The sequence below is a fragment of the Dactylosporangium sp. NPDC051484 genome (genome assembly GCF_040689395.1).
Classification (GTDB): domain Bacteria; phylum Actinomycetota; class Actinomycetes; order Mycobacteriales; family Micromonosporaceae; genus Dactylosporangium.
In genome coordinates this window covers 57672-170894 of sequence record NZ_JBFAZX010000011.1, presented here as the reverse complement: position 1 = coordinate 170894, position 113223 = coordinate 57672, and the positions used below count along the sequence as shown (strand labels likewise).

At 72.2% G+C, this 113223-nt stretch carries 113 protein-coding genes (2 of these 113 running past the window's edge); 54 read left to right on the top strand and 59 right to left on the bottom strand.

All coding sequences use genetic code 11. The features are described 5' to 3' along the window. The 3 genes in view from AB0367_RS20450 to AB0367_RS20440 are tightly spaced (at most 37 nt apart) and all read left to right on the top strand, a layout consistent with a single transcriptional unit that may run on beyond the window. Positions 1-803, top strand: partial view of an extracellular solute-binding protein gene (locus AB0367_RS20450; protein ID WP_366227932.1) — the 3' portion only. Its footprint begins 565 nt before the window's first position; only the last 803 of its 1368 coding nucleotides appear in the window; its start codon lies beyond the left edge, outside the window; its stop codon occupies positions 801-803. 37 nt (positions 804-840) lie between these two features. After that, the gene (locus AB0367_RS20445) at positions 841-1773 is read left to right on the top strand and encodes a sugar ABC transporter permease (RefSeq protein ID WP_366227931.1); all 933 of its coding nucleotides are present in this window, start codon (positions 841-843) and stop codon (positions 1771-1773) included. A gap of 32 nt (positions 1774-1805) precedes the next feature. Continuing rightward, a complete protein-coding gene (locus AB0367_RS20440) occupies positions 1806-2594 on the top strand; it encodes a carbohydrate ABC transporter permease (protein ID WP_366227930.1) in 789 nt (262 codons plus the stop codon). 135 nt (positions 2595-2729) lie between these two features. Here AB0367_RS20440 and AB0367_RS20435 read toward each other — a convergent pair whose 3' ends face one another. From AB0367_RS20435 to AB0367_RS20425, 3 genes are all read right to left on the bottom strand, one after another. Then, the gene (locus tag AB0367_RS20435) at positions 2730-4010 is read right to left on the bottom strand and encodes an MFS transporter (RefSeq protein WP_366227929.1); all 1281 of its coding nucleotides are present in this window, start codon (positions 4008-4010) and stop codon (positions 2730-2732) included. 92 nt (positions 4011-4102) lie between these two features. Then, positions 4103-4918, bottom strand: coding sequence for an MBL fold metallo-hydrolase (locus tag AB0367_RS20430; RefSeq protein ID WP_366227928.1), 816 nt, complete (start codon positions 4916-4918; stop codon positions 4103-4105). Next, the gene (locus tag AB0367_RS20425) at positions 4912-5508 is read right to left on the bottom strand and encodes a dihydrofolate reductase family protein (RefSeq protein ID WP_366227927.1); all 597 of its coding nucleotides are present in this window, start codon (positions 5506-5508) and stop codon (positions 4912-4914) included. The genes AB0367_RS20430 and AB0367_RS20425 overlap by 7 nt, the downstream gene beginning before the upstream one ends. A 74-nt stretch (positions 5509-5582) precedes the next feature. On the opposite strand from AB0367_RS20425, the gene AB0367_RS20420 reads away from it, so the two are divergent. Together AB0367_RS20420 and AB0367_RS20415 are read left to right on the top strand one after the other, a co-directional pair. After that, the gene (locus AB0367_RS20420; RefSeq protein ID WP_366227926.1) at positions 5583-6077 is read left to right on the top strand and encodes a helix-turn-helix domain-containing protein; all 495 of its coding nucleotides are present in this window, start codon (positions 5583-5585) and stop codon (positions 6075-6077) included. 285 nt (positions 6078-6362) lie between these two features. Beyond that, positions 6363-6917 (top strand): DUF4240 domain-containing protein, encoded by a 555-nt coding sequence (locus AB0367_RS20415; RefSeq protein ID WP_366227925.1) that lies wholly within the window; start codon positions 6363-6365, stop codon positions 6915-6917. Here AB0367_RS20415 and AB0367_RS20410 read toward each other — a convergent pair. Then, positions 6914-8125, bottom strand: a complete 1212-nt coding sequence (locus AB0367_RS20410) for an MFS transporter (RefSeq protein WP_366227924.1) — start codon at positions 8123-8125, stop codon at positions 6914-6916. The genes AB0367_RS20415 and AB0367_RS20410 overlap by 4 nt on opposite strands. A gap of 141 nt (positions 8126-8266) precedes the next feature. On the opposite strand from AB0367_RS20410, the gene AB0367_RS20405 reads away from it, so the two are divergent. From AB0367_RS20405 to AB0367_RS20375, 7 genes are all read left to right on the top strand, one after another. Then, positions 8267-8482 (top strand): hypothetical protein, encoded by a 216-nt coding sequence (locus AB0367_RS20405; RefSeq protein WP_366227923.1) that lies wholly within the window; start codon positions 8267-8269, stop codon positions 8480-8482. 570 nt (positions 8483-9052) lie between these two features. After that, positions 9053-9856: an AfsA-related hotdog domain-containing protein gene (locus AB0367_RS20400; protein WP_366227922.1), complete on the top strand. Its 804-nt coding sequence runs from the start codon at positions 9053-9055 to the stop codon at positions 9854-9856. Positions 9857-9928: 72 nt separating this feature from the next. Then, on the top strand, positions 9929-10525 hold the full coding sequence (locus AB0367_RS20395; RefSeq protein ID WP_366227921.1) for an isoprenylcysteine carboxylmethyltransferase family protein: 597 nt from the start codon (positions 9929-9931) through the stop codon (positions 10523-10525). Then, positions 10525-11136, top strand: coding sequence for a nitroreductase family protein (locus AB0367_RS20390; protein ID WP_366227920.1), 612 nt, complete (start codon positions 10525-10527; stop codon positions 11134-11136). Before AB0367_RS20395 ends, AB0367_RS20390 begins: the two co-directional genes overlap by 1 nt. After that, positions 11133-13754 (top strand): PEP/pyruvate-binding domain-containing protein, encoded by a 2622-nt coding sequence (locus AB0367_RS20385; RefSeq protein WP_366227919.1) that lies wholly within the window; start codon positions 11133-11135, stop codon positions 13752-13754. The genes AB0367_RS20390 and AB0367_RS20385 overlap by 4 nt, the downstream gene beginning before the upstream one ends. A gap of 90 nt (positions 13755-13844) precedes the next feature. After that, complete coding sequence (locus AB0367_RS20380) at positions 13845-14840, top strand: class 1 isoprenoid biosynthesis enzyme (protein ID WP_366227918.1); 996 nt, start codon at positions 13845-13847, stop codon at positions 14838-14840. 67 nt (positions 14841-14907) lie between these two features. Beyond that, on the top strand, positions 14908-16290 hold the full coding sequence (locus AB0367_RS20375) for an FAD-dependent monooxygenase (protein ID WP_366227917.1): 1383 nt from the start codon (positions 14908-14910) through the stop codon (positions 16288-16290). Here the strand turns inward: AB0367_RS20375 and AB0367_RS20370 are convergent. After that, the gene (locus AB0367_RS20370) at positions 16276-17157 is read right to left on the bottom strand and encodes a DUF72 domain-containing protein (RefSeq protein ID WP_366227916.1); all 882 of its coding nucleotides are present in this window, start codon (positions 17155-17157) and stop codon (positions 16276-16278) included. The two genes, AB0367_RS20375 and AB0367_RS20370, sit on opposite strands and share 15 nt — an antisense overlap. A 65-nt stretch (positions 17158-17222) precedes the next feature. Beyond that, positions 17223-17981 carry a DUF4118 domain-containing protein gene (locus tag AB0367_RS20365; RefSeq protein WP_366227915.1) on the bottom strand — a complete coding sequence of 253 codons (759 nt, stop codon included), beginning with the start codon at positions 17979-17981 and terminating at the stop codon, positions 17223-17225. 263 nt (positions 17982-18244) lie between these two features. Between AB0367_RS20365 and AB0367_RS20360 the strand changes: the two genes are divergently transcribed. After that, the gene (locus AB0367_RS20360; RefSeq protein WP_366227914.1) at positions 18245-19384 is read left to right on the top strand and encodes a site-2 protease family protein; all 1140 of its coding nucleotides are present in this window, start codon (positions 18245-18247) and stop codon (positions 19382-19384) included. Between the two features lie 23 nt (positions 19385-19407). On the opposite strand, the gene AB0367_RS20355 is transcribed toward AB0367_RS20360, so the two are convergent. Next, on the bottom strand, positions 19408-20082 hold the full coding sequence (locus AB0367_RS20355; protein ID WP_366227913.1) for a hypothetical protein: 675 nt from the start codon (positions 20080-20082) through the stop codon (positions 19408-19410). 192 nt (positions 20083-20274) lie between these two features. Further along, positions 20275-20520, bottom strand: coding sequence for a hypothetical protein (locus AB0367_RS20350; protein ID WP_366227912.1), 246 nt, complete (start codon positions 20518-20520; stop codon positions 20275-20277). Positions 20521-20673: 153 nt separating this feature from the next. Between AB0367_RS20350 and ctaD the strand changes: the two genes are divergently transcribed. After that, complete coding sequence (gene ctaD, locus AB0367_RS20345) at positions 20674-22245, top strand: cytochrome c oxidase subunit I (RefSeq protein ID WP_366227978.1); 1572 nt, start codon at positions 20674-20676, stop codon at positions 22243-22245. After that, complete coding sequence (locus tag AB0367_RS20340) at positions 22235-22657, top strand: cytochrome c oxidase subunit 4 (RefSeq protein WP_366227911.1); 423 nt, start codon at positions 22235-22237, stop codon at positions 22655-22657. Before ctaD ends, AB0367_RS20340 begins: the two co-directional genes overlap by 11 nt. A 34-nt stretch (positions 22658-22691) precedes the next feature. Here AB0367_RS20340 and AB0367_RS20335 read toward each other — a convergent pair whose 3' ends face one another. Next, positions 22692-23168 (bottom strand): hemerythrin domain-containing protein, encoded by a 477-nt coding sequence (locus tag AB0367_RS20335; RefSeq protein ID WP_366227910.1) that lies wholly within the window; start codon positions 23166-23168, stop codon positions 22692-22694. A 174-nt stretch (positions 23169-23342) separates the two neighbouring features. On the opposite strand from AB0367_RS20335, the gene AB0367_RS20330 reads away from it, so the two are divergent. Further along, positions 23343-24473: a SigB/SigF/SigG family RNA polymerase sigma factor gene (locus AB0367_RS20330; protein WP_366227909.1), complete on the top strand. Its 1131-nt coding sequence runs from the start codon at positions 23343-23345 to the stop codon at positions 24471-24473. Positions 24474-24558: 85 nt separating this feature from the next. Here AB0367_RS20330 and AB0367_RS20325 read toward each other — a convergent pair whose 3' ends face one another. Genes AB0367_RS20325 through AB0367_RS20315 form a run of 3 tightly spaced genes read right to left on the bottom strand, consistent with a single transcriptional unit; the run spans position 24559 to position 27688 of the window. Next, a complete protein-coding gene (locus AB0367_RS20325) occupies positions 24559-25245 on the bottom strand; it encodes a response regulator transcription factor (protein ID WP_366227977.1) in 687 nt (228 codons plus the stop codon). Continuing rightward, positions 25239-26231 (bottom strand): histidine kinase, encoded by a 993-nt coding sequence (locus AB0367_RS20320; protein WP_366227908.1) that lies wholly within the window; start codon positions 26229-26231, stop codon positions 25239-25241. Before AB0367_RS20320 ends, AB0367_RS20325 begins: the two co-directional genes overlap by 7 nt. Continuing rightward, the gene (locus AB0367_RS20315) at positions 26228-27688 is read right to left on the bottom strand and encodes a serine hydrolase domain-containing protein (RefSeq protein WP_366227907.1); all 1461 of its coding nucleotides are present in this window, start codon (positions 27686-27688) and stop codon (positions 26228-26230) included. The genes AB0367_RS20320 and AB0367_RS20315 overlap by 4 nt, the downstream gene beginning before the upstream one ends. Before the next feature lie 308 nt (positions 27689-27996). Between AB0367_RS20315 and AB0367_RS20310 the strand changes: the two genes are divergently transcribed. From AB0367_RS20310 to AB0367_RS20295, 4 genes are all read left to right on the top strand, one after another. Further along, entirely contained in the window at positions 27997-28440 is a 444-nt protein-coding gene (locus AB0367_RS20310) for a CBS domain-containing protein (protein WP_366227906.1), read from the top strand. 49 nt (positions 28441-28489) lie between these two features. After that, a complete protein-coding gene (locus tag AB0367_RS20305; RefSeq protein WP_366227905.1) occupies positions 28490-32194 on the top strand; it encodes an FHA domain-containing protein in 3705 nt (1234 codons plus the stop codon). A gap of 70 nt (positions 32195-32264) precedes the next feature. Next, the gene (locus AB0367_RS20300) at positions 32265-33095 is read left to right on the top strand and encodes an LLM class F420-dependent oxidoreductase (RefSeq protein ID WP_366227904.1); all 831 of its coding nucleotides are present in this window, start codon (positions 32265-32267) and stop codon (positions 33093-33095) included. Continuing rightward, positions 33092-33499 (top strand): TIGR03668 family PPOX class F420-dependent oxidoreductase, encoded by a 408-nt coding sequence (locus AB0367_RS20295; RefSeq protein ID WP_366227903.1) that lies wholly within the window; start codon positions 33092-33094, stop codon positions 33497-33499. Before AB0367_RS20300 ends, AB0367_RS20295 begins: the two co-directional genes overlap by 4 nt. Here the strand turns inward: AB0367_RS20295 and AB0367_RS20290 are convergent, their stop codons facing one another. Further along, a complete protein-coding gene (locus AB0367_RS20290) occupies positions 33500-33904 on the bottom strand; it encodes a hypothetical protein (protein WP_366227902.1) in 405 nt (134 codons plus the stop codon). It abuts the gene before it with no gap. 348 nt (positions 33905-34252) lie between these two features. Between AB0367_RS20290 and AB0367_RS20285 the strand changes: the two genes are divergently transcribed. Then, positions 34253-35710, top strand: a complete 1458-nt coding sequence (locus AB0367_RS20285) for an MFS transporter (protein WP_366227901.1) — start codon at positions 34253-34255, stop codon at positions 35708-35710. 39 nt (positions 35711-35749) lie between these two features. Here AB0367_RS20285 and AB0367_RS20280 read toward each other — a convergent pair whose 3' ends face one another. Then, a complete protein-coding gene (locus AB0367_RS20280; protein WP_366227900.1) occupies positions 35750-36727 on the bottom strand; it encodes an NAD(+)/NADH kinase in 978 nt (325 codons plus the stop codon). Between the two features lie 61 nt (positions 36728-36788). On the opposite strand from AB0367_RS20280, the gene AB0367_RS20275 reads away from it, so the two are divergent. From AB0367_RS20275 to AB0367_RS20265, 3 genes are all read left to right on the top strand, one after another. Then, positions 36789-37433, top strand: coding sequence for a class I SAM-dependent methyltransferase (locus tag AB0367_RS20275; protein WP_366227899.1), 645 nt, complete (start codon positions 36789-36791; stop codon positions 37431-37433). 50 nt (positions 37434-37483) lie between these two features. Beyond that, entirely contained in the window at positions 37484-37831 is a 348-nt protein-coding gene (locus AB0367_RS20270; RefSeq protein WP_366227898.1) for a TraR/DksA C4-type zinc finger protein, read from the top strand. 89 nt (positions 37832-37920) lie between these two features. After that, positions 37921-38397, top strand: coding sequence for a GNAT family N-acetyltransferase (locus AB0367_RS20265; protein WP_366227897.1), 477 nt, complete (start codon positions 37921-37923; stop codon positions 38395-38397). Between the two features lie 25 nt (positions 38398-38422). Here the strand turns inward: AB0367_RS20265 and AB0367_RS20260 are convergent, their stop codons facing one another. Continuing rightward, entirely contained in the window at positions 38423-39079 is a 657-nt protein-coding gene (locus AB0367_RS20260; RefSeq protein WP_366227896.1) for a LysR substrate-binding domain-containing protein, read from the bottom strand. Between the two features lie 49 nt (positions 39080-39128). On the opposite strand from AB0367_RS20260, the gene AB0367_RS20255 reads away from it, so the two are divergent. Further along, positions 39129-39515, top strand: a complete 387-nt coding sequence (locus AB0367_RS20255; protein WP_366227895.1) for a DUF5997 family protein — start codon at positions 39129-39131, stop codon at positions 39513-39515. Positions 39516-40141: 626 nt separating this feature from the next. On the opposite strand, the gene AB0367_RS20250 is transcribed toward AB0367_RS20255, so the two are convergent. Continuing rightward, positions 40142-40369, bottom strand: coding sequence for a hypothetical protein (locus AB0367_RS20250; RefSeq protein ID WP_366227894.1), 228 nt, complete (start codon positions 40367-40369; stop codon positions 40142-40144). Between the two features lie 197 nt (positions 40370-40566). On the opposite strand from AB0367_RS20250, the gene AB0367_RS20245 reads away from it, so the two are divergent. Further along, on the top strand, positions 40567-41064 hold the full coding sequence (locus AB0367_RS20245) for a phosphotransferase (RefSeq protein WP_366227893.1): 498 nt from the start codon (positions 40567-40569) through the stop codon (positions 41062-41064). Positions 41065-41267: 203 nt separating this feature from the next. Here AB0367_RS20245 and AB0367_RS20240 read toward each other — a convergent pair whose 3' ends face one another. After that, positions 41268-43202: a hypothetical protein gene (locus AB0367_RS20240; RefSeq protein WP_366227892.1), complete on the bottom strand. Its 1935-nt coding sequence runs from the start codon at positions 43200-43202 to the stop codon at positions 41268-41270. Positions 43203-43318: 116 nt separating this feature from the next. On the opposite strand from AB0367_RS20240, the gene AB0367_RS20235 reads away from it, so the two are divergent. After that, positions 43319-43858 carry a DUF302 domain-containing protein gene (locus AB0367_RS20235; RefSeq protein ID WP_366227891.1) on the top strand — a complete coding sequence of 180 codons (540 nt, stop codon included), beginning with the start codon at positions 43319-43321 and terminating at the stop codon, positions 43856-43858. A 16-nt stretch (positions 43859-43874) separates the two neighbouring features. Here AB0367_RS20235 and AB0367_RS20230 read toward each other — a convergent pair whose 3' ends face one another. Next, positions 43875-44867, bottom strand: coding sequence for a DMT family transporter (locus tag AB0367_RS20230; protein ID WP_366227890.1), 993 nt, complete (start codon positions 44865-44867; stop codon positions 43875-43877). A gap of 38 nt (positions 44868-44905) precedes the next feature. Between AB0367_RS20230 and AB0367_RS20225 the strand changes: the two genes are divergently transcribed. Next, on the top strand, positions 44906-45451 hold the full coding sequence (locus AB0367_RS20225; protein WP_366227889.1) for a CGNR zinc finger domain-containing protein: 546 nt from the start codon (positions 44906-44908) through the stop codon (positions 45449-45451). 58 nt (positions 45452-45509) lie between these two features. Here AB0367_RS20225 and AB0367_RS20220 read toward each other — a convergent pair whose 3' ends face one another. The 4 genes from AB0367_RS20220 to AB0367_RS20205 all read right to left on the bottom strand — a co-directional run bounded on the left by AB0367_RS20220 (position 45510) and on the right by AB0367_RS20205 (position 48916). Beyond that, a complete protein-coding gene (locus tag AB0367_RS20220) occupies positions 45510-45980 on the bottom strand; it encodes a TrkA C-terminal domain-containing protein (RefSeq protein ID WP_366227888.1) in 471 nt (156 codons plus the stop codon). A gap of 20 nt (positions 45981-46000) precedes the next feature. Beyond that, on the bottom strand, positions 46001-47287 hold the full coding sequence (locus tag AB0367_RS20215) for an ArsB/NhaD family transporter (RefSeq protein ID WP_366227887.1): 1287 nt from the start codon (positions 47285-47287) through the stop codon (positions 46001-46003). A 139-nt stretch (positions 47288-47426) separates the two neighbouring features. Continuing rightward, positions 47427-47777 (bottom strand): hypothetical protein, encoded by a 351-nt coding sequence (locus tag AB0367_RS20210; protein WP_366227886.1) that lies wholly within the window; start codon positions 47775-47777, stop codon positions 47427-47429. Positions 47778-47917: 140 nt separating this feature from the next. Then, the gene (locus tag AB0367_RS20205) at positions 47918-48916 is read right to left on the bottom strand and encodes a TIGR03619 family F420-dependent LLM class oxidoreductase (protein ID WP_366227885.1); all 999 of its coding nucleotides are present in this window, start codon (positions 48914-48916) and stop codon (positions 47918-47920) included. 102 nt (positions 48917-49018) lie between these two features. Here AB0367_RS20205 and AB0367_RS20200 point away from each other — a divergent pair, with 102 nt between their 5' ends. Beyond that, positions 49019-49714, top strand: a complete 696-nt coding sequence (locus tag AB0367_RS20200) for a hypothetical protein (RefSeq protein ID WP_366227884.1) — start codon at positions 49019-49021, stop codon at positions 49712-49714. A 301-nt stretch (positions 49715-50015) separates the two neighbouring features. On the opposite strand, the gene AB0367_RS20195 is transcribed toward AB0367_RS20200, so the two are convergent. After that, positions 50016-50987 (bottom strand): undecaprenyl-diphosphate phosphatase, encoded by a 972-nt coding sequence (locus AB0367_RS20195; protein ID WP_366227883.1) that lies wholly within the window; start codon positions 50985-50987, stop codon positions 50016-50018. Between the two features lie 212 nt (positions 50988-51199). On the opposite strand from AB0367_RS20195, the gene AB0367_RS20190 reads away from it, so the two are divergent. Continuing rightward, a complete protein-coding gene (locus tag AB0367_RS20190) occupies positions 51200-52576 on the top strand; it encodes a HAMP domain-containing sensor histidine kinase (RefSeq protein ID WP_366227882.1) in 1377 nt (458 codons plus the stop codon). Positions 52577-52694: 118 nt separating this feature from the next. Continuing rightward, a complete protein-coding gene (locus tag AB0367_RS20185; RefSeq protein WP_366227881.1) occupies positions 52695-53246 on the top strand; it encodes a hypothetical protein in 552 nt (183 codons plus the stop codon). A 62-nt stretch (positions 53247-53308) separates the two neighbouring features. Here the strand turns inward: AB0367_RS20185 and AB0367_RS20180 are convergent, their stop codons facing one another. Continuing rightward, the gene (locus AB0367_RS20180) at positions 53309-53578 is read right to left on the bottom strand and encodes a DUF1876 domain-containing protein (protein ID WP_366227880.1); all 270 of its coding nucleotides are present in this window, start codon (positions 53576-53578) and stop codon (positions 53309-53311) included. 58 nt (positions 53579-53636) lie between these two features. After that, complete coding sequence (locus AB0367_RS20175) at positions 53637-54251, bottom strand: hypothetical protein (RefSeq protein ID WP_366227879.1); 615 nt, start codon at positions 54249-54251, stop codon at positions 53637-53639. 94 nt (positions 54252-54345) lie between these two features. On the opposite strand from AB0367_RS20175, the gene AB0367_RS20170 reads away from it, so the two are divergent. Beyond that, entirely contained in the window at positions 54346-54930 is a 585-nt protein-coding gene (locus tag AB0367_RS20170; protein WP_366227878.1) for an FhaA domain-containing protein, read from the top strand. 101 nt (positions 54931-55031) lie between these two features. Continuing rightward, positions 55032-55943: a TIGR03620 family F420-dependent LLM class oxidoreductase gene (locus tag AB0367_RS20165; RefSeq protein WP_366227877.1), complete on the top strand. Its 912-nt coding sequence runs from the start codon at positions 55032-55034 to the stop codon at positions 55941-55943. Here the strand turns inward: AB0367_RS20165 and AB0367_RS20160 are convergent. Then, entirely contained in the window at positions 55924-57297 is a 1374-nt protein-coding gene (locus tag AB0367_RS20160; RefSeq protein WP_366227976.1) for an NAD(P)/FAD-dependent oxidoreductase, read from the bottom strand. The genes AB0367_RS20165 and AB0367_RS20160 overlap by 20 nt on opposite strands. Before the next feature lie 193 nt (positions 57298-57490). On the opposite strand from AB0367_RS20160, the gene AB0367_RS20155 reads away from it, so the two are divergent. Beyond that, positions 57491-57808 carry a GlsB/YeaQ/YmgE family stress response membrane protein gene (locus AB0367_RS20155; RefSeq protein WP_366227875.1) on the top strand — a complete coding sequence of 106 codons (318 nt, stop codon included), beginning with the start codon at positions 57491-57493 and terminating at the stop codon, positions 57806-57808. A gap of 12 nt (positions 57809-57820) precedes the next feature. Here the strand turns inward: AB0367_RS20155 and AB0367_RS20150 are convergent, their stop codons facing one another. Next, entirely contained in the window at positions 57821-59323 is a 1503-nt protein-coding gene (locus AB0367_RS20150; protein ID WP_366227874.1) for a hypothetical protein, read from the bottom strand. Between the two features lie 175 nt (positions 59324-59498). After that, positions 59499-60368, bottom strand: coding sequence for a universal stress protein (locus AB0367_RS20145; RefSeq protein WP_366227873.1), 870 nt, complete (start codon positions 60366-60368; stop codon positions 59499-59501). Positions 60369-60542: 174 nt separating this feature from the next. Here AB0367_RS20145 and lipB point away from each other — a divergent pair, with 174 nt between their 5' ends. From lipB to AB0367_RS20130, 3 genes are all read left to right on the top strand, one after another. Beyond that, positions 60543-61400, top strand: coding sequence for a lipoyl(octanoyl) transferase LipB (gene lipB / locus AB0367_RS20140; protein ID WP_366227872.1), 858 nt, complete (start codon positions 60543-60545; stop codon positions 61398-61400). Between the two features lie 116 nt (positions 61401-61516). Further along, positions 61517-62011, top strand: coding sequence for a hypothetical protein (locus AB0367_RS20135; protein ID WP_366227871.1), 495 nt, complete (start codon positions 61517-61519; stop codon positions 62009-62011). A gap of 95 nt (positions 62012-62106) precedes the next feature. Next, a complete protein-coding gene (locus AB0367_RS20130; RefSeq protein ID WP_366227870.1) occupies positions 62107-62886 on the top strand; it encodes an aminotransferase class IV in 780 nt (259 codons plus the stop codon). A gap of 1 nt (position 62887) precedes the next feature. Here the strand turns inward: AB0367_RS20130 and AB0367_RS20125 are convergent, their stop codons facing one another. After that, positions 62888-63457: an XRE family transcriptional regulator gene (locus tag AB0367_RS20125; RefSeq protein WP_366227869.1), complete on the bottom strand. Its 570-nt coding sequence runs from the start codon at positions 63455-63457 to the stop codon at positions 62888-62890. Between the two features lie 47 nt (positions 63458-63504). Between AB0367_RS20125 and AB0367_RS20120 the strand changes: the two genes are divergently transcribed. Both AB0367_RS20120 and AB0367_RS20115 read left to right on the top strand, forming a co-directional pair. Further along, a complete protein-coding gene (locus AB0367_RS20120; protein ID WP_366227868.1) occupies positions 63505-64383 on the top strand; it encodes a class I SAM-dependent methyltransferase in 879 nt (292 codons plus the stop codon). Between the two features lie 155 nt (positions 64384-64538). Further along, positions 64539-65378: an ion transporter gene (locus AB0367_RS20115; RefSeq protein WP_366227867.1), complete on the top strand. Its 840-nt coding sequence runs from the start codon at positions 64539-64541 to the stop codon at positions 65376-65378. Positions 65379-65392: 14 nt separating this feature from the next. On the opposite strand, the gene AB0367_RS20110 is transcribed toward AB0367_RS20115, so the two are convergent. From AB0367_RS20110 to AB0367_RS20095, 4 genes are read right to left on the bottom strand one after another with little or no spacing between them, the layout of a single operon-like run. Beyond that, positions 65393-66106 (bottom strand): ABC transporter ATP-binding protein, encoded by a 714-nt coding sequence (locus AB0367_RS20110; protein ID WP_366227866.1) that lies wholly within the window; start codon positions 66104-66106, stop codon positions 65393-65395. Positions 66107-66122: 16 nt separating this feature from the next. Continuing rightward, positions 66123-67826: a branched-chain amino acid ABC transporter ATP-binding protein/permease gene (locus AB0367_RS20105; protein ID WP_366227865.1), complete on the bottom strand. Its 1704-nt coding sequence runs from the start codon at positions 67824-67826 to the stop codon at positions 66123-66125. Further along, a complete protein-coding gene (locus AB0367_RS20100) occupies positions 67823-68788 on the bottom strand; it encodes a branched-chain amino acid ABC transporter permease (protein ID WP_366227864.1) in 966 nt (321 codons plus the stop codon). Before AB0367_RS20100 ends, AB0367_RS20105 begins: the two co-directional genes overlap by 4 nt. 40 nt (positions 68789-68828) lie before the next feature. Continuing rightward, entirely contained in the window at positions 68829-70001 is a 1173-nt protein-coding gene (locus tag AB0367_RS20095) for an ABC transporter substrate-binding protein (protein ID WP_366227863.1), read from the bottom strand. 354 nt (positions 70002-70355) lie between these two features. Here AB0367_RS20095 and AB0367_RS20090 point away from each other — a divergent pair, with 354 nt between their 5' ends. The 3 genes from AB0367_RS20090 to AB0367_RS20080 all read left to right on the top strand — a co-directional run bounded on the left by AB0367_RS20090 (position 70356) and on the right by AB0367_RS20080 (position 72496). After that, the gene (locus tag AB0367_RS20090) at positions 70356-71441 is read left to right on the top strand and encodes a hypothetical protein (RefSeq protein ID WP_366227862.1); all 1086 of its coding nucleotides are present in this window, start codon (positions 70356-70358) and stop codon (positions 71439-71441) included. Between the two features lie 75 nt (positions 71442-71516). Next, complete coding sequence (trxA, locus tag AB0367_RS20085; RefSeq protein WP_366227861.1) at positions 71517-71960, top strand: thioredoxin; 444 nt, start codon at positions 71517-71519, stop codon at positions 71958-71960. Positions 71961-72046: 86 nt separating this feature from the next. Beyond that, positions 72047-72496 (top strand): GNAT family N-acetyltransferase, encoded by a 450-nt coding sequence (locus AB0367_RS20080; protein ID WP_366227860.1) that lies wholly within the window; start codon positions 72047-72049, stop codon positions 72494-72496. Positions 72497-72628: 132 nt separating this feature from the next. On the opposite strand, the gene AB0367_RS20075 is transcribed toward AB0367_RS20080, so the two are convergent. The 4 genes from AB0367_RS20075 to AB0367_RS20060 all read right to left on the bottom strand — a co-directional run bounded on the left by AB0367_RS20075 (position 72629) and on the right by AB0367_RS20060 (position 77876). Next, positions 72629-73942 carry a serine hydrolase domain-containing protein gene (locus tag AB0367_RS20075; protein ID WP_366227859.1) on the bottom strand — a complete coding sequence of 438 codons (1314 nt, stop codon included), beginning with the start codon at positions 73940-73942 and terminating at the stop codon, positions 72629-72631. An 87-nt stretch (positions 73943-74029) separates the two neighbouring features. After that, a complete protein-coding gene (locus tag AB0367_RS20070; RefSeq protein WP_366227858.1) occupies positions 74030-75661 on the bottom strand; it encodes an amidohydrolase in 1632 nt (543 codons plus the stop codon). Positions 75662-75912: 251 nt separating this feature from the next. After that, a complete protein-coding gene (locus tag AB0367_RS20065; RefSeq protein ID WP_366227857.1) occupies positions 75913-76986 on the bottom strand; it encodes an ABC transporter permease in 1074 nt (357 codons plus the stop codon). Next, positions 76983-77876, bottom strand: coding sequence for an ATP-binding cassette domain-containing protein (locus AB0367_RS20060; protein ID WP_366227856.1), 894 nt, complete (start codon positions 77874-77876; stop codon positions 76983-76985). Before AB0367_RS20060 ends, AB0367_RS20065 begins: the two co-directional genes overlap by 4 nt. 19 nt (positions 77877-77895) lie before the next feature. On the opposite strand from AB0367_RS20060, the gene AB0367_RS20055 reads away from it, so the two are divergent. Continuing rightward, on the top strand, positions 77896-78150 hold the full coding sequence (locus AB0367_RS20055; RefSeq protein ID WP_366227855.1) for a hypothetical protein: 255 nt from the start codon (positions 77896-77898) through the stop codon (positions 78148-78150). A 28-nt stretch (positions 78151-78178) separates the two neighbouring features. On the opposite strand, the gene AB0367_RS20050 is transcribed toward AB0367_RS20055, so the two are convergent. The 4 genes from AB0367_RS20050 to AB0367_RS20035 all read right to left on the bottom strand — a co-directional run bounded on the left by AB0367_RS20050 (position 78179) and on the right by AB0367_RS20035 (position 81464). Next, positions 78179-78847: a response regulator transcription factor gene (locus AB0367_RS20050; RefSeq protein ID WP_366227854.1), complete on the bottom strand. Its 669-nt coding sequence runs from the start codon at positions 78845-78847 to the stop codon at positions 78179-78181. Between the two features lie 97 nt (positions 78848-78944). Next, on the bottom strand, positions 78945-80513 hold the full coding sequence (locus AB0367_RS20045) for a histidine kinase (RefSeq protein WP_366227853.1): 1569 nt from the start codon (positions 80511-80513) through the stop codon (positions 78945-78947). Positions 80514-80591: 78 nt separating this feature from the next. Continuing rightward, the gene (locus AB0367_RS20040) at positions 80592-81068 is read right to left on the bottom strand and encodes a hypothetical protein (protein ID WP_366227852.1); all 477 of its coding nucleotides are present in this window, start codon (positions 81066-81068) and stop codon (positions 80592-80594) included. Positions 81069-81128: 60 nt separating this feature from the next. After that, positions 81129-81464, bottom strand: coding sequence for a hypothetical protein (locus tag AB0367_RS20035; RefSeq protein WP_366227851.1), 336 nt, complete (start codon positions 81462-81464; stop codon positions 81129-81131). Positions 81465-81723: 259 nt separating this feature from the next. Here AB0367_RS20035 and AB0367_RS20030 point away from each other — a divergent pair, with 259 nt between their 5' ends. Continuing rightward, complete coding sequence (locus tag AB0367_RS20030; protein ID WP_366227850.1) at positions 81724-84852, top strand: GH92 family glycosyl hydrolase; 3129 nt, start codon at positions 81724-81726, stop codon at positions 84850-84852. Between the two features lie 47 nt (positions 84853-84899). On the opposite strand, the gene AB0367_RS20025 is transcribed toward AB0367_RS20030, so the two are convergent. The 4 genes from AB0367_RS20025 to AB0367_RS20010 form a co-directional block, all read right to left on the bottom strand. Further along, positions 84900-85277 (bottom strand): GntR family transcriptional regulator, encoded by a 378-nt coding sequence (locus tag AB0367_RS20025; protein ID WP_366227849.1) that lies wholly within the window; start codon positions 85275-85277, stop codon positions 84900-84902. Then, positions 85274-86158, bottom strand: coding sequence for a hypothetical protein (locus AB0367_RS20020; RefSeq protein ID WP_366227848.1), 885 nt, complete (start codon positions 86156-86158; stop codon positions 85274-85276). The genes AB0367_RS20025 and AB0367_RS20020 overlap by 4 nt, the downstream gene beginning before the upstream one ends. 135 nt (positions 86159-86293) lie before the next feature. Next, positions 86294-86998 carry a DUF899 domain-containing protein gene (locus AB0367_RS20015; protein WP_366227847.1) on the bottom strand — a complete coding sequence of 235 codons (705 nt, stop codon included), beginning with the start codon at positions 86996-86998 and terminating at the stop codon, positions 86294-86296. Between the two features lie 107 nt (positions 86999-87105). Continuing rightward, the gene (locus AB0367_RS20010; RefSeq protein WP_366227846.1) at positions 87106-87366 is read right to left on the bottom strand and encodes an acyl-CoA-binding protein; all 261 of its coding nucleotides are present in this window, start codon (positions 87364-87366) and stop codon (positions 87106-87108) included. A gap of 127 nt (positions 87367-87493) precedes the next feature. On the opposite strand from AB0367_RS20010, the gene AB0367_RS20005 reads away from it, so the two are divergent. Continuing rightward, positions 87494-88828, top strand: a complete 1335-nt coding sequence (locus tag AB0367_RS20005) for a condensation domain-containing protein (RefSeq protein ID WP_366227845.1) — start codon at positions 87494-87496, stop codon at positions 88826-88828. Positions 88829-88831: 3 nt separating this feature from the next. On the opposite strand, the gene AB0367_RS20000 is transcribed toward AB0367_RS20005, so the two are convergent. Further along, on the bottom strand, positions 88832-89818 hold the full coding sequence (locus tag AB0367_RS20000) for a YafY family protein (RefSeq protein ID WP_366227844.1): 987 nt from the start codon (positions 89816-89818) through the stop codon (positions 88832-88834). 152 nt (positions 89819-89970) lie between these two features. On the opposite strand from AB0367_RS20000, the gene AB0367_RS19995 reads away from it, so the two are divergent. Continuing rightward, complete coding sequence (locus tag AB0367_RS19995) at positions 89971-90948, top strand: thaumatin family protein (protein ID WP_366227843.1); 978 nt, start codon at positions 89971-89973, stop codon at positions 90946-90948. A gap of 22 nt (positions 90949-90970) precedes the next feature. Here the strand turns inward: AB0367_RS19995 and AB0367_RS19990 are convergent, their stop codons facing one another. Genes AB0367_RS19990 through AB0367_RS19980 form a run of 3 tightly spaced genes read right to left on the bottom strand, consistent with a single transcriptional unit; the run spans position 90971 to position 92820 of the window. Next, the gene (locus AB0367_RS19990) at positions 90971-91288 is read right to left on the bottom strand and encodes a DUF3349 domain-containing protein (protein ID WP_366227842.1); all 318 of its coding nucleotides are present in this window, start codon (positions 91286-91288) and stop codon (positions 90971-90973) included. Between the two features lie 6 nt (positions 91289-91294). After that, entirely contained in the window at positions 91295-91612 is a 318-nt protein-coding gene (locus AB0367_RS19985) for a hypothetical protein (protein ID WP_366227841.1), read from the bottom strand. Beyond that, positions 91612-92820, bottom strand: coding sequence for an inorganic phosphate transporter (locus AB0367_RS19980; protein ID WP_366227840.1), 1209 nt, complete (start codon positions 92818-92820; stop codon positions 91612-91614). Before AB0367_RS19980 ends, AB0367_RS19985 begins: the two co-directional genes overlap by 1 nt. A 241-nt stretch (positions 92821-93061) precedes the next feature. On the opposite strand from AB0367_RS19980, the gene AB0367_RS19975 reads away from it, so the two are divergent. Continuing rightward, positions 93062-97066, top strand: a complete 4005-nt coding sequence (locus tag AB0367_RS19975) for a bifunctional nitrate reductase/sulfite reductase flavoprotein subunit alpha (protein WP_366227975.1) — start codon at positions 93062-93064, stop codon at positions 97064-97066. Between the two features lie 21 nt (positions 97067-97087). Here AB0367_RS19975 and AB0367_RS19970 read toward each other — a convergent pair whose 3' ends face one another. The 7 genes from AB0367_RS19970 to AB0367_RS19940 all read right to left on the bottom strand — a co-directional run bounded on the left by AB0367_RS19970 (position 97088) and on the right by AB0367_RS19940 (position 103654). Beyond that, positions 97088-97825, bottom strand: coding sequence for a class I SAM-dependent methyltransferase (locus AB0367_RS19970; RefSeq protein WP_366227839.1), 738 nt, complete (start codon positions 97823-97825; stop codon positions 97088-97090). A gap of 80 nt (positions 97826-97905) precedes the next feature. Beyond that, positions 97906-98298 carry an Rrf2 family transcriptional regulator gene (locus AB0367_RS19965; RefSeq protein WP_366227838.1) on the bottom strand — a complete coding sequence of 131 codons (393 nt, stop codon included), beginning with the start codon at positions 98296-98298 and terminating at the stop codon, positions 97906-97908. Between the two features lie 12 nt (positions 98299-98310). Then, positions 98311-99270: a sulfate ABC transporter ATP-binding protein gene (locus tag AB0367_RS19960; RefSeq protein ID WP_366227837.1), complete on the bottom strand. Its 960-nt coding sequence runs from the start codon at positions 99268-99270 to the stop codon at positions 98311-98313. Beyond that, positions 99270-100058, bottom strand: coding sequence for a sulfate ABC transporter permease subunit (locus AB0367_RS19955; protein ID WP_366227836.1), 789 nt, complete (start codon positions 100056-100058; stop codon positions 99270-99272). The genes AB0367_RS19960 and AB0367_RS19955 overlap by 1 nt, the downstream gene beginning before the upstream one ends. Beyond that, the gene (cysT, locus tag AB0367_RS19950) at positions 100051-100908 is read right to left on the bottom strand and encodes a sulfate ABC transporter permease subunit CysT (protein ID WP_366227835.1); all 858 of its coding nucleotides are present in this window, start codon (positions 100906-100908) and stop codon (positions 100051-100053) included. Before cysT ends, AB0367_RS19955 begins: the two co-directional genes overlap by 8 nt. Continuing rightward, positions 100905-101954, bottom strand: coding sequence for a sulfate ABC transporter substrate-binding protein (locus tag AB0367_RS19945; protein WP_366227834.1), 1050 nt, complete (start codon positions 101952-101954; stop codon positions 100905-100907). The genes cysT and AB0367_RS19945 overlap by 4 nt, the downstream gene beginning before the upstream one ends. Before the next feature lie 98 nt (positions 101955-102052). Then, positions 102053-103654, bottom strand: a complete 1602-nt coding sequence (locus AB0367_RS19940) for a Na+/H+ antiporter (protein WP_366227833.1) — start codon at positions 103652-103654, stop codon at positions 102053-102055. Between the two features lie 355 nt (positions 103655-104009). On the opposite strand from AB0367_RS19940, the gene AB0367_RS19935 reads away from it, so the two are divergent. Together AB0367_RS19935 and AB0367_RS19930 are read left to right on the top strand one after the other, a co-directional pair. Beyond that, positions 104010-104993, top strand: coding sequence for a Gfo/Idh/MocA family oxidoreductase (locus AB0367_RS19935; RefSeq protein WP_366227832.1), 984 nt, complete (start codon positions 104010-104012; stop codon positions 104991-104993). 124 nt (positions 104994-105117) lie between these two features. Beyond that, positions 105118-105873, top strand: a complete 756-nt coding sequence (locus AB0367_RS19930; protein ID WP_366227831.1) for a protein phosphatase 2C domain-containing protein — start codon at positions 105118-105120, stop codon at positions 105871-105873. 118 nt (positions 105874-105991) lie between these two features. Here AB0367_RS19930 and AB0367_RS19925 read toward each other — a convergent pair whose 3' ends face one another. Further along, positions 105992-106144: a hypothetical protein gene (locus tag AB0367_RS19925; RefSeq protein WP_366227830.1), complete on the bottom strand. Its 153-nt coding sequence runs from the start codon at positions 106142-106144 to the stop codon at positions 105992-105994. 101 nt (positions 106145-106245) lie between these two features. Here AB0367_RS19925 and lon point away from each other — a divergent pair, with 101 nt between their 5' ends. Together lon and AB0367_RS19915 are read left to right on the top strand one after the other, a co-directional pair. Continuing rightward, the gene (gene lon, locus AB0367_RS19920; RefSeq protein ID WP_366227829.1) at positions 106246-108594 is read left to right on the top strand and encodes an endopeptidase La; all 2349 of its coding nucleotides are present in this window, start codon (positions 106246-106248) and stop codon (positions 108592-108594) included. Between the two features lie 84 nt (positions 108595-108678). Continuing rightward, positions 108679-109788: a crosslink repair DNA glycosylase YcaQ family protein gene (locus AB0367_RS19915; RefSeq protein WP_366227828.1), complete on the top strand. Its 1110-nt coding sequence runs from the start codon at positions 108679-108681 to the stop codon at positions 109786-109788. Here the strand turns inward: AB0367_RS19915 and nth are convergent. Together nth and AB0367_RS19905 are read right to left on the bottom strand one after the other, a co-directional pair. Next, positions 109781-110479 carry an endonuclease III gene (gene nth, locus AB0367_RS19910; protein WP_366227827.1) on the bottom strand — a complete coding sequence of 233 codons (699 nt, stop codon included), beginning with the start codon at positions 110477-110479 and terminating at the stop codon, positions 109781-109783. The genes AB0367_RS19915 and nth overlap by 8 nt on opposite strands. 71 nt (positions 110480-110550) lie before the next feature. Continuing rightward, a complete protein-coding gene (locus AB0367_RS19905) occupies positions 110551-111540 on the bottom strand; it encodes a malate dehydrogenase (protein WP_366227826.1) in 990 nt (329 codons plus the stop codon). Positions 111541-111857: 317 nt separating this feature from the next. Between AB0367_RS19905 and AB0367_RS19900 the strand changes: the two genes are divergently transcribed. From AB0367_RS19900 to AB0367_RS19890, 3 genes are all read left to right on the top strand, one after another. Then, positions 111858-112118, top strand: coding sequence for a Prokaryotic metallothionein (locus tag AB0367_RS19900; protein ID WP_350556090.1), 261 nt, complete (start codon positions 111858-111860; stop codon positions 112116-112118). Between the two features lie 88 nt (positions 112119-112206). After that, positions 112207-112968 carry a polyphosphate--glucose phosphotransferase gene (gene ppgK, locus AB0367_RS19895; RefSeq protein ID WP_366227825.1) on the top strand — a complete coding sequence of 254 codons (762 nt, stop codon included), beginning with the start codon at positions 112207-112209 and terminating at the stop codon, positions 112966-112968. 65 nt (positions 112969-113033) lie between these two features. Then, positions 113034-113223, top strand: the 5' portion of a protein-coding gene (locus AB0367_RS19890; protein WP_366227824.1) for a hypothetical protein. The gene runs 86 nt beyond the window's last position; only the first 190 of its 276 coding nucleotides appear in the window; its start codon is at positions 113034-113036; the stop codon falls past the right edge of the window.

Sequence of the window (113223 nt, the reverse complement as noted above, 5' to 3'; positions counted from 1 at the left end):
CCATCGCGGAGCTCGAAGACCAGATGCAGCGTGCCAAGGCGGCCGGGGAGATCCCGATGCAGTTCGGCTCGGCCAGCGGCGAACTGGCCGCGTGGCTGCTCAGCGAGCTGCTGCTGGCCAAGGGCGGTCCGCAGGCCGTGCAGGACCTGGTCTTCCACCACTCGAACGCGACCTTCACGTCCGAGACCGCAGTCTGGGCCGCCACGACCATGAAGTCCTGGGGCGACAAGGGCTACTTCTCGCCGAACTGGACGGCGTACAAGACTGACCAGGTTCTCGCCAACTTCGTCTCCGGCAAGGGCCTGTTCTCCCTGACCAGCTCCCGTTTCACCCCGCTCAAGGGCACGCCGGAGCAGACCAAGAAGCTTCGGATGGTGTTCTTCCCGTCGGTGTCCGGGCAGGGAATCGCGGCCGTCGGTGCCGGCGACATTCCATGGACCATCCCGGTGAAGGCGAAGAAGAAGGACCTGGCGGCCAAGTACATCGACTTCGTCACCAGCCAGAAGGCAGCCGAGCAGTTCCTGGCCGGTGGCGCCATCCCATCGAAGCCGCCGGCGGACGCCGAACCCGCGATCAACGCAGCGAACCTGCCGGTCCCGTCACAGGACGCGCTGCGCAACGGCCTCAAGCTGGTGGGCCAGGGCACGCCCGTGCCGTACGTCGACTGGGGCGCGCCGGAGCTGTACCCGACCATCTCCCGCACATTCGACCAGCTCATGTCCGGCGCCCTCAGCGTCGACGGCTTGCTGGCGGAGCTGCAGAAGGCCTACGGCCCGTTCGTGGAATCGCTGGCGAAGGGCTGATCGGCATGTTCCACCCGCTCGCGAAGGCGGCAGGCTCTTGGCGTCAAGACTGACGGTGTCGCCCCGCCCCGTTCAATCGAACGGGGCGGGGGTCACCGCTCGCAACCAGCGCAGGTCCACGGCCCTTGTCGGCTTCGGGTACCTGGCACCCGCGTTGATCTTCTACGGTGTGTTCCTGATCCTGCCTTTCCTGCACAGCGTCTACCTGTCGTTCACCGCATGGGACGGCATCAGCCCGTCGCGCTGGGTCGGTCTGGACAACTACCGAACCATCCTGGAGAACTCGCAAAACCGCGCCGCGTTCGGGCACGCGTTCGTGCTGATCGGCTTCTACGCGCTCCTCACCACGGCCATCGCCCTGGTGCTGGTGGGCATCATCGGCAGCACGCGGATCCGAGGGCTGACCGTTTTCCGGGCGGCGCTGTTCCTGCCGTACGTCATCGCCCCGGTGGTGACCGGTGTGGCCTGGCGCTGGCTGATGGCCCCAGAGGGTCCGATCAACTCGCTGCTGCGGGCGGTCGGCCTCGGCGGCTGGGCTCGCGGCTGGCTGGGCGACTTCACCTGGGCGCTGCCCTCGGTCGGGCTGATCGGCACCTGGATGCTCCTCGGCCTGGCCCTCGTGCTGCTCATCTCCGGTGTGCAGCGCATTCCCGTGGAACTGTACGAGGCTGCCCGGATGGACGGTGCGGGCCCCGTCCGCGAGTTCTTCGCGGTGACCCTGCCCAGCATCCGCAACGAGATCACGGTCGTCATGGTGCTCGCGGTCACCGCCGCGCTGCGCAACTTCGACCTGATCTACGTGACTACCCAGGGCGGACCGGGAAGTTCCACCGAGGTGCCATCCTTCCTCGTCTATCAGAAGGCGTTCTTCGTCGGAGACCTCGGCCTCGCCTCAGCCATGGGTGTGCTCCTGACCATGGTGATCCTCGTGCTGACAATGTTGATCCTCCGCCCCTGGAGAAAAGGATGAGAACGAGCCGGGCACACGCCCTCACCGGCCAGGTGGTCGTCACCTGCGCGGCCGCGCTCGCGGTGGTCCCCCTCATCGGCGTCGTGATCATGGCATTGGGGGAGCCCGACACCCAGGACAGCACCATCAGGTTGAGCGACTCCTTCCACATCGGCAACTTCAAGGCCGTCTGGGACCTCGCCGACATGGGATCTGCCCTGGCGACAAGCTTCAAGGTGAGCATCACCGCGACGCTGCTGACGCTGCTGCTCTCGGTGCCCGCCGGCTACGCCCTCGCCCGGTTCAAGCTCCCGATGCGCAACGCGCTGTTCTTCGTCCTCCTGGCCGGACTGATGCTGCCGAACGAGTCGCTGATCATCCCGCTCTTCTTCGACTTCCGCGAGGTGGGGCTGGCCGACAACCTGATCGGCGTCGTCCTGGTGGAGACGGCGCTCGGCCTCCCCTTCGGATGCTTCTGGATGCGCACATTCTTCCGGGACGCACCACACGAAATCACCGACGCCGGACGGGTCGACGGAGCCAACAGCTTCATCATCCTGGTACGCCTGCTACTGCCGATGGCAATGCCGCAACTGCTGGCGCTGACCGTCCTGTCATTCGTCTGGACCTGGAACGATCTTCTGGTGCCGCTCGTCATGCTCTCTGGCGGCCGCGAAATGACGGCACCGATGACATTGGCCACCTTCCAGGGCCAGTACACGACCGACTACACCTACCTGTCCGCCGCTGCCATCCTGACCGCCATCCCCGTCATTGCCGTGTACCTCGTGCTGCAGCGGTCGTTCGCGCACGGGATCACATCAGGCGCGATGAAGGGGTAGAGACTATGCCCCGGCCCTTCGTCAAGGGCTGCCCGCATGGTGGATCAATAGCGAACAGGTGCCTTCCGAACCGGGAGGATAGGACTTGCTGAGGGTCGTATCCATCCCGGACGGAAGGCACCTGCGGTTTGCGGGCTACCGGGACGCGTCCTCGTTGTCCGCTGCCCGAGTTCCGTCGGGTTGCGGTCGCGGCGTGCGGTTCATGTGTCGCATGACGGGCAGCATGACTGGCACGGCGGTGGCAACCAGGAAGACCATCGCGAATGTGAGAAGGGTGCCGCGCAGGCCGGTGGCTTCGATGAGACTGCCCGCCAGGAGCGGACCGATCGGAGTGCCGATCCAGGCACTGGCCTTGACGGCGCCGAGCGTGCGGGCGCGCAGCTGTGGCGGGATGCGTTCGTAGAGCACGGCGTGGAGGATCGGGTTGAGCCCGCCGTTGGCGAGCCCGGCGACGAACGCGGCGGTCAACGCGGGTGGCAGTGTGCTGGTCCAGGCGAGGACGAGCGACACGGGGGCGCCGGCGATGAGAACCCCGACCGTGAAGACGACCCGTCTGGGCAACCTCGGCCCCAACCAGGCGGCGATGAGTGCACCGATGAGGGCTCCGGCACCGAGCGCGCCGGCGACGAGGCCGAGCGCCTGGGGTTGGTGCAGACGCTCGCGGACCCAGACGGGCACGAGCACGGCGTTGATGCCCTGTTCGAGCAGGTTGGTCACCGCGATCATGGTGACCAGCACGAGCATCAACCGATCGGCGCGGATGAACCGCACACCCTCGGCAAGGTCCGCCACGTACCGCCGTGTACTCAGTCGCCGCCGCGAACGCCGCGGCTGAGCGGCGGCCGGGACGAGCAGGGCAACGAGTACGGCGGCGAGCGCGAAGGTGATGCCGTCAACGAGCACGACCGCTGAGGCTGCGAGCACCGAGACCATGACGCCGGCCGCTGAGGCGCCCACGAGCAGGCCGGCCTGGTTTGCGCTGCCGTGCAGACCAGCGGCGCGTTCCAGCGGCACTGCCCCCAGCACCGCCGTGCCGGGCACCAGAACCTGACCTGCGCAGTCGGCTATGCCCCGAACCGCGCCGGCGACGGCCACCAAGCCGGCGAGAGCACCCAGCGGGAGAAGGCTGATGGCGTGGAGGGCGGGAATGGCGCACACCGCAACTGCCGCTGCGGCATTGCCGAGAACATATGCCCGCCGGGCGCCGATGCGGTCGACCAGTGGTCCACCGAGCGCCTGCATCGCGACATACGGTGCCAGCTCAGCGAAGGCGATCAGGCCCGTGCGGGTTGCGCTGCCGGTCGAGGTGAGCACCAGCCAGGGGATCGCCAGGGCCGACATCGATGTGCCGAGCACTGAGACGAGTTGGGCAACCAGCAGGCCGGTCAACGGCCGCCGTGAAAGGTTCTCCGTCATAACGCCACGACGTTGCGCGATTCCAGCTCCATCGCAGCCCCCCGTAGCGGCCGGTCAACGGAGCTCAATCGTATCGAAGGACGATGACCGTCTCAGTGGCCAAGGCCGCGCTCGCTTCGTTGGGCGAGGCGCTGGAGTTGCCGTTCGTGCACGCCGGCCACCCAGTCCCAGCCGTCCTTGGCCGATGGGCCGATCCGCGGGTCGCTGGGATCGTGGCCGTCGCGCAGGGCGTGCACGTACGCCCGATCCTGGTCGATCCGCGCGTGTATCTGATCAACTCCGCCGGCGGACCCGTGGCCCGGGATGAGGACGTCTACGTCGCCCGCCACGCCCTCGATCAGGCCCAGCGCGGCGAGGTAGTCCTCGATCGGGTCAGCGGCGTTCAGGTCGAGCATCGGCATCAAGACATCGGAGAGCATGTCGCCGGCGACGAGAACGCCGCGTTCCTCGATCAACAGCGCCGCATGGCCCGGGGCATGGGCCTGATGTTCGACGATGCGGACTTGCGGGCCATCCCAAGGAATCCGCGCCATCTCGGCGGGTAGACCGGTGATGAGGCCGAGCAGGTCCAGCGGTACCCGTTCGGGGATGCCGGCGGCCTTTGCGACCGCATCCACCCCGCCCGAGAGCCGATCTCGGGCAGTGGCCGCGCAGCGGGCCGTGCCATAACGAGGCGCCGCGCCGAGCCCGGCGTGCCAGAGCAGGTGATCCCAATGAGGATGCGTCGAGAAGCCTGCCACCACGGTCTGACCCAACTCGGACAGGTCGTTCGCGAGGCAGGCCATCTCGTCGCCGTGGATCCCGGCGTCGATGAGCAACACGCCGGCCCGGCCTTGCACGGCCACGGCGTTGCTCTGGCAGAACTCGCTCTCATGGACCAGCACACCCTCCGCGACCTGCCTCAGCATGGGCCGGCCTCGAGCTCATTGCGGATCGCGTAGCGGTGCATCGTGACGCCCTGCTCGAACGAGCGCTGTTCGAGCAGGTCAAGCTCGATCGGCACGTCGTACTCGTCGAACAGCGGCCTGCCGAAGCCGAGGATCGCGGGATGGGTGAAGAGCAGCAACTCGTCGAGCAGGTTGGCGCGGAGCAGTTGTGTGGCGAGCGCCGCGCCACCCACGCCGATGGTGCCGTCGGTCTGGGCACGGAGGGCGGCGAGCTGCTCGATCGCATTGTCTCCGCCGATGATCCGGGTGTTGTGATCGGCGCTGCGGCGGGTGCGAGAGACAAGCACCTTGGGCTTCGCGGTCCAGATCTCGCCGTATTCACGCAGGACGTCCGGCAGCGACGCGTCGTCGCGCGCTCGTGGCCAGTATTCCTCCATCGTCTCGTAGATGACCCGGCCCTGGACCATCAGCGCGAGCGCCCGCGCCCGCGCGTTGAACTCGCGGTGCAGTTCCTCGCCGATGCGAAGCCATTCGCCCGCACCGTTGTCCCCCGGGACCTGCTCGATCCGCAGGTCGAGGGACACGTTCATCCAATAGACGAAGCGACCCATCGTCTCCCCTTCCGCATAGTGCTTGCATTCTGCAACTACTATATTGAGAGCGAAATACCTGTCAAGGAGGAGTCGTGGAACCACGGTCCGGGTGTCCGATCAACGCCGCCGTCGAGGTGCTCGGAGATCGCTGGTCGTTGCTCGTCCTGCGCGATGTCATCTTCGGCGACCGCCGATACTTCCGCGCGCTGCTCACCGGGTCGATTGAGGGCATCGCCTCGAACATCCTCGCCGACCGCCTCAAGCGGCTCATCGATGCGGGGATCCTCACCCGGGGCACCGCCGCCCGCGGGCAGCGCGCGCGCTTCAGCCTGACCGAAGCCGGCATCCAGACGCTGCCGATCATCTATGCTCTCGGTAACTGGGGCCTCGACTGGACCTCCGGCAGCGCCGAGCTCCGAAGCCGGCAGCAGTTCATGCGCGATGCGGGTCCGGCGTTCATCGAGGAGCTCATGGACGAACTCCGCGTTCGCCACCTCGGCGCCCCGCCGAAGCCGCACGACGGCCCAGGCCCGTTCGAGCGACTCAGCGCCGCCTATGCCGCCGCTGAGCGGGAAAGCGTCGAATAGGCGCAATTGCGGAAGGTCTGATCGGACCAGGCTCCCGCCACTCCTGGCCGCATCCCACCCATGTCGCGGCGCACTCCCATGCCACGATCAGGTGCGGAACGTTCAGATGGCGGCGGCGGGAACTTGGGAGGCCCTCCCCGGCCCGGTGTGTTGCGGATGCGCGCCGGAGCGTCGGGTCCTATGGCCGGCTTCCCTGGTGGCATTCTCGGCGGGGGCGAAGCCCACGGCTACCCGCAACGATGCCGACCGCACTGGCAGGCCGCGTGGCATGGCAGGATCGCGGGCATGGCGATCATGGATCGGGACGAGTTCTGGGCAATCATCGAACGTGCACGCGAGGGCGTCGACGACACCCGGACCGGTGAAGGCGCCGAGGAAGTGGCCGAGCGTATCGGGGACCGCCTCACCGAGTTGGGCCGGGAGGCGGCCGTCGCGTTCGACCTCCGCTATGACGCGCTCGACGCGGAGTCATACGACTGGAACCTCTGGGGTGCTGCCTACCTCATGCGAGGGGGTTGCTCCGACGACGGCTTCGACTACTTCCGCGGCTGGCTCGTCGCGCAGGGCCGCAGCATCTGGGAGCGGGCACTGCGGGACCCGGACACGCTCGCCGAACTCGGCATCGATCCCGACGACGACTTCCTCGAGTGCGAGGACATGCTCAGCGTCGGGCAAGCGGCGTTCGACGAGGACGAGGACTTCTACGCCGCCGTCAACGCGGCGCGCGCCGAACTGCCCGCAGAAACGTTCAACGGGCCGCTCCTCGGCGACGACTTCGACCACGACGATGACAGTGAGGTGCGCGCCCGCTACCCCCGCCTTGCCGAGATCTACCTTTAGGCCGAGGACGGCGGCACGTCCAGGTCCACTACTTCTCTTGCCTCAGCGACGACGCGGGGGCGCAGCGCGGGAAACGCCAGCACGACCACGACCAACATGCCCAGCGCGCACGCAAGCGACGGCGCGCGCAACCCGAAAACGGCGGCCAGCGCACCGCCCAAGACCCCGCCGAGCGAACTGGCACCGCGGCCGACCAGCCGGTACGAAGCCATCACCCGCCCCAGTAGCCGATCGGGTGTGACCGCCTGGCGCAGCGAGGACGACATCACCTGCCACAAGCCCATGCCGAGCCCGGACAGGAACACTGCCACGCCGGTGACCACCACATTGGGCACGATGGCCAGGGCGCCGAGCGGCACGCCCAGCATGCCCGCGCCGCCCACCAACACGGCGGTTTCGCCGAAGCGCCGCTTTGCGCGCGGCGCGAGGAGGCTACCGACCGTCACACCGGCGGCGAGAACCGCGAGAAGGATGCCGTAGACCACCGCACTGCTGTGCAGTTCCTCGAGGACGTAGAGCACAAAGACCGACGCGAACGTCTGCAACATCAGGTTGCCGAACCCGGACATGAGCGCGACCACCCGAAGCACCCGATGGCGCAGCAGGAATCGCAAGCCTTCGACGATCCGTGTGCCCAGCCGTCCGTGGATCGTCTCGGCCGGGGGCGTGCGGCGGATGCGACGCAACAAGACGGTGGCGGCGAGGAAGCTGACGCCGTCGACCAGGAACGGCACGGACCTGCTGACGGCGAACAGCAGACCGCCCAGCGGTGGCCCGACGAACTGCGCGGTGCCGGTCTGCAGGGCGAACAGCCGACCGTTGGCCCACTCGAGATCACTGCGCGCGACGATGGCCGGAAGCAGTGCCTGCGCGGTGGCGTCCGACACCACCTCTACCGAGGCGAAGACGAACGCGAGGACGACCAGCAGCGGCAGGGTGGCGGTGCCGGACACGACGAGGGCGCCCAGCGCGAGCATGAGCAGGCCGCGCACGACGTTGACGATGAGGATCGTGCGGCGCCGGTCCCAGCGGTCGACCAGTGCGCCTGCCGGCATGCTGATGAGCAACCAGGACAGCGTCTGCGCCACGGCCACCGCGGCCACCGCCGACGGGCTGCGGGTCAGCGTCGCGGCGAGCAGTGGTATGGCGGCCTGGCGCAGCCCGTCGCCGATGCCGGAGATGCCGCTCGCCGCCAGCAGCGAGTTCATTTCGGCCCGGTTCGTTGCTGTGCTCCGCATACGGCTCACGCGGCAATTACCCTCGACATTGGTGTCGAAGGGGACATTGACCTCGATGCAAAGCTACCTGAATGCGGCAGGTATGCATGCGTTGATGCTACGGGCGGAGCTGTGCTCGTTCAAGCGCGACCAAAGCGCCGCTGGCTGCTCGCCGTCCGGATGGTCGGCCGGATCCGGGTGCCGGTCGGGGCCGAGGTCGACACCCGGGTGCTGCTCGGGACGCCGACCCCGGCCGGGCGGGCCGAACACGTCGGCGCCCGGCCGGCGGGCCGGCCGCCGAGTCCGGCCGGCGCGGCGGCCGGACTCGGCGCGGAGGACTACCGGTGACCGCGGAGCTCGTGGCCGTCGTCCGTAACGTGACCGTGCGCCACGTGCCGACCTGGGTGCAGTTTGACGATGCACACCTTTGGGAGACCGGCAACCGGTAGTAGGTGCGCCGCACCGTGGCACCGTGGACTGCGACCGGCGGCGACACCGCGGCCCGCTGCGTCGGGCCCGCCCCGAGCCAGGGCGGGTCACGGGGTGACCGCGTTGCCGCTGGCCGGGGACGAGGTCGCCGAGCGGAGAGGCCGTCGGCCGCTACGACCCGACCTGCGCCGGGGCCCGCCGGCCGGGTCGGGTGCATGTCCGCTACCTGCCGGACGACCTCGGCGAACCTCGGCCTGTCGGTCATTGAATATGCCGGTACATCATGGCCGCTTTGTTACCGCATTGTTTCGCATTCGCGGGCAACCGATGCGGGGGCTATCAGTGTAACGCCGTCAGGATGAATGGAGATCATCCGAAAGTATGACTGTGCGGCGAATTTTAACGATTTCGCCTGTATTGACGGACGCAAGTTTTGAAACCATACTTCGACTCTTCGCATCGCGTCATAGAGGTGAATGGGGAGCATTGATGCGGACGGCTCCGTTGCGCGTGGACCGGCACCATCCGTTCTTCTTCGACCACCCGGTCGACCATCTACCCGGCAATCTGCTGGTCGCCGGCCTGCTCGGGCTCGCCGACGACGTCACCGGCGGCGCGGTGCGGCGACCGGACCGGCGGCTGCGGCTCGCATTCACATTCCCGGCGTTCGGTGAGCTCGACGGGGCGGTCGAGCTGCACTGCGACCGGACCGGCGACACCCTCGACCTCACCGCCACCCAGTCCGTCGGCGGCACCGTCCGGGACATCTGCCGCGGCACCGTCACCGTGCTGCCCGGGACGGACCTTCCCGAGGTCGGGCCGGCCGCCGGGCACAGCCGCAGCGGGACCGCGACGCTCACCGCCCCCGCCGAGCCCAGGCTCGTGCACCGGGCCGACCTGAGCACCGTCATGCTGGGTGCGCCCACCGAGTCGCCGTCCGGTGAGGTCACCTGCGCCGTGCTGCGCTGTGCGACCCTCGCGGCGCCCGGCGACCTGCGGGAGCCGATCGAGGTGATCGAGGCGGCCCGGCAGCTGGTGCTCATGCTCGGCCACATCGCCAACGGTCACCCGTACGGCGTCCATGTCGTCTGGATCGACCTGAGCGCCGACATCCCGGCCGCTCCTCCCGCCGACCTGCCGCTGCGGGTGAGCTGGCGCCGACCGGCCGGGAAGCCCCGGCCGCGGACCGCGTTCGACATGGGCCTGCACGCCGGGACGGCCGACCTCGGCACCGTCCGGCTCGTCACCCACACGATGTCGCCGGCCGCCTACCGGAAGGTGAGGTCGGCGTGAGGTGCCGGCGGTGCTGAGCGTCGCGGCCGGCGACGCCGTCCTGGAGATCCCGCACCGACCGGAGTGGACCGTATGAGAGCTGCACCCTGGATCATCTTCGTCGTCGCGTTCGGGCTTCTCGCCGGTGGCGCATACGTGCACCGCGACGACCCGGCCGCGCTCGTCGTCATCGGCCTGTATGCGCTGTGGCTGCTCGTGGAGGCCCCGGTCGCACTGCGCGCCACCAACGCGCCGCAGGACGCGTGGACGATCGTGCCCTACGGCGCGGCCCGGCTCGCCACCATCGGCTGCTGCCTGCTGGTGCCGGGGGAGCGTGCCGCCTGGTTCTGGGCGACGGCCGCGCTGTTCGTCGGCGGCATCGTCCTGCGGGAGATCGCGATCCGCACCCTGGGCCGGTTCTACTCCCATCACGTAGTGCGCCGCAGCGACCAGGTCGCCGTCACCCACGGGCCGTATCGCATGGTGCGGCACCCCGCCTACGCCGGCATGATCCTGGCCCACCTCGGTCTCGTCGGGTGCTTCCCCGGCCTCGCCGCGGTCCTGGCGCTCTGCGCCCTCGTCGCGGCCATCGTGTGGCGGCTGCGGGTGGAGGAACAGGTGCTGTGGGACATGCCCGGCTACCGCGACTACGCCGTGAGCCGCAAGCGCCTGGTCCCGGGCGTGTGGTGATGGACGCGGCCGAGGTGCTCGCCACCACCCGGTCGGTGCGCCGCCGGCTCGACCTGACCCGTCCGGTCGACCTCGCCGACGTCCGCGCCTGCCTGGAGCTGGCCGTGCAGGCGCCGACCGGAGCGGGCCGGCAGCACTGGCGGTGGCTGGTCGTCACCGACCCGGCGCTGCGTTCCGCGATCGGCAAGGTCTACCGGGCGGCCTTCGAGCAGCGCTACCCACCGGACGTCACCGATCCACGCGTCCCGCCCCGAGACCTGGCCAGCGCCCGGTACCTCGCCGAGCATATCGGGCAGGTCCCCGTCCTGGTCGTGCCGTGCCTTTCGCTGCCGGGCGGTCTCGGCACCGGTAACCAGGCCGGCATCTGGGGGTCGCTGCTGCCGGCCGCGTGGAGCTACATGCTCGCCGCCCGGGCACGGGGCCTCGCCACCGCTTGGACCTCCGTGCACCTGGACCGGGAGGCCGAGGTCGCCGAGCTGCTCCGGCTGCCCGACGGCGTCCGGCAGGGCGCGCTGATCCCGACCGCGTACCCGATCGGCAGCGGCTTCCGCCCCGCGCGGCGCGGCCCGCTGGACAGTGTCATCCACATCGACGGCTGGAACGAGAGATGACGATCACGACCGTCACGGATGTCGCCGACCCGGCGCTCGTCGGGCACAAGTTCGCCCGCCTGGTCCGGATGCGGGCCGCCGGGTTTCCGGTGCCGGACCTGATCGCCGTCCCCGCGACGGCGTTCGACGACGCCTTCGCGAGCATCGAGCTCGGCGCCGGGCCCGACCGGTGGGAGCGGGCCGCCGAGGCGCTGCGGGCCGCGTCGGTGTCGCAGGAGATCCTGGACGAGGTCGCCGCCCGGTTCGGCCCCGACGCGGTGTTCGCCGTCCGGGCCTGCGCCGTGGCGTCCACGGTGGACGGTGTGGACGGTGAGGACGGCGCGGACCCGTTCGCGGGCATGAGCGACAGCTTCCTGTACGTGCCCGCCGGCCGGGTCGCGGACCGGATCGCGGCCTGCTGGGCGTCGGCGTTCGCCGCGCGGGCCGTGGCCTACCGGGAGCTTCGCGGCCTGGACCCGGCCCGGACCCGGATCGCGGTCGGCGTGCAGCTGATGGTGCCCGGCACCCGCTCGTTTGTGGCGTTTACCCGTGACCCGCGCGACGGGGCGCGGCGCACCGTCATCGCCGCCGCGCACGGCATCGGCGAGGGCGTCGTGCAGGAGAAGGCCGACGTCGACCACTTCCACGTCACCGGCACCACCGTGACCGCCGACCTGGTCCGCAAGGAACGGATGGTCGGCCCGCCCCCGGCCGGGTCGGACGAGCTCGCGCTGCTGCCCGTACCGGCGGACCTGGCCGACGCGCCGGTGCTCGACGACCGCACCGCCCGCGCCGTCGCCGCCCTCGCCGCGCGGGCGGAGGCGTTCTTCGGCGGCCCGCAGGACGTCGAGGGCACCATCACCGCCGACGGAACCCTGCACCTCGTGCAGGCCCGGCCGATGGTCATGCCCGCCGGGCCGCCGCTGTACTGGGCCAACCACAACATCACCGAGAGCTATCCGGGCGTCTCCGGCGCGCTCACCTTCTCCCAGGCGCAGGAGTTCTACCGGCGCGCGTTCGGCGACCTCTACCACCGCATGGGCGTGCCGGCCCGCACCCTCGACGCCAACCGCCACCACCTGGAGCAGCTCGTCGCGCACCTCGACGGCCGCGTGTACTACCGCCTCGCGGCCTGGCACGCCCTGCACGGGCAGATGCCGGTGTTCGACCTGGTCCGCGACGTGTGGCAGGACGGCATGGGCGTCACCGGCGAGGTCCGCCCACCCGTCACCCGGCCCCGTCGGCGGGCGTGGCTCGCCCTGCCCGGCACGCTCCTGCGCGCCACCCGCCACCCGAGGCAGGCCAGGGAGTTCCTGCGCTGGTGGGACGGCGTCATGGCGGACGCGGGCGAGCTGTCCGGGCGCACCCCGCACCAGCTCGTCGCCGCCTACCGCGAGCTGTGGGCGGCGATGAGCGTCCGCTGGGGCGTCACCCTCACCAACTCCATCTATGGGCTGCTCGCCGTCAAGGCCCTGATGCGCCTGCTCGGCCGGTGGTCGGGCGGCGCGAAGGGCCTGCTCACCGGCCTGCTCACCGGTGGGCCCGCCAACCGCTCGCTGCAGTCGGTCCGCGCCGCCGTCGCCCTCGCCGAGCTCGTCGCCGCCGACCCGGTGCTGCGCGCCGCCGTCGAGTCCGGCGAACGCCCCCGCGAGGTGTGGCACGACATCAGCACCGGCCGGCACGGCGCGCCCGTTGCCGAGGCCGCCGCCGACTACCTACGCCGCTACGGCGACCGCGCCCTGCACGACCTCAAGCTCGAACAGCCCACCCCGCGCCAGCAGCCGTGGACCCTGTTGGAGCTGCTGCGCCCGTACATCACCCAGGGCCGCACGGTCGAATCCCTGCTCCAGGCGGAGCAGCGGGCCGCCCGCCAGGCCGCCGAGGAACTCGCCGCGCGCTGTCCCGGCCGGTTGCGCCGCAGTGTCCTGCGCACCCTGTCCCGCTACGTGCGGTTCATCGCGCGGATCCGCGAGGACACCCGGTTCTGCCGCACGCAGCTGTACGGGCTCTCCCGCGACATCCTCTGGCGGCTCGGCGGTGACCTGCACGCCACCGGGCACCTCGACGACCCGCTCGACATCCGCGACCTCACCGTCGCCGAGGTCCTCGGCGCCTACGACGGCACCCTGCCGTGCGCCGCGCTGCGCGACCTCGCCGCCGCCCGGCGCCGCGAACGGCTCCTCGCCGAGACCCGTCCCGGCCGGCCCGGCCTCCTGCGCACCCCGGCCACCGGGCCGCTCGCCGACATGCTGCCCGGCGCCGTGGAGGTGACCCCGGTCCCGGCCGCCGACGCCGTCGGGGTGCTCACCGGGCTCGGCTCCGCGCCCGGCGTCGTGCGGGCCCCGGCACGGCTGGTGCTCGACCCGTCGGTGCCACCGGAGACGTGCCGCGACGCGATCCTCGTCGCCCGCGAGACCGACCCCGGCTGGCTGTTTCTGATGATGGCGGCGAAAGGGCTCGTCGTGGAACACGGCACGCTGCTGTCCCACACCGCGATCACCGGGCGGCTGCTCGGCGTGCCGACGGTCGTCGCCGTGCCAGGCGCCACCAGCCGCATCCCCGAGGGGGCCCTGATCGAGCTCGACGGTACCGCGGGCACCGTGCGCATCCTCGCCGAGGCGGACCCCTCTGGGGAGTGAGCGCGGCCCGGATCAGTTGACATCGACGCCCGCCACATCATGTGTCGGCAATGGCTCGCCTGAAGAATCGACGACTGTGGGGAGTGCGGGATGGTGGACGTTGCCGAGGTGGTCGGCGCGGTGGAGGACGACCTGACCGCGATCCTGGCGAGGCTGCGGGCCAGCGGCGACGTCGCCGACGAGGCCATGGCCGAGTTCCTCGGCAGCTTCCTGGGCAACCTGGCCGCGCGCGGCTCGACCGGTGCGGTGGACGTGATGATCCGGCTGCCGCTGCTCGTGCACGCCGCCGAGACCGGCGATCCGGCGGGCGGCCGGCTGGCGGCGCTCGTCCACCTGCTCTGGTGGGCCGCCGCGCGCTACCTCGACGACCTGGCCGACGGCGGTCCGCAGATCCGGGCCGACCCGGCGCGGTGCAACGCGGGGATCCTGGCGGCGTTGGGCGTCGGCAGCCACCTGCCGATCAGGCTCGTCGGCGAGGCCGGCATGCCGGACGCCACGAAGGTCGCGGCCCTGGCCGAGCTGTCCCGCGGATGGCTCGACGGCATCAGCGGCCAGCTGCTCGATTACACCGCCCGGCCGGCCGGCGCCACGGTCGCGTCGGTGCTGGCGAGCTACGAGGGCAAGACCGGTGCGCCGTACGCCATGGCCGCCGCGATGGCGGCCTGCCTGGCCGGTGCCGACCCGGGCAGGGTCGAGCGCTGGCGCGACGTCGGCCGCCGCTTCGGGGTCCTCCGGCAGCTGACCAATGACCAGCGCGACCTGGTCACCGGCCGGGACGAGGACATCCAAAACGGTGCCGCCACGTTTCTGGTGATGCTGCTGCTGGACGGCGTGCCCGCGGCGCAACGGCCGGCGCTGCTGGAGCTGTATGCCTCGGCGGCGACGTCGGCGGCGGCCCGGGCCGAGTTCAAGGCGCGGCTGACGGCCCCCGAGCACCTGCGCGACTACCACGGCCGGGTCGACGGGATGCTCGCCGAGGTGCACGGGGCGTTGCGCACGCTCGGCGGTGCGCATCCGTACACCGCGGCGCTGCACGCACTCGTCGACAACGCGATGCTGGCGTTCCCGCTGCCAGCTGCCAGCTGAACCGGCATCCGACAGGTCAGCAACGACGAAGAAGACATTGAAAAAGATCAATTATACTGTACGGGTCATGGCTGGTGAGGCAACCGCGGTCGTGATCGGGGCGAGCATGGGTGGCCTGCTGGCCGCCCGGGCACTCAGCGAGCACTTCGCCCGGGTGATCGTGATCGACCGGGACCTGCTGCCCGCCGCACCCGCGAGCCGCCGGTGTGTACCGCAGGGCCGGCAGCTGCACGTGCTGCTGGCCCGCGGCAGGTCGGTGCTCGAAGAGCTGTTCCCAGGCCTGTCCGCGCAGCTGCGCGACGCCGGCGCGCCCATCGTCGACCTGCACGAGCAGGTCCACTGGTACAACGACGGGTACCACATGCGGCGGGCACCGTCGGACCTCATCGGCGTCGGGGTCAGCCGGCCCCTGCTGGAGCACACGATCCGCGCCCGGGTCGCCGAGCTTCCCGGGGTGAAGCTGGTGCCGCAGACCGATGTCACCGGACTGCTCACCGACGCCGCCGGCACCACCGTCACAGGCGTCCAGGTCGCCCCGCACGACGAGCTCGAGACGCCGTACACCATCGCGGCGGACCTCGTCGTCGACGCCGGCGGCCGCGCCTCCCGCAGCCCGCGCTGGCTGGTACAGCTCGGCTACCCGGCACCGCCGGAGGACCAGGTCCGCGTCGACGTCACGTACGTCACCCGCGTGTACCAACGCTGCCCGGAACACCTCGACGGGCTGCTCGGCGCGCTGACGAACGCGGTGCCGGGCGCGCCTCGGGCCGGGATCGCCGCGGCCCTGGAGGGCGACCGGGTCGCGATCGCGCTCAACGGCATGCTCGGTGAGCAGCCGCCGACCGACGACGCGGGCATGGTGGCGTTCGCCGAGAAGCTGGCAGCGCCGCACATCGCGACGATCGTCCGGGACGCGCCACCGGCGGGCGAGCCGGTGACGATGCGGTTCCCGGCCAGCGTCCGGCGCCGGTACGAGCGGCTGCGCCGGTTCCCGTCCGGATACCTGGTCGTCGCCGACGCGCTGTGCAGCTTCAACCCGATCTACGGTCAGGGTATGACCGTCGCGGCGCTGCAGGCGCTGCTGCTGCGCCGCCTGCTCGCCGAACGCGGCACCGGGATCGCGTCGCGCTTCTTCCGTGGCGCGGCGCGGATCATCGACGGGCCGTGGGCGATCGCGGTCGGCACCGACCTGCGGTTCCCCGAGGTGCCGGGGCGGCGCAGCGCCCGCGTGCGGTTCATCAACGGGTTCGTACACCGGCTGCACGTCGCGGCCACCCACGACGCGGTGCTCGGCGCGGCGTTCCTGCGGGTGCTCAATCTCGTGCGGCCGCCGACGTCACTGCTCAGGCCGGGCATCGTGCTGCGGGTCCTGCGCGGGTCGCTGCGGGCGGGTCGCCCGGCCGGCGACCGCCAACCGGCCGGGGCGCATCTGCGTTCACTGTGGTGGTGACGCAGCGACCATGCCCATGAGCTCGGCCGCGTTGCGTTGGGCGTAGTCCTGATAGCAGTTGTTCATCAACACGTGGGTCTGTGACGTCCGCTCGGCCAGGGCGCGCAGCTTCGGGGCCCAGGTCCGCAGCTCCTTCTCGGAGTACAGGTAGCCGAACTTCTCGTGGATGTCCTTGCTCGCCCAGCGGTCGCTGTGGCCGTGGAAGCGCACCGCCGCCAGGTCCGAGGTCGCCTCGACCACCGGGGGTATCGACGAGCGGTGGCCCTGCGGCATGTCGACCACCACGTACGGCAGGTCATGCGTGCGCAGGAAGTCCAGCGTCTCGCGCTCGTTGTCGCCGTCGAACCATGACGCGTGCCGGAACTCGACGGCGATCCGCAGCGGCTTGCAGCGCGACGCCACCTCCAGCAGGGCCTGCTTGCTGGATCGGCGGATCGTGAACCACGGCGGGAACTGGAACAGCAACACACCCAGCTTGCCGGCCTCCACCAGCGGGTCGAGCGCGGTCAGGAAGCGCGACCACACGTCCTCGTACGCCTGCGCCGGCAGGTCGCGCGGGTACACGTTGGCCTTCCCGGTCTGCGGGCGGAGGTCCTTCGGCAGGGCCGTCACCTTCGTCGGGTGCCCGGTCAGCAGGCTGAACGCCTTGACGTTGAAAGTGAAGCCGGCGGGCGTGCGCTCGGCCCACAGGCGGGTCGTCTGCTCGTTCGGGGGCGCGTAGTACGTCGCGTCGACCTCGACGAGCGGGAACTGCCGGGCGTAGTAGCCCAGCCGCTGCTGCGGGGTGCGCACCTCGTCCGGGTACCAGCCCGACTCCAGCAGCGTCCGGTCCGTCCACGACGCGGTTCCGACCTTGATCTCGCCCACGTCGACTACAGCTCCCCGCGGAAGGGCCCGGGCAAACGTCCGCTCGGCACCCCCTCCGCAGGGGGTCAGGGCGAGCGGCCGGGCCCCGTGGGGCGGGCGGCGTCGAAGGCGGCGCCGGCCTGGTCGGCGAGGGTGACCGCCACGAGCCGGGCCCGCAGGGGGACGGGGCGGCCGGGGGTGGGCCGGAGCATGAACCGGCCGTAGAAGCGCCCGCCCGCGGCGACCCGAAGCTCGATCTCCTCGTCGGGAAGTTCCTCCGGGGCGAGGTAGCGCCGCAGCCCGCCCGCGGCGATGCTGCCGTCGCGCTCGAGCCGCGCCGGGTGGCCGAGCAACCGGCCGTACTCGAATCGGCAGGCGCGCAGGCCCAGCAGGTCGACCAGCTGCGCGCGCACCTGGTTGGCCACGTCCGGGCCGCCGCGGCCGGACCGGACCAGCTCGGCGGTGCGATGGATCCGGTCCAGCTGCTCGGCGTCGGTGATCGTGACGAGGCGCAGCCGGCGAGCGCGGGCCGCCAGCTGCGACACCGCCAGGCCGACGGCGAGCAGCAGCGCCATCGTGGCGAGGTCGCCGGTGCTGGCGATGCTCCACGTTGCGTACGGCGGGACGAGGAAGAAGTCGAACCACACGGCGGCGGACACGGCCGACAGGGCACCCGCCGGGCGGTTGCCGAAGGCGGCCACCGCCACGACGACCACGACGAGCACCAGGGCCAGGTTCGCGTCGGACACCGACGTGCGCAGCGGCGTCAGCGCCGCGCAGACGGCCGGCGGCACCACGAGCGCCGCGGCGAGCGCGATCCAGTCCCGACCGAGCCAACTCGGCATGGGCGCCACCGCCCCGCATGTCCGGCGGCGGGGCCGGCCCCGCCGAGCGTGCACCTCCACCAAGCGTACGGCGCCGCTCGGATGCTCCGGCCGGGTCGATGAGCCGATGGGTGGCGGCCCGCAGCACGGCGGACTTCCGTGCGGCGGCGCCGGATCCGACGCATCGGGCCGAGACCACCGCGAGGCCGCCGTTCGGCCTGGCCGGCGGCCTCGCGGCACGGGAAGATGAATGTGGGGCGCCGCTACGGGGGTCGGAGGGAGCCGTGAAACAGAACCTGCGTCTGGGAACCATCGCCGGCATCCGGGTCGGCGTGAACTGGTCGGTCGTCGTCATCATGGTCCTGCTGGTGCAGATCCTCGCCCTGACGATCATCCCGGCCTCCGCGCCTGGGCTGCCCGCCGTCGTGCCGTGGCTGCTCGGTCTCGCCGGAGCGGTCGTCTTCCTGCTCTCGCTGCTGGCACACGAGCTCGCGCACGCACTCGTCGCCCGCGCCTTCGGCATCCGGGTCGAGCAGGTGACGCTGTGGCTGCTCGGCGGGCTCGCCGAGTTCGGCCAGGAGGCGCCCACCGCCCGGGCCGACCTGCTGACCGCGGGCGCCGGGCCGGCCACCAGCGCCCTGCTCGGCGGCGGCTTCGGCGGCCTGGCGGCCGGCCTCGGCGCACTCGGCGTCCCGGCCGGCGTCGTCGCCGTCTGTGCCTGGCTGGCCGGGATCAACCTCGTGCTCGCCGTGTTCAACCTGTTGCCGGGCGCGCCCCTGGACGGCGGCCGGGTGCTGCGCGCGGTGCTGTGGCAGTGGCGCGGGGACCGGCAGCGGGCCGCCCTCGCCGCGACCAATGCGGGCCGCGTGATCGGCGTCGGCCTGATGGCCCTCGGGCTCGCGCAGGTCGTGGCCACCGGCAATTTCGGCGGCCTCTGGCTCATCCTCGTCGGGTGGTTCCTCATCGCGGCCGCGACCGCCGAGGCCGCCAACGAACGCTACCGCGCCCAGCTCGGCCGGACGCCCGTGTCCGCGGCGATGCAGACCATGGTCCCGTACGTCGGCACGGGCAGCAGCGTGGCCGAGGCCGTGGCCGCCGCCGACGCGGTGCCCGGCAAGTACGTCATCGCGCTGCGCACCCCGGACGGGCGCCCCGGCGGCCTCGTCCGCCTGGCGGAGCTCGCCCGCGTCCCCGCGGCCGAGCGCGCCGTCACACCGGTGTCCGAGGTCGCGAAGCCGGCCACCGCGGTGACCGTGGTCGAGGCGTCCCAGCCGCTCGCCGACGTGGCCAATCTGGTCTCGCGCGCCGGCACCGCGCTCGTCGCCGACAGCGGCGCGCTCGTCGGCCTCCTGGAGTCCGCCGACGTCACGCACGCCGCCGAGCGGGCCGCCCTGCACCCGGGCGGCGCGCCCGGCGCCCGCTGACCCCGGCCGGGTGGCCGGGACGGTCAGCGGTTGATGGTGAAGTCGACCGGCGCGCTGATCTTCGTCCCGACGCGGGCCACGACCTGATACGTGCCGGGCGGTGCCGGGGTCTTGGCGAGCGCGCACTCGTGCGGCGTGATCCGGTAGCTGCTCCACGGGTAGCGGTACCGCACCGCGTCGCCGGCCGCGAAGGCGCGCACGTCGCTGGTGTGGCCGGTGCCGGTGCGGCAGTCGTCGGAGGAGTACAACAGCGCGCCGTTGTGCAGGACCTGGATCTCCTGTGCGCCCGAGCCGAGGTCGCGAGAGCACCAGTCGTCGGCCTTGGAGACGATGGCGACGCTGAACGTGAACGTCCCGCCCACCACGCCCGGCGACGGGCTGGCGGCCACGGTGACGGCGATCTGGTCATCGCCGCACGGCGTGACGTTGCTCGGGGGCGGTCCGTGGACCGCCGTCGGCGTCGTGCTCGTGTCGGTGGTCGCCTGCACGAATGATGGTGAGGGGAGGTCGCCGGGGGCCGAGGTGCCCGAGGCCCCCGTCCCGCTCGTCGGCGCCGTGGGCGCGCTGCTCACGGCGGCCGGAGTGCCGCCCGAGCCGCGCACCGCGAGCCAGCCGAGCAGCACCAGAATGGCGGCGCCGACGGCGACGAGCGCGCGGCGACGCCAGTAGACGGACGGTGGGTGAGGTCCGACGGTCATGCGCATCGCCGGTCGTTGCATTCGGGCAGTTTGCCAGAACCATCGCCGCCGCATGGCCCCGGCACGCCATGACAGTGCGCTACCAGCGCGCGAACCGGTCGGCGAACCACGCGGGATCGTCCAGCCACGGAAAGTGACCGCCCCCGGCAGCACGGCGAGCTCCGCGTCCGAGAACAGCGCGGCGTTGGTTGGTCAGCCCCTGAGCTCCAGGTGGAGGCTGGTGTGGTCCAAGGTCCGGGGTAGCGGGGTCCGCAGTGGGCCGAAGCGGTTCAGCAGTACCGCGATGAGGGTGCTCGTCGTCAGCAGCATCACGTTGCGCCCCGGGCACCCGGTCGGCCCGGCGCCGAACGGGAAGATCGACCAGCTGCGCACCCGGCCGGAACCGGCGGTCACCGACTCGACCCGATCGCCGGATTCGCCCGGCGGAGGGGCTGCCACGTGTTTCACCCGGCCGCGTGAGGGAAGCGCGTCGGCGGGAAGCCGATGAAGGGGGACGTCCGGCGGATGCACAACGCCAGCAGGATCATCGAGCCGCCGCGGGCCGGGGCGCCGATCGTGCGTCGCACGCTGCCGGGCAACGTGTTCACGCGCATGCTGCGCACCACCGACGCGAAAGACGTCGGGGTGCTGTATCTCGTGACGTCGTTCGTGTTCTTCATCATCGGCGGGGTCCTGGCGATGCTCATGCGGGCCGAGCTCGCCCGGCCGGGCCTGCAGTTCCTCTCGCCGGAGCAGTACAACCAGCTGTTCACCGCGCACGGCACGCTCATGCTGCTGCTGTTCGCCACCCCGCTGGTGTTCGGCTTCGCCAACTTCGTGGTGCCGCTGCAGATCGGCGCCGCCGACGTCGCGTTCCCGCGGCTCAACGCCCTGTCGTACTGGCTGTTCCTGCTCGGCGGCACGCTGGTGGTCTCCGGGTTCGTCACGCCCGGCGGCACGGCCGACTTCGGCTGGACGGCGTACGCCCCGCTGAACTCCCTGCGGGACTCCCCGGGCATCGGCAGCGACCTGTGGATCATGGGCCTGGTCGTCTCCGGGCTCGGCACGATCCTTGGCGCGGTCAACATGATCACCACGATCCTCACGCTGCGCGCGCCCGGCATGACGATGTTCCGGATGCCGATCTTCACCTGGAACATCCTGCTCACCGCACTGATGGTGATCATGGTGTTCCCGATCCTCGCCGCCGCCCTGCTGGTGCTGGAGGCCGGCCGCAAGCTCGGCGCGACGGTCTACAACGCCTCCACCGGCGGGCCCATCCTGTGGCAGCACCTGTTCTGGTTCTTCGGCCATCCCGAGGTGTACATCGTGGCCCTGCCGTTCTTCGGCATCATCAGCGAGATCATCCCGGTGTTCAGCCGCAAGCCGGTCTTCGGGTACAAGGGCCTCGTCGGGGCGACGATCTCCATCACCGTGCTGTCGATGAGCGTGTGGGCGCACCACATGTTCGCCACCGGTCAGGTGCTGCTGGTGTTCTTCTCGTTCGCGAGCTTCCTCATCGCGGTGCCGACCGGGATCAAGTTCTTCAACTGGATCGGCACGATGTGGCACGGGCAGCTCACGTTCGAGACGCCGATGCTCTTCGCCGTCGGGTTCCTGGTGACGTTCCTGTTCGGCGGCCTGTCCGGGGTGATCCTGGCCAGCCCGCCGCTGGACTGGCACGTGACCGACACGTACTTCGTCGTCGCCCACTTCCACTACGTGCTGTTCGGCACGATCGTGTTCGCGGCGTTCGGCGGCGTGTACTTCTGGTTCCCGAAGATCACTGGCCGGATGATGGACGAGCGCCTGGGAAAGCTGCACTTCTGGACCATGTTCGTGGGCTTCCAGACCACCTTCCTGGTCCAGCACTGGCTCGGCGGCCGCGGCATGCCCCGCCGGTACGCCGACTACCTGCCCACGGACGGCTTCACCCTGCTCAACACGATCTCCACCATTGGCGCGTTCGTCCTCGGCGCCTCGACGCTGTTCTTCATCTGGAACGTGTGGCGTTCCTACCGCTTCGGCCGCGTCGCCGGGGTCGACGATCCGTGGGGCCACGGCAACGCGCTGGAGTGGGCGACCAGCTGCCCGCCGCCGCGGCACAACTTCGAGTCGCTGCCGCGGATCCACTCCGAGCGGCCGGCGTACGACCGCAGGCAGGAGCACGCCGGTGCGCACTGAGGCCCGCTTCTTCGGCCTCCTGGCGGCCGTCATGCTGACGTTCACCATCGTGTACTGGGTGATGACCGCCGCGATCATGGGCCACGCCGAGCGGGTCGGCATCGTCGCGCTCGGGCTGACGACGGCGCTGCTGGCGCTGATCGGCGGCGACTGCTGGCTGGTCTCGCGGCGCATCCCGCCGCGCCCGGAGGACCGCGGCGACGCCACTCCGGCCGACGGCGCGGGCGACGTCGGGTTCTTCAGCCCGTTCTCGTACTGGCCGCCCACCATCGGCCTGGGCGCCGGCGTCCTCGCGCTGGGCGTCGCGCTGTGGCAGCTGTGGCTCGCCGGTGTCGGCCTGCTCCTGGCCGTCACGTCGGCCGCGGCCATGCTGTTCGAGTATTACACCGGGGCGAGCCGCGGCGAGTCGTGACGGCCCGCCGCCCGCCGTGTCCGCGGCCCGTGCCTCACGCCGCCGTCGCGGCCCGCCGCTGCAGGTCGAGCACCTGCGCCGCGAGGTCCAGCAGCCGGCCGGGCCGCACGTGCCGGCGCAGGTGCGCGAACTCGTAGCGCTCCTCGTACCGCGCGTGGCGCAGCGCCGCCTCGCGCAGCCGCACGACCGCCTCCTCGAAGCCGGGCGCGTCCATCCCCGCACCGGCGAGATCCTCGAGCATCTCGCCCACCTGCCGCTCCTCGGCGAGGCGGTCCTCGACCACGACGTCGCCGGCGCCGGGCACCTCCCGGGCAACGGGATGCACGATCTGCCGCTCGGCCTTCTCGTGCAGCGCGAGCAGCCGCACCAGTTCCTCGAACACCTCCCGCCGGGCGTCGCCGGTGCCGACCGCGACGAGCAGGAACAGCTCCTCGATGCGGGCGTGCTGGGCCAGCAGCACGTCGACGAGGTCCTCGGTGCCGTTGCCCTCGCGCTCCTGCGGATCGAACATGCGCCATCGCCTCCCGGCATCGTGGACCGCTGCGCCCTACCCGCCGCCCAGGCCGGCAAACCGCGGATCGGCCCGCGTTGCGTTTATTGCTGATTTCCGGTAGTTTGTCCAGCCTCCGGACGGGGTAGCCCGTATCTTCGTGCCCAGCCAGGGCGCCGGGGGGAGGTGTGTGCCATGGACCTGGCCGTGGCGTTGTCCACCCGGCGCAACGAGAGCCTGCTGGAGCTGACCGGCGTCCTGGACTACGCCTCAGTGCCCTACCTGCGGCAGGTCGTGTTCGAGCGCCTCGACGCCGGATCCCGGCGGATCGCGCTGGAGGGCTCCGGCCTGCGCCTGCTCGACGCGGCCGCGATCAAGGTCATGACGTACCTCCAGCGCCGCGCCGGCCAGCTCGACGGCGACGTACGCCTGACCGGCACCGCCGGGACCGTGCTGAGCGCGGTGGAGATCGCCGGGGTCGCCAAGCAGCTGGGCGCCTACGACAAGCTGGACTGGCCGGTCACCCAGCGCCAGCGTCACCCGGTGGCCCTGGAGGAGCTGCACGTCGGCCACGGCCACTGGCCACCGGACGTGACCGAGCTGCTCGCCAGGATGCACCGGCTCGACCCGGACGACCCGCGGCGGCGGCGCATCCGCGACGAGGTGATCGAGGCGTGCCTGCCCACGGCGCACCGGCTGGCCCGCCGCTACGGCGGGTCCGGCGAGCCCCTGGCCGACCTGGTCCAGGTGGCGGCCCTGGGGCTGGTGAAGGCCGTCGACGGCTTCGACCCGGCGCGCGGCATCGAGTTCGGCGCCTACGCCACGCCGACGATCGCCGGAGAGATCAAGCGGCACTTCCGCGACCGCACCTGGGGCGTGCGGCTGCCGCGCCGCCTGCAGGAGCTGCGGCTGCAGGTCGCACACGCCCGCGACGAGCTCACCCAGCGGCTGGGCCGCTCGCCGACGGTCGCCGAACTGGCCGCGCACCTGAGCACCGGCGAGGAGGACGTCATCGAGGTGCTCGGCTCCGGCGACGCGTACCGGCCGGTCTCGCTCGACACCCCGACGCACACCGCCGAGGAGTCGACCACCATCGCCGACACGATCGGCGGCGAGCCGTCGGAGTACAACCTGGTCGAGTTTCGCGAGGCGCTGCGCGTGCTCATCGAGCGCCTGCCGGAACGCGAGCAACGCATCCTCGCCATGCGCTTCTACGGCAACCTCACCCAGACCGAGATCGCCGCGCGGGTGGGCCTGTCGCAGATGCACGTCTCGCGGCTGCTGGCCCACTCGCTGGGCTTCCTGCGCCGGCGCCTCAGCGAGTGACGACCGGCGCCGGCCGCGGCAGCAAGCCGGGCCGCAGCGCCGCGACGGTGATTTCGGCAATCGGCGGCGCCGGCGGGATGGTCGATCAGGCGGAGGGAGTCGGCGGTCTGGGTCGGTTCGCGCCTACGAGGCCGGCTTCGTAGGCGACGATGGCGGCTTGCACGCGGTTGGTCAGGGCGAGGCGCAGCAGGATGGCGCTGACGTGGGATTTGACGGTGCCCTCAGAGAGGAACAGCTCGCGCGCGATGTCCTGGTTGGACATGCCCCGGCCGACGAGCGCGAGTACGTCGCGCTCTCTCGGGGTCAGCGTTTCCACCTGGTGACGTGCGGTGTCCGCCCGGGTGAGACGCCCGTCGCTGAGTCGGGCGATGACCTTCTGCGCGATTCTCGGTGACAGGTAGGCCGCACCGTGGGCGACAGCCCGTACCCCGATGATCAGTTCACGGGGGTCGGCGGCCTTGAGCAGGAAACCGGTGGCTCCCTCGGTGAGCGCTCGAGAGACGTAGTCGTCCTCGTCGAAGGTGGTCAGCATGATGACAGCGACCTCGGGCGCGACCGCGCGCAACTCCGCGGCCGTGGACAGGCCGTCGAGGTAGGGCATGCGGATGTCGAGCATCGCGATGTCCGGCCGGTGGGCACGTACCAGCTCGATCGCCTCGCGGCCGTCGGCTGCCTCGGCGACGACGGTGATCTCCGGGTCGGTGGTCAGGATGGATCGCACACCGGCCCGGATCATGGCCTCGTCGTCGGCCAAGATCACTCGGATCACCAGTTTGCCTCCCTCTCGCCTCCGCCGTGGGGGAAACGCGCCGTCACGGTGAACCCGTCATGGTGTGGCCCGGCGTGGAGTGTGCCACCGATCAGCCGCACCCGCTCACACAGGCTGACTAAACCGCTACCGCCGTCCGACGGTCGTGGCCTGGCGCCGACACCGGTGTTCCGCACCGTCACGATGAGATCGTCGGCGGTCCGCGCGAGATGGACAAGCACGTCGGCGCCGGGTGCGTGCCGGGCGGCGTTGGTCAGCGATTCCTGCACCACTCGGTGCACGGCCCTGTCGACCAGTGATGGCAACATCGTCAGCTCCTCGTCGTGGCGGAACTCGACAGCCATTCCCGCGCCACGTGCGCGAGCTACCAACGCCTCTACGGTCTCGTTCGGCGGCGTGGTCGCCGCGCTGCCCGCGCCGGTCTCGCGGAGCAGTCCGACGGTGTGGCGCAGCCGGTCGGTCGCGGTGACCGCCGAGGTCCTCAGCTCAGCCGCTGCCCGCTGATTCGGTTCTGTCATGTCGGCTGCCAGTTCGAGGGCTCCGGCGCGGAGGGCCATCAACGCGAGTTCGTGGCCGAGCGAGTCGTGCATGTCCGCGGCGATCCGGGCACGTTCCTGCATTTTGGCCTGTTCCGCGACCAGTTCACGCTCGCGTTCGAGGTGGGCGATACGCTCCCGGCCGGCCAGCACGAGTTCGGCCTGCTGCCGCCGGAAGCGACCGGCCAGCCATGGCAGCACCACGAACAGGCCGAGGGCCATCAACGCTCCGGCGCTCTTCCAAAAGGCTGGAGCAAGATAGACCAGCGTCGGAGTAACGGCGGCTACCAGGAACAGCCAGTCATGCTGCTCGGGCAGGTGCCGTCCATGCAGGTAAGCGGTGACGGCGAGCACCCCGAACAGCAGCTGACGCCACGGCGGGACGTGGTCAAGGTACAGCCCGTTGACCACGCCGGTCCCTACGATCGCCGCCAGGATCGCACGGTTTCTCACCGCGTCGAGGCTATCGACCGCAGTCCGAGCAGCCGCAGCACGGTGGTGACCGTGCCGGCTGCCGCCGCGACGGCGACGGCGAACGTCAGAGGGGCAGCGAAGTACGTCAGTTGCTCCCAGGTGACCGTCCGTCCGTTCATCAAGAACGAGATCAGCGTCGGGCACCCGGCGAACAGCGGCAGCGGGAGCAGACCCGGGGCCAGGCGAAGCCCGATCCGCCAGGCCGGACTCCCGGTGCGCCGGTTCGCCCAGCGACGCGACCGCACCACGCCGAGTCCCCCCAGCATGGCCGCGACGAACGCGACGAGACCCAGGGTCAGTTCGATCCGCTGCCGCCACCCGCCGGGCACCGTCGGGGTTCTGCCTTGGCTGATCGCGACGAGGCCGGCGAGTATCTCGTACGCGTCGTCGTAGAGGCTGGCGCTGTTCGTCATGACGGCGAACCCGTATCCCGTGCCGGGAACGATCGCCTCGACGGCCGTGTAGGTGAACAGGTTGCCGGAGTGCACGAGCAGGCTGGTGCCATCCATGGTCTCCCGACCCCAGCCCATCCCGTAGTCGCGAACCTGCGAGGAGGCGTGCATGGTGTTCAGACTCCGCGGTGTCACCAGTTGCGGGCCGTTGCCGGTCTGGCTGATCAGCCACTTACCCACGTCCGTCGCGGTGGTGACGACACCGCCCGCACCGCTGCCATAGGGGACGTCGCGCAGTTCCGGGCGCGCCACCCACACCCCGAACAGCGAGTTGAACCCCCGAGCCGGCCTGACCACCCGGTCGCCGACCGTGCTGTCCGACATTCCCAGCGGCCCGAACACCCGTTGCCTCAGGTAGTCGCCGAACCTCGCACCGCTGGCGACTTCGACCAGCCGGGCAGCCACTTCATAGTTGGCATTGCAGTATGCCCACCGCGTACCAGGCTCGGCGGCGAGAGTCCCGGTGTCGAGCGAGGCCACATATCCGGCGAGCGAGCTCGCGGACTCCGCCTCGCGAATGTCGATGGTGGCGTCGGACAGGCCAGACGTCTGATTCAGCAACTGCCGCACGGTGATCCGCCCGGATCGAGAGTCGGCCATGCGGAACCCGGGCAACTGCCGGGCGACCGGCTCGTCCAGCGAGATCCGGCCATCGTCCACCAGTGTCATGACCGCCATCGCGGTGAACGACTTACTGACTGAGGCGACCCGCATCGGTGTATGCGCCGTGACGGGTTCACCCGCCGAGTCGTGTCCGTAGCCACCGGCGTACACGACTTCACCCTGGTGGGTCACGACGACAGACATCCCCGGCAGCGCCGTGGAGTCCATCGCCTGTACGAGGTAGCTGTCGATGGCCGAGACAGGCGGCTCGCCGCCAGCAGGCGCGGCGAGCGTCGTGACAGACGACAGGAGCAGCGGGGACAGCGCGAGAGACACGGCCAGGCAGGTTCTTCCCGCCCATCCGCTGGGCTTGCGTTTCATGAAAGCCACGCTAGGAATGGACGGCACCTGCGCGTATCTGGCGATCCGCCAAGACGACCCCTGACGAAAGTAGGAACTGGACCCGGTCAAGCGCTGGCCTTCAATGGACGGCAAGGGTGAGTGATCACCAATGAGTCCGAAGAGCACCTTGACTGACGAGCTGTATCGGGCACGGCGGCGGCCGTGATGTCCGCCGATCGTCTGATGATCGCGAACGGGAAGGTCCGGCTACACTCAACCGGCGGGCCGCCTGGACCCCGGGTGCGGCAGTTGTGCGGGACGGCCGCGGTGCGGACCTGGGAGGTGGCGTGCTGGTCAGCGACGTCATGACGGCGTTCCCGGCCTACATCAGGCTCGGCGCGACCATCCGGCGGGCGGCCGAGGTGGTCAGCGTGTCGGAGGTCGGCCAGCTGATGGTCCTGGACCACGACGGCCGGTTCGTCGGGTCGCTGTCCGAGGAGGATCTGGTCCGGGCCATGCTGCCCGGCTTCGACGACGTGACCGCCGCCGGTGGCGCGCTCGCCGATGCGTTCCGGATCTTCCTGGAGCGGGGCCGTGCCCTCGCCGACCGTGTCATCGACCCCCTGGTCGTGCGCGACGCGGCGACGGTGCGATCGACCGACGAACTCGCCCGCGCGGCGATCGTGATGCTCGACCGCGGGATCCGAAGGCTTCCGGTGGTCGACGAGGGGACGCTCGTGGGCACGCTGTCCCGGGCCGATCTGTGCCGTGCGGTGATCTACCATTCCTGAACTCAGGCTGGTCCTCACCGATCGGCACACCCGGGAGAGCGGCGAGCGGGTGTGCGCGCTGCCGGCCACGCTCGGCCGGGACAGTGCTGCGGCGGCGGTGGTGCTCGACGACCGCGACGTCTCCCGGCGCCACGCGCGGCTCGAGGTCGTCGACGGCCATCTGGTGCTCACCGATCTCGGCAGCACCAACGGGACCTACGTGAACGACGCGCGGGTGATGCGCCGGGTGCTCGTCCCCGGTGATCGCATGCGCATCGGCAGATACGAGCTGACGTGGACGTTCTTCGACCCGGAGGCGACGGCGTTCATCGATCCGGGCGAGCTTACGGCCCTGCGGCAGGTTGGTCGGCCGGGCGTCGCAGCACGGCGCGTGGTGCAGGCCGCCGAGGCGCACAACCGGCGGGTCGGGCACGAACTCGACGGATTCCTGTCACTCGCGCACGGATTCCTGCCGGCCGAGCCGCCGCTGCTGGCCTTCCCGGAGTCGCACCGGGCCTGGGACGAGATGACCGACCGGCTCCCGGACCTGTTCCGCCGGCTGTCGCTGCGCCGGGCGTTCGATGCGATGCCGGTGCTCGACGCCCGTACCGAGGCCTTGCCCGACCGATACCTGTTGCGCGCCTCGACCCTGCTCGGCGTGTTCGCCCACGCCTACCAGTACATGGCGATCGACCCGCCGGCCGCGCTGCCCGAGTCGCTGCTGCGACCGTGGAGCACGGTCTCGCGCCGGCTGGGCAAGGAGATGCCGGCCGTCTCCTACATCGATCTGTTCTTCTACAACTGGCGGCTGCGTGATCCGGCCGGGCCGCGGGCGATGGGCAATCTGGACCTGCTCGTACCGACCTGGAACAACGCGGCGGAGCGGGTGTTCTACCTGGTCACCACCGAGTTCGCGATGGGCCTCACGCCCGTGCTGGGCGCCATGCTGGACGCCCAGGAGGCCGTCGTCGCGGACGATCCGGTCGCCCTGGAGCGGGCGCTGCTGGTGATCCTCGACCGGCTGCAGCACGTCACCCAGGCCATCTACCCGCAGATCGATCCCAACCCGCGCGCCCGGTATCCGCTCGACCAGGTGCTGTGGGCCAAGACGGTCGGTACCGCTGGCGTCCCGATCTTCGACGGTGCGCCCAGCCCGAGCGGCACCGCGCAGCCCCAGATCCACGCCCTGGACGCGTTTCTCGAGCGCCGGGACTACGGCTCGCTGGTCGGGCAGCAGAGTGTCTACCTCGCCGGGTTCTTCCCGCGGCACTGGCGGGAGCTGGTGGCCGCGCTGCGCGAGGTGTCGGTGCGCCAGTACGTCGAGGACACCCGCAACAGCACCTTGCGCGGCATCTACAACGCCATGCTCGACGCGTACGTCGGCGACCGAGGCTGGATGGGCCTGCACCGCGTCAAGGCCTACGGCTTCCTCGAGGTGGCGTTCAAGGTCGGCCGGCAGGTGACGACCGGCGCCCGGTTCACCGGACTGTTCAAGGACCGGACCTGGGACAAGGTGGACGACCAGCTGGCCGTCGTCCGCGACGAGCGCCGCCCGCCGGTGGGTCCGCCGGTGGTGTTCGGCACCGCCCGCCGGGGTCGTGTCGTCACCGCCGAGTCCGGCGCCTGGACCTGCTATCTGGACATCGACGTCACCGGGCAGGGCGTGCACCACCTGCCCGGCGACCGGGTCGGCGTGCTGGCCGAGAACGACGACGAGCTGGTGCGCCGTACCGTCGCCGCACTGCAGGCGACCGGCGACGAGCTCGTGCCGCTCACCCCGAAGTGGCGAGCGGCGGTGGCCTGCCGGGCCGGCTACGGCGACGTCGACGTGCTGCCGCTGCGCACGTTGCTGCGCTTCGCCTGGCTCCGGCCGATCGACCGGGAGGTAGCGAAACGGCTGGTGCGACTGACCGCCGTGGGCTCGTGGCAGCGCGTGGTGGACGCCCGCATGGAGGACCAGTGGGAGCTGTGGGACGTCCTGAACCTGTTGTACGCGGGCGGATATGACGTCACCCGGCTGTGGAAGGCCGGCCCGGGCGAGGACGACGCGTTCTGCGCGGTGATCGCGCCCGAGCCGTTCCGGCTGTATTCGATCGCCTCGGCGCCGCCGCCCGGCCAACCGGCCACCACGCTGCGGCTGGTGGTCGCCGGCCTCGGCTACACCTCCGCCCGGACGCCGTGGTCGTATCCGCGGGAGCGGCAAGGCGCGGCATCGCACTTCCTGCGCCGGGCGAGCGTCGAGGGCCGGCAACGGCTGTCGCTGCAGATCGTCTCCACGCCCCGGTTCCGGCCGCCGGCCGATCCTGCCCGGCCCGTCGTCATGTTCGCGGCCGGATCCGGGATCGCCCCGTTCCTGGGGTTCGTCGCCGCGCGCACCGGGTCCGGCGAGAACCGGCTCTATCTGGGCATCCGGACGCCGGAGGAATTCGTCGAGCACGCGGACCTCGACGCGGCGGCGGCCGCGGGCCGGCTGAGACTCTCCGTCGCGTTCTCCCGCGCCGACGCCGCGATCGGCTTCGACGGCCGGCGCCACGCCGTCCAGCCCGGACAGCGGCGCCGGGTGGACGACGTGATCCGCGCCGAGGCGGACGCACTCTGGGAGCTGTTGCGCTCCACCGACGAGGGCGGCCGCGGCGCGTTCGTGTACGTGTGCGGCAGCGCGCGATTCGCCGCCTCCGTCATCCAGGCGCTGACCGGCATCGTGCCCGGCGACGGCCGCGAGTTCCTGCGCCGGCTGGCGGCCGACGGCCGGCTGAGCGAGGACGTCTTCACCACCTATCTCGGCCACGCGCAGCAGGGCCCCCGCTTCGAGGTGTCGGATCTCGCGCGGCACAACACGCCCGAAGCCGGCTACTGGATGGCTGTCGGCGGCGCGGTGCTCGACGTCAGCGAATTCCTGCACCTGCACGTCGGCGGGGCGCACATCATCCGCAACCACGCCGGGCTCGACGCGACGGCGGCGTATCGCAAAGTGCTGCACCACGCGCACGCCGAGATCGACGCCCAGCTCGCGATGTACCAGATCGGCCACCTGCGCCGGCTGCGCTTCGGCGCCCGGTGGGGCGTGGTGCTCACCGAGGACGGCCTGCACTCGCTGCCGCTGGAGGAGCTGTTCCGGACCTGGGTACGGTTCGTGTACCTGCTGGTCGGCATGGAGAACGCGTTGTCCGCCGACTACGGATTCACCACGTCGGTCACCACCTTGGGCGAGGATCCCCGGGAGCTGACGCCCTTCAAGGCGCAGTACGTTCTCGAGGCGCACCGGCGGTTCCTGGTCAGCTATCTCGACGGGCTGGTGCACGAGGACCTGCGCACCCTGTGGCAACTCACCGCCGGCTTCTGCGACCCGCACCTGGACGTGCGGTCCTTCGGCGCCGATCTCGCCACCATGTCGGCGCGGCCGGACGTCGCGCTGGTCCGGCACTCCGTGTCCGCGGTCAAGGAGCTGCTGCTCGCCGGGGACGACCTCCGGCGGGTCACGGCGCTGTGCCACATCTACGCGCACGCCGACGTCCACCTGCTCCGCGATCTGAAAACCGCGGTGCTGGAAGGAATCCGGGCGTTCGAGATCCACGAGGCCGACGTCGTCGAGCAGGCGGGAGCCACGCTGCTCAACGCGGCGCGCGGGGCGCTCGCCGCGGTCTCGGCCTACTACCAGCGCCTCGCCGAGCAGACCCGCGGCCACGGCATCAGCGCCGCCGCCGCGGTCGAGGAGACGATCCCGGACGACCGGGGCCTGCCCGGCCACGGCAATCCGCTGCGGCTTCCCGATTGACGCTCGATCGCGGGCGCGTCATCCCCGGCCCGGCCCCCGGATCGGGCCGCGGACGGGTAGAGATGAGGGCATGGATTTCGGAGTCGGCTACTTTCCCACGCACAACGCGATGGCGCCCGGGCCGCTGGCCCGGCTGGTCGAGGAGCGCGGCCAGTCGGCGCTGTTCTTCGCCGAGCACACGCACATCCCGGCCAGCCGGGAGACGCCTTACCAGTACGGCGAGCTGCCCGCGAAGTACTGGCACACCTACGACCTCTTCGTCGCGCTCACCGCGGCCGCCGCGGCGACCAGCCGGCTGCGCGTCGGCAGCGGCATCTGCCTCGTCATCGAGCGCGACCCGATCATCACCGCGAAGGAGGTCGCCTCGATCGACCAGCTCTCCGGCGGCCGGTTCGAGTTCGGCGTCGGCGCCGGCTGGAACCGCGAGGAGATGCGCAACCACGGCACCGACCCGAGGGTGCGCATGACGGTCCTGCGCGAGCGGGTCGAGGCGATGCGGGCGATCTGGAGCCAGGACGAGGCCACATACCACGGCAAGTACGTCTCGTTCGACCGGATCTGGTCCTACCCCAAGCCGGTCCAGCGCCCGCACCCGCCGATCCTGGTCGGCGGCGCCGGCCCGGGCGTGCTCGACCGCGTGCTGGCCTTCGGCGACGCCTGGTTCCCCAACTACGACGAGGCCATCTTCCCGCGCATCGAGCAGCTGCGGGCCCGCGCGGAGCGGCCGATCGACGTGCAGGTGATCTCCGCGCCGGCGGATCCGGCGGTACTGCAGCGTCTGCACGACGCCGGGGTGCAGCGCGCGAGCCGCTGGCTGCCCTCCGGGCCGCGCTCGTCGGTCGAGCGGGCCCTGGACGAGTGGGAGCGGGCGATCGCCGACTTCGCCGGCGAGGGCGCGTGATCGAGGCCGAGGCGCGGCGCCGGTTCGCCGAGGCCTCGGTGGCGCGCCTGGCCACGGCCTCGCCCGACGGCCGCCCGCACGTCGTGCCGATCGTGTTCGCCGTCGACGGGGACACGATCTACCACGGCGTTGACGCCAAGCCGAAGCGGCACACCGCCCTGCGCCGCCTGGCGAACCTGGCCGTCAACCCGCGCGCCGCGGTGCTCGTCGACCACTACGAAGACGACTGGGCCGCCCTGTGGTGGGTGCGCGCCGAGGGCGCGGCCCGCGAGATCGACCCGGCCGGGCCGGAGGGGCGCCGGGCGCTCGGGCTGCTGCGGGCCCGTTACCCGCGGTACGAGCTGAAGGGAAGCCTGATCGGCATCGACGTCACCCGCTGGTCGGGGTGGTCCGCCGCCCGCTGATCAGGCCGCCGCCGGCGGACACGCGGCCCGCAGGATCTCCTCCAGGTAGGCCAGCGGGTCCGCCGGGGTGTCGCGGAGATACTCCTCGTACCAGACCCGGAAGCCCGCGAGCGCGCAGGCGACGAGCAGCCGGAGCCGCCAGTCCGTGCCATTCGATTCCTTCGACTCCTCCGCCCCGTCACGCGCCGCCAACTGGGCGACGAAGGCCGCCTCCTGGTCGGGGCGCACGCCAGGGTTCGACGAGCGCAGCTGGCTGGACCGCAGCACCACCGCGCGCAGGCCTGTGAGCAGCTCGCGGTGCTCGACCACGAACCGGCCCACGGCCAGCAGCGCCAGCCGCAGCACGTCGGCGGTGGGGGTGCCCGGCGGCGCGGCGGCGATGTGCTCGTGGCCGATGCCGGACATCCGGCGGACCGGCTCGGCGACGACGTCCTCCTTGGCGGCGAAGTACCGGTGGAACGTGCGCGGCGCGATGTCCGCCGCCGCGCAGATGTCCTGGATCGTGACGTGGTCGTAGCCGCGCTCGATGAACAGCCGCCACGCCGCCTCGACGGTGGCGGAGCGGTTCTGCTCGCGCTTGCGCTCCCTGAGGCTCTCGATCTGTCCGCTCCTTCCCTCGTCACCGATCGTAGGGTGGCCGGCGCTGTGACCGCGGTCTCAACTCACTCGCCGGCCATCTGCCGGTAACAATCTCGTGACAGGCTCTGCCTCGTGGCATATTGTGCCACAATACCTGGCTGATGGAGCCCGCCCATGACGCACGTCGACGATCTGACCACTGAGACGGCGTCGCCGCAGACCCGGGCGCCCACCGGCCGGTCCTGGACCGCCGGCCAGATCGTCGTCGTGCTGGTGATCGGCACGGCGGCCCTCATGGTGTCGCTGACGCAGGCGCTGCTGGTCCCGGTGCTGTCGGAGATCGCCGTCGACCTGCGCGCCGGTGGCGAAGGCATGGCCTGGCTGCTGACCTCGACCCTGCTCGTCGGGGCGGTCGCGGTGCCCGCCTTCGGCCGCCTCGGCGACCTGTTCGGCACCCGGCGCATGCTGCTGATCACGCTCGCCGCCCTGGTCGTCGGGTCGCTGATCTGCGCCGTCGCGACCAACCTCACCGTCATGATCATCGGCCGGGCCGTGGTGGGTCTCGCCATGGCCGCGATACCGCTGAGCATCAGCCTCATCGGCGTCATCCTGGCCAAGGAGCACGCGCCCGCGGGCATCGCCCTGATCAGCGCCATGGTCGGCGTCGGCGGCGCCCTCGGCCTGCCGCTGGCCGGCCTGATCGCGCAGTACACCGACTACCACGTGCTGTTCTGGATCTGCGTCGCCGGCGGCCTGCTCACCATGCCCGGCATCCTGCTGCTGGTGCGCGAGCCCGCCCGCGTGGCGAAGGGCCGCATGGACCTCGTCGGCGCCGCCCTGCTCGGCGGCGCGATGCTGGCCCTGCTGCTGCCCCTGGCCCAGGGCGAGTCCTGGGGCTGGACCGACCCGCGGACGATCGGCCTGCTCGCCGCCGCTGTCGTCCTGCTGATCGTCTTCGTCGCCGTCGAGCTGCGCCGGGCCTCGCCGCTGGTCGACGTGCGCACAACCGCCCGTCCGGCCCTGCTGCTGACCAACGTGGCGTCGCTGTTCGTCGGCTTCGCGCTGTTCGCCACGCTCATCGGCACCGCGTCCTACGTGCAGGCGCCCGCCGCGACGGGTTACGGCTTCGGCAAGTCCGTCATGGTCGGCGGCCTGTGCATGCTTCCCGGTGGCCTCGCCATGCTGCTGCTGTCGCCGTTGTCCGCCAAGCTGCGCCCGCGCACCGCGCTGATCATCGGCTCCCTGATCGTCGCCGCCGGCTTCGGCACCCGCATCGTGCTCACCGGCAGCCTCTGGCAGATCGTGCTCGGCGCCACCATCGCCGGCGCGGGCACCGGCATCGCGTACGCCGCCATGCCCGGCCTCATCATCCACGCCGCCCCGCACTCGGAACTGGCCGCGGCCAACGGCCTCAACTCCCTCTTCCGTACCGTCGGCAGTTCGCTGGCCAGCGCGATCGGCGGCGCGATCCTGGCTACCCAGACCATCAGCCTGGCCGGCCACGTCCTGCCGTCCCTGGCCGGCTACCGGACCCTGTTCGCCATCTGCGCCGCCGCCGCGGTGGCCGCGGCCCTGCTCGCCCTGTTCATCCCACGCCACGCCGCGACCCCGGACGCCGCGCTGCCGCAGTAGCGCAGCCTCCCCGCCGCCCGTGACCGGCGGGAACGGTCGTCACGTCCCGGCGTCCTGGGCGGCGGTACCCCCGGCACGACCCATGGCCCCATCGGCGGCCCTCTGGCGCAGCTCGGGCGGGATCAGCTCAAGCAGCTGGTCCGGGCGCAGGGGCAGGTCGAGCAGGCTCAGCTTGATCCGGCTCCGGCTGGCGTGCTCGCTCGCCGCGAGCCGCACCACCTGGGCGGATCGCTGGCGCAGGGCGATCGCGACCCGGTCGCCGGGCTCGAGCGTGCCGCTCGCGGTGCCGTCGACGTCGACCGCGATGGGCGCGCTGTCCGTCGCGACGGTGAGGGCGATACGGTCCTGCGCGCCCAGGACCACGGTCCGGCTGATGCCGGCCATCGGCGCGACCGGCGTGACGACGAGCGCGTCGGAGGAGGGGGACAGGATCGGGCCGCCGGCCGCGTAGTTGTAGGCGGTCGAGCCGGTCGGCGTGGCGATGACGACGGCGTCGGCCCGGTAGTAGCCGTAGCGCACGTCGTTGACCCACAGGTCGACGGAGACGCCGCCCGAGCGGCCCTCGCGCGCCAGCACCACGTCGTTGAATCCGAACCGGGTCGCGAGCTCCACCCGGCCGGCGCCGGCCTCGAGGCACGCGTGCGGCTCGATGGTGAAGTCGCCGGCGGCGAGCCTCGCCAGCGCCGACGGCAGCTCGCCCGGGGTCACCTCGACGAGGAAGCCGAGGTTGCCGTGGTTGACGCCGAGCACGGGAACGGGACGCTCGATCGTCAGCCGCATGGCGCCGAGCATGGTGCCGTCGCCGCCCAGCGCGATGAGGCCGTCGACCGACGCCGCGAACCGGGCGTCGGGCACGGTCTCGACCTCGGCGGGGACGCGCTGCCGGTCGCTTTCGCGAGCCAGCACCCGCACGGGGTGGCGGTGCGAGGCGGCGAGGACGGCCTCCACCGAGCCGCCCACTGGTTTGGTCGGGTGCAACACCAGACCGACCGCACGTACTTGAGGCCCGAAGCTCATACCGTCAATTCTCCCCTTGCCGTCGCCACATGACGAGCGCGCATATAGCAGGATCGAGCGGGTGGAGCGACTCGACAGTCAACGGGATTACTGGGACACGGCCGGCACGACGAAGACGTTCGGGCATCCGCTCGACCCCGCCTGGCTGGCAGGGATCGAGCGGGGGGCCCGCGTCCTGGACTACGGGTGCGGGTACGGCCGGCTCGTCGCCCAGCTCGACGCCGATGGCTTCGCCGGCACCGAGGGCGTCGACGTGTCGGCGAACCTGCTGGCCCGCGCCCGCGCCGACCATCCGGCGGGCCGGTTCACACTGCTGGACGACCCGCCCCGCCTGCCGCACCCCGACGGCAGCGTGGCCGCGGTGCTGCTGTTCGCCGTGCTCACCTGCGTCCCGACCGACCGCGGCCAGCGCGACCTGGTCGCGCAGCTGCACCGGGTGCTGGCGCCGGGCGGCCTGCTGTACGTCAGTGACCTGTGCCTGCAGGACGACGAGCACAACCGCGAGCGGTACGGCCGGTTCGCCGCGGCCTACGGCACGTACGGCATCTTCGAGTCCGGCGACGGCGCCGTCCTGCGCCACCACACCATGGACTGGCTGCGCGCGCTGTTCGCCGACTTCGACGTGGCCCGGTCCCGGCAGCTCGCGGTGCGAACCATGAACGGCAACCCGGTTCAGGCCACCCAACTGCTGCTGCGCAAGCGCTGACCCTGCCACGGGAGCCGGGTCGCCGGACGAATCGCCGTATCGTTGGGCGCGTGGTGGGCGGTGACGTCGCCTCGGCGCGGGCGGAGCTGCGTCGGCTGCGAGAACGGGCCGGCGACGAGGTGCGGGCGCTGGAGGGGGACCTGCGCGGCGTCTTCGAGGCCTCCCGGGAGTCCAACGCCGACGACGAGCACGATCCCGAGGGCAGCACCATCGCCTACGAGCGGGCCCAGCTCACCGCCGTGCTGGACGCGGCCCGTCGGCGCGTCGCCGACCTCGACGACGCGCTGGCCCGGCTCGAGGCCGGCAACTACGGCGCCTGCGAGCGCTGCGGCCGGTCGATCCCCGCCGAGCGCCTCGCCGCCCGGCCCTCCGCCCGCACCTGTGTAACCTGCGCTTGACCGGTCCGAGCACCGCCGCGGCCACGACACCGCGCCGGCAGCCGGCCGGGTGAACGGGCACCGCACGCTGGCACGGGATGGGAGCACGGGTGGCGGAGCTTGGGATCCGCAGGGCTACCGGCGCGGATGTACCGGCCATCGTCGCGCTGCTGGCGGACGACCCGCTCGGCGCGGGCCGCGAGTCGCCGGATGACCTGGCGCCGTATCGGGCCGCCTTCGCCGCCGTCGACGCGGACCCGAACCAGGTGCTGGTGGTCGCCGAGCGGGCCGGGCGCGTGGTGGGCACCCTGCAGCTGAGCGTGCTGCCCGGACTGGCCCGGCGCGGCGCCGCCAGAGGACAGATCGAGGCGGTGCGGGTGGCGCGGGACGAGCGGGGCGGCGGGGTCGGCGCGACGCTGATGCGCTGGGCGATCGACGAGGCGCGTCGGCGCGGCTGCCGGCTGGTGCAGCTCACCTCCGACGTGGCACGGCCCGACGCGCACCGCTTCTACGAGCAGCTCGGCTTCGCGGCCACCCACGTCGGCTTCAAGCTGAACCTCGATCTGAACCCCGGCGCGGACCGGTAGCGGCCGGCGCGCCGACGCCGATGAGCTATCGGCGGCGGCGTGACGCCGGGGGCCGGGACTGCTCGCCGCTGCCGCGGGTGCTGTTCGCGGTGCGGCCCCGGACGATGCCGATCATCTCCTCGACGAGGTCGGTGTGCCCGTCGCGCGGCCACGCGAGGGCGACGCTCGAGGTCGGCGCGTCGGTGACGGTGCGGTACTTGAGGTCGCGCCGGTGGTACAGCCGCGCGAGGGACTGCGGAACCACGAGCAGGCCCACGCCGGCCGCCGCCCACTCGACCGCGGCGGCCGTCGTCTCGGGCCGCTCCACCGTCGTGGCCGGCTCCTCGGCCCAGGGCAGCACGTCGTCGAGGGGGCGCAGCAGCGGGTCGCCGAACTCCGCCAGCTCGGCCAGGCTCAGCTCGTCGGCCGCGTTGAGCACGTGGTCGCGGGGGATGACCACGACCGTCGTCTCGGTGTACAGCGGGATGGCGTGCAGCACGTCGCGATCCACCGGCAGCCGGACGACGGCGGCGTCCGCCAGTTGCGGCATGAGCCCGGTCGCCTCCGCGGCCTCGGCGGGCACGAGCTGCAGGGCGGTCCGCGGCACGCGCTCCGACCAGGTGCGCGCCCACCGGTCGATGACGACGCCGGGAACGATCGCGAGCCGGAACGCCACTGGGCGGGAATCCTCGTTGCTGGGCACGGCACCTCCCGCGCCAGCCTACCGCTCACCCGGCCGCTACCCTGACCGGGTGAGCAAGTCGAAGCAGCCCCAGCTGATGAAGCCCGCGACGGCCGCGCAGAAACTGGACGTGTACCTGCCGGCCACCCCGCAGGAGTTCCAGGAGCGCCAGGTGTCCCGCGACGAGCTTGACGAACTGCAGCGCAACCCACCGCAGTGGCTGGCCGACCTGCGCCGCGACGGGCCGCATCCGCGCAGCGTGGTCGCCGCGCGTCTGCGGGTGTCCAACAGCGGCCTGACTCGCGGCGGCATCACCGAGGCGCTCACCACCGCGCAGATCGCAGCCCTGGCCGCCGACCCGCCGGAGTGGCTCGTGCGCGAGCGGGAGTCCTTCGCGGAGGTCCGCCGTGAGCAGCGCCGCCTCCAGGAGCGCCGCGGCAATAGCGATTCACCCTGACAAGATCCCACGCACGGACATCGACGCGAGCGCGCCCCGACTCGCAGATCGGGGCCGCCGCGACGACGTACGGATCGTGACGGTGGTCGGCGAGCCGGATAGCGCGATCGGCGGCATGAGCACCCCCGCCGGTCAGGCCGTAACGCACTGTAGCTGCCTTGTCTCGACGGATCCGGATGCAGGCGAGACTGCAGGGTCCGTGCGGGCGTGGGCTTCACGTGACCGGTTGCTCGCTGGGTGCTCGGGTGTTCGCTACCTGGCACGGACGGAGTCGTACGGCTCAGGAATTTCCGCGTCCGATCCAGAGCGGGCATTGGCGTTCGCGGGGGAGCCGAGCCAGCTGACCAGCACGGACGTTGCCGGATCGAGTCCCTGGCGGCCCACCGACCACACCATCGTGCGAACCGGTGGTCCTTCGGGATTGACGACGACTGCTGGCGACAACCCGGCCTGCCCCGACCACCTACCGAACCCTGCCCGGCTTCGGCAACCAGACCATCACCAAGGCCTACCAGGACAGCATCGACCGACACCACCGCTGCGCACACTGGTTCGCCCGCAGTCGCCGCGGCGGACACGTCGTCCGCTGCCGCCGCGGCGTCGGCTCCGTCCCCGCCCGCGACTGGTCACGCAAAATGGGACATGTCGAAGCGGTGATCGGCGCGGGGCGCGAGCGCGGGCTGGTCGCCGACCCATGCGAGCGCTCCGGCCAGTGCGTACAGGTCGGTGCCGTCGATGTCGGTTCGCGCGGCGCCTGCGGCCTGGGCTCGGGCGAGGAGCCGGGCGCCCACGGCCCGCATCGTGACGCACGCGGCGTGCAGTGCGGATTCCGGGTCCTCGATGGCGGCCACCATCGACGCTATGACGCGCCCCGGTAGCTGTCCGCGCACGCGACGAAATCGCGTAGCTGGTTTTGAGCGCTGGTGATGGTCCCGCTTGGGCGTGGGTTTCGGGCCCAGGCCTCTTTCGCCGATTTCTATGGCGTGTCTTTGGGACCCACCCCTTGCCACCGTCCTGTCAGGGTCATGAAGGTTAAGTACCGTGACTTCTCGTGATTGAGTCCGAGGTTGAGGTCAGCGAAGATCTGGTCCGCGACTTGCTGCGGGAGCAGCATCCGGACCTGGCCGATCTGCCCATCCGCGAGGTGGCGGGCGGCTGGGGAAACCAGATGTGGCGCCTCGGGACCGACTTGGCCGTCCGGATGCAGCGGATGGACAAAAGCCCCGATCTCCAGCTCAAGGAGCGCCGCTGGCTGCCAGCGCTGAGCTCACGCCTGCCGCTTCCGATCCCGACTCCTGTGCGGAGCGGTACGCCGTCCGAGCGCTTCCCCAAGATGTGGACGGTCATGACATGGGTCGAAGGCACGCCCCTGGACCACGGCACGATCGTCCGCGGCGACCATGCGGCCGACATGTTGGCGGCGTTCCTCAAAGCGCTGCACGTGGAGGCACCCGCCGATGCGCCAGGTGCCTCGGACTTCGGCACCCACCCCAAGGACTGGGGGCCCGCAGGCCGGTCGGCACTTGATCGTGTCCTGAAGGGCCTCTGACGTCGGCATAAACCGACCAGCTCTCCCCGGTGGCCGAGACCAGCGATTGTTGCCTTGCCCGGCCGCCGGGCATTCGGGTTGCCGAGGGTGGTCGGACGGGTGTTGGCCTGGGGTTTGTTCGGCGGTGGACGGCTTCCCGGTCGCACTTCCCGGTCGATCCGTTCTACTCCGGATAGCGAGCGGCCGAGCTGAGCAGCGGCCGCTCAGCTCGGGCCCGCGGGCAGGCGGTGGTCCTCATCGTCCCCGGCTCGCGGCCTCGGCTCGGCGGCGCCGGCCGGCCGTATGTGCCGGCCTGGATCGGTGTGCAGACGGTGAGCGCGCCAGACGCCGTCGGCGAATCCCAGCGCCGCACCGACGTTGACGACGCCGAGGCTGCGGGCGGCAGGGCGCATGGCCCCGCCTCCCAGCGCGGCGAGCGCGCCGATGCCGGTGGCCGCCTGCGACAGCGCTATGCAGTCCCGGTCCACGCGGCGGGCCGCCGCCACCGCCTCCACGAGCAGCGCCGCCGGGCCTAGCTCGGTGCCGATGAGCACGTGCGCGCCCCACGGCGGCGGTGAGCCATCGACGTGCAGGCCGAGCCCGCAGTCCGCCGTGGCCAGCGCCCGCCGGTCTGCGGACAGCAGCATGACCACCCCGCCGGCGGCCTGGATGTCGCGTATCACGCCTACCAGACTCCCGCCGCGGGTCACCAGGGCGTCGGCGTAGCCGGCCCGCGGCCGCTGTTCGTCCGTGGCCAGCACGATCCTGAGCCCGGCGCGGCGGGCCGCGTCGATGACTGTGTCAAGCCCGGGTACGACATCCGCCTCGACCGCCAGCACAGCCTCCAGCCGGCTCCGGCGGGCCAGGCCCAGCACCACTTCGGCGCCGGCGTCAGCCAGCCCTCGCCGCTGCCGGACCCCGGCGCGTCCACGCAGCTCCAGCTTGTCGACCGGGGCCAGCGTCCACTCGCCGACCTCCCGGACATCCCACGGGTTCTCGGCCGCGAACAGTGCGGAACCGTGCTCGATCACCTCGCCGGGGTCGGCGCCGGCGAGCGGAACCAGGTCGGTCAGCGCCCAGCGACCCGAGCGCAGTGCCACGCTGTCCAGCACCAGCGTGTCCAGCCGGTCCAGGCGGCGCAGCACCGCCCGATCCATCACCAACGCACCGTCGCGGGCCAGCGCCAGCCCCAGATGCGACGCGAACGCGGCACGACCCGCCTCGGCCGCCCTGGGCAGCGTCGCGACCCCCACCGCCGCCGCACGCCGCAGCCCGACCAGCGGCGCGGCCGCCACCACGACGCCCGCCCCGCCGGCTAGCACCCGCCGCTGGTAGCGCTCCACCGGACCGTCCGGCAGCGGGCACGGGCGCTCGACCGCCACCGGGTCGGCCCCGGCGTCGCGCGGACCACGGATGAGCCGCGGCTCCGCCGCACGCCACGCCTGCTGATCCGCGCGGGCCTCCCGCCACCGGCCGACGCGCTCGGCGATGTCCACCACCACGCCCGCCCCGCCGACCGAGAGGGCCTGCGCCAGCCCGGCGGCCATGGAGACCAGGGACTCCGCCCGCTCCTGCCCATGCAGCCGTCTGGCGGCCAGCTCCCGTAACCGGGGATGCAGCTCGACGGCGGACACGAGGCCCGCCAACTCGGCGGGCAGCGGCGCCCACAGGGCCACCCGGGTAAGGCCCGCCAGTCCCAGCGCGACCGCGTCGACCGCCAGGTTCGCCAGCACACCGCTACGTCGCAGACCCTCGGCAGGGTGGCGCAGCTCCTCCTCGGCGAGCTCCTCGTCCACGCTCGCCGGGGCCGACTCGGCGCGCGTCACCAGCGCCACCAACTCCCGGCGCGGCGGCGGCGGATCGGCCACCTCGACCACCACCCGGCACGCCGGCGCGTTCACCCTCGCCCACACCACCCCCGGATGCCGCTCCAACGCCCGCTCCACCCGGCGGGCCACCCGCGCGCCGTCCACCCCGTGCACGCCGTGCGTCTCGATGTGCAGCCTGCCCGGACGCGCCCACACATCACGGCCCCCGCCGGTCAGCCGGCCCGCCACCCCGACGGCCAAGCCGACCGCACCGGAGACCGGAGCAGGCACTCGCAGGCCCAGCAGCACCATGGCCCTCCCGTACCTGTCGTCCGCGTCGGGTGCCGTCACTGTCCACATTGGCGCGCGCCATGCCGCCGTACCGCCGTGTGTGCCGACCACACCCGAACGATCACCCGGGACGGCAATCCGTTAGATCGGGCCGGCAGCGGGCAGAACAACGCCACGTGTCCACACTCAACACCGTCATCGACCATCCCGACCGGCGGCTCGTCGTGGCCCTTCCGCACACGTACGAACGGGCGCGGGAGCACTACGAGGCCCTCGTCCCGGAAGCCGACCTCGCCGCGCTGCACCGGTCGGGCTCGTGGGCGCAGAAGCTGGAGCTGGCCGGGAGCAACGCCCCGCACGGGTTCATGCGCTACTACACCGCCGACATCGCCGCCGTGATGGCCGGCTCGGCGCGGTCGTGGAGCGCGATGCAGTACCTCATGGGCAACCACACCATCGCCGAGCGGATGTACCGCCACGACCCGTCGGTCATGCTGCACGCCCCGCTGCGCACGCTGCTCTATACCGACCCCGGCGGCGGCACCCGGCTGGCCGTCGACCAGCCCAGCCTGCTGTTCGCCAGCTACGGCGACGCCCGCATTGCCGAGGTCGGCGAGGAGCTAGACGCCCTCCTCGCCCGCCTGCTCGCCCTCCTCGACGCCGACCCTCCCAAGGAACTGACCCCACGACCGGGCGAGGGCCGTCCGATCAGGTAGGGCCGGTCCGAGGACGTCACCCGGCGGGGCCGACCAGCTCGGCGACGGCGGCGGGCTGGTCGTCGCCCTCCCGGGGCGGCGGGGTCCGCTCGTCGGCGCGCACCAGCGCGATGCCGGCCAGCACGACCAGCCCGCCCGCGAACTGCCACGCGCCCGGGGCCTGCCCGAGCAGCACCCACGCGAACAGCCCGGCGAAGAGGACCTCGGTGAGGCCGGCGAACGAGGCGACCCGGGCGCCGAGCAGCCGGGAGGCGGCGATCCCCGCGGCGTAGGCGAGGGCGGCGGCGATCAGGGCCAGACCCGCGACCGGCACGACCCAGCTCACCCGGCGCTCGAGCAGTGTCACCGTGGCCGCGCCGACGTGGAACGGCAGCAGCCCGGTCGCGGCGCAGGCGGCCAGCGCCAGCGCCCCGACGAGCATGCCGGCCCACGCCAGGGTCAGTGGCGGCAGCGCGCCGTCGCCGCGCGAGGCCATCGTGAAGTAGACGGCGAGGGAGACGCCGGCGAGCAGCGCCCAGAGCACGCCGATCGGGTCGAGGCCGCCGCCCCCGGGGCCGAGGACCAGGACCAGGCCGGCCAGGGCGGCGATGCCGCCGGCGACGGTCAGCCGTCGTGGCCGCTGTCCGTGGCGCAGCCACAGCCACGCGACGACGAGGAGGATTCCGCTGTACTCCAGGAGCAGCGCCACCCCGACGTCGAGCCGCTGGACGGCGTTGAAGAAGGTCAGCTGGCCGCCCGCGATCGCGACCAGCCCGAAGGCGAGGACCTGCGCCAGCGCGCGCCGCGGCAGCCCGCGGTGGTTGCGCAGCGAGACCAGGGCCGGGAGGGTGAGCACCAGCGCCGCGATGCCGATGCGAACCGTGACCACGGCCCCCGGCGTCCACCCGGTCGCCATCAGGGACCCGGCGAACGGGCCCGCGGTGCCGAACGCCGCTGCCGAGAGCAGCGCGATCCCGAGCCCGAGGGCGCCCCTCGAGCGCGCGTCACCGGCAAAACGCGTTACGCTCATGACGCGAACGGTAGTGCGGATCAGAATAAGGAGTCAAGGTGCTCTTTGCTCATGACACCGAGCAGGCGCTCGTCGCCGCGGCCGCCACCGTGAACACCGGCACCGGCGAGGAGCTGCTGCCCGACGTGGCGGCGCTGGACGCGTTCCTGGCCCCGTGGAACTGGACCGGCCGCCGCCGCCACGACGAGGCGGAGCTGGAGGCCGTGCGGGCGCTGCGCCCGAGGCTCTCCCGCCTGTGGAGGGCGGGGGAGGACGAGGCGGCCGAGCTCGTCAACGCGATGCTGCGCGAGGCCGACGCGCTGCCCCAGCTCGTCAAGCACGACGGCTGGGACTATCACATGCACGCCACGCCGCCCGACGCCGACCTGCACGTGCGCATGCAGGTCGAGTTCGCGATGGCGATGCTGGACGTGATCCGGATGAAGGAGCTGGACCGGCTGCGCGTCTGCGCCGGCGACGACTGCGACGACGTCCTTGTCGACCTGTCCAAGAACCGGTCCCGCCGCTTCTGCGAGGGTGGCTGCGGCAACCGTGCCAACGCCGCCGCCTACCGCGCCCGCCGCGCCGCAGGGCCCCGGTCCTGACCCTCCGCCGCTGCGGCGGACGCCCCGGTGGTGAGGCGTCCGCCCGAGCCCGGACCGGCTACCCCGCGAGCAGCACGTCCAGCACCTTCAGTGCCGCGTCCGGGCGCCCGACGATGACGAGCACGTCCCCGGGCTCGCACTGGGGCCGCGGATCGGCGGGGAGCACCCGCTCGTCGCGGATGACGGCGGCGATCACGGCGCCGTCGACGGCGATGTCGCCGACCGGCCGTCGCAGCCAGGACGACTCGGCGCTGATCATCACCTGCACGACGGTCAGGTCGGCGCTGACCCGCTCCAGCCGCGCCGAGTGCACCTGCGGGCCGTCCGACTCCACCAGCCCGGCGAGGACCTGCGCCTCGACGGCCGTGAGCAGGGTGCTGGTCAGCCGGGTACCGGCGTCGGCCGGGTCGTAGACCACGACCTCCCGCCGGTGGTCGTGGTGGCGGATGACGCCGATGCGTTGCCCGTCATGCAGGTGCAGGACGTGCAGTGAGCCGACCCCCGGCAGGGGGGTGCGGACGGATTGCATGCTGCCTCCCTCATGGGTCGTCACGAGAAGTACCGCAGCCAGACGTAGACCCACGCGACGATGGTGGTCATGACCGTGGTGACGATGCCGTAGCGGGTGAACTGCCAGAAGCTGATCGGCTCCCCGGCCCGCGCGGCGATGCCGAGCACGACGACGTTGGCGCTGGCGGCGATCGCCGTACCGTTGCCGCCGAGGTCGGCGCCGAGCGCGAAGGCCCACCACAGCGACCGCCCCGTCTCCGGGTCGGCCGTCGTGGCCACGATGTCCCCGACGATCGGGGCCATGGTCGCGACGTACGGAATGTTGTCGAAGAACGCTCCCAGCACGGCCGAGCCGAACAGCAGCCCGGTGGCGGCGGTGAGGTAGTTGTCGCCGACCTGCGAGGTCGCCCACATCCCGATCCGGTGGATGACCCCCGTCTCCACGAGCGCGCCCACCATGACGAACAGGCCCATGAAGAAGACCAGGGTCGACCACTCGACCTCTTCCAGGTACTTGGAGGTCTCGACGCGTGAGACCAGCACCATGAGGCCCGCGCCGAGCAGCGCGATGATGGCAGGCTCGACGTGGATGACCGCGTGCAGCGAGAAGCCTGCCACGACCAGGCCCAGCACGACCAGGCACCGCACCAGCAGGTTGCGGTCCTTGATCGCCGCCCGCTCGTCGAGCGCCATGATCTCGGCGACGCGCTCCGGGTGGTACTCGAAGCGCTTGCGGAACATCACCCAGGCCAGCAGGACGAACAGGATGAACAGCACCACCACGATCGGCGCCATGTGGATGACGAAGTCGTTGAACGTCAGCCCGGCCCGGCTGCCGATGATGATGTTCGGCGGGTCGCCGATGAGCGTCGCCGCCCCGCCGATGTTCGAGGCCAGCGCCTCCGCGATCAGGTACGGCGCGGCGGGGATGCCCAGCTTCCGGCACACCAGCACGGTCACCGGCGCGACCAGCATGATCGTGGTCACGTTGTCCAGGAACGGCGAGGCGACGGCGGTGATCACCATCAGCAGCACGAGCAGCTTGTACGGCCGCCCCCGGGACCGTTTCGCCGCCCAGATCGCGAGGAACTCGAACAGCCCGGTCTGTTTGATGACACCGACGATGATCATCATGCCGAGCAGCAGGAAGATGACGTTCCAGTCGATGCCGGCGTGCTCGGAGAAGAAGACGTCCTCGCCCGGTACGAGGCCCAGCAGGGCCATCAGCCCCGCGGCGCTCAGCGCGACCGCGACGCGGTTGACCTTCTCCGTGGCGATGAGGACGAAGGCGATCGTGAAGATTGCGATCGCCGCGATCGCGCTCACGCGGTGCCCGGCGGTGCGTGCTGAGCCGCGGCGTGGGTGTGGTGTGTGGGTATGTAGGACATGGGGGTACCTCCGAAAGACAAGACAAGACAGGACAGCCGTCGACCCGAGAGGGTCACGGCTTCAGGGTGCTTGCGCTTCAGGAGGAAATGGGTGGGCCCCGGCAGCCCGCGGTCTCGGCCGCCCGCCCGGCGTGGGCGCCGCCGCCGGACCGTGCCGCGGTGGAGGCTGTCAGGCAGGGCTCGAGGTCGATCGAGGACGCCGCCAGCGCGAACCAGCGTGGCCCGGACGATGCCCCGTCCCGTGGCTGGAAGTGTTTGCGCCCCTGCGACGTGTCGGCGCCGGGAATGACCGCCGTGTGTGCGGCCCGCACAACCTGGAACGTGTCGCCGGGCACGGCGTGATGGGCCTGAGTGAGCCCGAGCAGCAGCGCGCAGACGCCAAGGACGATCGTGGCCGCGACGGCGCGCAGCGCGGGGCTGACTCGCATCCCGTTCGCTACCTCCCGTCGCGCCGCATTCGCCGTGAGTAAAGGATCTTACCAGCTCACAACCGGTTCAGCCAATCAGAGTCCACAGTGGATGATCGACGAGTGGGCGCTCACGCGCAGGCCGGTGGTGCCGCGCCGGCCTACAGCCCGGCGGCCCGGATCCGGGCGTGGAAGTCCGCCGCCACATCCACGTACTCGTCCATGTCGCGGGCCACGTTCGCCACCGTCACGAAGACGTGGTCGACCCCGGCCTCGGCGAGCCGCGCGATGTCGCCGACGATCTGCTCGACGCTGCCGGTGTACGGCTTGCGCCCCTGCGACGGCACCTCGTCCGTGCTGCTGACGCCGACCTGGAACGTGCAGCCCATCGCCGACGGGTCCCGGCCCGCGTCGGCCGTCATCTGCCGCAGCCGCGTCAGCACGCCGCCGACCGCGGCGGGCGGCAACCCGGTCGGCAACCAGCCGTCGGCGCGTCGCGCGGCACGGCGCAGGGCCACGTCCGAGTGGCCGCCCACGTACACCGGAATGCGGCGGGCCGGCTTGGGGCCGACCTCGGTCGGCGCGATCTCGTACCGCTCGTTGCGCAACGACACCGGGTCGGCGCCCCACACCGCCGCGGCGATGTCGAGGAACTCGTCGAGCGCGGCGCCACGCTCCGCGAACGGCCGCGGGGCGACCGCCGCGAACTCGTCGATGCTCCACCCGGTGCCCAGCCCGGCGACGAGCCGCCCGCCGGAGGCCGCGTCGATGCTCGCCGGCGTCCGCGCCAGGCGCACCGGCACGTGCAGCGGCGCCACGAGCACGCACGTGCCCAGCTCGACGCGGTCCGTGGCCGCGGCCGCCAGCGTGAGCGCGACCAGCGGGTCGAGGATTCCGCCGTAGCGCTGCGGCCACGGCACGCCGGGCATCCCGTACAGGCCGGGCTCGCCGCTCTGGTCCTCGGGCAGCAGGAGCCGCTCGAAGACCCACACGCTGTCGAAGCCGATCGCCCGCGCCGCCCGCGTGACCGCGGTGACCGGGTCGAAGCTCTTGAGCTGGGGCAGGCCGACCCCGACCTTCAACGAGATGCTCGACGTCCCTCCGGCACCCGGTTCGGCGTTGCCCGCCGCGGCACCCGACGCCCGGCGCACCAAGACCATATGCGGCGTCCCGGCACCGCCGAACACCGCCTCGACCCGCCGCGCGTGGCCTGCGCCGCGACCTTCGCCCGCCGCCGTTGACGCGTTTGTGATCATAGGACGGTGAACCGCAACACGGTCCGGTTGATGGCCGCGGTCGTGGCCGGCTGGCTCGTCGCCGCGCTCGGCGGGCTGGCCGTGGTGCCCTACTCCGCCTTCGCGTACGTCTTCGTCGCCGTCCTCGCGGTGCCCACGCTGGTGGCATTCTGGGACCCGGAGCGGCTGTTCGGGCGCCGGTGGGGATCGGACTCCCCGCCCGGGAACGCCGCCGACCACGAGGCCGACGTGGGGGTCCTGGTCCAGATCGCGCTGGGGCGGTACCGCCCGGTCTGGCTGATCGTGACGATGGCGCTCGGCCTGGCCGCCGCGATGGTCAACATGGTCGGCGGTTTCGCGGCGACCGTCGTGGCCATCGACGGCGAGCCGGTGCACGCCACCCGGGTGCGCCTCGAGCGCACCAAGCGCCTGCGGGACCCGGGCTACCACGTCGAGTGCGTCCTGGCCCGCCCGGACGGCACGCGGATCCCGGGCGGCCTGCCCGTGCCCGACGGCGACACCTGCGGCGAGACCGAGGACGTCATCGTCGACCCGCACGGCCTCGTCGACCCGGTACGCCAGCGCGACGACCCGGCCGGCTCCGTCGGCGTCCAGGTGCTGGCCCTCGGCGCGGCCCTGCTGTCGTGCGTGCCGGCGGCCCGACCCCGGCCCTCGCCACCCGCCCGCAAGACGGTCAGGCGCCGTGGCGGCCGGGCCGGATGAGCGGGCGGCTAGCCGTGGCGACCCGGCGTGCGGTGAGCGCGACGGTCCGGCGGGCGCCGGGTCTGAGGCGACGCCGAACGCCCGGTGTGTTCGACGCCGGCACAGCTCAGGGACGGCGGCGCCCGGTCGGGCTGAGGACCATCGCATCGAGCGCCGCCCGGCCCCGTGCGTCCCGCCACCGGCGGGACGTCCGCGAGTGAGACCGCGAACTCCGATGGCCGGTGTCCCGTGATCTCACCACTGCAACGTACCTGCTCTTGCCAATAGGTTGCAACAAGCCCGGCATCATCGAGGGCAACGGTCAGCGCAGCGCGAGCCAGGCGAGGCTCGCCAGGCCGGCGGCGATGCAATAGATCGCGAACGGCTTCAGGGTGCGGTGCTCGAAGTACTTCGTCAGGAACCGCACCGCCAGGTACGCCGCGATGAAGGAGGCCACGCTGCCGGCCAGCACCTGGCCGTGGATCCCGTCGCCCAGCGGGCCGAACAGGTCGGGCAGCTTGAGCACGCCAGCGGCCAGGATGACCGGCGTGGCCAGCAGGAACGAGAACCGGGCCGCGTCCTCGTGGGAGAGGCCCTTGAGCAGGCCGGCGCCCATCGTCGCGCCCGAGCGGCTGATGCCCGGCAGCAGGGCCAGGATCTGGGCCGACCCGATCTGCACGGCCCGCCAGAAGGTGCCGGACGCCAGGCGCTCGTCCGGGTCGCCGGTGGTGCGGTCCGGCGCGGTCACGGCGGCGGCGGGGCTGCGGTGCCCGCCGCCCGTGGTGACCTCGGCCATCGCGGGGGCGAGCACCACCGCGGCCGCCGCCTCGCGCTCCGCACGGCGGCGCAGGCGCTCGGCGCCCAGCAGGACCAGGCCGTTGAGGGTCAGGAACACGGCCGCGGGAGCGGGGCGGCCCAGGACCGCGCGGAAGGTGTGCTCGAGCAGCAGGCCGGTGATGCCGACCGGGATGGTCGCCACGATGATCATCCAGGCGAGGCGCTCCTCGGGGGTGGCGACCCGGCGGTACCGGATCGAGGAGAAGAACCCACCGAGGATGCGAACCCAGTCGCGCCAGAAGAACAACAGCAGGGCCAGGGCCGTGGCCACGTGCAGGCCGACGACGAAGGCGAGGTACGGCGACTCGGGGGCCGAGACGTTCAGGTCGCGGGCCCACCGGCCGCCGATCAGCGCCGGGAGCAGGACGCTGTGGCCCAGGCTGGACACCGGGAACAGCTCGGTCACGCCTTGCAGTAGCCCGACGACGATCGCCTCGGGATAGGTCAGAAGGTGCATCGGGTGCATGGAGCGCAATCCTGGCGCGCCGATCCTGAGAGCAGCTTGAAGACCTGGTCACGGCCGCCTGACTTCGGGGGACGTTCAGGGGCCTCCCCGATGGCCCGCCGGGGGCCGTGGCGGCCATAGTTCGCTCACGGCCCCGCGACGGGCCGCACAGGGAGCGGGCGGTGCTCAGGACCTCTTCAGGTCCGTACCACTAGCGTCGGGGCATGCGAGGTGTCGTGGAGCGGATCCGGAACCGGCTCGGGGTGCGGATGCGCTCCGCCCTGGCCGCCTCGGCCGTGGTCGCGGTCGCCTCCGTGCTCACCGGGGTCACCTTCGTCGTCGCGGCACGGTTCATCCTCACCGGCAACGTCGACCAGAACACCAGCGACCGCGCCGCGCAGATCGCCGGGGCGCTGGACGACGGCGACCGCGTGACGCTGCTGGCCGTGCTGAGCCCGTCGCCGCGCGACCGCACCATCGCGCAGGTCGTCGACGCGACCGGGCGGGTGGTGGCCGCCTCGGCCGCGATCTCCGGCGTCGGGCCGATCTCGGCGCTGCGGCCCCCGGCCAACGCGACCGAGCAGGAGCAGCGGCGGCTGAGCGTGGCGCACAACCAGTACTTCCGCATCACCGCCCTCGGCGTGACCACCGCCGCCGGGCCGCGCACCATCCTGGTCGGGCAGTCCATCGACGAGATCGACGACGGCACCGAGGCGGCGGTCGGCGCCCTGGCCGTCGGCCTGCCGCTGCTCACGCTCACCGTCGGCGTGGCCACGTTCCTGTTCGTCGGGCGGTCGCTGCGCCCGGTCGACGCGATGCGCCGCCAGGCCGAGACCATCACGGGCCGCAGCCTGCACAACCGGCTGCCGGTAGCGCAGACCGGCGACGAGATCGCGGCGCTGGCCACCACGATGAACACGATGCTCGACCGGATCGAGGCCGCCACCGCCGCGCAGCACCGGTTCGTCGCCGACGCCTCGCACGAACTGCGCAGCCCGCTGTCCACCATCCACGCCGGCCTCGACCTGCTCGCCGCCGCCGACCTGCCGCCCGCGGCCGGCGCGCACGTGACCCGCATGCACCGCGAGAGCGAGCGCATGGCCCGCCTCATCTCCGATCTGCTGCTGCTCGCCCGGGTCGACGAGAAGGGACTGCAGTTGCGCGCCGAGGACGTGGACCTCGACGACCTGGTGTACGCCGAGCGTGACCGCCTCGTCGCCGAGCGCCCGGACCTGCGCGTCACCGCGCGTGTCGCGCCGGTGCGGGTCAGCGGCGACGCGCACCGCCTGCAGCGGGTCCTGCGCAACCTGCTGGACAACGCGGCCCGGCACGCGAAGCAGTCGGTCGAGCTGACGCTGCGCTCGGACGGGGGTACCGCCGAGCTGACCGTCGCCGACGACGGCCCGGGTGTCCCGGCGCAGCAGTGGCAGCGCATCTTCGACCGGTTCGTCCGCCTCGACGACGACCGCTCCCGCACCGCAGGCGGCACCGGCCTGGGCCTGGCGATCGCCCGCGACATCGTGACCGCCCACGGCGGCACCCTGACGGTGCAGGACGCCCCTTCCGGCGGCGCCCTGCTGCGCCTGCGCATGCCCGAGTAACCGGCCGGTCACAGGATCGGGAGCCAGGCCCCCGGGCCACGTCGCGAGGAATCCGGCGAGGGCGGCGGTGAGGGACGTTCAGGGTTCCTTCAGTGTTTTGCCCCTAGGGTCCCGGTTTATGGACAACGCCTCCATCCTCGCCGTGGCCGGCGTCGCCGCGCTCGTCGGGCTCGCCGGCTGCGGCGGGACCAGCGCTGACACCGGCGGCACCGGCGGCATCCCCGGCGACAAGGGGTTCGTCGAATACCGGCCGGCCGGGCAGCAGTACGCCATCGAGGTCCCCGAGGGCTGGACGCGCACAGAGACCGCCGACACCGCCACGTTCACCGACAAGCTCAACACCATCACCGTGACCCTCGGCAGCAGCCTCGCCGCGCCGACGACCGCCGACGGGACCGCCGCGCTGGCCGCCCTGGCCGGTGCGACGCCCGGCTTCGCCGCCGGCTCGGTGTCGACCGTGCCGCGCCGTGGTGGCACGGCCCTGCTGGTCACCTACCGCGCTGACGCCCCCGCCGACCCGGTCACCGGCAAGATCGTCAACGACGACGTCGAGCGGTACGAGTTCTGGCACGACCGGCGGCTGCTCATCGTCACGCTCGCGGGCCCGTACGGCTCCGACAACCTCGCCCCGTGGCGGACCGTCACCGACTCGGTGCGGTGGCTTGACTGAGCGTATTGGTCCTGCGCGGCGTCACGCCGCGCCCGGAGGCGGGGGAGTGGTCGTGGCGGCCGTCAGCCGGCCAGCCGGACCGGCTCATCCGTGACCGCCTGGATGTCGGCGGCGGCCGTCAGCAGGAGCTGGTGGCCGAGGTCGGACAGGGCCCGGGCTGCGGCGAGCTCGTCGCCGATCTCCGGGATGTTGTCGTCCGCCGGGTGCAGGTGCGCGTCCCCGGCGCCCGTGATGAGCGCGTCCTCCTCGGCGCTCAGGCGCGCCTCCGCGTGGGTCTGGCCGTCGTGCTCGCCGATGACGATGTCGACCGTCCAATGCTTGTTCGCCGTCATGGCCGTGCTCTCCCCTCTGTGCGTGTGCGGGCGCCTGGCAAGCGGTACGCCCGTCGGCCTACCGCACCTCTTCGAGCGCCCTCAGCGCCTCCTCGAGTCCCTGCCGCGACCGCTCGGCCGGTGAGCCCAGCCCCTCCACGCCGGGAACGTCCGCGACCCGCGGCGCGATCTTCGTGAGCAAGGTCGCGCCGGCCAGCGCGACCCGGCCGGCGTCGGCGAGATCGTCCTCGCCCAGCAGCATCTTGATCTCGCCGCTGAGTCCCGGCAGGGTCTCCTCATCGGTGACGGCGGGCAGGTGGCCGGCGAGGTCCTTGGGATACGGCGCGCGCTCCCGCAGCTCCCGCAGCACCGAGACCACGGCCAGCCGGTCGCCGAAGCGGTCCAGCAGCGCGACCAGCCCGAGGACGCGGGCGATCAGCTGCGGGCGGCCCGGGAACCGGTCCAGCCAGGCCAGCAGCTCCTCGTCGCCGCCCACGTGCTGCATGACCCGCCGCAGCGCGGACGCGATCGGGGTCGACGGCGGCTTGGGCTGCCCGATCAGCGCCGCGATCTGATCGGCGAGCGCCGCCTGGCCCGCGTCGTCGAGCCGTCCGGCCACGAACTCGTGCACGGCGCCCAGGGCGACGCCCTCCACGCTGACCTCGCCCTGCCGGCGCCGAGCGGGGCGGCGCAAGATATCCACCTCGGCTCGCCTACCCGGTCACCGCAGCACCAAACGACGCTTCGCCCGCCCGTCGCCGTGCACCCGCCCCGTTAGACTCGCGCGCATGAGTCTGCCGCACCGGCTGACGATCCTGCGCGCCATGCAGCGCGAGGCCGAGGTCGGCGAGCAGACCCTGGCTCCCAACAGCTACCTCGTGCTCGTCGCTCCGGCAGACCACCAGCACCTGAGCTCATACGCGCCGGCGCTGGCCAGCTCTCAGGCCGAGTGGCTGGCCGCGCAGGGCTGGGGCGTCGCCGACGAGGTCCTCGTCGACCTGCGGCCCGACGAGGACATGCCGGCGGGGCAGTTCCGGGTCGTCGCCGACGTGCGCAAGGCCCGGACCCGCCGCGGCGACGAGGCCGGGCGGGGCATCGGGCTGCTCGTCGGGGACGGCTGGCGGTACACGCTGCAGGCCGGCGCCACCGTGATCGGCCGCGGCCGCCAGGCGGACCTGCGCCTGCGCGACGAGGGGGTCTCGCGGCGGCACGCTCGCCTGCAGTACGACGGGCGGGCCCTGACCGTCACCGACCTCGGCTCGACGAACGGCACGACGGTGAACGACCGCCCGGTGCGCGCGGCCGTCCAGGTGTCGGCGGGCGACACGATCCGGGTCGGGCCGGTTACATTGACCGTGCAGACCGAGCGCTGAGCCGCGGTGGGCTCGCCGACGGTAGGTACACGGTGCGGATCGAAGCCGACCGGAAGTGTCCACATCGGAATGATCCGGCCTTCGACGGGAAGGGGAGGACCATGGCTGAATCGCAGACCGTGACCGATGCCCGGCAGGCTCTCGGCCCGACCGGCGTGTGGCTCGGCGCCCTGTCGCGCGAGCCGGCCGCGAGCCAGCGCGCGGCGGCGGCCCGGATCGAGCAGTTGGGCTACGGCTCCCTGTGGCAGGGCGAGGGAGTCGGCCGCAACGACATCTTCGTGCAGGAGGCGGTGTGGCTGGGCGCCACGTCCCGGATCGTGGCCGGCGCCGGGATCGCCAACATCTGGGCCCGGCACCCGGCGACCGCCCGGGCCGCCGCGGCCGCGCTCGCCGACGCGTGGCCGGGCCGGTTCGTCCTGGGCCTCGGCGTGAGCCACGCCCCGCTGGTGGACCGCACCGGGCAGACCTACCAGCGGCCGCTGGAGCGCATGCGCGAGTACCTCGACGACATGGACGGCACGCCGGACGCACCGCCCGCGACGGCGCCGCGGGTCCTGGCCGCGCTGCGCCCGCGGATGCTGGAGCTGGCCCGGGACCGCACCGACGGCGCGCACACGTACTTCGTGCCGCCCGAGCACACGGCGCAGGCCCGCGCCGTGCTCGGCCCCGACCGGCTGCTCATCCCGGAGCAGGCGGTCGTCGTGGAAACGAACCCCACCGTGGCCCGCGAGACCGCCAGACGGCACACCGCCGGCTACCTGGCCCTGCCCAACTACGTGAACAACCTCAAGCGGCTCGGCTTCACCGACGAGGACGTGGCCGGCGCCGGCAGCGACCACCTGGTGGACTCGATCGTGGCGTGGGGCGAGCCCGCGCAGATCGTGCGGCGGCTGCACGCCCACCGCGAGGCGGGCGCGGACCACGTCCTGATCCAGCCCCTGGGCGCCGATGTCAAGGACGCGCTGGGGCAACTGGAGGAGCTGGCCCCGTTGCTCACAGGCCCAGCTCGTTGAAGAGGTAGAGCCAGATCTCGCTGCGCGTCGGGAACGCCGGGATCGCGTGCCGCAGGCGCCCCAGCGGCACCTCGCCCACCACCGCGATCGTCGCCGCCTGCAGGAAGTCGGCGACCTCCGAGCCGGTGACGGTGGCCCCGACGAGCACCTGGCGCACCTCGTCGATCAGGAACCGGCTCGTGCCACGGGCGCCGCGGCCGTAGTACGAGCCGCCCGCGTTGCCGGAGGTCGGCAGGTCCACGACCCGCACCTTCAGCCCGGCGGCCGCGGCCGTGACCGTGGTGTGCCCGACCGCCGCCACCTGCGGATCGGTGAAGATCACCCGCGGGGCACCGGTGCCGTCGGCGAGGTGCGTCGCCGCCATCGGCCGGCCGAGGATGTGCCCGGAGGCGATCGCCGCCTGGTACTTCGCCATGTGCGTGAACAGTGCCCGGCCGTTGAGGTCGCCGACTACGTACAGCCAGTCCTTGCCGGGGACGCGGGTGTGCTCGTCGACCTTGATGTACCCGCCGGGGGAGAGCCCCACCGTCTCCAGCCCCAGCTCCCCGGTGTCCGCCACCCGCCCGGTCGCCACCAGCAGCTCGTCGCCGGCCACGGTCTCGCCGTCGCCGAGCGTGACGAGCACGGCGTCGCCGTCGCGGTGCACCGAGGTCGCGGTCTGCGCGGTGCGGATGTCCACACCCTGCTCCGCGAGGGACTCGGTCACCTGCGCGCAGGCGAACTCCTCCTCCCGCGGCAACAGCCGCCGCTCGCCCTCGATGAGCGTCACCTTGGTGCCGAGGGAGACGTACGCCTGGCTCATCTCCACCCCGACCGCCCCGCCGCCGAGCACGACCAGCCGCCCGGGCAGCGTCCGCGCGGTGGTGGCCTCCCGGTTGGTCCAGGGCGAGGCCTCGGCGAGCCCCGAGATCGGCGGCATCGCGGGCGACGTGCCGCCGGCGAGGATGACGGCCCGCCGCGCCTCGAGCACGTCGTCGCCGACCACCACCCGGCGTTCACCGTCCAGCCGGCCGTGCCCGCGGAACAGGGCGATGCCGCGCTCGCGCAGCCACGGCAGCTGCCCGCTGTCGTCGAGCCCGTTGATCAGCTCGTCGCGGCGGCGCAGCACCGCCGCCGTGTCCAGCGGCCCGGTGACCGTCTCCACCACGCCCGGGACCCGGCGCGCCTCGGCCAGCAGCTCGCCGGGGCGCAGCAGTGCCTTCGACGGTACGCACGCCCAGAACGAGCATTCGCCGCCGACCTTGCGGTCCTCCACGATCGCCACGGCGAGGCCGGCCTCGGCGAGCCGCCCGGCCGCGACCTCGCCTCCGGGCCCGGCACCGACCACCACGACGTCGAAGCTGCGCTGCTGCATCACGGGACATCCCTTCGCATCGCCTGATACCTCGCACCGTACGCGCGCATGCCCAGCCGGGCGCCCGACCCATCGCGCCGGTGGCACACCCACCCCCGTCTTCGCCACCGTCGCACGCTCCGCTCACGTTTCACGGTTGCGCGGGCGCGGAACAATGCACGGTGAGACACCCCCCGGCAGGAGGAGGCAATCCGTGCACATCCAGGACTACGTGGCCGCCATCGTGTTCGGCGCCGTCATCGGGATCGTGGCGCGGATCCTGCTACCCGGCCGCCAGCCGATCGGGCTGATCCTCACGGTCCTCATCGGGATGGGCGCCGCCGTGGCCGGCACCTGGGCCGCGGACCGCTGGGACCTGCACAGCGACAAGCACCTGCTCGTGCGCGGCCACGAGTACGACTGGCTCGTCATCGGCGTGCAGGTCGGCATCGCGGTGGTGGGTGTGGCGATCGCCGCGCTGCTGGCCAAGGCCTTCTCCGACGACGACCGCTACGAGCGCCACCGCCACTGACCCGGACCCACCTCAGGCGTGGGCGTCCGGCCGGATGACCTGAGCCACCGCCGAGGCCATCCGGATCGATCCGATGCCGGTCGGGTGGAAGGGGTCGGTGCCCTGCAGCCCCTGCAGGTCGGCGCCCAGCCGGTCGCCGCCGTCCGTGCACAGCGGGGCCAGCCGCGGGGTGGCGACGCTGAACCCGTACTTGCGCGCCCCGCTGCTGAGCACCTCGTTGAGCCCCTTGTTGCGGCTGGCCAGCAGGGTGATGTTGTCCGGGTTGAGCCCGGCGACGCCGGCCGGGCCCCGCGCGTCGGCGCAGGCCGCGTCCGGGTTGAACACGTCGTAGGAGGTCACGACGATGACCTGCGGGCGGCCGGGCAGGTCGTTGAGGCTGTGCAGCAGGTCGCCGTAGTCCCGGTCGAAGTCGGCCAGCCGGTAGTCGAACTCGCCCTGGGTGAACTTGTCCTGGCAGTCGGACACGGCGTAGCAGTACCGCAGGAAGTCGCTCCAGTACAGGTCGTTCGGGCCGATCACGACCGCGACGTACTTCAGCCCCTGCACCTGTTGCAGCACCCCCACCTGGGCGGGCAGGGTGCGGCCGCCCTGGACCTGCGGGCCGAGCAGGCCGCGCGGGATGGAGGCGCCGGAGCAGGCCAGGTTGAGCACCCGCTGGCCGCGAAGGTTGCCAAGCTCCGTGGCGAGGGAGTCGGCGCTGCGGCCGCAGGCGGTGTCGTCCTCTGTGGCGCCGGAAGGTGGGGCGCCGCCGAGCCGGGCCGCGCGCGAGTCCCCGATCACCGCGCCGGTGTAGCCGGTGACCTTCGGGCCCACCGCCAGCGGCGGCAGGCGGTCGGCGCCGACGAGGTCGGACAGCGACCGCACGCCCTGCAGGCCCTGCACCGTGCCGGCGTACGCCAGCGTCCCGGCGCCGGCCCAGCCCAGCATGGTGACCGCGACGGCGAGGAACGCCATCCGGCGGAACTGCCCCGCGCCGCGCTGCCACACCTCCGCGACCGTGACCTGCCGGTGCACCGCCCGGCTCTGCCGGCGCAGGACGGCCAGGATGCGGATGTAGGCGGCGACCGCGGTCGCGCCGAGGGTGATGGCGAGCAGGCCGAGCGTCGCCCAGCCGTACCACCGCAGGAAACCGGTGCCGAGCGCGGACACCGCCGTCCCGCGGGTGTGGGAGGCCGACGCGGGGTCGACCGCGGCGGCGGCCGCCTCGTTGCGCTGGATCGGCCCGAGCGTCACCTGCGGCCGCAGCGGCCCGTAGACCTCCAGCGGCGCGATGTCGAGCCGCGTGTTGCCGATCTGCACCAGCCGGGCCGGCCCGGAGACCGAGAGGCTGGGGACGCGCGCGCCCACCGACAGGTCCTGGCCGGCGATCGTCAGGTCCTGGGCCGGGGTCAGCCCGATGGCGGCGGGAATGCCGGCGAACAGGCAGAACGCCAGCAGCAACACCGTCGGCAGCGAGCGAGCCTCGCGGAGCAGGGCCCGCGGTCCGCGCCCGCGCGGTGATCTGATCTGTGTCACGGCTCCTCAGCACTTCGTCGGCGGCAACCACAGCGCTCGCGGGCACCTGCGGCCGGGAGCCGCCCCCGCTGGGCTGCAAATGTACCCGGCCGCCACGGACCGGCCGGGTGGCCGACGGCAGGGCGCCGAGCCGCCGACCGGCGCGTCGGTCACGCCGGTCGCTCAGGGCGGCCGCTCAGCTCTGGGGGACCACCATCACGGGGCGGTGGCCGCGGTGCAGCGTCGCCTTGGCCACGCTGCCGAGCAGGATCTCGCGGGTCGCCGAGCGGCCGCGGGAGCCGACGACGAGGACGGCGGCCCCGTTCGTGCGGCCGCACGCCCCGAGCGACTCGGCCACGGTGCGCGCGCGGATGTGGCGGCCGTGCTCCTGCGGCTCCGCGGCCGGCGGCGCGCCCGCCGCGTCGGGTGTGTCCGGCACGACCGTCGCCACGCCGTCGGGGCCGACCGTCGCGGCGATCGCCGGACGGCCGGCGAACAGTTCGCGGGTGCGCTGCCACGCCTGCGCCGCGTGCGGCGAGTCGTCCCAGCCGACCAGCGCGGGACCCTGGGCGAGGGCGCTGTACTCCTCCAGCAGCAGCGGGTGGGGCACGACGATGACCGGGCGGGAGCTGTAGTGCACGACCATGTCGGACACGCTGCCGAGCAGGGCCCGCCCGGCGTGCAGGCCGCGGGATCCGACCAGGATGACGTCGGCGCCGGTCTCGTCGGCGATCTGCGCGAGCTGGACGCCCTCGCCGCCGAATGTGCGCCGCGCGAGGTGCTCGGCGCTCCAGCCAGCGGCCACGGCCAGCTTGACCCCGACCTCGGCCAGCCGTTCGGCCTCGCGGCCGCCCTCGCGCTCGACCGCCTCCACGAACGTGTCGAGGTTGCGCGAGCCGGTCCACAGCCGCCGCCGCAGGCCCGCGTCCGCGTACGGCGGGGTCCACAGGTGGGCGACGATGGCGTGCGCGCCGGGCAGCAGGAGCGAGCCGGCTTCGATGGCGGTGCTCGCCGCGGGTGAGCCGTCGTATCCAACCAGCACCCGGAGGCCGTTCGAGGTTCTCATCTGATTCCTTCCGTGCGGACCCCGGCCCGCAGGCCGGGGAGGAAACGGAACCCCAGCGGAGCAGGGGCAGGGACAGTGCCGATTCGCCGCCGGGGCGGATCGGCGTCCACCCGCGTGTCACAGCGAGGTCCACCACGGGACTGCCCACCCGTCAGGGCAGGGGAGGATGCCAAGATGATCTCGACCCTACCAGGCTACGGGCATCAAACCAGGGCGCTACCAGCACCTGGGCGCCCGGACCGGTACGACATCGCGGCGGACACCGGCCACGGCGAGGGGCGCGACCTCCCGCGGCCCGAGGTGACGGGGCCGCCGATCGTGTGGCTCGCCGCCGAGTTCGATGCCGGGCCGCGCGACCGGCGGGGCTCGGCGCCGAGGCAGAATCGAACGGTGACGGAAACGGTGCGGGTGGATCTGGGCGAGGTCGGCTATGCGGAGGCGATCGAGGCGATGCGCGGCTGGGTCGGCGAGCGGCAGGCCGGCGCCGCGCCCGACCGGCTGTTCCTGCTCACCCACCCGCCGGTCGTCACGTACGGCCGGCACACATCGCCGGAGGATCTGCCGCACGACGGGTCGCTGCAGACCGTCGAGGTCGACCGGGGCGGGCACGCGACCTACCACGGGCCCGGTCAGCTCGTCGGCTATCTGGTCGTGAACCTGCGTGAACGGGGACCCGGCGACTTCGTGCGCTGGCTCGAGCTCGGCCTCATCGCGGCCCTCGCCGACCTGGGTTTCGCGACGGTACGCCGGGACACCCCCAAGGGCGCCGACAGCCTCGTCGGCGTGTGGACGCCGGAGCACCACAAGCTCGTGTCGATCGGGATGCGCATCCGCGGCGGCGTGACCAGCCACGGGTTCGCGCTCAACATCGACTCCGATCTCGGGGTGTACGAGCGGTTCACCGCCTGCCGGCTCCCGGGTGTCACGATGACGTCGCTGCGGCGGATGGCGGAGGCGGCGGGGGTCGCCACGCCCACGGAGGCGGCCGTCCGCGACGCGGTCGCCCGGCGCCTCGGCGCGGTGTCCGGCTGACGCTGGAAGTCTCCCTCTCTCGGTGCGGTGAGCGCCGGGGCGGACGCTTGCGATCAAGCGGGGCATGCATAGAAGATCTCCCATGTATGCGTACACCCTGACGAGAGGAGCCGTTGTTGAGACGAGCTCGCTTCGCCGCGATCCCGGCCGCCGCCGCGGCCGTCGCCGCCCTCGCGTTCCCGGCCGTCGCCCACGCCGCCGTCATCACGCGGCCGTTCGCCGCCGACTCCGGCGACAGCTGCCGGTACGGCTCCACCGAGGGCACGCTGGGCTGGCAGTACGGCCCCGCCTCACCGCTGCCCGCGGCCGGCGTTGCCGTCTCGGGCAAGCTGGCGGACCGGCCCCTGCCGAGCGACCCGGCGGCCGTCTGCCGCGACGACGGGTACTCCAGCACCGTCACGTTCGTCGCCTACGCGGGTGGCGCCGAGGTGGGCCGGCAGTCCCGCACGGCCGACAACGCCACGACGAGCTTTGCGTTCATCCTGGGCGGCACTTCGGCCGCGACGGGCATCAGCAGCGTGGTGGTCCAGGTCTGCCGCACCCCGGTCGTCACCTTGCCGCCGAGCTACTGCGGCAAGCCGGTCACGTATCTGGCGCCGCCCGTCGCCTGACCGCGGCGACGACCCCCCCGGTCGCTCACCTCAAGGCGACCGGGGGTCCGCCCGCCTCGCCCTCGCCGGGTTCGCCCGCACTATCGTTGGCGACCGTGAACACGGCACCGATCCGCGTCGAGATCGACGGCCGCGAGCCCAGGCTCGAGGAGCTGTACCATCCGATCCTGGCCAACTACGGCCACTTCACCGCCATGCAGGTGCGCGGCGGCCGGGTCCGCGGCCTCGGGCTGCACCTCCACCGGCTCGCCGCCGCCACCCGCGAGCTGTTCGGCGTGGACCTGGACACCGGCCTGGTGCGGGCCCGCCTGGCCCACGCGATCCGCGACGTGCCGGACGCGGCGGTGCGCATCAACGTGTACCGCCCGGACGAGCTCATGATGGTGGTCGCCGTCCGGCCGCCGACGCCCGTGCCGTCCGCCCCGGTCTCGCTGCGCTCGGTGCGCTACGAGCGCCCAGCCGCCCACATCAAGCACGTGGGCGGCTTCGGCCAGGGCTACCACGGCCGGCGTGCCGAGGCCGAGGGCTTCGACGGCGCTCTGCTCCTCGACCACACCGGCGCGGTCGAGGAGGCGGCGATCGCCAACATCGGCTTCTTCGACGGCGCCGGCGTGACCTGGCCGACGGCGCCGCACCTGCCGGGCGTCGCGATGCTGCTGCTGGCCCCGCGTCTGCCCGCCGTAGGCCTGCGCTCGCACCGCGCCCAGGTGCTGCTGGCCGACCTGCCGTCATACCGCGCCGCGTTCATCATCAACTCGATCGGCATCGCCGCCGTGCACCGCGTCGACGACGTCGACTACGGCGTGGACACCGGCCTGATGCGCCGCCTGGCCGAGGCGGAGGCCACCGTCCCCTGGGACGAGATCCGGGCTTGACTCAGGGCAGGCGGCGCAGGTGGGTGCGGCGGCCGTCGTGGTCGAAGATGCCGAGGATCTCGGCCGGGCCCCCGTGGGCACCGAACGCGTGCGGCACCATCGTGGAGAACTCGGCGGCCTCGCCCGTCTCGATCAGGATCAGGCGTTCCCCTAGCAGCAGGGCGACCGTGCCGGACAGGACCGTGAACCACTCGAAGCCGGGGTGGGCGCGCAGCTGATCCGGGCCGGGGACGGGCCGGTCGATGCGCATCTTGGCCACCGTCGTGCCGCCGGGGCCGGCCTCGTGGCGCAGCGTCCAGGTGGTCACGCCGCGCTCGGGCTCGTGCCGCGGGCGGATCACCACGTCGGCGTCGGCCGACTTGACGAGCTGGTCGAGGGTCGTGCCCAGCGCCCGGGCGATCGCGGTCAGCTGGTCGAGGCTGATGCGACGGTGGCCGGTCTCGATCCGGCTCAGCGTCGACGGGCTGAGGTAGCAGGCGGTCGCGAGGTCGTCGAGCGACATGCCCAGGGCGGCGCGTAGCCCGCGGATGCGCTTGCGGACGAGCGTGTCGAGGTCGCCGTCTTGCGTCATACGCAAGATACTATGCGATGCTGGCAAGACGTGGCTACAGTTGCCGCATGCCTGCGCACCACCACGGTCATCCACACGGTCATCACCACCAGGGCCACCACAACCACGGCGACGGCCTCGCCGACCTCCTCGACCTCGACGCGGAGGTGCTGCGCGAATACCACGCCGGCATCGTGGGCTGGGTCCGCGAGCACGCCGCCGGCCGCGAACCCGCCACGATCGTCGACCTGGGCGCCGGCACCGGCGCCGGGACCCTGGAACTGCTCGCCCAGTTTCCCGAAGCGAGCGCCGTCGCCGTCGACAGCGACGCCGGCATGCTCGACCGGCTCGCCGCCAACGCCGCGCGGCGCGGGCTCGCCGGCCGGGTCCGCACCGTGATCGCCGACCTCGACGCCGGCTGGCCGGGCGGGATCGGCGCGGCCGGCCTGGTGTGGGCGGCCAACTCCATGCACCACATGACCGACCCCGGCCGGGTGCTGCGCGACATCCACGCCGCCCTGCCCGCGGGCGGGCTGCTCGCCGTGATCGAGCTGGGGTCGTTCCCGCGCTTCCTGCCGGCCGACGCCGGAGTCGGCCGCCCGGGCCTGGAGGAGCGGTGCCACGAGGCCATGGCCCGCCGCCGCGCCGGCGACATGCCGCACATGGGTGCCGATTGGGCCGCCGCGCTCACCGGGGCCGGGTTCGAGGTGCGCGCCGAGCGCCGCTTCGCCGCCGACCTGCCGGCCCCGGCGCCCGAGGCGACCGCCCGCTACGCCGTGGCCTCGCTGCGCCGGGCCCGCGAGGGCCTCGCCGACGCCCTCGCCGCCGAGGACATCGCGGCGCTCGACGCGCTGCTCGACGAGCACGGCCCGCACTCGATCCTGCGCCGCACCGACCTGACGGTCCGGGCCGAGCGCCTGGGCTGGATCGCCGCCCGCCCCGCGTGAACCGACCACAGCGCCGCGCCATTCCTCGGCGGTGATCATGGCGAGGATCGAGCGGGCCCGCTTTCGGCCGGGTGGCCGAGTGCTGTGTAGGCTCGCGCACCGTGGACAGCACGCCGACTGCGGTGTCCCGGATGGCGGCCGTGTGCCGTGCATTGGTGGCCGCTCCATGGTTCAACGTCGCATCCTTCACCGTCATCCTGCTCAATGCCGCGGTCCTCGGCCTGGAGACGTATCGCGGCGTCGTCGGCACGGCGGGTGCGGCGTTCCACGTCCTGGAGTACGCCTTCCTCGCCTGCTTCTCGGTGGAGCTGCTCATCCGCTTCGGGGCGCACCTGCCACAGTCCGGCGGCTTCTTCCGCGACGGCTGGAACATCTTCGATCTCGTGATCATCCTCGCGCCGCTGGTGCCGGGCGTGCGGGAGAACGTGACCGTGCTGCGGCTGCTGCGCCTGGCCCGCATCGTGCGGGCGTTCCGGCTCTTCCCGAGCCTGCGGGTGATCCTGGTCGGCATCCGGCGCAGCCTGCCGGGCCTTGCCAGCTTCCTGCTCATCGCGGCGCTGGTGCTCTACGGCTACGCGATGCTCGGCTGGATGGTCTTCGGCAAGGCGTTCCCCGAGCAGTACGGCACCGTGGGCCAGGCGATGCTCACCCTGTTCCTGCTGCTGTCGCTGGACGGCATCACCGACACGCTGCAGGCCGGCCGCGAGGTGACGGCGTGGGGCATCCCGTACTACCTGTCGTACATGATCGCCGCGTCGTACCTGCTGACCAACCTCCTCGTCGGCGTCGTGCTCAACGCGCTGCAGGAGGCCCACCAGGAGGAGAAGGTGACCGCCCCGGCACCGGACGCGGGCATGGAACAGCGCCTGGCCGTCCTGCGCGCCGCCCTCGAGGACCTGGAGCAGGAGTACGCCCGCTCCAGGTCCTCGGTGCACGCCGCGCCCGCCGCGCTGCCGCCCCCACCGGTGCCGGTGGGGGCGGGCACGACACGCTGACGGGCGCGAGGCGCTCACCCGTCTCGTTCGGACTCTGCCGCCGAGAACGCTGACTCGCCGAGCAACGTGCGCAGGAACGCGTGCTCCGACTGCAAGGCCCCGGCAGCTCCCGCAAACGCGACCTCGCCCTGAGCGAGGATGACGACGTCGTTGGCGAGGGAGAGACAGGCCTCGGCGTTCTGCTCGACCATCACGATGCCGATACCTGTGGCGGCCATGCGCCCGATGCTGTCGAGAACGGTGTCGAACACGGCCGGCGCCAGTCCCATGGACGGCTCGTCGAGCAGGATGTACTTCGGCCGGGCGGCAAGCGCGCGACCGAAGGCGAGCATCTGCTGTTCGCCGCCGCTGAGCAGGCCGGCCGGCGTCGAGCGCCGTTTCTGCAGGATGGGGAACAGCTCGAAGATCTCCCGGATGGATTCGGCCACCTGATCGCGTTTGGCCGTGTAAGCGCCCATCCGGAGGTTCTCGAGAACGGTGAGGGGGGCGAAGATCCGCCGGCCCTCGGGCACGAGCACCACGCCCTCCCGGACGACGTCGTGCGCCGGCCGGCCGGTGATCGCCTTGCCTTCCACCGTCACCACGCCACGCGTCGGCCGGTGAAGTCCGGCGATCGCCCGCAGGGTCGTCGACTTTCCCGCGCCGTTGACGCCGATGACGAGCGTGACCGCGCCCGGCTCCACTCGCAACGACACTCCCTGAACCGCCGCGAGCTTGCCGTAGTGCACGTGGAGGTCCGCAACCTCAAGCATCGATAGCCGCCCGCCTTCCCAGGTATGCCTCTCGAACGGCCGGATGCGCGAGCACGTCGGCCGGCGCTCCGTGAGCGATCTCCTGGCCGGAGTTCATCGCCAGCAGCCGGTCGCAGATGGAGGCCATCATCTCGACGTCATGCTCGACGAGGATCAGCGTGAGTCCCTCGTCTTTCAGCGACCGCAGCAAGGCGGCGATCTCGACTCGCTCCTCACGGTTCATTCCGGCGACCGGTTCGTCCAGCAGGAGGACGTCCGGAGCGCCGACGATCGCCCGGGCGATCTCGACACGGCGCTGCTGCCCGTACGACAATTCGCTCGGATGGTGCAGCTCGGTCCCCTGAAGGCCGACCCGGGCCAGGGCGGCCAACGCGTCGTCCCATCGGGCGGCCTTCTGTCTCGCGGACGGCCGCGACCGGTCGCCGCGGCCGGTACGGTCGTTGCCGAGGAGCACGTTCTCCACGACCCGCAGGTCTTCGAGCAGGCGCACGGTCTGGAACGTCCGGGCGATGCCACGCCGGCCGAGGGCGTACTGCGCGATGCCCGTGCAGTCCTCGCCATAGAACACGATGCGTCCCTTGACCGGGTCGACGAAGCGCGTCAACGCGGCGAGGAGTGTGCTCTTGCCCGACCCGTTGGGCCCCAGAATGCCGAAGAGCTCGCCCCGCTGGACGGTGAAGGACACATCGTCGACCGCCTTGACCCCGCCGAAGTGCACGGCAAGGTGCTGTACCTCGACGACTGGACCCGCGTCACGCGGCGGTCGCTGGATGCCGGCCGCCGGTCGCGGCGCCGCTGGTGCCTCGGGAACAGCTCCGGCGGACACGGTGGCCGTGCCTGCGGTGCGCCGCCGCCGTTCTCTGATCCTGCTGACGGCCGCTCGGGCGACGCCGGCCGCGCCGGTCGGGACCAGCACGGCCGCGACAAGCACGAGCGCGCTGTAGATGACCGCTTGCCACGTTTGGAACATGCCGAGATGAGGCGGCAGCCACGTAAAGATGATCACCCCGGCGAGGGTTCCGAGTGACGACTTCCAACCGCCGACGATCACCATGGTCATGGCGACGACGAGTGCGCCGAACTGGATGTTGTCGGGCGTGATCGTGGTGTTCACCCGTACGTACATCACACCCGCGCACGCGGCCAGGGCACCGCTGATCGTGAACGCCATGTGGCGGAAGCGCCGCACGTTGATGCCGAGGGACACACCCAGCTCCGGGTCGTCGCGCACCGCCGTGGTCGCCCGCCCGAGCCTCCCTCGCTGCATGTAGATCGCCGCCGCGAGAGCGATTCCGGCGAGCGCCGCGAGCGTTGCCGTGTGCACGTCCGCGGTAACCCCGTACAGGCCGTCGACGCCGCCGGTCAGCGAGCCGCCGTTGATCGCGACGACACCGACGATCAGATCGAAAGCGAGGGTGGCCATGGCCAGATACATGCCGTCGAGCCGAGCGCATACCAGCCCGATCAGCAGGCTGATGAGCGCCCCGGCCAGGACGGCGAGGATGAGGATCAGGAATTGGGGAAGACCGGTACGGATGGTCAAGATGGCCGCGGTGTACGCGCCCACGCCGAAACAGCCCAGGCCCCCGAAGGTGAGGACACCCCATCGGACCGGAATCTGGATGCTCAGGGCGAGGACCAGAAAGATGAACGTCGACTGGATGAGGATCAGGTTCGACTCGTACCAGACGGTCACGTCCGCCGCACCTCCTTCTTGCCGAAGAGTCCCTGCGGGCGCAGCAGGAGCACGATGAGGATCAGACCGAAGGCGACGGCGTTCACCCACGTGCCGGGCGTGTACGTATTGATGATCGTTTCCGCCAGTGCGAGGGTGAGCGCGCCGATGACCACGCCGGTCATGCTCCCGACGCCGCCCAGCACGACGATCGCGAATCCCTTGATGAGCAGGTTCGTGCCCGTCGTCGGCACGACGGCGGCGGATACGTACACCAGCAGCACGCCGGTCAGGCCGGCGAGTGCCCCGGAGATCGCCATGATCCCCAGCGTCATCCGTCCCCGGTTGACCCCCATCAGCGAGGCGATCTCGGGATCCACTCCAATCGCGCGCATGGCGAGTCCGGAGCGTGTCCTCTTGGCCCACACGCCGATGGCGGTCGTCAACGCCAGCGCCAGAATGACGACGTAGATGCGAGTGTTCGTGACGAACGCGCCGAAGACGTCGTACGTCACCGTTCGGTACGTCGTGTTGGACAGGCCGAAAGGCTCACTCAAGGTGTTGCGGGCGATGATGGCGACGAGAAGCCCGTCGAAACCGATGCCCGCCATGAGGATCTGCAGCTCCGCCGACGCCTTGTCACGAACACGCCGCAGGACCAGGTTGAATGCCACGACGTAGAGCACGACGGCGAGCACGGCGCCGACGATCACTCCGACGATGATGGCGCCGGCGAACGAGAGAGTCGTTTCGAGCGCGACGATATGGGCGGCATAGATGGATGCGAGGAAAAGCGATCCGTGAGCGAAGTTGAGAATCCCCGTCGTGCCCCATACGAGGCTCATGCCGGTCGCGAATAGCAGGTAGATGCTCGCCAATGATACCGTGTTGATCGCGTCTTGGAGGAACAAGGCGGCTCTCCGAAGGTGCGTTTGCGGGTAGGGGGCGAAACGCGATGACAGCGCGTGTGCCGGTTCAGCCACCCGTCGGCCGGACCGGCACACGCGGCTATGTCGTGCTGCGCTACTGCTTGCGATTCACGAGCACGTTCTCAGTGCCGTTCCACTGCAGGACCGTCGCCTTGATCTGGATCTCGCGACCGTTGAAGGTCAACGCGCCCTGCGCACTGTCGAAGCCCTTGGCGGCCACCGCCGTGAGTCCCCGCTGGATCGATTCGCGCGAAGCGTTCCCCGACTCCTGAAGAGCCTTGATCAGCCATTGGGCGGTGTCGTATCCCTCAGCGCAGTACGAGTCGGGTGCCTCGCCGTACTCCGCCTTGAAGTCCTGAACGAACTTCACCGTGGACGGAGATTCCTGGTTGAGCGGACTGAATCGGGTCGGGAAGGTGAACCCGACCGCCGCGTTGCCGGCAGTTTTGAGCATCGCCGAGGTCGTGGCCTCGATGCCGATGATCTGCCCGCTGAACCCGCCCTGGCGAGCCTGTGAGATGAGCGCCGCGCCGGCGGCTGATGTGACGACGTTTACCAGGACCTCGGGGTTCGATCGGACGATCTGCGCCACCTGCGCTGTGTAGTCCTGCGTGTCGCGGGACACCGTGACCCGGGTGGTCACCACGAACCCGTCCGTGCCGCCCCACTTCTCGGCGATGTCGCCGATCGGCACGTCGGAGGGGAGGTCGTCGGTGATGACCGCGATGCGCTTCTTGCCGATCGAGCTCAGGTAGTCCTTCATCACCCCGAAATAGCCACTGATCGGAGCACCGGCGAGGAACGTGTATTCGCCGGCGTTCAGACCGGCGGCGTTCGCCTGCGGAATGAGTGTCGGAAGCTTTCCGCTCTGCACGAGCGGAACCGACGGCAGCTGCTCGATGCTACGGATCGGTCCGATCATCGCGGCGTACTTCTTGTCCGACACCGCGGTCCTGGTGATGCGCACGGCGTTCTGCGCCTCGCCGGCCGGATCCTGGTAGTCCATGACGAGCGTCGACTCGCCGAACAACTTGGCCGCGTTCGCCTGCTTGACGGCCAACTTGATGCCCTTGTTGATGGCGATGCCCGCGAAACCGGTCACTCCGGTTTCGTCGTTGTTGACCATGATGTGGATTTGCGACGGGAAGCCATTCGCGGCGTTGCCGCCGCCGGATTCACCGCAAGCCGTCAGGGCGCCCACGCCAACTACGCCTGACAAAATCAGTGGTAGCCATCTGCGTTTCGCCCGTCGATCGTCCCGCGCCATCTCAACCCCTGTCTCGAGTGGTTCCCAGCCCGGAGTGAATGTTTCAGCAGTGTTACGTGCTGGATATGGAATTCGGTATACAGTTTCGATCGTGAGGCTGTCAAGGGCTCTACACCTGGAGGGCGACGCGGACCCGGCCGCACTGAACTTCTGCGCCGGGGATGCCGGTTGGGCGAACGTATACCGTAGCCCGTATTCAGGTCAAGGGAGGTCGATGGGTCTGGCCGCGCCTGCCGTGTCCGCCCTGGCCTCGCGTGCTGTAGCGCCGGCCGGTGGCTCGCCGGCGCAGCGCGGGTCCGGGATCCGCTGTTCGGCCACGTACGCGCGGCCGTGGTGCGCCGTATGCTGACCGCCATGCTCGACAGGCCGTTGCTGTCCCTGGAACCGCACGCGCAGCGCGTCGAAGGCGTGCGCGGGCTCGTCGCCGCGGGCGACGACGACGGCCTCGCCGCTGCGCTGGTCGACCTGGCCGCCGCGGGCGACGACGAGTGGCACCTCGACGGCGCCGAGGCGCGCGACGTGGTCCGCGCGCTGCCCGACGGCCGCCGGCACGCGCTCATCCTGCGCCTCGTCGACCGGGCCGCGGCCGGTGTCCCGCCGGTGCGCGTCGACGCCCTGCTCATCGAGGCCGCCGAGGGCATCGGCCCGGACGCGCTGTCCTGGCGGGCCGCGCGCCACCTCACGGACATCGCCGCGGCGAGCGAGACGATCCTGCCCGGCGTGCTGGCCGTCCTCGCGCAGGTCGCCGAGCGCGAGACCGGGGTCGTCCCGCCAGCGCTGCTGGCCGTGATGCGGCGCACCGCCCAGGAGTACGCCAAGCATTGGCCCGCCGCCCTGTGGGCGCCGATCCAGCCGTGGCTGGAGCGCACCGCCGGCACCCTCAACGTCGGAGAGCCGTGGGCGGAGGCCGCCAACGCCCAGGCGCCGGCGGGGGACCTGGTGCCGCACGTCCTGGCCGCGTCCGGCGCGAAGCCGGCCACGCGCTGGTCGCGCCGCGCCGCGCAGCTCACCGCCGACCTCGGCGGCGAGCAGTGCCGCGCGCTGGTCCGCGGCTGGCTGGCCCTGGTGCCGAGCCCGCGCACGATCCCGCTGCGCCGGGCCGATCGCCGGGACCCGAACGAGGTGCCGGACCCGTACAACGCCCTGGCGCTGCGCGGCCTGCTGTACCTGCTGGCCGTGACGCCGCCACACCCGGACGACGTGCCGGTCGTCGGGCGGCTCGCGCAGTACAGCGCGGAGAAGGTTTCCGGCCACGGCCCCCGCAGCCAGATGATCGTCCACGCCTGCGTCTACGCCCTGGAGCGTTTCAGCACCGTCTCGGCGCTGCGCGAGCTGACCCGGCTCCGCTCGCTCGGTCAGCCCCCGGGCATCGCCGCCGCCCTGGCCGCCGCGATCGCGCGCCGCTCGGTCGCCCTGGGCGTCGACCCGGCCCGCCTCTGACCTCGCCGCGACCGTGCCGCCCTCGGCTGCGCACCGGACGGGAATGCGCGCGGCGGCGCGGGCGTCGTATCCGGCATGAGTACACGGATCGTGTCCTGTGCCCGATGCGGCCAGCGTAACCGGGTGCCCGCCGCCGCGGCCGGCAAGCCGGTGTGCGGCAAGTGCCGGGAGGCGGTGGCGTGGATCGTCGACGCCGACGACGCGACCTTCGGTGCGGTGGCCGAGCGGTCCTCGACGCCGGTGCTGGTCGACCTGTGGGCGCCGTGGTGCCGGCCGTGCCGGACGGTCGGGCCGGCGCTGGAGCGGGTCGCCGGGGACCTCGCCGGCACCGTCAAACTGGTCAAGGTCAACATCGACAACTCGCCCCGGCTGTCGCGGCGGTTCGACGTCCGGGCCGTACCGACGCTGATGATCCTCAAGGACGGCAAGGTCGTGGCGCGCCAGACCGGCGCCGCGTCGGCCGCCACGCTGCGCTCGTGGGTCGAGCGGAGCCTGGCGCCGCCGGCGAAACGGTCGTAGCGGGCGATCCTCCGCCACCGCCGAGCGGCAGTCGCTCGGCGGGCGCGGCGAGCCCTCCCGAATTTCCGGCGGGTACATTGGCGGCCGTGGGGGAGCCCCAGGTGTACCGCGCCGTCCCGGACGATCTTGACGCGCTGCTCTCGCTCGTGCGCGAGTTCTGCGAGTTCGACGGGCACGACTTCGACGCGGAGCGGGTCACCCGCGCGCTGCGCCCGCTGCTGGCCGGCGACGAGCATGGCCAGGTGTGGCTCGCCGACGGCGGGGCGCCGGTCGGATACGCGGTCGTCACCTGGGGCTGGAGTCTGGAATCGGGCGGGCGCGAGGCGCTGCTCGACGAGATCTACGTGCGCGAGCGCGGCCGAGGCGTCGGCAGCGAGCTGCTGCGTCGCGCGGTGGCCGCCGCGGCCGAGGCCGGCGCGGCCACGATGTTCCTGGAGACCGAGGCGCGCAACGAACGGGTCCGGACCTTCTACGCCCGGCACGGCTTCGAGGCCGAGGACTCGATCTGGATGTGCCAGGTCATCGCCGGCGCGTGATCTGAGCGCCGCCGAACCGTACAGTGTCACGTGCGGGAGCGCCCGGCCACGGCACCGGCCCGGGCGCCCCCGTCTCAGCTCGCGAGGGCCGACGCCAGACACCGATCGAGCCCGGGACACCCCAGCCAGGCCTCAGCCGGCGGCGGCCACGGCCCGGATCGGCGCGTGCCCGGTCGGGCCGAACGAGACGTTGTCGCTTGCCGTGACCGTCACCGCGCCGGCCTCGAAGTGGCAGCGGTAGGTGCGCACGAACGGGCCGTCGAGACGGGCCACCCGCAAGGTGTACTCGAACGGACCGGTCCACCCGCCGGTGCTCGCCGTCGGCCAGTCCGTGTGCCACTCGCCGTCGCGGCAGATGTGCTCGTGGACGCCGGTCTCGTCCACGATGGTGACCAGCCCGGGCGCGAACGTGATCGCCCGGATCGTGGGCGGCCGCTCGTGGCTGGGCCGCCAGTCCAGCGGCCGCGAGCTGCGCGGGCGCCCCACGACGAACGTCCCGCCCGCCGCCTCACGCGAGCCGGGCGAGCCGCCGCGGATCGCGGGCAGCGCCAGCCGGCCCAGCGCCGCTGTGTCGACCGCCTCCGTGTCGTGCAGCAGGTGCTCCCAGACCAGGTCGAGCACGCCCTGCATGTCGGCGACGCCGGCGTTGAGTGCGAGGACCGCGTCCTGCTCCGGCATGACGATGCAGAACTGGCCGAACATGCCGTCACCGCGAAACGCGCCGTGCCGGGAGCGCCAGAACTGGAAGCCGTACCCCTGGCGCCAGTCCTCGCTCCTGCCGGCCTCGGCGTTGCCGACGTGGAACCGGGTCGCCTCCGCAGCCCAGCCGCCGGGCAGGATGCCGCGCTCGTCGTGCAGGTACAGCTGGCCGAACCTGGCGATCTCGGACGTGCGCGCCGCCATGCCCCAGCCGCCGACGTCGAGGCCCGCCGGGCACCGCTCCCACGTCACGTCCCCGAACCCGAGCGGGTCGAACAGCCGGGGCCGCAGATACTCGACCAGCCGCCGTCCCGTGAGCCGCTGCACGATCGCGGCCAGCATGTAGGTGGCGCCGCTGTTGTACACGAAGTGGGTGCCCGGCTCGCGCGCGACCGGCAGCTGCAGGAACGCGCCGGCCCAGTCGTCCCCGGCGGTGATCGGCGACGTGGTGTCCGCGACGTGCCCGGTGGTCATCGTGAGCAGGTGCCGCACGAGCATCCGCGGGTCGCCACGCCCGTCGAAGTACTTCGCGACCGGATCGTCGAGCGCCATCAGCCCCTCGGCGACCGCGAACCCGACGGCGGTGGAGGTGAAACTCTTGCTGAGCGAGAACAATTGGTGCGGCACGTCGCCACGGTAGGGATGCCAGTATCCCTCGGCGACCACCTGTCCGCCGCGCAGCAGCACCATGCCGTGCAGGGCGTCAACGCCCCGCTCGGCCGCGTCGAGGAAGGACCTAACGCTCACAACCGCAGAGCCTAAGCCCTGCCGCCCACCGAAACAGTCCGCCGATGTGCTCACGTCGGCGTGCCGGCGTTTCCCGCCGGTCCGGCGTTAGGTCTCGCGCTCGTGGACCGGTTCGCCGTCGATGAAGACCAGGTCGGCGCGCACGTCGTGCAGCGGGGTGCCCGGCTCGAACGGGTCGCGGTCCAGCACGACCAGGTCGGCCTGCTTGCCCGGGGTCAGGTCGCCGATCTGCGCGTCGAGGCCGCTCACGTACGCCGAGCCAGCCGTGTACGCGCGCAGCGCCTGCTCCAGGCTCAGTGCCTGCTCCGGCAGCATCGGCGTCCGCGCCTCCGGCCAGCCCGACTCGGCCGAGCCCGGCGGCTCCGTGCGGTGCACCGCCACGTGGATAGCCTGCCACGGGTCGGGGGTGCTCACCGGCCAGTCGCTGCCCGCGGCGAGCCGCCCGCCGGCCCGCGCGATCGCGCCGAACGGATACTGGTGCCCGGCCCGTTCGGGGCCGAAGTACGGCACGCACAGGGTGTCGTTCTGCTCGTGGTGGGTGGCCCAGAGCGCCTGGATGTTCGCCGTCACGCCGAGCGCGCCGAAGCGCGGCACGTCGTCGGGGTGCACCACGTGCAGGTGGGCGATGTGATGGCGGCCCGTGTTCCCGCTCGCGGCCACCGCGTCGAGGCACTCGCGCACCGCCCGGTCGCCGATGGCGTGAAAGTGCACCGAGAACCCGGCCCGGTCCAGCTCGGCCACGTACTCCCGCAGCCTGGCGGGGTCCACATTGGACGTACCGCAGACACCCAGACCCACATAGGGCTCGAGCATGGCGGCGGTGAAGTTCTCGGCCACCCCGTCCTGCATGATCTTCACGATCCCGGCCCGGAACCGCGGCCCCGCCCCGGCCTGCGCCCGGCGCCGCACGAGCTGCGGGATCTGCTCGGCCCCGCGGTCGCGCGCCCACCACAACGCCCCGGCGACCCGGGCCCGCAGCCGCCCCTCGCGGTCCGCCCGCAGGTAGGTGCCGAGCTGGTCGCGCGCCCCGGCGTAGGCGCCGACGATGGCGTCCTGCCAGCCGGTGACGCCGAGGGAGAAGAGGTACCGCTGCGCCTCCATCAGCGCGAGGTCGTAGTCCGCGTCGGTGTCCGCCGGCAGCAGCGGCGCCACGAGGTCCATGGCCGCCTCGTGCAGCACCCCGGTCGGCGCGCCGCCGGGGTCTCGCTCGATGCGCCCGCCGGCCGGGTCGGGCGTGCCCGCGTCGATGCCGGCGCGTTCGAGCGCGGCCGAGCTGACCCAGGCCGAGTGATGATCGCGGTTGGGCAGGAAGACCGGCCGCCCCGGGGCGACGGCGTCGAGGTCCTCGCGGCGCGGCAGACCGCCGGGGAACGCCGACATCGACCACCCGCCGCCGGTGACCCACTCCCGCCCCGGGTCGGCCGCGGCGTAGTCCCCGACGGCCCGCAGGTACCCGGCCCGGTCATGCAGGTGGGAGAGGTCGCACCGCAGGCGTTCGAGGGCCCCGCTGACCGGGTGCACGTGGGCGTCGTGGAAGCCGGGCATGAGCATCCGCGCCCCGAGCCCGACCACGTCGAAGCGCTCGCCGCCGAGCGCCGCCCGCACGTCGGCCTCGCCACCGACGGCGAGGATGCGCCCGTCGCGCACGGCGAGCGCCTCGACGCGCTCCCCGCCGCGGCCGGTCCAGATCGGACCGCCGGTGAACACCAGCCCGCCCATGCGCCGCCTCCCGGGGTCTCAGCAGGTTTTGAAGAACCTACCGTGACCACCGCCGGCCGCATCCACAGCGGCACGCCCGAGACGCTCGCGTGGCCAGGCGGGGCAGGCCGACCCGGTGCCGTAGTCGCGGGCGGCGAGCGGACTGATCCTGGCCTGGCGCGCGCTCTTGCGGTCCGAGGCCGGGCAGGTGCGCGGCCACCGCCGGGCCGGCGATCGCTCGCCAGCTGCGACTACGGCCCGGCGGCATTCGGTCAGACGCTGCGCAGCTCGCGATCCCGCCACGCGGCGGCCCACGAGGTGCGGCCGTTGGTGCGCAGCAGCGACCCCTCGTAGATGCGCGCACCGGCCAGCAGCGCGCCGGTGGCGGCCAGGGCGAGCAGCGCGAGGGCCACGAACGGCTCCCAGCCGGCCGCGTCGCCGTTGAACAGCCGCACCGGCATCGCCGTGGGCGCGGACAGCGGCACGTAGGACAACACCCGCATGGCCACCGGGTTGTCGTTCAGGAAGATCACCAGGAAGAACGGCAGCATGACCGCGAGCTGCACCGGCATGCCGGCGTTGCCGAGGTCCTCGAGCCGGTTGACCAGCGCGCCGACCGCGGCCCACAGCGCGGCGAGCACGACGAAGCCGAGCACGAAGAACGGCACGAACCAGCTCATCGCCGGGGCCAGCAGCGGCAGCAGGCTGCCCGCGTCGTCGGTGAACTGGGCGCCGGCCACGCTCACCAGCGCGATCAGTGCCACCTGGGCCAGCGCCAGGATGCCGCCGGCGGCCACCTTGCCGATCAGCAGCGCCCGCACCGGCACGGCCGCGACCAGGATCTCGACCATCCTGGTCTGTTTCTCCTCGATCACACTCTGTGCGATCTGGATGCCGAAGGTGAGCGACGTGAAGAAGAAGACCAGCGCGAACATGGCCGGCACGAGGAACGCGGCCACCTCATTCACCGCATCAGGATTGAGCAGTCGTACCTCGGGAGCGCTCGACAGCGCCCGCACGACGTCGTTCGGCGCGGACTTCATCGCGAGCACCTCGGGCTGGGCGCCCTTGTCCACGACCGCGGCGTCGGCGTCCCCGTCGCGCACCAGCCGCTCAGGGTCCTCGGCGATCCTCACCTTGAGGCCCGCGTCGCGCAGCCGGCCCTCGTACGGCGAGGACTGCGCCACCGCGACCGTGGACGACCCACCGGCGATCAGCGCCGGCAGGATCGTCGAGCCGGCCGCGAAGAGCAGAAAGAACAGCGTGCTGAACAGGAACGTCTTGTCGCGCAGCTTGACCTTCAGCTCGCGCGCGGCGACGAGGCGGACGGCCTCGAGCAGGTTCATCGGGTGACCTCTCGGAAGATCTCGGCGAGCGACGGGACGACGGGGCCGAACGAGCGCACAGGGCCGCGGGACAGCGCCTCCCGCAGTACGACCTGATCGTCGGCGCCCTCGGCGAGGTCGAAGACGGCCCGGTCGCCGTCCAGGTCGATCAGCGAGACGCCCGGCTGGTCGCGCAGCCAGCCCGCGTCGCCGTCGACGTGCAGCTCGTAACGCGGCTCGGCGAACGAGGCCCGCAGCTGCGCCCGTGTGCCGGTGGCACGGATCCGGCCGGCGCCGATGATGACGAGGTCGTCGCAGAGCCGCTCGACCACGTCGAGCTGGTGGCTGGAGAACAGCACCGGCACCCCGGCCTCGGTCCGCTCGCGCAGGACCGCCACGACGACGTCGACGGCGAGCGGGTCGAGGCCGGAGAACGGCTCGTCGAGGACGAGCAGCATCGGGTCGTGCACGAGCGCCGCGGCGATCTGCGCGCGCTGCTGGTTGCCCAGCGACAGCTGCTGCAGCGGGTCGTCGGCCCGCTCGCCCAGCCCGAGCCGGTCGAGCAGGTCCGCGGCGTTGCGCCGCACCCGCTCCGGCGACAGGCCGTGCAGCCGACCGAGGTAGATCAGCTGCTCGCGGACGCTCATCTTCGGGTACAGGCCGCGCTCCTCCGGCATGTACCCGACCCGCCGGCGGTCGTCCTTCGTCAGTGCCGCCCCGTGCCACGTGACCGTGCCCGCGTCGGCGGCCAGCACACCGAGGATGATCCGCATGGTCGTGGTCTTGCCGGCCCCGTTGGCCCCGACGAACCCGGTCATCCGGCCGGCCCCGACGTCGAACGTGACGTCGGTGAGCACCTGCCGGTCGCCGAAGCGCCGGTCGACCCCTTTCAGCTGTAGTGCGTCGCTCATACCGATCACGTTAGGCGCCGTGGCCGCCCGGCGAATCCGGCCCGCGATCGACCCGCCGGGTCCGTCGCGCGACGGACCCCGCGCGCATCGCGACGAACCGGCCGTGGCGCAACGGCCGGCCCAGCCCGCCGCGCCAGGGTCTGCCGAGCTCGCCGTGGTGCCGCGCGCCTCGCACACACTGCTGATCGAGAAGCCGCAGCTGTGCACCAGTCTGGTCGCGACGTTCCTCGGAGGGCCACCGGCACCGACGCACATGCCGATTCGCCGGGCCTGACACGTAACTCAGGGCATCGGACCGCCGTTCAGCGCGACGGGCCCGGGGTGACCACGCCGTGCTCGTACGCGAACACGACCGCCGCCGTGCGGTCGCGCAGCTGCAGCTTCGTCAGCACCCGGCTGACGTGCGTCTTCACCGTGGCCTCGCCGAGGTGCAGTCGCACGGCGATCTCCGCGTTGGTCGCCCCGCCGGCAAGCTCCACGAGCACCTCCCGCTCCCGCGGTGTCAACTCGGCCAGCCGCGCCTCCCCGCCGCCCCGCGCGGTGCCGCGCCCGGGCCGCGCGAACGCCGCGATGACCCGGCGGGTCAGCTCCGGCGCGAGCAGCGCGTCCCCGCGCGCCACGATCCGCACGGCGTCGATGAGCGCTTCGGGCGTCCCGTTCTTGAGCAGGAACCCGCTGGCCCCGGCCTCCAGCGCCGCGAACAGGTAGTCGTCCCGGTCGAACGTGGTCAGCATGAGCACGGCCGGCGCCGGCCCGGCGGCGGTGATCTCCCGTGTGGCGGCGAGCCCGTCCAGCCCCGGCATCTCGACGTCCATCAGCAGCACGTCGGCCTCGGTCGACGCCGCCAGCTCCACCGCCTGCCGCCCGTCCGCCGCCTCCCCGACGACGCGCAGGTCGTCCTCCGTCTCGAGGATGACCCGAAACCCGGTCCGGACGAGCTGATGGTCGTCTGCGAGCAGCACCCGAATCACGCCCGCACCATATACAGGCCGCCACCCGCACCCGATATGAGGATCATGACTCCCGCGCGAGGCCGCGCTCGGCGGGGCGGGCTGGGCGTGGTCGGGGTCAGGTGGGTGGGGCGGTCGCGGGTGCGCGGTGCAGTGGGAAGCGGGCTCGGACGCGGAAGCCGGAGATGCCCCTGCGGGGGCCGGTCTCCAGGACGCCGGCGTGGGCGGTGACGCGTTCGCGCATGCCGATCAGGCCCAGGCCGCCCGTCTGCTTGCGGGTCGGGCCGCGGCCGTCGTCGGCCACGTCGAGCTCCAGCTCGTCGGCGAGGTAGCGGATCCGCACGTCGAGCTTCGTCGCGGACGCGTGCTTCAGCGTGTTGGTCGCGGCCTCCTGAACGATCCGGTATCCGGCCAGGGACAGCGACTCCGGCAGCTCGACCGCGTCACCATACACACCCAGGCTCGTCTCCAGGCCCGCGTGCCGCACCGATTCCAGCAGCTCGGCGATCCGGTGCAGGCCCACGGCGGCCGGGGCCGTCGCGGGGGAGGAGTCGGGGACGCCGCCCGGCGCGGGGACGGCGGATCGGGCCGCGGACTGGCCGCCCGCGGCGCCGGCGGTCGAGCGCGCGGACCGGGGAGCCGACGAGCCGGGCGCGGCGTGCGCGGGCGAAAGGCCGGGGGTGGACGCGGCGCTCGGCGACGTGGCCGACGCGCCGCGCGACGCGGGCACGCTGCCGGGGGAGGCTGGCGAGTCGCCCGGTGGCGCCGGCGTGGCGGTGGCGCCGGAGGAGACAGCGGCGGTGAGCGGCGGTGGCGGCGGGTCGTTCTGGCGGAGCAGGCCCAGCATGCGGTGCAGCTCGTCGACCGCGGTGCGGGCGCTCTGCTCCACCGCGGCCATGGCCTGCTTCGCCTGGGACGCGTCGCGGTCCATGACGCGGCGGGCCGCCGAGGCCTGCACGCCCATCACCGACACGTGGTGCGCCACCACGTCGTGCAGCTCGCGGGCGATGCGCAGGCGCTCGTGCAGGACGGCGCGCGCGGACTCCTCCTCCTTCGCGGCCACCAGCTCGGCGGTCTGGGCCTCGACCTGGTGGCGGCGGCGCTCGGCGATCCAGGCGATCTCGCCGAAGAAATACGCGAAGCCGAAGACCAGGATGTTGACCAGGACGCCGTTGATCGCGGCGGCGAGGATCGGCGAAACCGGGCCGTCGGCGCCGATGAACTCCGCGGCGGAGAGCCGGGGCAGCGCGATGAGGTAGGAGATGCCGAGCCAGGCGAACATCGCGGCGATGACGCCCCCGCGCAGCCAGGACGAGCGGCGGTGGTCGCGGCCCCAGGCGCCGAGCGTGTAGATCGTGGCGAACAGGGCGCCCGAGGTCAGCTGCTGCTCGGGCGCGTGCCGGACCTGACCGGCGATGAATGCCACCGCCACCACGACCGCGACCGCTTCGGGCGCGCGGCGCCGCCAGCACAGCGGGAGCGTGACGAGGACGGCCCACAGGACCTGCTCGGTCAGCGACGGCGGGCGCGCGGACATGAACATGCCGACGCTGCGGGCCAGGGTCAGGTTGACCAGTGTGACGGCGGTGACGACGAGCCCGATGACGATGTCGATGCGCAGCTGGCGCTCGTCCGGCCGGGGCCGCTGCCAGCCCTCACCAGCGGTGACCGTTTCTTCGGCGACCATCTCACCCACACCTCCCCGTGGTGACACCGCGCAGTCTACGGGTGGGGTGTGACAGGATTTCGAAGTCCGAATTGTCCCCTATTGGGCGGCGGGCGGAGGTCCCGCGGACCACGGCGGGGGCGAGCCGGGTGGCAGATCGAATCCGGGCGTGGGCGGCGCGCCGGTCGAACCGAACCCGTCCGCCGCCGGGCCGGCCGCCACGACGGGACCCGCGGTCGCCGGCCGCCGGAGCACGAACGACGCGACCACCAGCGCCATCCCGATCGTGATCAGCACCGCATCGGCCACGAGGTAGGCGTTGTTCACCGTGTTGAAGGTGTCGATGTCGAGGTCCCCGCCGGAGGTCATCGACCGCAGATGCAGCACCCAGGCGACGTTCGCCGCCTGGTCGGCCGCGATGATCAGGCTCCCGGCCGCGGCCAGGATGCCGCTGAGCACACCCATGCGCCGGATCATGAGCAGTCCCAGGAGTGCCCCGGCGAGGGCGATGATGATCACGGGCAGGCGCAGTGCGATCTGCACGCCCGTGGACAGCGGCTCGACGGTCGGATCCACCAGGTCACTTTACCGGACATCCCGGTACCAGACGGACAGTCGCTTTCCCGGGCTCGCCGCTCAGCGGGTCCGGCGCCGTCGCATGTAGTGCTCGATCGCGCCGCCCGGGTGGGCGTCGGCGACCGCGGACTGTACCGCCTCGCGCAGCCAGTTCGGCAGCGAGCCGTCGAGGTTGAGGCCGTTCTCGACCCGCCAGCCCTGACGGCCGAGCTCGTTGAGCAGGGCCACCTTGCCGGGAACGGTCTGGGATCGGATGCTGGTGCCGTCCACGACGACGGCGGCCAGGCCATACTCGAGCACCCGCTGGTTGCGGTCCGGATGGTTGCCCAGCTTGCGCTGCGCCTCGGACTGCGTGGAGACGAAGTACACGAAGCCGTACTCCCATTTCTCGTTCACCTTGCGAATGTTTCCGCATCGGTGTTGGTCATCAGGCCGATGCGCGCGGAGTCACCCGTGCCGGGTCGTCCGTTCGGCCGATGTGCCGGCTGGGGCGGTGCGCGAGTTCTGTCGGTTATTGACAGATTGGCGGTCGATCGTTCGATGCGGTCACCCGGACCTGCTGGCGTATTGATAAATGTTGACCAAACGGTGATCGGCGGCTATGAATGTGTCGAGAGCGCTCTCCCGTCCTCTCCGCCACCGAACGGGAGACACCATGCCCCGATCCCGCAAGGTCGACCGGCTGCTCGCCGGCGCGGGAGCCGCCCTCCTGGGCAGCACCCTCGCCGTGGTGCAGTTCGCGGCCCCCGCCCGGGCCGCCGACCTCAACCTGACCCAATACGTCAACCCGCTGATCGGCACGGACGACAGCAACTCGCCGAACCCGGTCGGCGGTGGCGCCGGCGGTAGCACGTTCCCGGGTGCGACCATGCCCTTCGGCATGCTCCAGTTCAGCCCGGACACGCCGACCGCGTCCCCGTCGGGCTACCGCGACAGCGACCGCACCATCGAGGAGTTCAGCCTCACCCACTTCAACGGTGCGGGATGCCCGAACAACGAGGACATCGGGCTGCTGCCGGTCACCGGCGCGCTCGGCTCGTCGCCCGGCACGTCGTGGACCGGCTACGCGTCGGCGTACACCAAGAGCAACGAGGTCGTCCAGGCCGGCTACTACAAGAATCGCCTGGACAAGTACTCCACGAACGTCGAGGCCACCGCCACGACCCGCACCGGGGTCATGCGCCTGACGTTCCCGTCGACCAGCCAGGCCCGGCTGCTGGTCAACACCAGCCGCAGCGCGACGGGCAACCGCAGCGGCAGCATCAGCATCGCCGGCAGCGACATCACCGGCAACGTCACCGCCGGCGGGTTCTGCGGCTCGTCGAAGACCTACCCGATCTACTTCTCGATCCACTTCGACCGCGCCCCGGCGTCGTTCGGCACCTGGAACGGCTCGACGATCACCAACGGTTCGGCGAGCACCAGCGGCACCAACACCGGCGGCTTCGTCACCTGGGACACCACGAGCAACGCCGTGGTCAACGCGCAGATCGGCGTCTCCTTCGTCAGCGTCGCGGGCGCCACGGCCAACCTCAACGCCGAGACCGCCGCGTTCGACACCGCGCGGACCAACGCCGGCAACGCCTGGAACAGCGCGCTCAACCGCGTCCAGGCCACCGGCGGCAGCGCCACCGAGCTGCAGAAGTTCTACACGGCGCTGTACCACGTGATGCAGAACCCGAACGTCGCAAGCGACGTCAACGGCCAGTACCGCGGCTTCGACAACGCGATCCACACCGCGACCCACCCGGTCTACCAGAACTACTCCGGCTGGGACATCTACCGCTCGTGGGCCGCGCTCGTCGCGTTCATCGCGCCCGACGTCACCAGCGACATCATGAAGTCGATGGTCCTCGACGGCCAGCAGGGCGGCCTGCTGCCCAAGTGGTCGCAGCAGACCAACGAGGACTTCGTCATGACCGGCGACCCGGGCCCGATCATCGTCGGCAGCGCCTACCAGTTCGGGGCCCGCGACTTCGACACCGCCGCCGCGCTGCAGCTGATGAAGAACGCGATCGCCGGCGCCGGCGCGCAGGGATCGCCGATCCGCGGGCGCGAGTCCGAGTACGAGACCAATCACTACATCGCCGGGGCGCCCTCGGACTCCCTGGAGTACTCCGCCTCGGACTTCGCCGTGGCCCAGTTCGCCAAGGCGCTCGGCGACACCGCCACCTACAACTCGGCGATGACCCGGGCGCAGTACTGGCGCGGCTCGTTCTCCAGCGAGTCCGGGTACATCCACCCGCGCAACAGCGACGGCAGCTTCGCGTGGCCGCTCAACCCGGCCCAGGAGAGCCCCTACACCGAGGGCAACGCCACGCACTACACCTGGATGGTCCCCTACAACTTCGCCGGCCTGATCTCACTCATGGGCGGGCCGCAGACCGCGAAGCAGCGCCTCGACCAGCACTTCACCGAGCTCAACGGCGGCCTCACCCGGCCGTACTTCTACATCGGCAACGAGCCCGAGCACGGCGTGCCGTGGGCGTACAACTTCGCCCAGTACCCGGCCGGCACCTCCGCCGCGGTGCGGCGCGTCATGAACGAGTCGTTCACCACCGGCGCCGGCGGCCTGCCCGGCAACGACGACCTCGGCGCCACGTCCGCCTGGTACGTCTGGTCGGCGATGGGCATGTACCCGGCCACGCCCGGCGCGGACACCCTCGCCGTCCACGGCCCGGCGTTCCCGTCGATCCTCATCCAGCGGCCCGGCGGCAACGTGCAGATCAACGGCGGCAGCTCCACCTCGCAGTACGTGCAGAGCCTCACGCTCAACGGCGCCACGGTTTCGCGCAACTACCTGCGCTACCCGGACCTCGCCGCGGGCGGCACGCTGCAGTACACGATGGGCACCGGCCCGTCCTCGTGGGGCACCGGCGCCGGCGACGTCCCGCCGTCCTTCACCGACGGCGCGGCCCAGCCGCCGGCCCCGCCGAGCCTCGGCACCAACCTGGCCCTGGGTAAGACCGCCACGGGCTCGGCCACGTGCGCCACGGCCGAGTCGGCCCCGAAGGCCGTCGACGGCAGCGTCTCCAGTAACAGCAAGTTCTGCTCCGGTACGGCACCGCGGTTCCTGCAGGTCGACCTCGGCGCCAACCAGAGCGTCGGCTCCGTGGTCATCATGCACGCCGGCCTCGGCGCGGAGAACACCGGCTGGAACACCGGCGCGTTCACGATCTCCACCAGCACCGACGGCAGCACCTGGAGCCAGGCGAGCTCGGTCACCGGCAACCGGTCCAGCCGTACCCTGCACCAGTTCACGCCGCGCACCGCGAGGTACGTCAAGCTCGACATCTCCACGCCCGCCAACGACGGCAACGGCGCGGCGCGCATCTACGAGCTCGAGGTGTACAGCGCCGGCCCGACCGGAAACCTCCTGCTCAACAGGCCCGCAACCGCCGACTCGAGCTGCGCGGCCAGCGAGGGCCCGGACAAGGCCGTCAACGGCAGCGTCTCCGGCGGCTGGAGCGACAAGTGGTGCTCGAAGGGCACCAACCGCTGGCTGCAGGTCGACATGGGCACCTCGACGCACCTGAGCTCGATCGTGGTCAAGCACTCCGGCGCCGGCGGCGAGTCGGCGGGCTGGGACACCCGCGACTTCGACCTGCAGGTGTCCAGCGACGGCAGCACCTGGACGACCGTGGCCTCGCCGCGCGGCAACACCGCCGACGTCACCACGCACGCCGTCAACGTCACCGGCCGGTACGTGCGGCTGAACGTCATCACGCCGACGCAGAACGGCGATCCCGCGGCGCGCATCTACGAACTGGAGGCCTATTCCTGACCGTTCGGGTCGGGTCGTGAAGGGGGAGCGGCGTCCGCCGCTCCTCCTCAGCGGCCGAGCGCCCGAGCGATCGCCGAGACGATCTGATCATCTTCCGCACCGAGAAGGCGCGCCTCACGCACGAACGCGGTCGCGTGCTCGCGCAGCGCCTCGGCCGGATCCGGCTGGAAGGGAGGTGCCGCCGCGACGCGTGTCCCGCCACCCCGCCGGGTGACCACGATCCCGGCCAGCTCAAGTTCACGGTACGTCCGGGCGACCGTGCCGACGGCAAGCCCCAGGTCCGCCGCGAGCTGCCGTAAGGGTGGGAGGCGGTCGCCCGGGGCCAGCACGCCGAAGCGGACCAGCTCGATCAGTTGGCGGCGCAGCTGCTCGTACGGTGGCGTGGGATCGTCGGTGACCACCGTCAACGCCGGACGATCGGTCACGGCGTGCGCACCCGCGGGTCGGCCCGGTCCATCGCGGTGAATACCGCGGCTACGCACCAGCTCGACATGGCAAGCGATGCGGGAACCAGTGCGAGCAGCCCCCAGCCCGCAACCGTCCACCACGCCGGCGCGCAGGAGATGCGGAGCAGGCCATTGGCCGCGGTCAGGCTGACACCGGCGAGCGGGATGGCGAAAAGGATGCCGACGCCACCGGTGACGGTGCGGGCCGCGCGCCTGCGCAGCGCGTCATCGCCGGCCAGATCGCTGGTACTGCCGGATCGCGGTCGCCGGACGATGGTGCGCATGGCGACGTACGCCAGCAGCAGGCCGACCAGCAGGACGACCGCCAGCGGACCGGTGTAGAACGAGCCCGGCCACGGGCCGTGGCTCTCGAACGTGTCGGGCGTGCATTGCCGGCCGAGTGAGCGTCCGGGGCGTCCCATGTCATCGGGGCTGCCAGCCGCCGTCGTCGAGGTGAGCAGCACCAACAGCACACTCCCTGCGGCGGCGACCGCCCGGCTGAGCTGACGCGGCAGGTAGTCGCGGATGTGACGGACTTCAACAGCCGCGGTCCGCGTCGGCCCACGTGGTGGCCGGACCGTCAGTTCCCCGGCGAGTACGCCGAGGAGCGTGCACAGTCCGAACAGCGGCGCGGCCAGCAACAGCCCCGTGCCGAGGCCACCGGATCGGGCGGCGATGGTGCCGACGATCAAGCCGATCGTCACGCCCGCCCATCGCAGCACGGCCGTACGCCGGGCGACGGCCCTGGGGACGTCGACCGCCTCGGCAGCCGGCCGGTGCGCGACCCGCCGCACCAGCAGCACGAGCACGCCGCATGCGATCAGGCCGAACAACAGCACCCCGAACGACAGCGCGGCCACGAACATCCTCCTTGTATCAAGGGAGTGATACAAGGAGGATGGAGTACCACGCCACTTGTGTCAAACGCTTGGTACATGAGGAGCGCGGCCTCGACGGCAGTCGCGGCCAGCGGCCCAGGCTCGCGGCGGGGTGCCTCAGGCGAAGTTGGGCACGGGCTCGCGGGCGTGCTCGACGCGGCCCTTGGGCTCCTCCCACCGCTCCTGCCGGCCGAGCGCGGTCAGGTCCAGCAGCGCGTAGGCGCCGCCGAAGTCGGTGCCGCGGGCGTACGTCGAGTAGGTGTGGTAGATCTCGCCGCCGGCGGCCAGGAAGCAGCTGAACCCCGGTAGCTCCGGCGACTCCACCACCGGCAGTGACCGGTAGTTGTACACCGGCGGCTTGACCGCCTCGTCGAAGGACACGTCGAAGTCGAAATTGAAGTCCTCGCCGTACGACGAGTACCACGGGATCTGCCAGCCCCGCCGCTCGCGGTAGCCGGCGATCTTCGCGTACGGCGCGCGGGACACCAGCACGAACGTGGTGTTGCGGCTGGCCAGGTGCCGTAGCAGTGCCGGGGAGACCTCGTCGACCGACGCCGTGCAGCTCGCGCAGGCGTCGTCCCAGCTCGGATCGAACATCACGTGCTGCACGATCAGCTGTGGCCGCCCCTCGAACAGGTCGGCGAGCGTCACGTCGCCGGACGGTCCGTGGAAGCGGTACGGCTTGTCGACGCGCACCATGGGCAGCCGTCGCCGGTCCGCGCTGATGCGGTCCAGCCGGTGCCGTGCCTCCTTCTCCTCCCGCAGCAGCGCCCGCCGCGCGGCGAGCCACTCGTCCTGGGTGACGATCTCCGGAAGCGTCATGGCTGTCGGCCTCCTCGTGTCGGTGGTACTTCTGCACGGGTACGACCGACGGATACCCGCGATTTGAACGCTTCCGCACGAAAAGTTCAGCCGGCCACGGCCACGGCTTACGCGCTGGCGCGGAGCCGGCGGACAAGGTCGACGTAGCGCTGCTGAGCGTCGCTCCGCCCGGTGCCGGCCAGCGCCTTCCAGGCGTCGTACTTGGCGCGGCCCACCGGGTCGAACACGCCAGGGCGAGCGCTGCCCACGTCCCCCTGGGTGCCCTGCTTGTAAAGGGCGTACAGCTGGAGCAGCACGTCGTTGCCGGGGCGCCGGTCGAGCTGCTTGGCGTCGGCCTGCGCACGCTCGAACTCTTCGGTCACGGACATGCCGGAAGCCTATCCGCCCGGGCCCGCAGCGGCATGCAGCGGAAGAAAATCGGTCGCCGAACCGATGTGGCCGAAGTCCGGCCGGCAGTACCATCCGAGCACGCCGGGCAGACCGACGAGGGCGGGGATGAGCGACGTGCATGACCGGATCACGGTGGCGTTCACCGGTGACGGGGCGGGCGAGGGGGCGCTGTCGTGGGGGCAGCAGGACATCTGGCGGGCGATGGTGCGGCAGGAGTCGTGGCTGCCCAACGGGGCGTGGGGGCCGCTGCCGCCGGGCACGACGCTGGACGAGGTGGCGGATCGGCTGCGGTACCTCATGAGCCGCTTCCCGACGGCGCGCACCCGGCTGGTCCTCGGCGCCGAGGGCGGCCCGCGCCAGGTGGTCTCCGGCGCGGGCGAGATCACGCTGGACGTCGTGGACACCGGGGGACAGGACCCCGCGAAGCTGGCCGAGGAGCTGCGCCTGCGCCTGCAGGACGCGCCGTATGACTTCGAGCGCGACTGGCCGGTCCGCATGGCGGTCGTGCGCCACGAGGGCGAGCTCACGCACCTCGTCGTCGTCATGTGCCACTTGATCACCGACGGCTTCGGCGCCCAGGTGCTGCTCGAGGAGCTGGACAAGCGGCCGGAGACGCCGGTGCCCGACCTGCAGCCGCTGGAACAGGCGCGTTGGCAGGAATCGGCGGGCGGTGTGCGGCTCAACGGCATGGCGCTGCGCCACTGGGAGTCGATCCTGCGCGAGATGCCGGTGCGGCGCTACCCCGAGTCGGCCGACAAGCGCTCCCCGCGGCACTGGCGCGGGGAGTTCCGCTCGCCGGCGCTGAGCCTCGCGCTGCGCTCGATCACGGCCCGGACCGGGGTCGCGTCCGCGCCCGTGCTACTGGCCGTGTTCGCCGTCGCCCTGGCCCGGGTGACCGGTCCGGACCCGGTGCTGGTCCGGCCAATGGTGAACAACCGGTTCCGGCCGGGCCTGGACCGCGTGGTGTGCATGCTCGCGCAGTATGGCCTGTGCCGCCTGGACGTCGCCGGCATCTCGTTCGCCGAGGCGTTCGACCGGGCCCGGCGCTCGGCGCTGAGCACGTACAAGCACGCCTACTACGACCCCGCCGCCCTCGACGACCTGGTCGCCCGAGTGGTCGGCGAGCGGCCCGGCCTGCAGCTGCCGTGCTACTTCAACGACCGCCGCGACGAAGCGGCCACGGCCGGCGTGCCGGTGCCGTCGGCGGCCGAGGTGGCCGCGGCCGCGGGCGGCGGCGAGTTCGTGTGGACCACGCGGCAGGACGTGCCGTTCGAGCCGCTGATCGTGCACATCGACGAGGTGACCGGCGCGACGCAGGCGACCGTGTTCATGGACACGCACGTCATCGCGCCCGGCGATGCGGAGGCGCTGCTGCGCGGCCTGGAGGCGGTGGCCGTCGAGGCCGCGCTGGACCCCGACGCCCCGACCGGCGTCGCGTAGCGGCTACACCACCTCGGCGGCGTCGAGGTACCGGCCGGCGAGCGAGCGCAGGATGTCGCGCAGCTCCGGCGGCTCCAGCACGGTGAACGGCACCTCGAACTTGCCCAGGTACGTCACCAGGTCGTACAGCGAGTCGGTGCCCGTCGCCAGCTCGCACCCGCCGTCGGCGAGTTCGGTGATCCGGCCCGACGTCGGGGTGCTGCGCCCGGCGATCACCGCGGCCGCCGCGGCGAAGCGGATCCGCGCCCGGTAGCGCAACGGTGCCGCCGTCACGCCCCGCAGCACGTGCGCGGCGGCGTCGCCGCCCGGCGGCTCGCGCCGTACGAACCGCGGGGCCGTGGCGTCCGCCGGCAACGGCGTGATCCGGTCGGCCCGAAACGTGCGCCAGTCCCGGCGGTCGGTGTCCCAGGCCAGCAGGTACCAGCGGCGGCCGGTGTAGACGAGCGTGTGCGGCTCGACGTCGCGCACGCTGGCCTCGCCGCCGTGCGCGGCGTAGGTGAACCGCAGCCGCTCCTGCCCGTGTGCCGCGCCCGCGATGCGCGTGAGCGTGTCGAGGTCGACGGTCGGGCCGCCGTCCGCCGCCGAGACGGTCGCGGACTTGAGCGCGTCGACCCGCGGCCGCAGCCGGCCCGGCAGCGTCCGCTCGAGCTTGGTCAGCGCCCGCAGGGAAGCGTCCTCGATCCCGGCGACGCTGCCCGCCGCGGCCGCCCGCAGCCCCACCGCGACGGCGACGGCCTCGTCGTCGTCGAGGGCGAGCGGTGGCAGCGCGTTGCCGGGCCCGAGCCGGTAGCCGCCGCCTGGGCCGGTGGAGGCATCGACGCGGTACCCCAGCTGCCGCAGCCGGTCGACGTCGCTGCGCACGGTGCGCGTGGTCACCTCCAGCTCGGCGCCACCTCGCACGAGCCGGTCCAGGACCGTGGCCACGGCTTCGTCACCGCCACGGTCGTCGACCCGTTCGGCAACCTGCTCGGCGTGATGTACAACCCGCACTACGTCGAGATGCTGGCACCAAGAGCCTGACGACGGCGTCGAGTTCGGCCTTCCTCGCTCGGCTCAACGCCGCCAACGAGGAGATCGTCCGCGGCGGCTGAGTGCCCAATCGGAAAACCGTTATCGCCGGGGCGGCCGGGCGTCTCCTGGGCATGCACATCTCACGGCGCGCCCTCGCCGGCGCGGGCGCGGCGCTCGTCCTCGTGGCGGCGGCGCTGGTCACGTTCACGCTGACCCGCGGCTCGGCCGCACCGGCGGCCGGCGCCTCGCCCGGATCATCCGTCCCGTCCGGCCTGTCCGACGCGTCCGGCCTGTCAAACCCGGCCGCGATGCCGGCGTCCGCGGCCCCGGCGGCGCCCAGCGACGGCGTCGGCCGGCTCGCCGCGGCCTCGCCGTCCTCGTCGGCCTCGACGTCCGCGAGTGCCTCGCGCTCGCCGAGCGTGCCGGCCGGCGCGCGGACCGTGACCCTCGTCAACACGCTCGGGCAGCGGATCTGGGCGGCCGCCACGCCGGACAAGGCGCACCCACTCGCCGCGACCGGCTGGGTGCTCGACCCGGGGCAGAGCGTGACGGTCGTCGTGCCCAGTGGCTGGGGCGGGCGGTTCTGGGGACGTACCGGCTGCTCGTTCGACGCCTCCGGCGCCGGGCACTGCCAGACCGGCGACTGCGGCGGGCGCTTCCAGTGCACCGGCAGCGGCGCGACGCCCGCCACCCTGGCCGAGTTCGCCCTCGCCGCCTGGGGCGGGATGGACTTCTACGACGTCAGCATGGTCGACGGCTCGAACCTGCCGATGTGGATCAACGTCAGCCACTCCACCGGCAAGGACCCGGTGTCGCCGACCGGCTGCGTCGCCGCGGGCTGCACCCGGCCGGTCGACTGCCCGCAGCAGATGCAGGCCGCCGGCGGTGCGTGCAAGAACCCGTGCGCGGCCTTCGGCGGCGACACGTACTGCTGCCGCGGCCCCTGGGCCGGCCGCGAGCACTGCGTCCCGGCGAAGTGGCCGGTGGACTACACCCAGGTGTTCAAGCGCGCCGAGCCCCACGCCTACTCATACGCGTTCGACGACTCGGCCACGATGGCCTGCAAGGGCGGCTGCAGCTACCGCGTCACCTTCGGGGTGACACCGTGAGCCTCCGGGTGGATGCCGGGCGTCAGTCGTTCGGCGGGTCGGCGAGCGGCCAGCCGCCCGCGGCGAGGTGGGCCGAGACGCGCACGATGTCCTCGGGGCTCGCCTCCTGCAGTACCGAATCGTTGATCAGCTCTTCGATGTCGTCGGTGGTGATCGGGTCGGCCGCGCGTTGCGACTGGTCGGCCAGGTCCCGGGCGATCTCGCGGATCTCGTCCTCGGTGAGCTTGCGGCGCAGCAGGCCGAGGAGGGCGACGTAGTCCTGCCGGGGCACGCCGGAGGGGTAGCCGGCGCGCAGCCAGCCGATGCTGCGGCTGAGGAAGTTGGACCGGGACTCGCTCACGATTGCCTACTTCTTGTCGACGATCGCCGGGAATATGTGCTCGAAGCTCAGCGCCTTGCCGAGCCCGCTCGCGACGATGTAGGTGATGCCCAGCGCCACGCCGAGCAGCACCACGGCGATGCAGGCCCAGCCGAGCAGGGTACCGATCGGCTGCGCCTTCGCACCGGCCGCGCCCGGCTCGCGGACCTCGGCGTCGCCGCCGGCGCCCCAGGCGAGCGCGCGCACGCCGAGCGCGAACAGGGCGGGCAGGCCGGCGCCGAGGAGCAGGCCGGCGAGCAGCACCCGCCAGGCGGACTGCAGGGCGAATTGCAGGTTGTGGACCATCAGCGGACCGCCTCGGCAAGCTCCGGAGTGGTGCCCCACTCGTCGTTGACGTTGTTGTGGTCGACCGGGGACTTGCGCGAGTGCCAGTACATGTAGGCGGCCAGGGCGAGCAGGATCAGGAAGATCACGATCGCGCCGGCGAGGCCGCCGATGGCGTGGCCGATCCACCACATGATCGCGCCGACGACCGCCGCCGACGGCAGCGTGATGAGCCACGCGAGGACCATGCGACCGGCCACCGGCCAGCGCACGATCGCACCGGGCCGGCCCAGGCCGCTGCCGAGGATGGAACCCGTGGCCACGTGCGTGGTCGACAGCGCGAAACCGAGGTGGCTGGAGACGAGGATGACCGCGGCCGAGGCCGACTCGGCGGCCAGGCCCTGCGGCGGCGCGATCTCCACCAGGCCCTTGCCCAGCGTGCGGATGATCCGCCAGCCGCCGAGGTAGGTGCCCAGCGCGATCGAGAGGGCGCAGGCCGTCTTCACCCAGATCGGGATGTTCGTGGTGTCGGTCCAGTCGCCGGTCGCGATCAGCGCCAGGGTGATCACGCCCATCGTCTTCTGGGCGTCGTTGGTGCCGTGGGCCAGCGACACCAGCGACGCGGACCCGATCTGGCCCCAGCGGAAGCCGTTGTCGGTGAACCGTTGCACCACGCCGATGGTGACCTTGTAGATCAGCCAGGTGCCGACCCCGGCGACGACCGCGGCGATCACGGGGGACATGACCGCGGGCAGCAGCACCTTGCCGACGAGGCCGTCGAGCTTGGTACCGTTGCCGTTCCAGTTGACCCCGGCCCAGCCCAGCCCAGCGATGGTGGCGCCGGCCAGCCCGCCGAACAGCGCGTGCGATGAGCTCGAGGGCAGGCCGAGCAGCCAGGTCAGCAGGTTCCACACGATCCCGCCGACGAGGCCGGCCAGGACGATGAGCAGCAGGGCGGAGCCGCCGCCTTCGAGCAGTTCCGCCTTGGGTGTGCCGTTGGCGTTCTGGATCTTCACGACGGCGTTGGTCACCGTGAGCGCGACCTCGACCGACAGGAACGCGCCGACGAGGTTCAGCAAGCCCGACAGTAGTACGGCGACCCTGGGCCGCAGCGCCTTCGTCGCGATGGAGGTGGCCATCGCGTTGGCCGTGTCGTGGAAGCCGTTGGTGAAGTCGAACCCGAGCGCGGTCACGATCACCAGGACCAGCACGACGGTGGTTTCTGTCACGTCATGATCGTCGCGCGTTCGCCGGGGCCACTGCAGCGCAGGCCGCAGATGTGAGAAGAGTTTGATCGCCGTTTACCTGATGGCCACCTTGTGCGGGGAACGGGGTCGCGGAACCGCCGCCGCCGGGGCATGAACGGCCGGGCTCACATCCGCGGGCGTCATGTTGTGGGATCGGCGTAATTCACTGTGTGCGATCGGTGTGACACCCATGTAATTGACCGCTTGTAACGTGATCACCGTGATGCAGACCCGCTCGGTCTGTTCGTACTGCGGGGTCGGCTGCGGCATGGTCCTCGACGTGGCGACGGACCCCGACGGCCGGCGCCGCGTGCTCAAGGTGCACGGCGACAAGGACCACCCGGCCAACGCCGGGCGGCTGTGCACCAAGGGCGCGACCAGCGCCGAGATGCTCGCCGGCAAGGGCCGCCTCGGCGCCGCCGTGGTGCGGGCCGAGCGCGGCGGCCAGGCCGTGCAGACCGGCGTCGACGCGGCGATCACGCACACCGCGGCGCGGCTGCGGGCGATCATCGACGAGCACGGGCCGGACGCCGTCGCGTTCTACGTCTCCGGGCAGATGACGCTCGAGGCACAGTATCTGGCGAACAAGCTCGCCAAGGGTTTCGTGCGCACCAACCAGATCGAGTCGAACTCGCGGCTGTGCATGGCCAGCGCGGGCAGCGGGTACAAGCTCTCCCTCGGCGCGGACGGGCCGCCCGGATCGTACGACGACTTCGACCATGCCGACCTGTTCCTCGTCATCGGCGCCAACATGGCCGACTGTCACCCGATCCTGTTCCTGCGCATGATGGAGCGGGTCAAGGCCGGCGCGAAGCTCGTGGTCGTCGACCCGCGCCGCACCGCCACGGCCGAGAAGGCCGACCTGTTCCTGCAGGTGCGGCCGGGCACCGACCTGGCCCTGCTCAACGGCCTGCTGCACCTGCTGGTCGAGGGCGGCCACGTGGACGAGCGGTTCATCGCCGAGCACACCGAGGGCTGGGAGGCGATGCCGCCGTTCCTGGCCGGCTACGGCCCCGGCGAGGTGTCCGAGACGACCGGGATCCCGGTGCGGCACCTGCACGAGGCCGCCGAGCTGATCGCCGCCGCCGGCGAGTGGATGAGCTGCTGGACGATGGGGCTCAACCAGAGCACCCACGGCACCTGGAACACCAACGCCCTGGTCAACCTCCACCTCGCCACCGGCACGATCTGCCGGCCCGGCAGCGGCCCGTTCTCCCTCACCGGCCAGCCCAACGCGATGGGCGGCCGGGAGATGGGGTACATGGGGCCCGGCCTGCCCGGCCAGCGCTCGGTGCTCGTCGAGGCCGACCGAGGCTTCGTCGAGGACGCCTGGGGCCTGCCCGGCGGGACGCTGCGCACCGACGTCGGCAAGGGCACCGTCGAGCTGTTCGAGCGCATGGCCGCCGGTGAGGTGAAGGCCTGCTGGATCATCTGCACCAACCCGGTCGCCTCGGTCGGCAACCGGCGCACCGTCATCGCGGGGCTCGAGCGCGCCGAGCTGGTCATCACCCAGGACGCGTACGCCGAGACCGAGACCAACGCCTACGCCGACGTGATCCTGCCCGCCGCCATGTGGTCCGAGATCGACGGCGTCATGATCAATTCGGAGCGGAACCTGACGCTGCTGCGCCAGGTCGCCGACCCGCCCGGCGAGGCCCTCGCCGACTGGGAGATCATCGCGCGGGTCGCCGTCGCCATGGGCTATGGCGACGCGTTCCGCTACGACCGCGCCGAGGACGTCTTCGCCGAGATCCGCGGCTTCCACAACCCGCAGACCGGCTACGACCTGCGCGGGGTCAGCTACGAGCGGCTCCGCCAAGGCCCGGTGCAGTGGCCCGCCCCACCCGGGTCGCCGGCCCGCAACCCGATCCGGTACCACAACGACGGCACCAGCCAGCCCGTCCGCGAGACGCCCGGCGGCATCCGGCCCCGGCTCAACTTCGCCACCCCCACCGGCCGGGCCGTGTTCTTCCCCCGTCCGCACCTGGACCCGGCCGAGCTGCCCGACGACGACTACCCGTTCCTGCTCAACACCGGCCGCCTGCAGCACCAGTGGCACACGCTGACCAAGACCGGGAAGGTGGCGAAGCTCAACCGGCTCAACCCCGGCCCGTTCGTCGAGCTCAACCCGCACGACGCGGGACGGCTCGGCATCGCCGACGGCGACCGCGTCGAGGTCGCCTCCCGCCGCGGCCGGGCCGTGCTCCCGGCCACCGTCACCGACCGGGTGCTGCCCGGCAACTGCTTCGCCCCGTTCCACTGGAACGACCTGTTCGGCGAGCACCTCAGCATCAATGCCGTCACCTCCGACGCCGTCGACCCGATCTCGTTCCAGCCCGAGCTGAAGGTGTGCGCCGTCGCCCTCACCCGGGTCGCACCCGCGCCGGCCGCCGCACCCGCCGCGGTCGGCGCACCGACCGGCATGGACGCCCTCGGGCTCGACCTCGCCCCGCCCGCCCTGACCGAGGCCGAACGGCTGTACCTGGCCGGGTTCGTCAACGCGCTCGCCGCGAACCCGCCGGCGCCGGGCGTGGTGCCGCGGCTGCCCCCGGGTGCGCCGTTCGACGCCGGGCGCGCCGCCTGGGTCGACGGCTTCCTCGCGGGCACCTACCACCGGCCGGGCGCGCCGGCACCGGCACCGGCGGGTGGATCCGTGCGTACCATCGAGATCCTGTGGGCGTCGCAGACCGGCAACGCCGAGGAGTTCGCCGCCCACGCCGGCCGCCGCCTGGCGGACGAGGGCTGGCAGGCCAACCTGCGGGCCATGACGGCCGCCGCCGGTGAGCTGCTGCGCGGCGGCAACGACCTGCTCGTCATCACCAGCACCTTCGGCGACGGCGACGCCCCCGACAACGGCATCGCCTTCTGGGAGTCACTGCAGCGCGACGCGCCGCGCCTCGACGGGCGCCGCTACGCCGTGCTCGCCTTCGGCGACTCCAGCTACGCCGACTTCTGCGGCCACGGCCGGCGCCTCGACGCCCGGCTCACCGAGCTCGGCGGCGTGCGCCTCGCCCCGCGCGTCGACTGCGAGCCCGACTTCGCCGAGGCCGCCGGCGGCTGGCTGGACGCGGTGCTCGCGGCGCTGCGCGCGCCCGCCGCACCGCCGGCCGCGCCGCGCTCCGGACGCGGCGAGACGATCACCGCCACGCTGCGCGGCAACCGCCTGCTGAGCCGGCCCGGATCGGCGAAGGAGGTACGGCAGTTCACCTTCGACGTCGGCGAGGACTTCGGCTACGCGGCCGGCGACGCCCTCGGCGTGTGGCCGCGCAACTGCCCGTCCCTGGTGGACGAGTGGCTCGAGGCGACCGGCCTCGACCCCCTGTCGGCCGTGGACGTCGGCGGCGAGGTCGAGCTGCGCGAGGCGCTGCTGGACCGGCTCGACATCACCCGGATCACACCCGAGCTGATGCGCTTCGTCGCCGACCGCGGCCACGACTCGCCGCTGCGCGCGCTGCTGCGCCCGGACAACCAGGGGGAGCTGGCGAAGTACACCTGGGGCCGGCAGGCCGTCGACGTCATCGCCGAGCACGCGGTGAAGGCCGGGGCCGACGAGTGGGTCCCGCTGTTCAAGCGGCTGCAGCCCAGGCAGTACTCCATCTCGTCCTCGCCACTGCTGGCACCCACCCAGGTCTCGCTCACCGTGTCCGTCGTCCGCTTCGACAACGGCCACGGCCGCACGCGCAAGGGCGTCTGCTCGACGTTCCTCGCCGACGCCGCCCCGGACGCGCCGGTGCCCGTGTTCCTGCAGCGCTCCCCGAACTTCCGCCCGCCGGCCGACGACTCCGTCCCCATGATCATGGTCGGCCCCGGCACCGGCGTCGCCCCGTTCGTCGCGTTCCTGCAGGAGCGCCACGCCCGCGGCGCCCGCGGCCGAAGCTGGCTGTTCTTCGGCGAGCAGCGCCGCGCCACCGACTTCTACCACGCCGAGGAGCTCGCCGAGCTGCGCCGCAACGGCACCCTGACCCGCCTCGACCTGGCGTTCTCCCGCGACCAGCGGGCCAAGGTGTACGTCCAGGACCGCATGCGCGAGCACGGCGCCCAGCTGTGGTCGTGGCTGCAGGACGGCGCGTACTTCTACGTCTGCGGCGACGCGACCCGCATGGCCAAGGACGTGGACCTGGCCCTGCGGGAGATCATCGCCGCCCACGGCCACCTGGATGAGAGCGCCGCCGCCGCGTACGTCAAGCAACTGTCTGCCGAGAAGCGCTACCTCCGCGACGTGTACTGAGCCGCCGGCGGCGCGTGCGGGTCACGCCGGCCGGCGGTAGACGCAGACGTGTGAGCGCGACTCGCCGGTGAACGGCGTGCCGGCCCAGTCGGCGTGCCGCGACTCCAGCTCAAGGCCGGCCAGCTGCGCCATGAGATCCATCTCGGCCGGCCAGATGTAGCGGTGCGGGCTGCGGATGAGTCGGGCCCGGCGGCTCTCGTCGAAGCGGAAGTGGTGCGAGACGAGGTGCTGGTTGACCACGTCGAACGTGTCCAGGCCGAGATACCCGGGCTCCGCGGCGAACACCACGGCCGGCTGGCCCGGCGGGAGCCGGCGCAGGTCGGGCACCTCCAGCTCGATCACGAACCGGCCGCCCGGCGTCAGGTGCCGGGCCGCGTTGCGGAAGCACGCGACCTGCTCGGCCTGCGTCAGCAGGTTGGAGATCGTGTTGAAGACGAGATAGACCAGGGTGTACTCGCCCGGGGCGGTCGCGCTGGCCATGTCCCCGACCACGACCGGGATCGCCGCCTCGTCCGCCTTCGCGCGCAGCCGCTCCAGCATCGGCCGGGACAGCTCGATCCCGCTCACCGGCACCCCGCGCGCGGCGAGGGGCACCGCGATCCGGCCCGTGCCGATCGCGAACTCGAGCGCCCGGCCCCCCGCCGCGAGCGCGGCGAGACGGTCCACGGCCGGGTCGACCACCTCGGGGGCGAACATCCCGGTGCCCGGCGTGTCGTACTCCGCGGCGACCTCCGCGTCCCAGATGTCCTCTTGTCGCATGGCTCGACCCTGCCCACCGGCGGGCGGCTTGTCCATCGATTTCGGGCGTTGCCGCCGGCGCTGCGTCTCAGCGCCGGCGGTCAGCTGCCATGGTTCATGATGTCGGCGAGGGTCACCGCGTCCAGGTAGTCGAGGCGGACGCGGTTCGCCCGTTCCCACAGCTGGCGCAGGCGCTCGATGGAGCGGTCGTCGGCGCGGCCACCCGGGGGCGGCTCGGCGCCGGGGCCGTCCAGGCGGCGCACGATCTCGCCGAGGGTCAGCTCCGTGGCCGGGTGGGCGAGCAGATAGCCGCCGCCCGTGCCGCGGTGGACCTGCACCAGTTCGGCCCGGCGCAGGTCGGCGAGCAGGTCGTACAGGTAGCCGGGAGGGATGTCCTGGGCGTCGGCGACATCCTGGGCTTTGATTGTCTGCGGTGCGGCGCCGGCCAACACGACCAGGGCCCGCACCGAGTACTCGATGCGCTTGGGCAACATGGCTTGCGCGGCTCAGGCGGCCGCGAGGGTCCTGGCGTCGGTCTCCGGGCTGAAGTAGACGGTATCGCCGGGCTTGACGTCGATGGCCTTGGCGCCGGCGCGGGTCAACTGCGCCCACACGTCCACTTCGCCGGCCTTCGCCTCGATACGCACCTCGAAGCCCAGCGGCACGACCCGGGTCACGACCGCGGCGGTGGCGCCGGCGGCGGGTTCGCGCGACAGCGCGACGTCGTGCGGGCGGACCAGCTGGCCGTCGAGGTGGGTGACGGGGCCGAGGAAGCTCATCACGAACGGGTTCGCCGGGTTCTCGTAGATCTCGTGCGGGCTGCCGACCTGCTGCACGACGCCGTCGGCGAGCACGACGATCTCGTCGGAGACGTCCATCGCCTCCTCCTGGTCGTGGGTGACGAAGACGGTGGTCACGTGCACCTCGTCGTGCAGGCGGCGCAGCCACGTGCGCAGCTCCTTGCGGACCTGGGCGTCCAGCGCGCCGAAGGGCTCGTCGAGCAGGAGCACCTGCGGCTCGGGGGCCAGGGCGCGGGCCAGGGCCATGCGCTGGCGCTGCCCGCCGGACAGCTGCGCGGGGTAGCGGTCGGCGAACTGGTCGAGGTGGACGAGCTCCAGCAGTTCCATGACACGCTTGCGGATGTCGGCCTTCGGGCGGCGGCGGACCTCGAGGCCGAAGGCGACGTTGCGGAACACCGTCATGTGCTTGAACGCCGCGTAGTGCTGGAACACGAAGCCCACGTTGCGCCGCTGAGGGGTCAGGCGGGTGGCGTCGATCTCGTTGATGCGCACGCTGCCGGTGTCGGGCTGCTCGAGGCCGGCGATGACCCGCAGCAGCGTGGACTTGCCGCCGCCGCTGGGGCCGAGCAGCGCGGTGAGCGAGCCGGAGGCGATGTCGACGGAGACGTCGCGCAGCACCGGCGTCTTGCCGAACGACTTGTTCACGTCGCGGACTTCGATGGCCATCAGTCGTTCTCTTTCGGCCGCAGGAGTTTGGTGATGAGCAGGATGACGATCGCGATGAGGGCCAGGGCGCTGGCGGTGGTGAACGCCGCGGTCTGGTCGTAGTTCTGGTACCGCTCCTCGACGAACAGCGTCGCGGTCTGGGTCTGCCCGACGAGCCGGCCGGAGACCACGGCGACGGCGCCGTACTCGCCCAGGGACCGGGCCAGGCACAGCACCACGCCGTAGCCGAGCGCGGCACGGATGCCGGGCACCGTGATGCGCAGGAACGTCTGCCAGCGGTTCGCGCCGAGGGTGTGCGCCGCCTGCTCCTGCTCGTCGCCCATCTCCTCCAGCACGGGGACGATCGCCCGCACGACCAGCGGCAGCGACACGAAGATGGTGGCGAGCACCATGCCGGGCAGCGAGAAGATGATCTGGAAGCCGTGGCGCTCCAGCCAGCCGCCGACGGGGGCGAACTTGCCGTACACCAGGATCAGCGCGAGGCCGACGACGACCGGCGACACGGCCAGCGGCAGGTCGATCAGCGCGCCGAGGAGGCGCCTGCCGGGGAAGCGGTGCCGCACGAGCAGCAGCGCGGCGCCGACGCCGAACACGGTGTTGGCCAGCACCGCCCACAGCGCCACCGACAGCGTGACGGCGAACGCGTGGGTGAAGTTCTCCGACGTCAGCACGTCGGCGATCGGTTGCAGGCCCTTTTCGAAGGTGCGCCAGACGACCAGGCCGACCGGGAGCACCAGCAGGAACAGCAGGTACACCAGGGCGAGGACGCGCAGCGGGTACTTAGCCACGGCGGGCACTCCAGCGCTGGAAGAGGTCGAGGAGGATGAGCACGATGAAGGCGACGACGAGCAGCACGGTGGAGATGGCCGCCGCGGCGGTGGTGTCGTCGCTCTCGATGCGGCCGAAGATGTTCACCGCGGACACCTGGGTCTGGAACGGGATGCTGCCGGTGAGCAGGTTCGTCGAGCCGTATTCCGCGATCGCCCGGGTGAACGCCAGGCCGGCGCCGGAGATCATGGCGGGGGCCAGGTTGGGCAGGATGATGCGCCGGAACGTGGTGAAGGGGGAGGCGCCCAGGGAGTAGGCGGCCCGCTCCATGTCCCGGTCCAGCTCACGCAGCACGGGCTGCACCGTGCGCACGACGAACGGCAGGGTGACGAACAGCAGCGCGATGCCGACGCTGATCCGGGTGTAGGCGAGGTTGATGTGCAGGGGGCTGCTGGTGCCGTAGAGCGCGAGCAGCACCAGGCCGGCCACGATCGTCGGCAGCGCGAACGGCAGGTCGATGAGCGTGTCGACGACGCTCTTGCCGGGGAAGTTGTCGCGCACCAGAACCCAGGCGATGACGGTGCCCATGACCACGTTGATCAGCGCGACCAGGAGCGACGCGCCGACGGTGAGCTCGAGCGCCGCCCACGCGTCCGGGGTGCGCACCGCCCGCCAGAAGGTGTCCCAGCCGCCCTCGGTGGAGCGCCACACCACCGCGGCGAGCGGGATGAGCACGATGAGGCTCAGGTAGAGCACAGCGGTGCCCAGCCCGAGCGCGGTGCCGACCTGCGGGCGCCGGCGCGGACCGCGCCCCGCCGGGCCCGGCGCGATGCCGGACCCGGCGGGCTTGACGGCGGTGTCCGTCGTCATTTCTTCGACGCGGCGGGGCTGGGGGCGGCGGAGGTGGACACGCCGAGCTTCTGCTCGATCGAGGCCATCACGCTCTGGCCCGGGTCGAACAGCTCCTTGTTCACCTTCGACCAGCCGCCGAGGTCTGCGACGGTGAACAGACCGGACGGGTTGGGGAACGAGGGGCCGCCGGCGTCCTTGATCACCGGGCGGTAGCCGTTCTCGGCGTAGATCTTCTGCGCCGCAGGCGTGTGCAGGAAGGCCAGGAACGCCTTGGCCTCGGCCGGGTGGGCGCTGTTGCTGGTCACCGCGATCGGGTTCTCGATGAGGATCGTGTCGTCCGGCACGGTGTAGTCGACGGACTGGCCGTTGCGCTGCGCGAAGAGGGCCTCGTTCTCGTAGGAGATGAACGCGTCACCCTTGCCGCTGGTGAAGGTCTGCAGCGACGCCCGGCCGCTGTTGTCCTGCACCGGCACGTTGTGGAACAGCGCGTCGAGGTAGGCCGCGCCGGCCTCCTTGTCGGTGCCCTTCTTCGACTTCGGGCCGTAGGCGGCCAGGATGTTCCACTTCGCGCCGCCCGACGTGAACGGGTTGGGCGTCAGCACCTGCACGCCCGGCTTGGTCAGGTCGTCCCAGGTCTTGAGGTTCTTCGGGTTGCCCTTGCGGGTGCCGATGACCGCGACCGAGTGGGTGATCATGCCCTTGTACTCGTCGGCGTTCCAGCTCGCGTCGACCAGCTTGGCGGTCACCAGGCGGGTGATGTCGGGCTCCAGCGAGAACGCGACGAGGTCGGCCTTGAGACCGTTGGCGACCGCGCGGCTCTGGTCGCCGGAGGCGCCGTACGACTGCGTGAACTTGATCTTCTTGCCGGCGTCGGTCTTCTGGAACGCGGCGATGAGCTGCTCGTAGGCGGTCTGCGGGGTCGAGTAGGCCACGAGCGCGAGAGTGACGTCGCCGCCGCTGTCTTTGGAGTCGGAACTCTTCGCGGTGCCGGCGCAGGCGCCCAGCGCGGTCCCGGTCAGGACCAATGCCGCACTCACGGCGAGCACGCGGTTACGCAGCTTCACGGAGCCATCCTTGGAGTGAAAGTCTATGTTGCCTACTTAGTGAGTAGGTAATATAGTAAAGGCAGCCGCCGCTCGTCAATCCCAGTCAGTCCGTAGGTTTACTCGGGTCGCTCCGGCAGGACCCGCTCCTCGTGATCGAGCTCCCGCTCGAGCCGGCGCAGCCCCTCGTCGGGCAGCGCGCCAGCGTCGCGCCAGCGCAGCAGCTCCTCACGCTGCGCCTCGATCGTCAGCCGCCGGATGCGCAGCCCCGCCTCGTAATGCTCCGACACCGGCACCTCGTCGGAATCGGCGCTCTGCAACACGTCGAGACGGTGCTCGTAGCGGCGCAGCTGCTCCTGCATCCGCGTGCGCAGCGACTCGACGGCGGCCGTGTTGGCGGGCTCGTCCTGCTCCAGCTGCTCGAGGCGGTCCAGCGCGGCGTGCACCGACGCGATCCGCGCCTCGTTGCGCTGTCGGGCCTCGTCGACCTCGTTGGCGCGCAGCCCGAGCGCCCGCACCAGCGGCGCGAAGGTGACCCCCTGCCCGACCAGGGTGACGAGCACCACCGTGAACGTGCAGAACAGCAGCAGGTCCCGGTCCGGGAACGGCGCGCCCGACGCCGTCGTCAGCGGCAGCGTGAACACCGCGGCGAGGCTGATCACGCCGCGGGTCCCGGCCCAGCTCAGCACCGCGATCTCACGGGCGCTGAGGCCCTCGTCCTCGCGCCGCAGCAGCAGGTGCGCCGCCTGCGTCAGGGCCAGCCACACGGGGCGCAGCAGCAGCGTGACCCCGATCGAGACGGCGACCGCGATCACGATGGTCGAGGTGTCGTACTGCTTGAGCCCGCGGATCACCGCCGGCAGCTGCTGGCCGATGAGCAGGAAGACGAACCCCTCCAGCAGGAAGTCCACCAGCCGCCACACCGCGGTCGTCTGCAGCCGGCTCGCGCCGGTGCCGGAGCGCGGCGTGTCGTGCCCCACGATGAGGCCCGCGACCACCACCGCCAGCACCCCGGAGACGTGCAGCCGCTCGCCGGCCAGGAACGCGATGAACGGCGTCGCCAGGGAGATCGCGTTGGCCGGCAGCGGGTCGCGGGCAAGGGGGCGCAGCAGCCGCACGGCGACGGCGACGGCGACCCCGACCGCGGTGCCGCCGGCCGCGGCGAGCAGGAACAGCCAGCCCGCCTTCGCCTCGGAGAAGCTCCCGCCGACGGCCGCGGCGACCGCCACGTTGAGCAGGGTCAGCGCGGTGGCGTCGTTGAGCAGCCCCTCGCCCTGGATGATCGTGATCAGCCGGGGCGGCAGCCCCACCTTCCGCCCGACCGCGAGCGCCGCGACCGGGTCCGGCGGCGCGATCGCGGCGCCGACGGCCACCCCGGCGGCGAAGGTCGCCCCCGCCACGAACAGCGCGAACCCGAGCCCGACCAGCAGTGCGGTGGCGAAGACGAGCAGCACGGACAGCCCGATGACGATGCGCAGGTTGGCCCGGATCGCCAGCAGCGAGGAGTCCAGCGCCGCGCTGTACAGCAGCGGCGGCAGCAGGAACGTCAGCACGAAGTGCGGGTCGAGCGCGACGTTGGGGCCGGGCAGCACCGCGTAGAGGATGCCGATCACCGTCAGCAGCGCGGCGGGCGGCAGCCCGGCCCGCCCGCCGATCCACCGCGCCGCCACGACGATCGCGACGGCCCCGAGCCCCAGCAGCAACCACGTCTCAGGGTTCACCCGTCGACCTTAGTCGGACGCGGCGATCATCCGGGCGCGTTCATGATCACCGCTGCCGAACCACGCCCCGGCCGGTGGGCGTGCGCTAGCGTGGTGGCCGTGCGGGTGCCGCGATCGCCGCGCATTCGCGGATCCAGCACCTGGCCGTCGGTGACCTCCTGCGCCGCCACGTGGTCGAGGGGCCGTGCTACGCCCAGCGCGGCATCCTGCTGACCGTCGACGCGACGCCCCCCGCCGACGTTGTGACCCGCGACGTGCTCGCGGCGCTGACGGCCCGCGCGGCGTAGCCCCGGAACGACGGGTCGCGTGCCTGTGACGCATCGACCGGGGTAGCCACCCGCGGTACAGTCGCGGCATGCTGCGCATCGGTGTGCTCGGCGCCGCCAGGATCGCCCCCGCCGCGCTCATCAGGCCCGCGCGCGCCGTGCCGTCGGTGCGCGTCGCCGCGGTCGCCGCCCGCGACCGCGCCCGGGCCGGGGCATTCGCGGCGAAGCACGGCATCGGCGTCGTGCACGCGGGTTATGCGGAGCTGATCGCCGACCCGGACCTCGACGCGGTGTACGTGCCGCTGCCGAACGGCCTGCACGCGCGGTGGACCATCGCCGCGCTGGAGGCCGGCAAGCACGTGCTGTGCGAGAAGCCACTCACTGCCAACGCGGCCGAGGCGCGCGAGGTGGCCGAGGCCGCGCGGCGCACCGGCCTGGTCGTGATGGAGGCCTTCCACTATCGGTACCACCCGTTGCTGGCCCGCGCGCTGGAGCTCCTGCCGACGCTTGGCGAGCCGCGGCGGGTCGAGACCGCGCTGTGCTTCCCGCTGCCGAGGTTCGGCGACATCCGATACGACTTCGCGCTGGCCGGTGGCGCGATGATGGACGCCGGCTGTTACGCCGCGCACGCCCTGCGCACGCTCGGCGGCGCCGAGCCCGAGGTCGTCAAGGCCGGCGCGCTGCTGCGCTCGCCCCGGGTCGACCGGGCGATGACCGCCGAGTACCGCTTCCCGGGCGGCGCCACCGGCCGCACCGTCGCCAGCCTGTGGTCCCGCCGGGTGCTGAGCCTCTCCGCGAGCTACACCGGCAGCGAGGGATCGCTGAAGATCTTCAATTATCTGATGCCGAGCGCGTACCACCGCCTGACACTCACGCGGGCCGGCCGCACCACGCACGAGCGCGTCCCCGGCGAGGCCACGTACACCCACCAGCTGCGCGCCTTCGCCGCCGCGGTCCTCGAGGGCGGCCCCAACCTGACCCCGCCCGAGGACTCGGTGCGCACGATGGAGCTCATCGACGCCGTGTACCGCGCCGCGGGCCTGTCGCCGCGCGGCCGCGAGGATCCGCGTTAGCCGGCGCTCGGGCCGAGTGGGCTGCGCTCGGCGCGGGATAGCGACGAACGTCACTGATCGACCCTGAACGGAGCGTGAACACGGGGCCGCGAGGGTGTCGCGGCAACCGTTACGCTGTCGGGCGATGACGATGACGATCGAAGTCCACGGCGCCGGGCGGCAGCTCAGCGTCGCGGCCGCCACCGAGGTTGGCCGGCGTTATCCGGCCAATTTCGACGTGGTGTATACGGCCGAGCTGGAGCGCCGGCCCGGCCTGTGCGCCGTCGTCGCCGACGGCATGGGCGCCGGCGAGGGCAGCCGCACCGCCGGGCGGGTCGCCGTCGAGGTCTTCACGGCCGCCGTGCAGCGCCACCGCGGCCCGTTCGAGCCCGCACCCCTGTTCGCGGCGATCGGCGAAGCCCAGCGCCTGGTCCGCGCGGCCGGACGGGAGCTGCGGGAGCTCACCGGCTGCACGCTGACCGCCCTGGTCGCCGATGCGACCGGCGCGTGGGTGATCCAGATCGGCGACTCCCGGGTGTATCGGCTGCGCGGCGGCCTGCTGGAACTGCTCACCGTCGACCACACCGCGGCCTGGCTCGGCGCCGTCCACGGGTGGTATGCGGCGGATTCCCCGCAGGCCGCCGCCGCCCGCTACCAGCTGCACCGCTTCATCGGGCACCCCGGCCTGCCCGAGCCCGACGTGCTGAGCGTGACCATGTTCCCCGGCGACGTCTACTGCCTGTGCACCGACGGCATCGCCGAGCAGGTGCAGTATCGGTTCATGGAGCGCACGCTCGGCTCCGGCGCGCCCCCGGACGTGATCGCCTCGGCGCTGGTCTCGGCGTCACTGGAGGCGGGCGGCCGCGACAACGCCACCACGGTCGTGGTCAAGGTCAACTGACGCCCCGGGCGGTCGGCAGGCGGCGGGATCGTGCGGGCCGGGCCCGGTGCGCAGCTGGGGCGCCCAGACCGTGGCGGCGGCCAGGACGGGCAGCGCCCCAGCCGGCCAGCGCGACGCGTCAGCCGCCGGCCAGGGCGGTGAGCGGGACCGCGGTGCCGGAGTCGACCGCGGCCACGACGCTCTGCGTGGCCGTGTAGCCGCCGGTGAGCTGGGCGACGTGGTCGCCTGGTGCCCCCGACCGGGAAGAGGACCGCCAGCGAAACCGTTTCATTGAGGTGGCCTGGATCACAAGCAGGGCACCGTCGGGAACATAGGGAACGGTTTGTAACTTAAGCCTGACACGCTCAACCTACTGATGGCAGGTGTGTCCTGATGGCAACGCTCCCGGTTCTCCCACTCAACGACGACGTCCTGCTCCCTGGCATGGTCATCCCCGTGACGCTCGACGCCTCCACGCAGGCGGCGGTCGACGCGGCACGCGCCGCCGGCGACAAGCAGGTCCTCGCGGTCCCGCGGGTCGACGGCGAATACGGTTCCTTCGGCGTCGTCGCCGTGCTCGAGAAGGTCGGCCGGCTGCCCAGCGGCCAGCCGGCGGCCGTCATCCGAGGCCTGGACCGCGCCCGCATCGGCGCCGGCGTTCCCGGTCCTGGCGCGGCCCTGTGGGTCGAGGCCACGCCGCTGAGCGAGCCCGCACCGGCCGGCAGGGCCCGGGAGCTGGCGCGCGAGTACAAGGCCCTGGTCATCGGCGTGCTGCAGGAGCGCGGCGCGTGGCAGGTCATCGACACCGTCGAGAAGATCACCGACCTGTCCGAGCTGGCGGACTCCGCGGGCTATGCGCCGTGGCTGACCCTGGTCCAGAAGATCAAGCTCCTCGAGGCACCGGACGTCACCACCCGCCTTGAGCTGCTCGTCGAGTGGGCCCATACCCACGCCGCCGAGCAGCAGGTCAACGAGAAGATCAACAATGACGTGCGCGAGGGCCTGGAGAAGACCCAGCGCGAGTTCCTCCTGCGCCAGCAGCTGGCCGCGATCCGCAAGGAGCTCGGCGAGGACGAGCCCGACGGCTCCGCCGACTATCGGAGCCGGGTCGAGGCCGCCGAGCTGCCCGAGAAGGTCAAGGAGGCGGCGCTGCGCGAGGTCGGCCGGCTCGAGCGGGCCAGCGACCAGTCGCCGGAGGCCGGTTGGATCCGCACCTGGCTCGACACCGTGCTGGAGATGCCGTGGAGCGTGCGCACCGAGGACAACACCGATCTCGCCGCCGCCCGCGCCGTCCTCGACGCCGATCACGCGGGGCTGGCGGACGTCAAGGACCGCATCCTGGAGTATCTCGCCGTGCGTAACCGCCGCGCGGAGAAGAACCTGCAGGTCGTCGGCGGCCGCGGCTCCGGTGCCGTGCTGGCCCTGGCCGGCCCGCCCGGGGTCGGCAAGACCAGCCTCGGCGAGTCGGTCGCCCGGGCGCTGGGCCGCAAGTTCGTCCGCGTCTCCCTGGGCGGCGTCCGCGACGAGGCCGAGATCCGCGGCCACCGGCGCACCTACGTCGGCGCGCTGCCGGGCCGCATCGTGCGTGCCCTGCGCGAGGCCGGCTCGATGAACCCGGTCGTGCTGCTCGACGAGGTCGACAAGCTCGCCGTCGGCTACGCCGGCGACCCGGCCGCGGCCCTGCTCGAGGTGCTCGACCCCGCGCAGAACCACACGTTCCGCGACCACTACCTCGAGGTCGACCTCGACCTGTCCGACGTGCTGTTCCTGGCCACCGCCAACGTGGTGGAGACCATCCCCGGCCCGCTGCTGGACCGCATGGAGCTGGTCACCCTGGACGGGTACACCGAACAGGAGAAGGTCGCCATCGCCCGCGACCACCTGCTGCCGCGGCAGCTGGAGCGCGCCGGCCTGGAGCCGGCCGACTTCACGATCGCCGACGAGGCGCTCGCCCGCATCGCCGGCGAGCACACCCGCGAGGCGGGCGTGCGGCAGCTGGAGCGTGCCCTGGCGAAGATCCTGCGCAAGGTCGCGGTCGCGCTGGCGGGCGACCCGGCGCCGGTGCACGTGGGCGTCGACGAGATCGCGAAATACCTCGGCCGGGCCCGGTTCACGCCCGAGTCGGCCGAGCGCACCGCCGTGCCCGGCGTGGCGACCGGCCTGGCGGTGACCGGCGCCGGCGGCGACGTGCTCTTCATCGAGGCCACCTCGATGGAGGGCGAGCCCGGCCTGACCCTCACCGGCCAGCTCGGCGACGTCATGAAGGAGTCGGCGCACATCGCGCTGTCGTACCTGCGCTCCAACGGCCGGCGGCTCGGCATCGACCCCAACCGGCTGGCGGGGCGGCGGATCCACCTGCACGTGCCCGCGGGCGCGGTGCCGAAGGACGGCCCGAGCGCCGGCATCACGATGGTCACGGCGCTCGCGTCGCTGGCCACCGGCCGCCCGGTCCGCCCGGAGTTCGGCATGACCGGCGAGGTCACCCTGGCCGGCCGGGTCCTGCCGATCGGCGGCGTGAAGCAGAAGCTGCTCGCCGCGCACCGCGCCGGCCTGACCGAGGTCATCATCCCGAAGCGCAACGAGCCAGACCTGGACGACCTGCCCGAGGAGGTGCGCGGCCAGCTGACCGTGCACGCCCTGTCCGACGTGGCCGACGTCCTGGCCCTGGCCCTGCGCCCGGCCACCGAGGCCACTGACGCCGACGGCCCGGCCGTCCCCGACTTCGTCCCGGCCAGCATCTGACCCTCCGGCGTCACTCGGCAAACGCGTACGGGGCCCGCACCCGAAGGTGCGGGCCCCGTACGCGTCGGCCGGTACGGTGACGGGGTGACACTGTCGATGAGCTGGGATGACGTGCTCGCCTGGCGCTGCCGCCGGCAGCTGCTGCACCGGCCCGCCGAGGCCGCCGACCCCGGCGTCGTGGTGCGCGCGCTCGCCGGGGTGCAGGCCCAGGTCGCCTCCTGCGCCGAGCAGGCCGTCGCGGCGCGGCAGGCGATCGCCGACCCCGCGTCCGTGCGCGCTGCCGTGCGGGACAAGCGCCTGGTGAAGACCTGGGCGGCGCGCGGCACGCTGCACCTGCTCGACGTCGAGCAGGCCCCCGCCCACCTGGCGCTGCTCGCCGCGGCGCGCACGTGGGAGAAGGGGTCCTGGCAGAAGACGTACGTGACGGCAGGCCAGCTGGAGAAGATCGCCGAGGCGGCACATGAGGCCCTCGACGGGGCGGTGCTGACCCGCGAGCAGCTCACCGCGGCGATCGTCGAGCACGTGGGGGACATGTCGCTGGCCGAGCACCTCGGCTCCGGGTGGGGCGTCGTGCTCAAGCCCCTCGCCTGGCAAGGCGTGCTCGTGTACGGGCCGAGCGCCGACGGCGACAACCGGATCACGTTCACGCGGCCCGACACCTTCCTGCCGGGGTGGACCGGCCTGCCGGAGCCGGCGGACGCGGCGGGGGTCGTCATCCCGGCGTACCTCGCCGCCTACGGGCCGGCCTCGGCGGCGACGTTCGACCAGTGGCTGTGCCGCGGGGCGTCGAAGAAGGCGGCGCTGCGCGGCTGGTTCACGCGGCTGCTGGCCGACGGTGTGCTGGCCGAGGTCGACGTCGAGGGGGAGCGGCTGTTCGCGCGCGCCGGCGACCTGGAGTCGCTCGCCGCGGCGGAGCCGTTCTCCGACGTACGCCTGCTGCCCGCCTTCGACCAGTTCGTGCTCGGCCCCGGTACCGCCGACGAGCGGATCGTGCCGAAGGACCGCCGGGCGGCCGTGAGCCGCGCCGCCGGCTGGATCTCGCCCGTGGTCGCCTATCGTGGCCGGGTCGCGGGCGTGTGGGACGGCGAGGACGTCACCCTGTTCCAGGAGCGGGGCCCGGTCCCGGCCGCCGGGATCGCGGCCGAGCTGAGCCGGCTGTCCGCCGCGCGCCCGCGCGGCACGGGAGCTATTTGAGCAGCGCCCGAGCCTTCTCCGGGTCGGTCTCGCCGATGTCGGCGGACGGGCACTCGGCCGCGAGCGGGCAGGCGCCGCACGCGGGCCGGCGGCTGTGGCAGGTGCGCCGCCCATGCAGGATGAGCAGCAGGTTGACGGTGACCCAGTCCTTCTTGTCGAACAGTGCCTGGATCGCCGCCTCGGTCGCGTCGACGTCCTTCTCCGGGCCCCATCCCAGCCGGTGCGCGACCCGGGACACGTGGGTGTCGACGGAGACTGCCGGCGTGGCGAATGCGTTGCCGAGCACCATGTTCGCGGTCTTGCGCCCCACCCACGGCAGCGCGACGAGCTCCTCGATGGTGCTGGGCACCTCACCCTCGTGCCGTTCGACGAGGGTCGCCGCGAGCTTGATGACGTTGCGGGTCTTCTGCCGGTAATACCCGACCGGCACCAGGATCTGCTCCATCTCGGCCGCGTCGGCGGCGGCGAGGTCGGCCGCCGTCGGATACCGCTCGAACAGGACCGGGGTGACCGCGTTGACCCGCTCGTCCAGCGTCTGTGCCGCGAGCGTCGCCGCGACGAGCAGCTGCAGCGGCGAGGAGAAGTCGAGCTCGAGGCGGTGGCCGGGGTATCGCGCGGTCAGCAGGCGCAGAATCCGCCGCGCGCGGCGAACCTCCGCGATGCCGGGCTCGACCAGGGGAGTCTGTGGCACCCGACGAGCCTACGCCGCGGACGACGGGAGGGCGGCCCCTGCGGACCGCCCTCCCGTGTGGATCGGCGACGTCAGATCAGGCCGAGCCGCTCGACCGCCGCGCGCTCCTCCGCGAGCTCCGCGACCGAGGCGTCGATGCGGGCCCGGGAGAACTCGTCGATGTCGAGGCCCTGGACGATCTCCCAGCGGCCGTCCCGCGAGGTGACCGGGAAGGAGGAGATGAGGCCGGCGGGCACGCCGTAGGAACCGTCGGAGACGATCGCGGCAGAGGTCCAGTCGCCCTCCGGGGTGCCGTTGACCCAGTCGTACACGTGGTCGATCGCGGCGGAGGCGGCCGACGCGGCGGACGAGGCGCCGCGGACCTCGATGATCTCCGCGCCGCGCTTGGCGACCCGCGGGATGAACTCGTCGGCCAGCCACTGCTGGTCGTTCACGGCCTCGGCGGCGTTCTTGCCGGCCACCTCGGCGTGGAAGAGGTCCGGGTACTGCGTGGCCGAGTGGTTGCCCCAGATCGTGAGCCGGCGGATCTCGGAGACCGGCACGGAGAGCTTGCGGGCCAGCTGGGCGACGGCGCGGTTGTGGTCGAGGCGGGTCATGGCGGTGAACCGCTCGGCGGGGACGTCCGGCGCGTGCCGCTGGGCGATGAGCGCGTTGGTGTTGGCCGGGTTGCCCACGACCAGGACCCTGATGTCGTCGGCGGCACCGGCGTTGATGGCCTCGCCCTGCGGCTTGAAGATGCCGCCGTTGGCCTCCAGCAGGTCGCCGCGCTCCATGCCCTTGGTGCGGGGCCGCGCGCCGACGAGCAGGGCCACGTTCGCACCCGAGAAGGCCCCCTTGGGGTCGTCGAACACGTCGACGCCGGCCAGCAGCGGGAAGGCGCCGTCCTCCAGCTCCAGGGCCGTGCCCTCGGCGGCGCGCACGGCCTGCGGGATCTCCAGCAGCCGCAGCTTGACCCGCGTGTTCGCGCCGAGCAACTGCCCGGAAGCGATGCGGAACAGCAGCGCGTAACCGATCTGGCCGGCCGCGCCGGTCACGGTGACGTTGACGGACGAGTCGCTCATGAGAGTTCTCCTGGCAGCAACGGCGGGTGTGCTCTTCGCCTCCAAACTATCCTCGCCGCCCCGCCGGCCGTTCACCGTCCGGCCACTGCGTGTGGCTTAGGGCACTCTCCGTGGTACGCCAGCTGGCCCCTTCAACCTAGTGTCCTAGGACGCCTTGCGGGGAGTGGCCGGGGACGCTGCGCGGATAGAGGACCGGAGCCGAGGTGAACGACGGGTGGCGCCGCTGGCGATCCGGCGGGGGATTTTCGGCTGAACCGGTTGTGCCGCCCTCGCTCGCCCGGCGAGGCTGCTGGTAAGGCAATCACGGGGGGATTGACATGGCGGTCTGCGAGACCTGCGGCAATGAGTACTACATGGCCTTCGAGGTGCGTACCGCCGGCGGCGGCACGCACATGTTCGACTCGTTCGAGTGCGCCATCCAGAAGCTGGCGCCGGTGTGCGAGCACTGCGGCACCCGCATCGTCGGGCACGGTGCGGAGGTGTCGGGCCGGTTCTTCTGCTGCGCGCATTGCGCCCGTTCCGCCGACTCGGTGGCCGGGATGGAGATCCGCGACGCGGTGGGCGCGTATCCGGGGTAACGCGTTTCCCCCGGCGATCGTCGCTGGTGCACGCCATGATTGGGTTACCGCTAGCAACTTGGAGCCTGACGCGGTGTGAGGAGCAGCTGTGGTCGTCCTGGGAATCGACATCGGTGGTTCGGGCATCAAGGGGGCGCCGGTTGACCTGGCCACCGGCGTGTTCACGGCCGACCGGGTCCGGATCGAGACGCCGCAGCCGGCCGACGTGGCCAGCGTGGTCAGGACCGTCGAGTCGGTCGCGGGCGCGTTCGACCCGGCTGCCAGCATCGGCATCACGTTCCCGGCGGTGGTGCAGCACGGCGTGACGAAGACGGCGGCGAACGTGGACGCGTCGTGGGTCGACGCGCCCGCTGAGCAGCTGTTCACCGAGGCGCTGGGCCGGCCGGTGACGGTGCTCAACGACGCGGACGCGGCCGGGGTGGCCGAGCTGGAGTACGGCGCGGGCAAGGGCGTCGGTGGCCTGGTCGTGATGGTCACGTTCGGCACGGGCATCGGCAGCGCGTTGTTCATCGACGGGCGGCTGGTGCCCAACACCGAGTTCGGTCACCTGCAGATGAGCGGCCTGCACCTGCACGGGGGCGATGCCGAGGACTACGCCTCCGACCGCGTCCGGGAGGCTCACGGCCTGGGCTGGGCGGAGTGGGCGGAGCGGGTCCAGACGTACCTGCGGCACCTGCACGCCCTGCTGTGGCCGGACCTGATCATCATCGGCGGCGGGGTCAGCAAGAAGGCGGAGCGGTTCCTGCACCTGGTCGACGTGCCGACGAAGGTGGTGCCGGCGGCGTTGCAGAACAACGCCGGCATCGTGGGCGCCGCGCTGCTGGCCGCGCGCAAGGCCGGGGCCGCCTGAGGTTCGTGCGCCGCTTTCGTGCGGTGACTCCACCAGCTGTGCGCGGGTGAGGCACCATGACATCCATGGGGGACTCGCCCGCGCCGCTGCGCGCCGGTGACCCGGCAACGGTTGGGCCGTACTGGCTGATCGGCGTGCTCGGCGTCGGCGGGATGGGCACCGTGTACCTCGCCGAGGCGCCCGGCGGCCACCGGGTGGCGCTTCGGCACCCCGGGCTGGCTCGCGCCGGAGCAGGTGCGTGGGTGGCCGCCCAGC

Excerpts from the sequence above, each read along its gene's own strand:
- AB0367_RS20435 (WP_366227929.1), bottom strand. The coding sequence starts at position 4,010 with ATGACGGAGAACCTTTCACGGCGGCCGTTGACCGGCCTGCTGGTTGCC.
- AB0367_RS20430 (WP_366227928.1), bottom strand. The coding sequence starts at position 4,918 with ATGCTGAGGCAGGTCGCGGAGGGTGTGCTGGTCCATGAGAGCGAGTTC.
- AB0367_RS20425 (WP_366227927.1), bottom strand. The coding sequence starts at position 5,508 with ATGGGTCGCTTCGTCTATTGGATGAACGTGTCCCTCGACCTGCGGATC.
- AB0367_RS20415 (WP_366227925.1), top strand. The coding sequence starts at position 6,363 with ATGGCGATCATGGATCGGGACGAGTTCTGGGCAATCATCGAACGTGCA.
- AB0367_RS20410 (WP_366227924.1), bottom strand. The coding sequence starts at position 8,125 with ATGAACTCGCTGCTGGCGGCGAGCGGCATCTCCGGCATCGGCGACGGG.
- AB0367_RS20400 (WP_366227922.1), top strand. The coding sequence starts at position 9,053 with ATGCGGACGGCTCCGTTGCGCGTGGACCGGCACCATCCGTTCTTCTTC.
- AB0367_RS20395 (WP_366227921.1), top strand. The coding sequence starts at position 9,929 with ATGAGAGCTGCACCCTGGATCATCTTCGTCGTCGCGTTCGGGCTTCTC.
- AB0367_RS20390 (WP_366227920.1), top strand. The coding sequence starts at position 10,525 with ATGGACGCGGCCGAGGTGCTCGCCACCACCCGGTCGGTGCGCCGCCGG.
- AB0367_RS20385 (WP_366227919.1), top strand. The coding sequence starts at position 11,133 with ATGACGATCACGACCGTCACGGATGTCGCCGACCCGGCGCTCGTCGGG.
- AB0367_RS20380 (WP_366227918.1), top strand. The coding sequence starts at position 13,845 with ATGGTGGACGTTGCCGAGGTGGTCGGCGCGGTGGAGGACGACCTGACC.
- AB0367_RS20375 (WP_366227917.1), top strand. The coding sequence starts at position 14,908 with ATGGCTGGTGAGGCAACCGCGGTCGTGATCGGGGCGAGCATGGGTGGC.
- AB0367_RS20365 (WP_366227915.1), bottom strand. The coding sequence starts at position 17,981 with ATGCCGAGTTGGCTCGGTCGGGACTGGATCGCGCTCGCCGCGGCGCTC.
- AB0367_RS20355 (WP_366227913.1), bottom strand. The coding sequence starts at position 20,082 with ATGACCGTCGGACCTCACCCACCGTCCGTCTACTGGCGTCGCCGCGCG.
- ctaD (WP_366227978.1), top strand. The coding sequence starts at position 20,674 with ATGCTGCGCACCACCGACGCGAAAGACGTCGGGGTGCTGTATCTCGTG.
- AB0367_RS20335 (WP_366227910.1), bottom strand. The coding sequence starts at position 23,168 with ATGTTCGATCCGCAGGAGCGCGAGGGCAACGGCACCGAGGACCTCGTC.
- AB0367_RS20330 (WP_366227909.1), top strand. The coding sequence starts at position 23,343 with ATGGACCTGGCCGTGGCGTTGTCCACCCGGCGCAACGAGAGCCTGCTG.
- AB0367_RS20315 (WP_366227907.1), bottom strand. The coding sequence starts at position 27,688 with ATGAAACGCAAGCCCAGCGGATGGGCGGGAAGAACCTGCCTGGCCGTG.
- AB0367_RS20300 (WP_366227904.1), top strand. The coding sequence starts at position 32,265 with ATGGATTTCGGAGTCGGCTACTTTCCCACGCACAACGCGATGGCGCCC.
- AB0367_RS20290 (WP_366227902.1), bottom strand. The coding sequence starts at position 33,904 with ATGTCCGGCATCGGCCACGAGCACATCGCCGCCGCGCCGCCGGGCACC.
- AB0367_RS20285 (WP_366227901.1), top strand. The coding sequence starts at position 34,253 with ATGACGCACGTCGACGATCTGACCACTGAGACGGCGTCGCCGCAGACC.
- AB0367_RS20280 (WP_366227900.1), bottom strand. The coding sequence starts at position 36,727 with ATGAGCTTCGGGCCTCAAGTACGTGCGGTCGGTCTGGTGTTGCACCCG.
- AB0367_RS20250 (WP_366227894.1), bottom strand. The coding sequence starts at position 40,369 with ATGGTGGCCGCCATCGAGGACCCGGAATCCGCACTGCACGCCGCGTGC.
- AB0367_RS20230 (WP_366227890.1), bottom strand. The coding sequence starts at position 44,867 with ATGAGCGTAACGCGTTTTGCCGGTGACGCGCGCTCGAGGGGCGCCCTC.
- AB0367_RS20220 (WP_366227888.1), bottom strand. The coding sequence starts at position 45,980 with ATGCAATCCGTCCGCACCCCCCTGCCGGGGGTCGGCTCACTGCACGTC.
- AB0367_RS20210 (WP_366227886.1), bottom strand. The coding sequence starts at position 47,777 with ATGCGAGTCAGCCCCGCGCTGCGCGCCGTCGCGGCCACGATCGTCCTT.
- AB0367_RS20205 (WP_366227885.1), bottom strand. The coding sequence starts at position 48,916 with ATGGTCTTGGTGCGCCGGGCGTCGGGTGCCGCGGCGGGCAACGCCGAA.
- AB0367_RS20195 (WP_366227883.1), bottom strand. The coding sequence starts at position 50,987 with ATGCACCTTCTGACCTATCCCGAGGCGATCGTCGTCGGGCTACTGCAA.
- AB0367_RS20190 (WP_366227882.1), top strand. The coding sequence starts at position 51,200 with ATGCGAGGTGTCGTGGAGCGGATCCGGAACCGGCTCGGGGTGCGGATG.
- AB0367_RS20185 (WP_366227881.1), top strand. The coding sequence starts at position 52,695 with ATGGACAACGCCTCCATCCTCGCCGTGGCCGGCGTCGCCGCGCTCGTC.
- AB0367_RS20180 (WP_366227880.1), bottom strand. The coding sequence starts at position 53,578 with ATGACGGCGAACAAGCATTGGACGGTCGACATCGTCATCGGCGAGCAC.
- AB0367_RS20170 (WP_366227878.1), top strand. The coding sequence starts at position 54,346 with ATGAGTCTGCCGCACCGGCTGACGATCCTGCGCGCCATGCAGCGCGAG.
- AB0367_RS20165 (WP_366227877.1), top strand. The coding sequence starts at position 55,032 with ATGGCTGAATCGCAGACCGTGACCGATGCCCGGCAGGCTCTCGGCCCG.
- AB0367_RS20160 (WP_366227976.1), bottom strand. The coding sequence starts at position 57,297 with ATGCAGCAGCGCAGCTTCGACGTCGTGGTGGTCGGTGCCGGGCCCGGA.
- AB0367_RS20145 (WP_366227873.1), bottom strand. The coding sequence starts at position 60,368 with ATGAGAACCTCGAACGGCCTCCGGGTGCTGGTTGGATACGACGGCTCA.
- lipB (WP_366227872.1), top strand. The coding sequence starts at position 60,543 with ATGATCTCGACCCTACCAGGCTACGGGCATCAAACCAGGGCGCTACCA.
- AB0367_RS20125 (WP_366227869.1), bottom strand. The coding sequence starts at position 63,457 with ATGACGCAAGACGGCGACCTCGACACGCTCGTCCGCAAGCGCATCCGC.
- AB0367_RS20120 (WP_366227868.1), top strand. The coding sequence starts at position 63,505 with ATGCCTGCGCACCACCACGGTCATCCACACGGTCATCACCACCAGGGC.
- AB0367_RS20095 (WP_366227863.1), bottom strand. The coding sequence starts at position 70,001 with ATGGCGCGGGACGATCGACGGGCGAAACGCAGATGGCTACCACTGATT.
- AB0367_RS20090 (WP_366227862.1), top strand. The coding sequence starts at position 70,356 with ATGCTCGACAGGCCGTTGCTGTCCCTGGAACCGCACGCGCAGCGCGTC.
- trxA (WP_366227861.1), top strand. The coding sequence starts at position 71,517 with ATGAGTACACGGATCGTGTCCTGTGCCCGATGCGGCCAGCGTAACCGG.
- AB0367_RS20070 (WP_366227858.1), bottom strand. The coding sequence starts at position 75,661 with ATGGGCGGGCTGGTGTTCACCGGCGGTCCGATCTGGACCGGCCGCGGC.
- AB0367_RS20065 (WP_366227857.1), bottom strand. The coding sequence starts at position 76,986 with ATGAACCTGCTCGAGGCCGTCCGCCTCGTCGCCGCGCGCGAGCTGAAG.
- AB0367_RS20060 (WP_366227856.1), bottom strand. The coding sequence starts at position 77,876 with ATGAGCGACGCACTACAGCTGAAAGGGGTCGACCGGCGCTTCGGCGAC.
- AB0367_RS20045 (WP_366227853.1), bottom strand. The coding sequence starts at position 80,513 with ATGGTCGCCGAAGAAACGGTCACCGCTGGTGAGGGCTGGCAGCGGCCC.
- AB0367_RS20030 (WP_366227850.1), top strand. The coding sequence starts at position 81,724 with ATGCCCCGATCCCGCAAGGTCGACCGGCTGCTCGCCGGCGCGGGAGCC.
- AB0367_RS20015 (WP_366227847.1), bottom strand. The coding sequence starts at position 86,998 with ATGACGCTTCCGGAGATCGTCACCCAGGACGAGTGGCTCGCCGCGCGG.
- AB0367_RS20010 (WP_366227846.1), bottom strand. The coding sequence starts at position 87,366 with ATGTCCGTGACCGAAGAGTTCGAGCGTGCGCAGGCCGACGCCAAGCAG.
- AB0367_RS20005 (WP_366227845.1), top strand. The coding sequence starts at position 87,494 with ATGAGCGACGTGCATGACCGGATCACGGTGGCGTTCACCGGTGACGGG.
- AB0367_RS19995 (WP_366227843.1), top strand. The coding sequence starts at position 89,971 with ATGCACATCTCACGGCGCGCCCTCGCCGGCGCGGGCGCGGCGCTCGTC.
- AB0367_RS19985 (WP_366227841.1), bottom strand. The coding sequence starts at position 91,612 with ATGGTCCACAACCTGCAATTCGCCCTGCAGTCCGCCTGGCGGGTGCTG.
- AB0367_RS19975 (WP_366227975.1), top strand. The coding sequence starts at position 93,062 with ATGCAGACCCGCTCGGTCTGTTCGTACTGCGGGGTCGGCTGCGGCATG.
- AB0367_RS19970 (WP_366227839.1), bottom strand. The coding sequence starts at position 97,825 with ATGCGACAAGAGGACATCTGGGACGCGGAGGTCGCCGCGGAGTACGAC.
- AB0367_RS19965 (WP_366227838.1), bottom strand. The coding sequence starts at position 98,298 with ATGTTGCCCAAGCGCATCGAGTACTCGGTGCGGGCCCTGGTCGTGTTG.
- AB0367_RS19960 (WP_366227837.1), bottom strand. The coding sequence starts at position 99,270 with ATGGCCATCGAAGTCCGCGACGTGAACAAGTCGTTCGGCAAGACGCCG.
- cysT (WP_366227835.1), bottom strand. The coding sequence starts at position 100,908 with ATGACGACGGACACCGCCGTCAAGCCCGCCGGGTCCGGCATCGCGCCG.
- AB0367_RS19935 (WP_366227832.1), top strand. The coding sequence starts at position 104,010 with ATGCTGCGCATCGGTGTGCTCGGCGCCGCCAGGATCGCCCCCGCCGCG.
- AB0367_RS19930 (WP_366227831.1), top strand. The coding sequence starts at position 105,118 with ATGACGATGACGATCGAAGTCCACGGCGCCGGGCGGCAGCTCAGCGTC.
- AB0367_RS19925 (WP_366227830.1), bottom strand. The coding sequence starts at position 106,144 with ATGAAACGGTTTCGCTGGCGGTCCTCTTCCCGGTCGGGGGCACCAGGC.
- lon (WP_366227829.1), top strand. The coding sequence starts at position 106,246 with ATGGCAACGCTCCCGGTTCTCCCACTCAACGACGACGTCCTGCTCCCT.
- AB0367_RS19905 (WP_366227826.1), bottom strand. The coding sequence starts at position 111,540 with ATGAGCGACTCGTCCGTCAACGTCACCGTGACCGGCGCGGCCGGCCAG.
- AB0367_RS19900 (WP_350556090.1), top strand. The coding sequence starts at position 111,858 with ATGGCGGTCTGCGAGACCTGCGGCAATGAGTACTACATGGCCTTCGAG.